The organism is Microbacterium schleiferi, assembly GCF_015565955.1.
Taxonomy (GTDB): Bacteria; Actinomycetota; Actinomycetes; order Actinomycetales; family Microbacteriaceae; genus Microbacterium; species Microbacterium schleiferi_A.
In genome coordinates this window covers 398,911-513,368 of sequence record NZ_CP064760.1, presented here as the reverse complement: position 1 = coordinate 513,368, position 114,458 = coordinate 398,911, and the positions used below count along the sequence as shown (strand labels likewise).

Genomic DNA, 114,458 nt, shown 5'->3' with positions numbered 1-114,458 from the left:
AGGTCGCCGAGATGGGGCTCACCGCGGCCATTGTCATGCACTACGGCGGCAACGACTGGGCCAACGCCCAGATCGCGGGCCTGAACGCGGAGTTCGAGCGCCTCGGCATCGAGGTCATCGCCACCACGGATGCCGGGTTCGACCCGGCCAAGCAGGTGTCCGACATCGAGACCGTTCTGGCCCAGAACCCCGACATCATCGTCTCGATCCCGACCGACACGGTCGCGACCGCGAGCGCATACCGCAAGGCCGCGGAGCAGGGCGTCAAGCTCGTCTTCATGGACAACGTCCCCGAGGGCTTCACCCCCGGCGTCGACTACGTCTCGATGGTGTCGGCCGACAACTACGGCAACGGCGTGACCTCCGCCTACCTGCTGGCGCGCGCACTGGGCGGCCAGGGCAAGATCGGCGCGATCTACCACGAGGCGGACTTCTTCGTGACCCAGCAGCGCTACGACGGCTTCGTCGACACGATCACCGAGCAGTTCCCCGACATCGAGATCGTTGAGGAGCAGGGCATCGCCGGTCCCGACTTCGCCGGTGATGCGCAGGCGGCGACCACGGCGATGCTCACCAAGCACGCCGACCTCGACGGCATCTGGGCCGTCTGGGACGTCCCCGCCGAGGGTGTCATGGCTGCCGCTCGCGAAAACGGCCGCACCGACATCAAGATCGCGACCGAGGACCTCGGGACCAACGTAGCGATCGCTCTCGCCGAAAACGAGATGATCGTCGGCCTGGGCGCCCAGTTGCCCTACGACCAGGGCGTCGCTGAGGCGGGTCTGGCAGCCCTGTCGATCCTTGGCATCGAGGTGCCGCCGTACGTCGCACTGAGCTCGCTGCCGGTCGACCACGCGAACGTCCTCGAGGCGTGGGAGCTCGTGTACCACTCGGCTCCGCCGGCTTCGGTCACCGACGCATACGTCGACTGACCCAATCCCTTCCGGGGGTGGATGCTGCCCGCGTCCACCCCCACCCTCCTTCTTCCTCTCACTGACCCCCTGACATCGGAGACGACATGCAAGACATCAAGATCGCCATGATCGGCGGCGGGTTCATGGGCAAGGCCCACTCGCTCGCGTACTCAGCCATGCCCATGTTCTTCTGGCCGGCCCCGGCACGCCCCGTCAAGCACGTCGTCGTCGATGCCACCGAGGACCTGGCGCGCACCGCCGCGGACCGCTACGGCTGGAACTCGTCGTCCAGTTCGTGGGAGGCCGTGATCAACGACCCCGAGGTCGACCTCGTCGACATCGCGACCCCCAACAACCTGCACGCCGAGATCGCGATCGCCGCCGCCGAGGCGGGCAAGCACGTGATCTGCGAGAAGCCCCTCGCGCCCACTTCCGCTGAGGCGCTGCAGATGCTCGAAGCGGTTGAGCGCGCCGGTGTCGTCAGCGCCGTCGCCTTCAACTACCGTCGCACCCCGGCTGTCGCGCTGGCCAAGAAGTACATCGACGAGGGCGCGATCGGTCGCATCCTGAACTTCCGTGGCACGTACCTGCAGGACTGGAGCGCCGACCCCGACTCGCCGCTGAGCTGGCGCTTCCAGAAGAAGATCGCCGGATCGGGTGCGGTCGGCGACATCGGCAGCCACGTCGTGGACATCGCCCGGTACCTCGTCGGCGAGATCTCCGCGGTGAACTCGATCACCTCGACCTACATCACCGAGCGCCCGCTGCAGACCAGCGGTTTCGACGCCCTCGGCGGTGCGTCGAAGTCCGACGGACCCCGCGGTGCGGTGGATGTCGACGACGAGGCCATCTCACTGGTGCGCTTCCACAACGGTGCCGTGGGTTCGATCGAGGCCACGCGCAACGCGTGGGGTCGGAACAACTTCATCACCTTCGAGATCCACGGCACCGAGGGTTCGATCTTCTTCAACTACGAGAACCGTGACGAGCTGCAGGTCGCGTTCAAGAGCGACCCTGCCGACCGCCGCGGCTTCCGCACCGTCTACACGGGACCGAACACGCCCTACGGCGAGGCCCTGTGGCCCATCCCCGCGCTGGGCATCGGGTACGGCGAGACGAAGATCATCGAAGCCCACGACGTCATCAAGGCGATCGTCGACGGCAGCCGGGTGCGTCCCGACTTCGCCGACGGCTACGCCGCAGCATTGGTCGACGACGCGATCCTCGAGTCGGGCCAGTCGGGCGAATGGGTGAAGATTCCTACGCGCGACGGCGGCGATGTCTGATTCGTCCGCACCCGCGGTGCGGATGCGCCGCATCGTCAAGAGCTTCGGGCCCGTCGAGGTGCTCAAGGAGGTCGATCTCGACATCCATGCGGGTGAGGTTCACGCTCTGGCCGGCGAGAACGGTGCGGGCAAGTCGACCCTCATGAAGGTGCTGCAGGGCGTGCATCCGATCACCTCCGGAGAGATCGAGGTCAACGGCGAGCCTGTGAAGATCCGCAACCCCGCGGATGCCGAGAGGGTCGGGATCGGCATGGTGTTCCAGGAGTTCAGTCTCGTGCCGTCGATGACGGTCGCGCAGAACATCTTCTTGAACCGGGAGCTGCGCTCCAAGCTGGGCCTCATCGACGACCGCGCCGCCGAGCGCGAGGCCGCGCGGATCTTCGCCGACCTGGGCGTGAGCATCGACCCGGCGGCCCGTGTCGAGACTCTCGGCACCGCGTACTGGCAGCTGGTCGAGATCGCGAAAGCAGTGGCCAAGAACGCCACCGTGCTCGTGATGGACGAGCCGACCGCAAGCCTGGCCAGCCACGAGGTGGAGCGCTTGTTCGCGCTCATCGAACGGTTGACGGCTCGTGGGATCGCGATCGTCTACATCTCGCACCGCATGGACGAGATCCGCCGCGTCGCCCAGCGCATCACGGTGCTGCGCGATGGGCGGGTGGTCCTCAGCGACCGCGTGGCCGACGTCGAGGTGGCGCAGATCATCGAGGCGATCATCGGCCGGCGTCTGGCGAGCGACCTCGTCTACCGTGAGCGCGAGCGCGGCGTCGACGATCGCGTGATCCTCGCCGCCGAGCACGTCGCCAGCGACACGGGCCTCGTGGATGTCGACGTGACGGTGCGTGCGGGCGAGATCGTAGGTCTCGCGGGCCTCATGGGCAGCGGTCGCACCGAGTTCGCCCGGGTCATCGCGGGCATCGATCGACCGTCCTCGGGCACCATCCGGATCGACGGGCGGACGGTCAGCTTCCGCAGCGCGCTTGCGGCGCAGCGGGCCGGCATCGCCCTGATCCCCGAGGATCGCCGCGAACAGGGCCTCGTGCTCGAACATTCGGTCTCGGCGAACCTCACGCTGCCGGTCCTCGACCGCCTCATGGCGGGAATCCTGGTGAGCACGGCACGGATGCGCGCCATGACGCAGGACCTCGTCGAGCGCTTCTCGGTCAAGACAGCCGACCCGTACGCTCCCGTGAACCTGCTCTCGGGCGGCAATCAACAGAAGGTCGTCGTCGCGAAGTGGATCAACACCGATCCGAAGCTGCTCGTCATGGACGAGCCGACGGCGGGCGTCGACATCGGCACCAAGACCGAGATCCTCGACATCGTGCGGGACTACGCCTCGCAGGGCAACGCCGTGCTGTTCATCTCTTCCGAGCTTCCCGAGCTGCTGGCCGTCGCCGACCGTGTCGTCGTCCTGCGCGACGGGCGCACGGATCGCGAACTCACTCGCTCGCAGATCAACAGCGAAGAACAACTCCAACTCATCATCCAAGGAGAGGCCGCATGAGCACCTCTGTGACCGCCGAGAACACTTCGATGTGGCGGCGTCTGACCGCCCGCATGGACTGGCGCAGCAACATCATCTACATCGCGTTCGTCGTGGTGTTCATCCTCTTCGCCGTCATGCTCGGCAACGACGGTTTCTTGTCAGGCAACAACCTGCTCAACATCGCGCGGCAGACGGCGACGATCTCGATCATGGCGATCGCGATGACGTTCGTCATCGCTGCCGCCGAGATCGACCTGAGCGTCGGCTCGATCGCGGGCTTGAGTTCGGTGGTGACGGCGATCACTGTGAGCAACTTCGGGCTGGTGCCCGGCATCCTGGCGGGGCTCGCCTCGGGCGCGATCATCGGCGCCGTCAACGGCGGCCTGGTCGCGCTGCTGAACATCCCCTCATTCCTGGTGACCCTGGGCATGCTCGGGTTGGCGGCGGGTATCGCGCAGTGGATCACGGGCTCGGCCCCGCAACCGATCACCGACGACGTGTACGTCATGATCTTCGGCGGCGGTGACTTCGGTCCGGTGCCGGGTCTGCTGGTGTGGACGGCCGTGATCGTCGCGGTGGGCTGGGTCATCATGAACCGCTCGCGCTACGGTCGGAAGGTGCTCGCGACGGGCGGTAACCCGACCGCGGCGCGCTTCACCGGCATCAACACCGCGCGCATCAAGTTCACGGTGCTGCTCGTGTCGGGCATCGTCGCCGCGTTCGCGGGGATGCTGTATGCGGGGCGCCTCGAGTCGGGCCGTTTCCAGTGGGGCCAGGGCGATGAGCTCACGGTGATCGCCGCGGTGATCCTCGGCGGGACGAGCCTGTTCGGCGGTCGCGGGGCGATCATCGGCACCCTGTTCGGTTCCCTGTTCATGGGCCTGGTCAATAACGGCCTGATCCTTGCGGGGCTCGATGTGGCCCAGCAGCAGGTGGTTCGTGGCGCGATCATCATCGCGGCCGTCGCCCTCTCGAGAAAGAAGTAGCGCGATGGAGCCGATTCGCAGCGGGATCATCGGAACCGGGTTCATGGGTCGCGCGCACGCGCGAGCCGTGCGGTCGGCCGGCGGCACGGTCGTCGCGTTCGCGGGACGCGATCAGGACCGGACACGGGCTACCGCCCAGGCCGAGGGCGTGCGGCGGGTCCTGACCCCCAAGAACTCATTGACGACCCCGACGTCGATCTCGTGCACGTGTGCACCCCGAACGCCTTCCACGTGCAGTATGCCGAGGCGGCGATCGCGGCGGGCAAGCATGTGATCTGCGAGAAGCCGCTGGCGTTGTCGCCGGTTGATGCGCAGCGCCTGCAGGATGCCGCGAACGCAGCCGGCGTCGTGCACGCCGTGCCCTTCGTCTACCGTTTCTACCCGACCGTGCGAGAAGCCCGTTCGCGGATCGCAGCGGGTGACGAGCGGATCTGGCTGGCGCACGGTCACTACCTGCAGGACTGGATGTCGGACCGCTCGAGCACGAACTGGCGTCTGACCGATGGTGCGTCGCGCGCGTTCGCCGACATTGGTGTGCACTGGTGCGACCTGTTCGAGTTCGTCAGCGGACACCGCATCGTGCGGCTGATCGCAACCCGCTCGCGGCTGCACGATTCGCGGATCTCGGCCGAGGGCGAGGTCCCGGTACACACCGAGGATGGCGTGACGATGCTGTTCGAGACCGATCGCGGCGCATCCGGGTCGCTGGTGGTCTCGCAGGCCACGCCGGGTCGCAAGAACCGACTGTGGCTGTCGATCGACGGGGAGACGCAGTCGTACGCGTTCGATCAAGAGAACCCGAACGATCTGTGGATCGGCGCGCGTGAGCAGGTCACGATCGTTCCGAAGGGTGACGAGACGTCGGCGGATGCCCGCGGACTGGATCCGTATCTGCTGGTTCCCTCGGGCCATCCGCAGGGGTACCTTGACTGCTTCGGGCTGTTTCTCGCCGATGTGCACCGCACGATCCGTGGTGAGAACGTTGAGGGGCTGCCGTCGTTTGCCGACGGGGTGCGCGCGGCGCGTCTCACCGAAGCCGTGATCGAATCGTCGGAGTCGGGCGATTGGGCTCATGCCACCGACTCCGCTCATCGGGAGGCGAACGCAGCATGACATCGACGCACGAGGCGCGGCATCCGGTCACCCTGTTCACGGGCCAGTGGGCTGATCTTCCCTTCGACGAGGTCGCAAGGCTTGCGGCGGAGTGGGGCTATGACGGGCTCGAGATCGCCGCGTCGGGTGACCACCTCGATCTGCGTCGCGCCGACGAGGACCCTGCGTATCTGCGCTCGCGCCTCGAGGTGCTCGACCGGTACGGGCTGAAAGTGTTCGCGATCTCGAACCACCTCGCCGGCCAGGCGGTGTGCGACTCCCCCATCGACTTCCGTCACCAGGCGATCGTGCGCGACTACGTGTGGGGCGACGGTGACCCTGAGGGGGTGCGTCAGCGCGCCGCCGACGACATGAAGCGGGCCGCCCGGGTGGCGCGGGGCCTCGGCGCCGACACGGTGGTGGGTTTCACCGGCTCGTCGATCTGGCAGTATGTCGCGATGTTCCCGCCGGTGGATGCCACGGTGATCGACGCTGGTTACGAGGACTTCGCCCGCCGCTGGAACCCGATCCTGGACGTCTTCGACGCCGAGGGTGTGCGATTTGCGCACGAGGTGCATCCGAGCGAGATCGCCTACGACTACTGGACGAGCGTGCGAACCCTCGAGGCGATCGATCACCGCCCCGCGTTCGGGTTCAACTGGGATCCCAGCCACATGATGTGGCAGCGGGTCGACCCGGTCGGGTTCATCTGGGATTTCAAGGACCGGATCTACCACGTGGACTGCAAGGACACGCGAGTGCGCGCGACGAACGGTCGCGGCGGCACATTGGGCTCGCACCTCCCCTGGGGCGACCCACGCCGACCGTGGGACTTCGTCTCGACGGGGCGGGGCGATGTGCCCTGGGAGGATGCCTTCCGGGCGCTCGCGGCCATCGGCTATGCCGGTCCGATCTCGATCGAGTGGGAGGATGCCGGCATGGACCGGCTCCACGGCGCCGCCGAGGCCGTGACGTACGTGCGCTCGCTGCTGTGGCAGCTTCCCGAGCAGTCGTTCGACGCCGCGTTCAGCAACCAGTAGGCACCGGTTCCGCGTCCACGCCGCCGAGATCGTCGCAGCGCTCCGCACCGGAGTGCTCCCTGCATTCGCGGCCGCCCGCGCGAACATCACGCGCTGCGGCACGGATGCGGTCGCGATCGCGGATGCCGCCCTCCGCGGTATCCGTCAGCTTCCTATGATCCCCCCTCATTGAGCGAGCGAAGCGAGTCGAAACGCCCCTCAGCCCCTGCCGGACACCAACCGGATACCAGCGCGAAATACCGGGTATGTGAGGATAGTGCGAGGATCCCCAACCGAGAGGCACCATGGAGCTCCGCGACTACCTGCACATCCTGCGCAAGAACTGGCTCATCATTCTTGCGCTGACGCTTGTCGGTATCGGGGCCGCTGCCGCGTATTCCCTGACGCGCACACCTCTCTATGAGGCCGAGAGTTCTGTCTTCGTCTCTACTCAGGCCGGGTCGGGAACCATCCAGGACCTGAACCAGGGGTCGAACTTCTCCCTAGACCGGGTGCCGTCATACGTGCTCGTTGCAACGTCTCCGGTGGTGCTCAACCCCGTCATCGACGACCTCGGTCTCGACACGACGGCGAGCCAGCTCGCGATGCAGATCTCGGTGTCGTCACCGCTGAATTCCGCGATCATCAACGTGTCGGTGCAGGATGCCGACCCCCAACTGGCAGCCGACATCGCGAATGCCACGGCGGCGAGCCTGTCGGATGCCGTGGAAGAGATCGAGACGACGGCAAGCGTCAGCGCGAGCCCCGTGCGCCTGTCGGTGATTCGCCCGGCACTCCCGACGACTGCCCCGATCAGCCCGAACGTTCCGCTGAATCTGGCGCTGGGCGGCCTTATCGGCCTGGCACTCGGCGTTGCTGTCGCCATCCTGCGCACCGTGCTCGACACGAAGGTGCGCAACCCTCGCGATGTCGCAGCCCTCACCGACCGCCCGATGATCGGCGTCATCCCGTTCGATCCGAAGGCCGCCGAGCGCCCGATCATCCTCGAGGCCGACCCGACGAACCAGCGTGCTGAGGCGTTCCGCGCCCTGCGCACGAACCTGCAGTTCGTCGAGATGGACGGTGGCACGAGCTTCGTCATCACCTCGAGCATTCCCAGCGAGGGCAAGTCGACGACAGCGGTCAACCTCGCGATCGCTCTCGCGGATGCCGGCAAGCGTGTCGCACTCATCGACACTGACCTGCGCAAGCCGAAGGTTGCCGACTATCTCGGCATCGAGGGCGCGGTCGGGCTCACGGATGTCTTGATCGGCCGCGCGAAGGTCACCGACGTGATGCTGCCCTGGGGCCGTCGTCCCCTGTACGTGCTTCCCGCGGGCAAGGTGCCGCCCAACCCGTCCGAGCTGCTGGGCTCGTCCCAGATGAAGGCACTACTGGACGACTTCGTCAACACCTTCGATGTCGTGATCTGCGACGCTCCGCCGCTTCTTCCGGTGACGGATGCCGCAGTTCTGTCACGCCTCACCGCGGGCGCGATCGTCGTGACAGCCGCGGGGCGTACGACGACCCACCAGCTCGACGGAGCCCTGGACACCCTTGAGACTGTCGGCGCTAAGGTCGCTGGCCTGGTGATGACGATGGCGCCAACCAAGGGGCCTGACTCGTACATGTACGGCTATGGATATGGCTACGGATACGGGTACGGCTACGGCCACTCAGACAAGAGATAACGGGGCAATGCGGTCAACCAACTCACTGAACTTGCGGAAGGTGACATGACGGGTCTCGTGGTGCACGAGTGGGTTGAGAAATCCGGGGGTTCAGAGAAGGTCCTCGACGAGATTATGAGGACGTACCCGGACGCCGACATGGCGGTTCTGTGGAACGATGCTCCCGGCCGATACTCTGCGAACGTCAGAGAAAGCTGGCTCGCTTCCACGCCGCTGCGTCGACACAAAGCCCTCGCGCTCGGTGCAATGCCAATGACTTGGCGGCGTCTACGTGCTGAGAGAGCCTACAGCTGGATGATCGTCAGCAGCCACCTATTCGCACACCACGCAAGGCTCCCAGCCCAGCCTTCAGTCCCAAAGCTGGTGTACGCGCACACCCCCGCACGCTACATCTGGGTTCCCGAGCTAGATGCGCGGGGCCGCGGTCCACTGACCCGCGTAGCATCCTCTTTGCTTCGCCCGATCGACAAGCGGCGAGCCCAGGAAGCGGCGTCAATCGTCGCCAACAGTAATTTCACACGCGAACGGATCGAGCGGACTTGGGGCCGCGAATCGCAGGTGATCTATCCTCCGGTCGATGTCGAGCGAATCGCGTCCATCCACAACTGGTCGGACCTTGTTACGTCGGCAGAAGCCGACCGGCTCGATGCTCTCCCTGAGCGCTTCGTCTTGGGCGCATCTCGGTTTGTTGAGTACAAGCGGCTAGACCTCGCGATAGCCGTCGGCGAGGCAGCTGGGATCCCGGTAGTGCTGGCGGGCGGCGGGCCGCATAGAGGGGAACTGGACGCTCGCGCACGAATCAGTTCGACTCAGGTCCTGTTCATCGATTCACCCTCTGACGCCATGCTCTACGCGCTCTACGAGCGAGCCCTCGCCTTCGTGTTCGGCGCGATCGAGGATTTTGGGATCATGCCGGTGGAGGCTATGGCGATCGGTACTCCTGTCATTTGCGGCGAGGTCGGTGGCGTTGTGGAGTCTGTTATCCCCGGCGTTTCCGGCGCATCCATCCACGATTGGGGGGATGCGCGCGAACTCAGCAGCGCAGTAGACACAGTGAGCGGGCTAGAGCCGGACGCTGTTCGCCAGCGGGCGTCGCTGTTCTCTCGGTCAGCGTTCCAGACGGCACTGAAGAGTTGGGTCGACAGCAACACATGAATCGCTCGCAGTCATCAAAGCCATCGGTGTTGATTCTGGGCACCGCCGAATGGTCTCAGCTCATCGCGACGAACCAGCACTACATGACCCGGGAGCTCGCTCTCGATTATCAAGTCACCTTTGTCGAGTCTCTGGGCCTCCGGCGTCCGGAAATTAACCGTCGCGACCTAGCGAGGATCTTGGCTCGACTGCGGCGGGTCTTTACCCGGAGTAAGCCCAATGGCGAGTCACACGACGATAGGCGCCCCGTGCCGGTGAACGCGACCGTAGTCTCACCGATAGTGATTCCATACCACACTGGTTTGGCTCGTTTCGTGAATCATGCTCTCATCAGGTTTCAGCTGCGCAAGCTTCTCAGAAGCGAGGGGCACAAAGTGCTGTGGGTGTATACGCCAGTCACTTATGGCCTCGAGTCAGAGTTCTCTGGGGCCTTTTATCACTGCGTCGATCTCTTGGGTGACGTGCCTGGCATATCCAAGTCATTGATCGAAGGGGAGGAGCGCCGTCTTGCAGCAGCGGGGGTGCAAGCTGCAGCAAGTAGCGACGCTGTTCTCAGCCACCTGTCCAGCATGGGATTCAGTAACGTTCGCAGATGGCCGAACGTCGCTGACGTGGCCGCAATCCAGCAGTCGCGGCCACAGTCAGTGGCCCGCAGTCCTCGTTCGGTGGTGTTCGCTGGAAATCTCACGGCCACGAAGGTGGACTTCGAACTGATCGCAGCCATACAGCGGGCAGGGTGGCAGGTCCATCTGGCGGGGCCAATCTCTGAGGGCGGCGGAAATGCAGCAGCGATGGTTGCCGAGTTACAGGCCCTCGGAGTCGTGTACCACGGGATGCTCGCACTACCGGAGTTGGGAGCGCTCTACTGGCGGTGCGAGATCGGGATCATCCCTTACGTGGTGAACAGCTACACGCTTGGCGTGAACCCACTCAAGACCTACGAGTACCTTGCAGCTGGACTACCGGTGGTGAGCACGCCGATACCCGCCGTTACAGCACAAACGGATGATGTGGTCGTTGCGTCTACGACAGCCGAGTTCCTCGAGGCGCTCCGGTCCCTACGATTGAGCGAATCGGACGAAAAACGCAGGGTCCAGGTTGCCACCCTCAACAGTTGGACCCAACGCGGGCAGCAGGGCCGCGAGGTAGTGGAGCTTCTCGGGCGGGGATAGGCCTCGCAGCTGACGCCGAAGACGTCAGCTGCGAAAGTACCGCCGCACCGAAGTCGCCTGAACTACATCACGTCGCAAGGGACGGATCGCAAACACGAGCGCGGACCAGACGAGCGCATACACGCCTATTCCGACGGCGACCTCAAGCCAAACGTTGCCGATCGCGAGTGCCCTGACGCCGAAGTAGGCTGCGAGCGCCGCTGCACCGTTCAAGCACATGCTTCTTAGCGCGGCAAAGAAAAGTGCCGAACTTGGCGCGGCTGCTGCGCGACCCATCCAGATTAGAGCGACAATCCACATCACTATTGAGCCAAGCGTGAAGCCTGCGGCCACACCCAGGGTTCCCCAAAGCGCACCCACGAGAATGCCTGCGATCCTTACCGGAGCTAGGGCAAGATTGATTCGAAGGTAGACGTCGGTTAGACCCTTCGACAACGCATACCAGTGAACCGCATAGGCGGCGACGTCCGCCGCGGCGCCGACTGCGAGTATCTGAACGATCGGGGCGCTCCCGAGCCAATCATTGCCGAGCACAATCGCGATCAGTGGGTAGGCGAGAGCTCCTCCTACTCCAAGCAGAGGAAGAGTGACCAGCAGCAGTACTTTCTGCCCTGTCACCAGGTAGTCCCGATGCCGGGTGTCGTCGTCTTGGAGCTTTGCTAGAACCGGTACCGCGACCCGCGTGAGGGGCAGATTGACTCTGTTGATCGAGTGGGTCACAAGCTCATATGCGCGGTTATAGAAGCCCAACTGTGTCGCACCAAACTGGGCGCCGACAACTACCGAGTCGACGTTGCGGGTGAGGTAGTTGAGAACCGCGACGCCGAAGAGATTTGATCCGTACCTAATGAAGCCGCCCATTCCGGGGGTTCTTCGGGGTCGTCCGGGAATCCACCGTCCGAATGCGGCGGACATCACCAGCCCGAACGTCGCTTGAGCAAGCTGTTGCGCCACAAGCGCCCAGTATCCGAAGCCGAACGCCGCCAAGACAGCGGCCGTGGCTAGAGCGAGAGCAGCAGGGACGACGTCGGAAAGGGTAACCATGCCGAACCTCAAGTCTCGCGACAGGTTCGCGCGATATTGGGCCGTCATACCGTTCAGCAGGAACCCCACCGCAAGCACCTGCGCAACTGAGGTAAGACGTGGTTCGCCGTAGAACTGCGCAATAAGAGGCGCGATCAGAGCCACGGTCAGACCTACAAGCGCGCCCAGACCCGTGTTTATCCAGAAGAGGTTATCCCTCTGGCTCCGCGTCAACTCTCGCGCTTGAACGGCTGCGCTCCCCAGGCCGAAGTCCCGGAGGATTTCACCAAGTCCGATGATCGCGACAACCATCGCGACGATCCCGAAGTCGAAAGGGGTGAGTAGTCGGGAAAGCAGGACGACCCCGACGAGCTGGATCCCAATCCTGGCAACCTGGCCAAGGAGGGTGTAGGACGCACCAGCGGCAGCAGATGAGGCGAGGCCCCGGACTCCCGAGCCCATGACTACCGACCGTCGGGGCGGACCCGAGACCCCGGCGAGCAGCAACCGCCCGTTGGGATCGAGCCGTCTGGCTGTGACTGCGATACTCGACGCCTTCAGCAAGAACCATCAAGTATCTGTCGGCGATCGCGTCCCAGCCATAGTCCGCAACCGAATCCGCACACCGCTTCGCGGCATCCTCGAAACCTTCGGACAGCGCATGACTGCAGGCAACGATGCCAGCTGCGATCTGGGCCGGATCGCGCTTGACGATCTCGCCGTTGATGCCACTTCGAATTAGTTCCGTAGCTAGTCCCGTTGGTGTCATTACGACCATTCGTCCCGAAGCAAGTGCCTCAAGGAGGACTAGCGGACCGGTCTCATATGAACTCGGCAGGACAACGACATCGGAAGCGCCGTAATAAGGTCGCGGGTCCGGCTGGGAACCGACGAAGTGGGTCCGCTCACCAACGCCCAGACGCTCCGCGAGCTGGCGCGCACTAGCGATCATTTCTGGTGCGCCGCCTACAATTATCAGTTCGTACGACGGGTCGAGCAACTGCATCGCCTCAAGCAACAGGAACAGTCCTTTGCGCTCATACTCATGCCCCACGAAGAGGAGCGCCGTGACTCCATCGTCGATCCCAAGTTCCGCCCTGGTTTCTGCCCTCAATTGTTCGGCAATGGAGTAACGCGCAAGATCGACCCCGTTGGGTATGACGCGTATCGGTGTGCGGACCTTCGGGTACAAGCGACGGAGCGTAGCCTCGTCCTGTTGAGTAAGGCAAACGATCATGTTCTGCCACCCCCACCGATACCGAACCTCGTCACGAACCAATGTGAACCAGTGCATCGGATTCAGGGGCACGTAAAACCGGTTCGTCTGGCGCCGAACAACCACGACCTCTTTCAGAAGCCCATGGTTGACGTAGACGTCGCCACCGATTGGGTCTCCGTGGACGATCACCCCCAGATCTGGACGCTTAGCACGGAGGCGAACAACACGCACCGTACCGATGACCGAGAACCAGACAACCTCAGCCATCAGCGCGAGCTTCTTGATTGGGCTTCCACTCACCTGAGTGCGCATGCTGAGCCCGGTTGAAGCAAGAGTCAGACGCGAAGTGGCAACCCCCCGGCGGCGCAGTGAATCATCAATCGCGTGCACCACCTGCGCCACGCCGGCGCCGGGTCCAATGTGTCGAGCAACCTGCACCACACCGCGCGAATGCGCGTTTGCCCTCATGGTCAAGACGTCCGAGAGCCGAGCGACAACCGCCGGCAGATCATACGTCGACAAGACACGCTCGCGTGCCCGTAGCCCGACGGACCGGTCAGCACCGAGCGACTGGAGTATGGCCTCAGCAATAGCCTCCGCCGAAACGCGTTCCGCGAGGAAGCCTGTAGAACCGCTCGTGATCTTCTCTGGAATCCCACCGACCGGAGTTCCAACACAGATCGCGGCTCGAGACATAGCCTCAAGCGTCGTCAGACTGCTCCCTTCAAACCGCGACGGCTGCACGAATCGGCCCGAGGCTCCTATGCTCGCCTGGATCGTAGCGTCATCGGCGCCCTCCACGATCTCTAGATCCACTCTGGGTGCGACTGCGACGCGCCTGAGGATGTCCTCCTTCTGGTGTCCAGCACCGAAGTGAACCCAACTGAGCTGCTTGCCCGTGCGCTCGTTGATGATGCGCAGGGCTTCGACGAGAAGGTCGTAGCCCTTGTTGGGAGCTAGGCGGCCCACGCTGATCAAATCGGCCTTACGTGCGTGTGGTCCACCTTCGACCGCGAGCGCATCCAACCGTGAAACATCAACGGCATTGGGGACCAACTCAACCGCCCCTCTTGCCACACCGAGATTGCGCTGCACCTCTTCGATAAGTGCCGCGTCAGTGGCGATAACGCGGTCTGCGAAGCGTGCACCGCGCGCCAGGTAGCGTGAGAGAGCTGTCGCCAAGGTCCGCAACGGGCGAGACCGATTGAACTCCTCCATCCCGTGCGGGTTAGCGACCAACCAGAGCGGAAGCGTACCCGCGATTCCGCGGAACGTTCCTGAGGCACCCCCATGTGCATACACGGTTGCACCATGAGGAATCCGCTCGCGGATGGCGCGTCGTACACGGCGCGTCCACAGCCAGTAGAGAAAACCGAAGCCTGGCCTCCGGAATCGCCCAGGCGCAACCGGCCATGCAATCGATAACGTCGATATCTCTGGCGGGGCGACTTCACTCGCGGCAAAAGGCGCGACGACAGTGACGCGCCATCCAAGGGAGGAAAGGGCTCGTGCCTGATCTGCGACCGCGCGCTCCATACCCCCTACTCCGGATCCGAAGGAGGCAGAGCGTGTAACTATCCAGAGCACCCGCTCAGATTCGTCGGACCCGTCGGCGCGACCGAGTCCTTCCGCCGAAGTGGGCCTCGAGCGGACAGTCACGCGAATCGCCTCCGGAGCTGAGCGAGCATGCCCGCTGCGCGGTATGACAGTTCATACTCCCGAGTGAGAGATTTCATACTCTTCCCGAAGACGGCGAAGTCTCTGGACTCGAGAGCTCCCAAAAACGCCGAGTGGCTCTCACGCGCCATTTTGACGCGCATGCGTTGCACGTGTCTTCTGGCGAGTGAGGCTTTCTGCCGACCGTCGTATCTCATCCGCGGGACAAACTCGCCCCGCGACCGCAGATACTCAAACCGAGTCGGCAGTAGTTCCCGCCCATGTCGAACGAGGCCAGCCTGGGACCTACGCACGTCCGCAACATCAATGTCATCAAGCTTCAGTTCCCGCGACGCTCGACCACGTTCAAGCAACTCCTTCAGCTCATTCGTGCGGGCAATGACGACGTTCGTTCCGCGCGAATCATCGAGATACTGAGGCAACCAAGCGTCCCCGAATACGACGTCAGCAGTCTCGTTTAGGACATCGTCTGCGTAGTCGGAAAAGTTCACCTTGAAGAACCCCAGGCCCCAGTCCGTCCCGTAGAGCTCAGAGGTCGGAACCGTAATGTCAACCGGCTTGCCATCGGCAGCGCTGCCGACGAGGCGCGTGCCGTATGCACTGGCACGCCGTTCCGGGAGCTTCACCCTGAAGTCGATCCACTCCAAAGCGCCAGGATCGATTCCGACTTGCCAGCCGAGGCTATCGGCGTAGTGGCGGCTCTTCTGGTGGCCGCAGATTAGGCCGACGAAGTAAGGGAGCCTTTCGGAGAGCGCAGGCATAGCTTCGCATGCGAGCCTCGCTTCATAGAGCACCGAGGGTATGCCGACAAGCGCGTAGCGCCCACCGCCCGCCAATACCTCTGGAAGCGTGGCTCCCAGGTGGCCGGGGTAGTACTTCGTCTTGGCGTCGCTGCGGATTTCGTCCAAAGTTCGCGAGACGCCGTACTCAAAGAGCGGGTGTCCCGCGCCACGGCTTTGCTTCAAATGTATGACGCCGTCGATGCGGCCGCTGCTGAGCAGCTCCCCCAGAAGCCAAGTCGTCAGCCCTCCGGAGCTACTGCTCGCTCGGAGAGCTTCGTCACTGACGGCTCCCGCATATGCGCCGACCACGTGGCCCGCTACTGGGTCGACGCGCGCACCTTCTTCGGAACCGTAGAGTCGTGCGGCGAGGGCGTCCTCACGCATGCCAAGCCGCGAGAATGCTGACACGGACAGAAGGCGGCGAACATCTGAATCACTAAGGCTTAGGCCGCTAACGTCCGATACCGGGATTCCTCGCCGGTCGAACTCGGTCTTAACCCCATCAACCATGACGTCGAAGACGCCGGAGCCGACGACGAGGTCGCTTGAGACGAGGCTAGCCATCAACCTTCCGGCTTCGTTCACTGGCTTTCCCCCTCGTGAACGCTCGGTGCACCATCCGCCGCCGACACGCGATGTATCTCAGAGTCGAGGTAACTCATGAACTGGTCACGTTTGCGCTCGAGGACGGCGGTCCCCTCGCGATAGTCATGGCTCAACAACGCGGTATCCAGCGGTCCTTGGTCTTCACGGACGAGGCGGTTGCCCAGACCAAAAGTGCTAGCGAGTGTCGATATACGGGACGACATACTCCCGCCCGGCCCGCGGCGCGGCACGATTGCGAGGGGTGTATCCAGCATGAAAGCAAACACGCTGCAGTGGAACGAGTCGGTCACCACTAGCTCGGCGCCGTTCACGAGCGAGACGAACTCGCGAGGCCCAGTCCGCGCCGTGACGGGGTCACGGGGATTCGCAAGGTCCACCAATTGGAGCGACTGCGAACGAGCGAACAACTGAAGCTCCTCGCGGCGACGATCATGACTTCCACCAAGTAGAAGCGTCAAGAGATACGGTCCGCGAACGGCGGTGTTCTCCCGCTGCAGAGCGACCCAGCGCTCCGTGGGGAGCGCCATAGTCGGGTCGATGAGTACCTCGGGCCTGCGCCCGATCATCTCCTCGACCAGTTGCGCACCCTCAGACTCTCTGACCGATAGAGATCCGAAGTCTGCGAGCCATCGAGAATACCTTTCCCGCCACTCGGAGGGGATGGTCGACAGCCCAAAGCTAGGCGCGAGTGCAACTTTCCGCCCTCTGTCCACTCCTGCAAGGCACTGCTCACCGGAAGGAATCCCACCCAGCCGCCTGTCGTTCGGGTTCCAGACCTGGTCACTTCCAACCGAGTAGAAGTCGAAGTCACCGAGTCGCGAGGAGAAGTGACGCAAGGACATAGAACGCGTCGGGGTCATTGTTCTTGTGAACTCCGCGAATCGGCTGGACCGGCCAGCGACGACCCCACTGTCACGCAAGTCTTTGAAGCCGCGGTAGTAGGCGCCTCGAGCAGCCGACCGCAACGGGAAATCGGTGAACTCTATCGTGGTCGCCTTGACGCCGCGGTCAGCGTACAGCTGGTGGACGGCATAGTTCTGAAGCCGATTCCCATAGTTCTTCAGGTCGACGATTGTGATCACACCGACGGTTCGGGGCTTCATATCGCTCCAGGTCAGGGGCAGTGAGTTGTGGAAGCCCGAGCGGGGGCGCGCTCCAGCAATCCCAGCTGGGCGGCCGTCGGTTGCCCGTCTTCGCCTCAGCGCGCTTCCCTAGGGAATGCTAGCAATGCGCAACGGAAGAGAATGACGTAACCGCAATACGATCGTGTGAACTCTTCGCACCCGAGCGATGAAGGACCAAAGGTTGCCGAGAGTCAGACGTTCGGTCCGGATCACTGACGTAGCCATCATCCATCGGCCGGATCTCGAAATACTTGCGAGTCGCTCCCTGTGCGTCAGGATGGGGTGAGACACCAGCACTGCTGACCTTCGCACTGCACGGGGCGAGAACGGACCAATACTGAGATGACGATGACGGTTGCTGACGTCGGCACCGATGATGGGGCTATGGCTCCTCGTGCTGACCGGCCCAAGAGGCGGACGTTCACCGCCGAGTTCAAAGCGGCGATCCTGGCCGAGTACGACGCCGCGGACCGCTCTGGGCGTGGGGAGATCCTGCGCCGGGAGGGCCTGTACACCTCCCACATCATCGAGTGGCGCAAGGCCGCGGCCGCCGGCTCGCTGTCCGGGCTGGGCAGCAAGCCGCGGGACCGGCGCGAGCGGGAGCTGCAGGCGCTACGGGCCCGGGCGGAGAAGGCCGAGGCCGAGCTGGCCAAGACCAGGGCGGCGCTGGACCTGATGGGAAAAGCACACGCGCTCTTGGAGACGCTCTCCGAGAGCGCGGACAAGCCGCCGCGGTCGCCGCGGTGATCAACCCGGCCGTCGACGGGCTGGCCGAGCACGTCGGCACCGCGGCTGCGTGCGCGCTGCTGGGTCGCTCCCGCGCCAGTCACTACCGGGCCAAGAACCCGCCACCGCCACGTCCACGGACACCGCGGCCGGCACCGGCGAACAAGCTGTCCGCCGCCGAGCGGGCCCACGTGCTGGCCGTGTTGACCAGCCAGCGGTTCGCGGACAAGTCGGTCGCCCAGGTCTGGGCCACGCTGCTGGACGAGGGCACCTACCTGTGCTCGATGTCCACGATGCACCGGATCCTGCGCGAGCACGACATGGCCGGGGAACGGCGCCGGCAGGCGAGCCACCCGCCCCGGACCCGGCCCGAGCTCGTCGCGACGGCGCCGGGGCAGGTGTGGAGTTGGGACATCACAAAGCTCAAGGGGCCGGAGCGGGGCGTGTACTACGACCTGTACGTCGTGCTCGACATCTTCTCCAGGTTCGTCGTGGGCTGGACCATCGCGGCCCGCGAGGACGCCGAGATCGCCAAGAACCTGCTCGAGCACGCCATGGGCATCCATGGCGTGCCGGAGGCGATCCACGCCGACCGCGGGACCTCGATGACCTCCAAACCGGTCGCTCAGCTGCTCGTCGACCTCGGGGTGGCCAGGTCGCACTCCCGCCCGCACGTGTCGAACGACAACCCTTACAGCGAGGCGGCGTTCAAGACGCTGAAGTACGCCCCGGTCTTCCCCGAGCGCTTCGGGTCCCTGGCCGACGCCGGCGCGTTCGCCGAGCAGTTCTTCGCCTACTACAACCACGAGCACCGCCACTGCGGGATCGGGCTGCACACCCCCGCCAGCGTCCACTTCGGCACCGCCGGGCAGGTCCGCGCCCAGCGCCAGGCCACCCTGGACGCGGCCTACGCCGCCCGTCCCGAGCGCTTCGGCCACCGCCGACCCCAGGCGCCCAAGCTGCCCGAGGCCGCCTGGATCAACCAGCCCTCACAGGAGGCCCTCATACAGACCGCCTGACGGAATCTGTCTCACCCGCCTTGACACTTTCCGGCTGCCCCACAGGAACTCGTGCCATTCGCTCTGAACGCTCCCCTCATCACATAGAAGACACCGCTATGCGCGGGTTCGCATGTCGATCCGCGAAGCAACAGCATGATCGCCATCGCCCCTTCGTCTTCGATTCCGCCGAAGCGAGGCGTGCGGCTCCTTTGACCGGGCGTACTCGGCGAGAGCGAGAAGGCAGAGGATCGTTACAACGGCTAGCTGCGCACCTCGGTTACTAGACCAGGGAGAGAACAAGAGGTCCCACGTGGTCTTCACCCCGACCAGAGTGACAAGTGGGGCCCACTTGCCACTCACGAGGACTGCCGCAACCGCAAACATCACCGCGAGCGAAGCCGGAAACAGAGCCGCAATCGGGCCACCTTCGACCCACGTGCCCAGCACCATTGAATGAAGCGAAACGAACCCGTCGCGCCGGATCCAGTAGCCGATGAAGTTTGATTCGTCACCCATGCCGAGGCGTTGAGCATACTCAACACCCAGAGACACCGCAGACGCGTCCAGATACTGCGCATTGCCCCACCCGAGGATCGGTCGAAGGACAATGGCGGCCCACGATAGCGGGGGCTCTGACCGGCCGCCCAGAATTGCAGGGCCGCCGTTCTCTTCGGTTTGCGCAGCGGTTCGCGCAGCGACGTCTGCACCGAACCATCCTGAAACGACCGCCTGCTGAAGAGCCCATACGAGGAAGACCAGCGCAGCCCCCGTTAACACAATGGTTGCAACTCCGTGGCGACGTCCCGCAAGGCCACGGATAGCTATCACAAACACGGCGACGAAGCACGCCAATCCGAGGGCTCGGAACCCGACCGAAAACGATAGGGAGCCGAGAATGGTCATGACGCCCGCCACAACCATCGGCGCCGCACCGGCCAATATGGTCAGGTATACGACGAGCACAGTGACGGGCGTCCCGACGCCAAACTTCCAGAATCCTTCAACACCAAGATTGAAGACGCGGGCATCGGGCAGTAGGAAAAGTACGTACCCCAAATAGCCGAGATAGAACCAGAAGACGAGTTGCGCGGCCTCTCCCGTCGATCGAGCGATCACGCCGTAGGCGATCAAGGTCACAGCGAAGACCATCGCATGGCCGATGATCGCTGTCGGGAGCGGAACCGCGTTGACTGACGCACTTACCCAGGTGACGAGCACGCTAAGCAGAGAGATGACGACGAAGAACGCGAGAAATCTTGGCCTCGGAGACGTGCGTCTGGATAGCGCCGCGGGGATAGCGACGATGACAGATAACGGAACTCCGACCCCAAACTGCGGCAACATAGGTATCGACGCCGTGAATCCCATAACACGGCGGAACCACGTGAACTCCTTGCGATTCCCTGCATCTCTAGGGGTCGCTTGGCCAGGCGTCGGCTTCTGCCGAGCCTCCCCGGACTGTCCAGCGAAGCGCGGGAGCCGGCCGTGGGTCACGAATTCTCGCTTTCTCGTCGCATTTGGTTCATCCAGCGCAGCATCCAACCAGCCGGTTCGGAATACGCCGGAAACGAAGCCGCCCTGGCTGCGGCACGGGTTCTAGCTCGAGTAAGTGTGTCACCTTCAGTGCTCACCTGTCTAAGAGTTGTGTCTCCAAGGCGTCAAGCGGAATCGAGGCTCAGCCTCCGAGCGTCTCCCGAGGGCCGCGGCCAGCCGGAACCTGACGGACCTCGTGCAACCTCGCGGTGGATCGTTCCGCCGAGATCGGACGACCCAATAAGGAAACATTGTCGTGGTAACTTCAGCACCGCGAACGAGGCAGGAGCGGACGGGCATGGCAGAACATTCTCAGGTCCTTTCCCACGACCAGGTAACGGGCCAAGCACCTGGGAGCATCCCTCCACGCCAGACCATCACGACCAGCACAGGTTCAGTCCTGACGGTCAAGAACGGATCGCCCCAGCGTTGGCAGCCCCGATTCACTCGAAGGTTATGGGTGAGCGATCTGGTGACCCTCATCTGGGTAGTCTACGGAACCCAGATCTTCTGGTTCGGAACCGGCAACGCCGCACTGTCCCTCGCGCTTGACGGGCGCTTCAGTGCCATCTCGTACTGGTTCGCCTCAGCGATCATTGTGTTGGTGTGGTGGTGGGTGCTGTCGCTCTCAGACTCTCGCAGCTACCGGGTAATCGGCACCGGGTCGACGGAGTACATCCGAGTAATCGACTCCAGCATCCGCCTGTTCGGTGTCATCGCGATCGTGGCATTCCTGTTCCAGATCGATATCGCCCGAGGATATCTCCTCATCAGCTTGCCCCTCGGCATTTGCATGCTCGTGCTTGTCCGCTGGCTGTGGCGACACTGGCTCTTCGCAAAGCGATATAACGGCCAGTACATGTCCCGCGTCCTCCTCGTCGGCTCCGAACCCTCTGTCGCACAGATTGCTTCGGAGCTGCAGCGAAACCCGCGGGCCGGCTACCGCGTTGTGGGGGCTTGCGTTCCTTCTGGCCGCGTCGCTGACACGATTCCGGGCACCGGCGTGCCAGTCATGGGCAATGTCGACGGGGTGGAACGAGCAGTTGCAGCGACCCGTGCCGACACCGTCGCCGTGACGAGCGCCGACGAACTGCCGCCCGACAAGGTCAAGCAGATTTCGTGGAGCCTGGAGGCCGGGAAGCAGCATCTCGTGCTCGCTCCGAGCCTCGTTGACATCGCAGGCCCGAGAATCCACATCCGCCCCGTGTCAGGCCTTCCCCTGATCCACGTCGAAACGCCACGCTTCAGCCTCGGTCAGCGACTTCTCAAGCGCTCTTTCGATCTCGTCGCCGCCACCGGCATCGCGATTCTCATTTCGCCGATACTGCTGATCGTCGCGATAGCGGTCAGTTGGACAAGCGTGGGCCCTATCCTCTACAAGTCCGAGCGAATCGGGATGAAGGGCGAACCCTTCCGGATGCTCAAGTTCCGTTCGATGCGCGTCGGCGCCGACAAAGAGTTGAAGGCACTCCTGGAGGCTCAAGGAACGAGCGAGAAGCCGCTCTTCAAGGTGAAGGACGACCCTCGCATCACACCCGTGGGCCGGTTCATTCGCAAGTACTCGCTCGATGAACTGCCTCAGATCTTTAATGTGATCGGTGGCTCCATGAGTCTCGTCGGCCCACGACCGCAGATCGCCGCAGAGGTCGCGCTGTACTCGGAGGCCGCGAAGCGGAGACTACTCACGCGGCCAGGCATCACCGGCCTGTGGCAGGTGAGCGGCCGATCGGCGCTCGACTGGGATGCGGCAGTGAGGCTCGACCTCTACTACGTAGAGAACTGGACCCTCGCGGGCGACATTGCGATCCTGTTCAAGACCGCCCGCGCAGTCATCGCACCTGGCGAAACCGCCCACTGACCTTCCCTTACCGAAAACCACGACGCGGAGAACTAATGCGCCTTTCTGTCATCGGATGCGGATACCTCGGAGCCGTCCACGCGGCGGCCATGGCATCCATCGGTCACGAGGTCGTCGGCATCGACGTCGACCAGCGCAAGATCGACGCGCTGTCGAAGGGCGAGGCGCCGTTCTTCGAGCCAGGACTCCCTGAGATCCTTGCCGAGGGCGTGGCATCCGGTCGCCTGCGCTTCACGACCGACATGGCCGAAGCCAAGGGCGCAAAAGTTCACTTCATCGGTGTCGGAACCCCACAGCAGCGCGACGGCTATGGCGCAGACCTCACCTACGTGAACGCCGCTGTCGACGCACTCGTGCCCTATCTCTCCGCGGGCGACATCGTCGCGGGCAAGTCGACGGTTCCCGTCGGCACCGCAGCCGAGCTGACGCCACGCGTCGAGGCTGCGGGCGCCACGCTCGTGTGGAACCCCGAGTTCCTCCGCGAGGGATGGGCCGTGCAAGACACGATCGACCCCGACCGGCTCGTCGTCGGCGTACCTTCGACGGATGAGGGAGCCGCCGCGGTCGACATCCTGAAAGAGGTCTACGCGCCGCCGGTTGCCAAGGGCACGCCGTTCATCGTCACCGACCTCGCCACCGCCGAGCTCGTGAAGGTCTCGGCCAACGCGTTCCTCGCGACCAAGATCTCGTTCATCAATGCGATGGCCGAGATCGCCGAGGTCGTCGGCGCCGACGTCACCCAGCTCGCCGACGCGATCGGTCATGACGACCGGATCGGGCGCAAGTTCCTCGGCGCCGGTATCGGTTTCGGTGGCGGATGCCTGCCCAAAGACATCCGTGCCTTCTCGGCCCGCGCCGAAGAGCTCGGCCGCGGCGAATCGATCGCGTTCCTGCGCCAGATCGACGAGATCAACATGCGGCGCCGTGACCGGGCCGTGCAGCTCGTGGTCGACGGCCTCGGCGGATCCGTGTTCAAGAAGAACGTCACGGTGCTCGGTGCGGCGTTCAAGCCGCACAGCGACGACATCCGCGACTCCCCCGCCCTCGATGTCGCCGTGCGCCTACATGGACTGGGCGCGTGGGTGACGGTCACCGACCCCGAAGCGATCGCGAACGCTCAAGCGAAGCATCCGCAGCTGAACTACGTGGCCGACCGCGACGAAGCCCTGCGGTCGTCCGACGCGGTGGTTGTCGTGACCGAGTGGGACGAGTACCGCCGGCAGATGCCCCCAGAGCATGTCTCGACCCTCACCGAGGGGCGGGTCATCATCGACGGACGCAACTGCCTGGATGCCGCCGCCTGGCGCGCCGCCGGCTGGACCTATTACGGCATGGGCCGCCCGTAGGGCCGACTCTTCCGCAACGTCTCGGTGAGGTGCCGGGGCCGGATAGTGCTCCCACCGGCGCGTGCATTCATGAGGACAACACCTCACTACGCGCTGAAGTGGAGCTGTACGCAGAGCACCTACTCCGCCGGTTTCTTCAGGAAGCTCGGTTCCTCCACAGCCACCGTTCATCCGCTGGTGTGCCGATGATCGCAATCCTGCGTTGACCGGATGGGTTGCCCTGGCAACCTGCGTGCACCGAGCGCATCATGGAAAGGTGACCATCGTGACGGAACCACAGGGCTGGGTGCTCATCGGACTCTTCACGACGATCATGCTCGGCGGTATGACGGTCATGACCACCTTGCTCATGCGGTCGATGACAGCATCCATCGACGGACTGCGCGGCGAGATGAACGGACTGCGTGGCGAGATGAACGGCCGCTTCGACGGCCTGCGCGGCGAGATGAACGGCCGTTTCGACGCAATGGCAACTCGCATCGACCACCTCGACCGCGATGTCGCCGCACTGAGCCGGCGAGTATGGGGAGAACCCTCGGGAGAGTAAGCCCCTCGACCGTCGCCCGATTCACGTTTCGGTGTCTCGACCGCCGAGCTCCACTGTGCTACAGCGCGCTACACTGCTCGATATGGACACCGTGAGCCACCGAGAGCTTCGCAACCGCAGCGGCGAGATTCTGCGCCGGGTCGAAGCCGGCGAGACGGTGCAGATCAGCAACCGGGGCAAGGTCGTTGCACTCGTCTCGCCCCTCACCCCGCGAGGCCCCGACGCCCTCGTCTCTGAGGGCGGTGCGCGGCGGACCATAGCGCCCCTGTCGACGCTCTCAGGCATCCGTCGCGCGGCATCTGCGCGCGACACAGCCGAGATCATCCGCGACGCCCGAGGCAGCTGGTGACCGTTACCTACCTCGATACCTCAGCGGCGATGAAGCTGCTGATCGACGAGGCAGAATCCGACGCGCTCGTGCGCGAACTCACCACCACGGCACGAGACGTGGTGGCTTCATGGCTCCTCCACACCGAGCTGCACTGTGCTGCCGGCCGAAACCCGAGCCTGATCGAGATCGACGCCATCGCCACTGTGCTCGACGCGGTGACACTGATCGACGTCACACGCGGCGACCTTCTCTCGGCGGGCACGCACGCACCATTGCGATCGAACGACGCGATTCACCTCGCGACTGCTCTTCGTGTCGGCGCCGACGAGGTGCTCACCTACGATGACGAGCTCGCGGCGGCAGCCAAGCGATCGGGGCTGCGCATACTGGCGCCAGCGTAGAGCTCGTCTCTCCTCCCCAGCACCTCGCGCCAGGGCGTCTGCCACATGCGATTGCGACTCCACCGTGCAAGGGCGAAGCGGTGGCATCCTGAATCGCGATACCGCACACTGGGAGGGTGACCGTCGTGACCGAACCGCAGAGCTGGGTGCTCATCGGCATCTTCGCGACCATCATGCTCGGCGGCCTCACACTGTCGACGAACCTCATCATGCGCGCGGTAACCGCGAGCATCTCCGGCGTTGAAGGACGAATCGACGGCCTTGACACCAAGATCGAGAGCCTGCGCGGAGAGATGAACGCGCGCTTCGACGCGATGGGTACCCGCATCGATCACCTCGACCGAGATGTCGCCGCGCTGAGCCGACGGGTGTGGGGAGAGCCCTCCGGGGAGTAGGCATCCGTCGCGATTCACCAGGGGTAACCCAGCAGCTGTAGCCGATCTCTACGCAATGCGTATGGCAACAATGCCCAGTCGCGTCGACCGCCGTCTTCATGACGACGCGCAACAGGCCGCCGCCCAGCACAGCCGCAGCACGGCCCAGCAAATCGACCACTGGGCGCGCATCGGCCAGCAGCTCGAAGCAGCCCGCCAGACCACCGACGATGCCGTCGAGCAGGTGCTCGCGGGCCGTCGCACCTACGACGCTCTGACCGAAGAGGCACAAGCCGTCGTGAGGGCGACCTGGGACGAACGAATCGAGCACACCGTCGCAGGCCTCGATTTCACGAGCGAACTCGAGAAGGCTGGCATCCCCTGGGCGGAAAGCGACGAGCCCGTGCGTCTCGTATCGCGTGAGGCGGGGCGGACACGATGTGCCAGAGGAGTCGATCCGGGCACGATACGAACGACTGTGGCGTCTGATCGCCCGGCCTCGTGAGATCGCCGACGAGGCCATCTTCTACGACAACTCCTGGGCTGCGACGCCATCTCGGGTCGCCGCACGATACCGCCGCGGATCGCTCACCGGCTCGACCGACTGGCCGGCACGGACGCCAACCGAACTCTTGGACTGACGAGGCCGGGAGTGGGTCTCAGTATCGTATGTTTGTTCTATGGAGTTTTCACACTACCCCTTGGACACTCCCACAGAACCCCATGCCTTCGAGCTCTCCACATCTGCGGCCCTCGGCGGCTCAATGTCGGAGGTCGATGTCATAATTAGTACATGTATTCGAACGGAGTCATCGAGTTCAGCGAGGCGCAGACCGCCGAGCTGACCGCGATCGTCGCTGCCGTTCAGCAGGCGGATGCCGCACTCGCCGCCGCCGAAGCCTCCCGTGTCCGCGCTCTCGCCCGCGCGGGCGAGTTGGCACGCGAGGTCTCGGCGGGCAAGCCTTCCCGGGTTCGTGAGCACGACATGGCGCTGCGCAGCATCGCCGCCACCATCGGGGTTCCGGCACGTGTGTCCGACAGGTCGATGCAACGCCAGATCGGCGACGCCACCGTGCTCGCCGAACGCTACCCCGGCACCCTCGAAGCCCGCGGCCGGGGTGAGATCACCCGCCAGCACGTCTACGCGATCCAGGATGCCGCCGCCGACCTCCCCGACGACGCCGTGCCCGCGTTCGAAGCCGAAGCACTCGAGCGGTGCCGACGCGACACCGTCGGCCGTGTCAAGGCAGAACTCGAGATCCTGGCCCAGCGGATGCATCCCCGCAGCTTCGCCGAACGCCACGCCTCCGCACGCGAAGACCGACGCATCACCACCGGCCGCCTGCCCGACGGGATGTCGGGGCTCTACCTGGTCGGGCCCACCCCGATGATCGCCGGTATCGACGACCGCCTGAACCAGGTGACCACCGGCATCATCGATGCCCGCACTGCCGCTATAGCTGCCGTCAATGCAGCAGGCGGCGCCCCGGTGGGCGACGACGACGCACGCATCCCCGCCCAGATTCTCGCGACCGACACGCGCACCCGAGCTCAGATCCGAGCTGATGTCGCCGTCGACCTCCTCCTGGCCGGATCCCCCGTCGCCGACCCCACCGCCATGGGCGACGGGCCCGGCACACTCGGCGCCATCCGCGCGAAGATCCAGGTCGTCGTTCCGGCCCTCAGCCTCCTCAAGCCCCAGGGCGACGAGAACGGCCCCGCAGAGCCTGCCGATCTCGTCGGCTACTCCCCCATCGACGCCGAAACCGCCCGCGCCATCGCCGAAGCCTGCGACACCTGGTGGGAACGCCTCGTCACCCACCCCGCCACCGGAGCCGTCCTCCACACCGACGGCTACCAGCGCACCGCAGCGATCGACAGGTACCTGCGAGCCCGCGACAGACACTGCCGATTCCCCGGATGCCGCCTCCCCGCCATCCGCTGCGAAGTCGACCATACGATCGATTACGCCCTCGGCGGCAAGACAGATGTCTGCAACCTCGCACACCTCTGCCAACGACATCATTCGATGAAGCAATTCGCCGGCTGGAAAGTGAAACAACTCGACGGCGGCATCCTCGAATGGACCTCACCTGTCGGAACCACCTACACCGACTACCCACCCACACCAGGGGTTCATTTCGCGCCCGATCCATACGACCCGGACGCTCCACCGCCCCCGGATGCCGGCCCGCCGGATGCATCCGACGCACCATTCTGACTCGGTGCACGGCCCCCGCCACCCCGCGCGCTGCCTACCCGACGCACGACTCCGCCACCCGCCGCGCATCACGCACGCGTGATTGCGCACTCCACGTCCGCCAGCCACGCGGGGCGCGACCGCACATGCGCCAACGCAATGCACGGCTCCTCCCCAGCGCGCTCGAGTCCGCCGAACACCCCCGAGGCCGCTCCCGGCCACGCCGCAGCGCGGGAACCTTGGCATCCTGATGTGACCTGTCGCACACTGGAGAGGTGACCGCCGTGACCGAACCGCAAAGCTGGGTACTCATCGGCCTTTTCGCCACGCTCATGCTCGGCGGCATGACCGTCATGACAACTCTCCTCACCCGCACGATGACGGCTTCCATCAATGGGCTACGCGGCGAGATGAATGGCCGCTTCGACGGACTCCGCGGCAAAATGGACGGGCTCCGCGGCGAGATGGACGGACTCCGCGGCGAAATGGATGCATCGATCAGCGGACTCCGCGCAGAAATGAACGCGTCGATCGGCGGACTCCGCGCGGAAATGAACGCCCGGTTCGACGCGATGGGCACTCGCATCGATCACCTCGACAAAGACATCTCCGCACTCAGCCGCCGCGTCTGGGGCGAGCCCTCCGGCGAATAGCGTTCCAGCAACCTCCCGAACCGCGCCGCACCACGCCACGCCGACCCCTGGAGACTCGTGTCCAAACGCAAGAAGGCGCCATCCGGAAACCCCGCGAATCGCGGCCTGTCCTTCGTCGACCGCCGCATTGCCCGCGACTTCGAGCGGTGGCTCGCAGCATCCGACACCCCACTGAGCGACCCGCATAACGCAGCCGGGGCAGTCGGCCACCTGTTCGACATCACCAAGAGATCCGGGCTCGACATCCTGGAGCCGAGTGACACCGCCGACATCGCCGACATGCTGCTCGACATCGGGCCCAACGCCACCGGCATGGTCGACCTCTTCCACGACTACGTGCACTTCCGACTCGAGACCTCCCGCGACCCCCGCTGGCACCAGGCCCATGACGAACTCGAAGACGTCCTCGACGACGACACCGGCATCAGCGCCATGCTCGAGGCGATCATCACGGATGCCGAAACCCGCGACCCCGCCGTCATCGCCGACGCCCTCGCCCACACGAAAGTCATCGACGGCGTGACAAAGCTCCTCGACTGGATCAGCACCTCCCGCCCCATCACCGACACCGGCGCCCTCCGCTTGTCCGACATCGAACCCGCCGCAGCAGCCCTCGGACTCCGCGCCGCAGGAGCACGCACCCTCCCCGCGACCGGTGACCTGCACGGACAGACCGCGATCGCAGACGGCATCACCTACGTGCAGTCGATGTGGCACCTCGAGCCGCTCGCCGCTTGGTGGCGAGCCCTCCTCGACACCGACGTGCTCGAGCTCACTGCATCCCGGGTACGGCCCGGGCGCGCATCTCAGCGCTGGCGAACCGAGCCGACACCACCCCTGGATGTCGCATCCGAGGTGGTCGCTCTCGTCGTATCCGATACCGTCCTCGGCGACCTCCCCCGGCCCCTCCGCCTGGGATGCTTCACTCTTCCGGGTGCGCGTCACACATGCGCTCGCGGCCCTCATCCCCGACGCCGTCGACAAGCCCGCACCCCGCACCGAGATCGACGAACTATTCGTCCCCCGTGTCGAACGCGACTGGCAGATGCTCGCCGATCTCGACCTGGCCGAACCGATCCACAACCACCCCGCCACCCGATTCGTCGTTCCAGAGGCCTTGCGCGGCGTCTTTGCTACCGGCCTGCTCGCGGCCCTCGCTGAGGGAGCCGAGTCGTTCGAGCAGACCGACGACATCGATACGGATGCCGACGACAGCAACCCCTTCGCCGACCCCGCCCTGCGCGCGCGGATGGCAGAACTCGGCGTGGTCCACAAGCCCGGCATGGCCGCCGAGCTTCTCTCCGAGATGGCGCCCCTCCTCGCCGAAGAGGGCATCGATCTCGAGAACGGTGTCGTCCCCGATCTCGACAAGCTCAACGCCGCCCTGGCCCGCGCGACCGAACGGCGGAACCTCGAACGCTTCACACCCGTCGGCGACGACCGACAGCGCGCCCTCACCGTCCTGCGTCTGACATCCGACGCACTCCACGGCGGCAACATCGACCTTGCCCGAGCGCTCATCGAGTCGGTACCGCCCGAACCCGAACCCGCCAGCACCATGCCCGCCGTCTCCCACGTCATCGGCGCCGGGCTCGGCACCCTCGACACCTGGGCAACACGCGCTGGCACGCGCTTCGGCGCAGCACGGATGCCTCACCTGAGCGCCCCCGCCGACGCGGCAGCCGAAGACATCCTTCGCCGCGCTTCCCACGGACGAGCCTTCGATTCGCTCTCACAACTCATCGCGCGCTACCGAGGCAAGCTCGTCCTCGAGGCCACCGTCGTGGCTGTCGCGGCAGGCATCCGATCACTGGCCGACACCGAGGGGACAGACGTTCAGACCGCCGTCGCTCGCTACCTCACCGGCGAGTGAAAGAGCCACGGGTGGTACCATATGTGGCATGGTGAAGACCACGCTGTACCTCCCCGACGATCTGAAGCGTGCCATCGAGCTCGAAGCCGCGCGTCAGGGCAGCTCAGAAGCTGACGTCATTCGCGAGACTCTTCGCCACGGCCTTTCGCAGACTCCCCGCGCGCCCCGCGGTGCCATCTTCACGGGCAGCGAACCGATCGCCGAACGCGCCGATGAACTCCTCGCAGGGTTCGGCGAGTGATCGTCGACACGAGCGCACTCCTCGCTTACTTCGACGCGAACGAGCCGCGCCACACCGATGTGGCTCGCATCATTGAGAACACGGACGCCCCGCTCATCGTCTCGCCGTACGTGATCGCCGAACTCGACTACCTTGTCCTCACCCGACACGGGTCGGATGCCGAACTCGTCGTGCTCGACGAACTCACCTCTGGCGCGTGGGAACTGGCCGACATGACCAGCGCACGCATCCGTGTCGCCACAGAGATCGTGCGACGTTACGCAGACCAGCCGATCGGCCTCACGGATGCCTCCAACATCGTGCTCGCAGACGCCTACCGCACCCGGCAGATCGCGACCCTCGATCGGCGGCACTTCGAGGTCTTGCGCTTCGACGACCACACCGCCATCGAGATCCTCCCGTAGCGACCTCTCGGCCACCTAGCGACGGGTAGCCACCACCGCATCCCACACGGCATCCGCGACCTCACGCTTCGACCCCGACGTCTGCGCGGCGACCCCACCGGCGCGACCGATCACGACAATCTCGTTGTCGGCAGTCTCGAAGCCGCGCGTCCACCCCACCTCGTTGACGACGAGCAGATCGACATCCTTGCGCTCCCGCTTGCGCCGCGCCCGCTCCAGCAGCTCGTCGCCCGACGAGGTCTCCGCCGCGAACGCCACGACCGTCTGCCCCGGTCGCCGCGCCGCCGCGAGCCCCGCAACGATGTCGGGATTCTCGACGAGTTCCAGGGTCAACCGATCGCCCTGCGCCTCCTTGGTGAGCTTCGACTCCGCAACCTCGGCCGGCCGGTAGTCAGCCACCGCGGCCGCCATCACCACGACGTCAGCACCGGATGCGGCATCCGTCACGGCATCCTGCATCTCCAGCGCCGTCCCCACCGACACCACCGTCACCCGGCCCCGCACCCCGCCGAGCACCTCGCCGATCACCTCGCCATCAATGTGAGCCGCAACGAGTGTCACCTCGGCACCCCGATCAGCCGCAGCGACCGCGAGCGCAACGCCCTGCCGCCCGCTCGACCGGTTCCCGAGAAACCGCACCGGATCCAGCGGCTCCCGCGTCCCACCCGCCGACACGACAACCCGCAGCCCCGCAAGATCCTGAGCGCGCCCGGGTCCCGCCGCAGCGACCACCGCGAGCGCAACATCCGCGATCTCATCGGGCTCGCTCATCCGTCCCGGGCCCGAATCACCACCGGTCAGCGGACCATTGGCCGGCCCGACGACGTGCACCCCACGTGATCGCAACACCCGCATGTTCTCCTGCGTCGCCGGATGCCGCCACATCTCCGTGTGCATCGCCGGCGCCACCACGACCGGCGCGGTCGTCGCCAGCAGCGTCGTGCCGAGCAGATCATCAGCAAGGCCCGCGGCCATCTTCGCGAGCGTGTTCGCGGTAGCCGGCGCGACGATCACCAGGTCTGCCCGTTGCCCGAGAGACACGTGCCGCACCGTCGCGACATCCTCATGCACCGACGTCGTCACGGGATTGCGACTGATGGCCTCCCACGTCGGCTGCCCGACGAACCGCAGCGCGTCAGAGGTCGGCACAACGTGCACCTCATGGCCCTCGCCGATCAGGCGCCTGACCAGATGTACCGTCTTGTATGCGGCGATTCCGCCCGTGACTCCGACGACAACGAACACGCGCCCAGTCTCCCACGACTGGCGCAGGGAACCCCCATGTGCACTGTCATCATCGACGTCCCGACCGACCCGGGCACGCCCGTTCGTCTGCTCGCGATCCGCGACGAAGACCCGAACCGCCCCTGGAACCCCCTCGGGCATTGGTGGCCCGAGCATCCGTCGATCCTCGGCGTACAAGACATCCGCGCGGGCGGCGCCTGGCTCGCGACGGATGCCGACACCCGCCGCCTCGCCGTCCTGCTCAACCGCGCCGGTGGCGACCACCTGCCCGACACGGCAGTCCTCTCGCGCGGCACTCTCCCGCTCGACTCCGTTCTCGGCCACTCGCCCGATGAACGCCCCGCCATGCGCGGCTTCAACCTGCTCGAGGTCGATGCGACCTCGGCCCGCGTCATCTCGTGGGACGGGGCCATCCGGCGAGAGACGGAGATCGAACCCGGCATCCACATGATCGCCCACGACGACGTCGACGATCCCGCCACCGCCCGCATCTCGCACTGGCTCGAACACTTCCGTCTCGCCGCCCCGGATGCCCGGCCCGCCGACGGCACGCCCTGGTACCAGCCCTGGCTTGACGTTCTCGCCCGCAGCGCGGAGCTCGGCCCCGTCGATGACCGCGCCATCATCCGCGACAACCGGCCCCTCGGCTACCCCACCCTTTCGCTGCTCGTGTGTGCGGCATCCGTCGGAACGGATGCTGTCGACATCCGCTACGCCGACCTCCCCGCCCCCGGCACGTGGGGCGACCTCGACCTGCACTGATACGAGCACTGACACGGGGGATAGCCCCCTGACGCAGCATCCGTCGCCGACCTAGAGTGGGGCACGGAACTCGCGAACGGGAGGACACTCATGTCGACGCCCCAACAGCCGCCCGCCGGCTGGTACCCCGACCCGATGGCCCCCGGCATCCTCCGCTTCTGGGACGGCACCGCCTGGACCGCACACACCTCCGCACCCACCCCAGCAGCACAACCCGCGGCGGCAACTCCGGCAGCACCCCCGACCCGACCTGAACCGCGCAAGAGCCCCGGCGTCGACACGAACACCGTCTGGATCTGGCTCATCGTGCTGCTCCCGCTGGCCTCGTCATTGCTGGCACTTCTCGTGCCGTGGCGTTCGATGCTCTTCTTCATGCACGGCTGGCAGTTCAACACCTACACGCAGCCCGACCATATGCCCGATCTGCGCCTGTTCATGCAGCCGTTCGACATCTTCTTCTCGCCCTGGTGGTGGGCGATCACGCTCTTCGGCTTCGCGATCTACGGCTTCAGCGTCTGGTTCGCGTACCTGGACCAGCGCGAACTGCACAGCCGCGGCATCGACCGCCCCTTCCCGTGGCCGTGGATGTTCCTGTCGATCGTCTACCCCATCGGCCGCATCGTCGTCGCCATCCGCCGCACCGGCACCGGCTGGGCACCGCTCTGGGGCCTCATCGCCGCCCAGGTGGTCGGCATCATCGTCGGCGTCGTGGTCTCGGCCCAGATCACCCTCGCGACCCTCCAGTTCCTCAGCACGATCGCCCGCTACGGCGGCTACTCGGGCTGAGTCACACGCCTCGACCCTGAGTACCAGCGAACCGGTGGGCAAGATTCCCCATCGATGTCGGCGCGCCGCCTCCCTATGCTGAGGCCGAGGAAGGGATGCGCCGCAACATGAGGTCCGTTCTGACGTCCATGATGGCACCTATCGCCCTGACGGTCGTGCTCGCGGCGACGATTACCGGCATGTCTCCCGCCATAGCCCGAGCGACAGCGGGCGACGAGATCCCGCCGACGATCATCATCCTCGACGCATCCGGCTCGATGATCCGCGAAACATCCCCCGGTGTGACACGCATGGACGTGGCCAAGCAGGCGACGGTTGCGACCATCGACGCTCTCCCCGACAACGCGGAAGTGGGGCTTCTCGTCTTCGGCACAGGTACGGGTAATACGGATGCCGAGCGCGCTGCAGGCTGTCAGGACGTGAAGACTCTCTCCCCCTCCAACCGGCCGACGCCCAATCCCTCAACGCATCCGTCAACAGCGTCACCCAGTCCGGCTTCACACCGATCGGGCCGGCGCTGCGGATCGCCATGTCCATGCTCCCCGCCGATCAGGCTGGCAACATCGTGCTGATCTCCGACGGTGTCGACACCTGCGCGCCGCCGACCTCGTGCGAGGTCGCCGCCGAGCTGCACCACGACAACCCGCTCGTGAACATCAACGTCGTCGCGTTCGGGGTCGACGACGATGAGGAAGCCCAGCAGCAGATGACATGCATCGGCGGGGTCGGCGGTGGCACGGCGGTGTCGGCGTCCAATCCTGATGAGCTACTGTCGCGCCTCAAGGCCGCCACCCTCAACGACCGCACCGTCTTGAGCGCCCGGGGGTACGAGGGCATCGAGCTGGGCATGACACTCGCCGAGGTGCGGAGCCTCATCGGCGACTCCGAGATCATCGACACATATAGACGCGACGGCGTGATCATCGTCGTGATCGACTGCGGCTGGGGAACCGTCGAACTGCGCGACGACCGCGTCTACTCGATCGTCCCGGCCGACACAGCTACCCAGAACGCCGAGCGATTCGGGGCCGGAAGTACGCTCGCCTCCCTCGAAGCCACCTATGGCGCTCCCGTCACCGCAGACATGAGCGAGGTGAACACCGTCGTCTACCAGGCCCAGCTCGGTAGCCGTGTCGGCTACCGCGTGACCTACGACCCCAACACCGACACCGTGCTCACGATCATCGTGTGCCGATGCGTATCGTCGGCGTCCGCGACGGACGCGGGTCAGTGGGAGATCGACTTCGACGGGATCGGTCCTCTCGAGCTCGGGATGACCGAAGCCGAGGCGCTTGAGGCGGCCCCTGAACTCGTTGAAACCGACGATGGGAGATGGGAGATCGAATCGATCGGCCTGGTCGCGGTCACGTCCGAGGGCACGATCGAATCGATCTCGGTCTCACGACCGCCGTCTAGCTATGCGCCGGGACCGTCGGGGGCGTTCCTGCCGCATGCTCGCGGAATACGACTCGGCAACCCGAGTGCTGGTCTCGCCGGCGCCTTCCCCGGGGGACCTACCGCTCATACCTCGTCGCGGGCTGGACGGACTATCTCGTTACCGACCGCTCCGGCCATCTGCTGACGTTCACCGCAGATGGCTCATCCGGCTTCGGAGACTCCTCGATCGAGAACACAATGCCGGGTCTTGAGCTCACCGCCATCACCGTTGAAGACGCCACCCGCACGCTCTCGGCGGCCACTCGCAGCGGCATCTTCGGCTAGGTCAACGGATCCCGATCCGCTCGACAAGCTCCGCCGCCGCCTCGTCCCGCGTCGCCGCCATGACGTCTGCGAGCGTCGACACGTCGCGGAACGTCTCCTCCCACGCCACGCGCACCTGAGAAACCGTGTTCCCCGTGAGGCTGAGAAGTTGCAGACTGTCGTCCCCGTACTCTCCGGGCTCGACCCGGTGCACGGCGATCAGGTCGACGATCTCAGCGGGGACGGCAAGCGGTTCGACCGTGATGCGACTGAATTCGGTCCCGGTCGAGTCCGCCACAGCGAAATCCGCGCATACCCCGATCGTGTCCCGGTGAGAAGCGAAGAACGCTTCGGCCTCGGCGGGAGTCGGAAACCCTCGTACCGAGACGACCCCCGCATCCCAGGAGGCCGTGCGCATACCTGTCACGGCCCAATCGTCACCCCAATACCAGACCCAGCAGTCCTCCGGGACCGGGTGGGCGCCCTCGGTCTCGCCGATTCCGCTCAGCTCGGCACCGCGCATGATCGTTCCGATGCCGGGAAACAGCGACCGCAGCTCAGCATCGTCGGGAAGAAGCCAGGCGAGCTCGTCGCCGACGTACACCGGCGGGCCGTCGAGCATCGGCGCGGTGGATGCCGTCGCGGAACCCGCCGACATCGATCCCGACGGATCGGTGCCGGCGCCCGCATTGACAGCCGCCAGCGCCCACACGCCGCCACCCACTGCGAGCAGGCCGACGATAGCGGCGGCGCCGATCACCATCCCCTGGCGGTGCCGGCGGGAACCATGGGCTTCCTGCGGCGGAGCTTCGGTCCGCACGTCAGCGCTCTTCGACTCCACGGCCGAAGTCTGGTCGGCCGGCGATCCGTGCACCTCAGGCGACGGGGTCGCCGAGGAAGCCTCCGTCGCCGACCGTGCCCACGACGCAAGAGCCTCGTAGCAGTTTGGGTGAGCCGCGATCTTCTCGGCGAACTCCGGATGCTCCGCCGCGATGCTCGCCAGCGTCGAGGCATCCGTCTCGGGTTCGTGCAGGAGCCGCCAGGCCTCTAGGCGATCCACCGCACTTACCCCCGCACCCCATACGGCGAAGCCGTCGCGACGGTCCGGCGCCGCTCGCTCGCGTTGCTCCACACTGTCGCGAGCACGGCGGTGAGCAGCGGGATGACGAAGTTGAGCACGAGCGCATAGACGAACAGCGCCGTTTGGATGCCGAGCCCGGTATATGCGAGCTGGAACATCAGGACGATACCGATCAGTCCTGCGACGATCTCCAGCGGAACAAGCACCAGCAGCCCCGCGTAGCCCCAGCCGAAGAGAGGTCGACAGAGCGCCCACGCGAGGAACAACGCGATGATGGGGATTCCTCCGAGCACGCCGAGCTGCGCCGAGAAGCCCACGCCAAGCACCCCCGCGGCGCCGGCGAGTAGTGCAAGCAGCGCACCCGCGAGAGGCCTCCCGCCAGCCGGGGCGCTCACGAGGATCGGGATCAGCATCACCAGAGGCCCCACCGCGTGCAGGAGGGCGTAAGCGGGAAACGCGCCTGGGGGCGCCGTCGGTGGATTGAGCGCGATCATCGAGGCGGCGATCGGCCCCGCAGCGACGAAGAGGAACGCGAAGAACCACAGCCCCGTGTTGCGCGAGGGTCGCGCGAGCACGGGGTGTGCGGGTGCCGGGTATCCGGGCTGCGCGGCATACCCGGGCTGCGCAGCGTACCCGGGCTGTGCAGCGACGTGCCCGGGCTGCTCAGCGACGTGCCCGGGCGGGGCGATCGGCGGCGTCGCCTGAGGCGCAGGAAGTGCTGTCGCACCCCGGGACGCGGGCCACGCGACCAGTTCCGGATACGCATTCGGGTGGACCGCGATCTGCGGGGCGAACTCCGGGTACGCCTCCGCGATTCGCGCGAGGCGGGCCGCATCCGTGTCGGGGGAGTGCAGCGCGTACCAGGCCGCGTCACGCTCGCTGCCGTCGACGATCCCCCCGCTCATGCGACACCGCCCGCATCCGAGACCGGTCGCGATTCGTCGGAACTCGCCGACCGTGCCCAGTCCCGCAGATCCGGATAGCACTGCGGGTGCGCCGCGATCTGCGGGGCGAACTCCGGATGCTGAGCGGCGATCTCTGCCAGGCGATCAGGGCCGATCGCCGGATCGAACAGCGCCGCCCACGACTGCTCACGCGAATCGGACGCTCCCCCCGTCTCCTGCTGCAGGGCTGCAGCAGCATTCGACGCCGCGACCCCCTCGGTCTCTCCGGTCGACGAGGAGGCTTCCGCCTCTCCGACCGTCGCGCGGAACTTCTCGACATCCTTTGCGTGTTTGACGATCGCCCCGGCCGCGATGAGCGGGATGACCGGCGCGATCACGACGAGACCGGGGTATTGGAAGGACTGGAGGCTCCCCAGCACGAACGAGAGCAGCACGAGTCCAGCACCGACGGCCACGGCGATGATCCGGGTCTTCTTCTCGATCGCCTCGACGGGGATCGCCGCGATCGCCGCGGTGAGCAGTCCCGTGATCAGGATCAGCGTGTCATAGACGCTCCACATGTCATTCCCCCAGTCGTACTCGCATCGTGAACTCCCCCATCGAGATGCTCCACCCCGCGCCGGCGGGCACGGCGACACCCGGCGGGCACGACGTGGCCTCGCCGATCTCATTGGTCACCTTCGTGCCGTTTGTGGAATGCAGATCGGTGACCCACAGCATCCCGCCCTCGACCGCGACAACGGCGTGCGTCTTCGACACCGACTTGTACGGGTCGTCGACGGCCAGCGGAGCAGCCGTCGGATGAGACTCCGGCGCCGAGGGGAGGCGTCCCAGCACGACTCCGGCGCCGCGGATGCCGATCTCGCGCCCGTCGTCGAGGACCACCGCCCACTGCTTCGCCTCCCTCTGGGACTGGCTCATCCGCGTGGACTCGAGGTCCTCGTCCTCGGCGAACATCTGCGCCGCGAGTGGATTCGGCGCTGCGGAAGCCAGCGCCTCCACCGGCGGTGCGGGGACCGGCGCAACAGGAGCTGCCGGTGGATTCGCCCCCGGGATACCGGTGACGAGCGACGCGCCCTGGGTCGGCGCCGACGGGCCCTCGGGCACCCGACTCGCGACCCCCGCAACGTCCGGAGCGGGTGTCGACGCCGGTGGTGGCGGGGGAGGGATCGAGGGAGCCTCGGCCGCCGCAGCACCGGGCGGGGGCGGGACCGGGGGACGCCGGCGACTGCGGGGTCCGGTGCCGACGCCGACGGGGGCGGCGGGACCGCGGGCAACAGCGGGACTGGAGGAACCGGAGGAACCGCGGGCGGGGGCGGGACCGGGGGGACGGCAGACGCTGCCGCTGACGGGACAAGCGGAGGCGGCGGGACCGGGGGAACCGAGAACTCCGACGGGGGCGGCGGGACCGCTGGAACCGGGGGCGGGGGAACCGGAGAAGCCGCGACAGCCGGGGTCGGGGACGGAGGAGCAGGAGAAGCGGCCGCGACCGCCTGCACCCCTTCGCGCACGGTGATGCGCGCCGTGGGGTCCGCCGCCGCGATCTGAGCCGCGAGGTTCCGGACGAACTGCATGAAGGTGTGGTGGGCGACCATCGTCTTCGCACTCACCGGGATGAACCCGCCGACGGTGGTCTGCGACGTGAGGTACCAGTCGATCGAGGTCGAGGCGAAGACCCGACCGTTGCGCTCCGTAAACGTCAGCGCGAACAGGAGCAGCTTGTTGAACGAGATGAGGAAGTCGTTGATGCGGAACTCGATCGAGCGATCGGTCGACTTCACCGAGACGATGCGGTGTTTGCCCTTCAGCAGGTCCCCCGTGCTCTCCAGAGCCGCCCGCTGCGCCATGTTGGCGACGGTCTCGATGGGAAGCGCCGTCTCGGCATCCAACCCGTTCCACGCATACTTGTGAGGTTTGGCCATCACTCCACGACCTTTCCCGATAGCGTGACGGCCTTCGGCCCGCTTTGTCTGGTGTAGATCCCGACGGAATCGACCGCTGTCGCGCTATCGATCGGTGCGATAGATAGCCAATCCAGAATTGCGGGATCCCCACCCGGGTGATTCGGTGTCTTGTAGTTCTTGACGATTACCGTCATGTTGAACACGCCGCGGCTTCCCGCAGCCAGCCCCTCATTCCACAACACGTTCACCCTCTCTGTGGTGTTCGTCCACCTTCCCCAATCCGTGCACTCCGGCCCGGTTGAGTAGAACTGCTCGGACACAACGAACGCCGTCATGAACGACTCGGGGGGTGTGGCGTTACGCGGCTCGTCGGCCGCAGGGACATGCTCGACGCGAAAACTTGCCTTCATCGGCGTATCGAAGCCGGCAGTGGTCGGACGCAGTGTGATCACAAGCGGCACAGCGATGTCTGTGCTCGGGTCGAAGTCAGTACACCCTGCGCCGATGTTGTTGGGCGTGGATGTGGCGTCTAGTCCTGTGCCGATAGTGGTCTTTCCGTTCGCGCCGCTCGCCGTCGGATGTCCAACCTGGATGTCGAGGTCGTAGCTGTATCCCGCGGAGGTGGCAAACGACCACTGCGCCTTCGGCGCAGGAGGTGCTACCTCCGGTTCTTCGGTGGGTTCGGGATCGGGCGCGTCAATCTCGAACGTCACCGGAGACGTCACTCCGAGGTTCGCGTACACCGTCTGAGAAGCGTCCGACAGCAGTGAATACCCCTCCGGCATGGATTCTTTGTCGAGTGTGACGACGAATGACCCGGCCGCCCCCACCACTACGGTCCCGTTCCCGGCGCTCGTCACGGTGACTTGATCCGAGTAGTCATCACCGGTCACCCGGACCAGAATGCCGGCCGCAGTTACGCCCGAATCAGTGACCACACGGATGGTGATCTTGGTGTTTCGCAACGAAATCTCGTGCTGCTTCGCCGCTTCGTCGGCGACCGCCTGGGCCTCTTCCGCCGCGCGAGCATTGCTCGCGGTCACGCTCACGCCCATCCATACCGCTGCGGCCACCAGGACAACACCGGCCAGAGCGCCGAAAGCGAACCACTGGCGTCGTGACGGCGCCTTGCGCTGCCCGATCTCCCGAGGTCCCGAGCTCCCCTCGGGCCGGGCAACGGACTCGTCGACCTCCTGCCACTGGTCCGCTCGAGGCTCATCGCCCGACCGCCCTTCCAAGATGGGCGGCACCTCAACTGCGCGTTCAGCTGAGACGAGATGACCTTCAGCGGCCCGCCGCTCAGCGACGGCGAGCTTCGCATCTTCGGTGCCGTACTGCGCCAACCAATCGAGAAGCTCATCGTAGGCATTCGGATGCCGCGCGACCTCGGCCTGCAGATCGGGCCGCCGCGCCGCGATCCGCGCGAGCTCGGCTGGCTCTATCTCCGGCGTCAGTTCCATGAGTTTCTCCTCACCGTCTCCCGGCCACCACATCCGCGATTCCCCGCTGGCTCGCGCTACCCTCGCGCAAGTAGCTCTCGTGCGCAGCGATGAAGAACTGAGGCATGGGATCCGCCGCGATGCGTCTCGCACCGTGGATGCTGCTCGGGTCAGCACCGAACTGACCCGAGTCGGCGATGATGTCCCCCGGCGCCTCGACGACGTAGAAGTTCGGTCCGACATTCAGCTGGTCAAGGCTCGATGCGCCGACGCCCGGGCTGCCGAAGACGACGACGGCGTCGAAGACATCAGTCTGCTGGGCCGCGAGTCCTGTCACGTAGGAACCATAAGAGTGGCCCAGCGCGGTGATACGTGCATCGGGATTGTTCCCGCGGATGCCTTCGGCGAAGTCCGCCAGACGTCCCGCGCCCGCCTCGCCGTACTGGGTCTGCTGAGCGTTCGCGATGCCGAAGACATCCCCGAAAGAGGGCTGATTCTGTGGTGCGTCGTAGTCCATCCAGAGCACCATCGCCGTCTCGCCCCCGACATGACCACGCAGAGCAGCGAGTCGGGCCAACGGGTCCGATAGCCCGCCCTCCTTGTCAGCGCGAGACGTCCAACCCTGTGTGTGCACGGCAACGTTGTCAGCGGTGTCCATGTCGCCGAGAGAGATCGCCACGTGGACACTGTCACCACTGCCCGGATCGAAGACGAGCAACTGTGCATCGGGATGCTCGCGGAGGGCCGCCTGCACCTGCTCGATCGCGACGAGCATCCGCCTGTACCGGTCGACCGCAGCCTCGGGTCCCGCCGGACACGGCATCGTTAGGTACCGCTCCAGGGCGATCCTATTCGCCTCGTCGCGCACTCGGGCCGGGAGCGAAGGCGCGTAGCCGTAGACGTCCGTCAACTGAGACAACGGAAGCCGCCGCCGCTCCTCGTCGGTCATGGCATCCCACTTGGCTGCCAGCGAGCTGCCTGGGCGATCGACCCGTGGCCGCGCCGTCGCCCCGCTGCCCGCGGCACTGACCGCGCTGGTCCGCTCCTGTTCGAGCGCATTGCTGTGCAGAGCGGCCGCCGCGGTGCGCAGCCGCTCTGCGGCATTGAGGATCCGGCGACTGTGGTCGGACTCCCACTCGTAACGGAAGGCGATCGCCGCGGGTCCGAACCATGCTTTAACCTGAATCGCATCGCCGACGGACATCCGTCCCGCTTCCAGCCTCGCGGCGGCATCTTCGAATCGACGGCCCAGTTCTCTGAGCTGCGCGACGTCCGCGCCGTACACATTCATCCCGACACCGCTTCTTCATGCCGGTCCTGGCTTCGCGCCATCGCTCACGCTTCCCCCTTACGACCCGGCCGGGCCACGACCCGGCCCTCCCGCGGCGAACTTCCAGAAGTCGTCCCACGTACCACCGACCGTGTCGACGAAGCCGACGAGAAGGCCACCCATGCCGTCGTAGCGCTTCATCAGAATGTCGCGATCGAATTGGCTCAGACCGTCGAAAGTCGCGCCATCGCCGAACACCTGACGGGCTGCGAAGTCGAGCGCACCACCGGGGGAGTCGTAGAACGTCTGTACGGAGTTGTAACCCGACTCCCCAAGGAACTTCCCGATGTCCCACGCGAGACCTGCGCCCGGTACTTTGACTCCCACGGCCCCCATGATGAGGTCGAGACTCGACTCGAAGGTGGCTGCCGGATCGTCCGAACCGATGGCCTCGCCCAGCTCCTTCGCGGTGATCCCCATGCCCGCGAGACTGAGCAGGGTTCCCGCATCCATCCCCTTGACTTTCGATGCCCATTCACCGAACGACTTGTAGTCGATTGCTCCTGCCCGCAAGGCGTCGATCAGTTCGGAACCGTCGTCGACAGTTCCGACGATCGTTCCCGCGATCTTGATCTCATCGAGCAGCTTCTCGAATCGCTCGGCATCCTCAGGCGTACCCTCCCATCCAGGATCGTCGGAATGGCTTGGTGCTGACATCGACAGCGAGCCGCCGACCGCGCTGGTGCGCTCCTGATCGTCGGCGTTGCTTCGCAGCGTCGCCGCGGCATCCCGAAGCCGCTCGGCGGCCGCATGCACCCGGCGACTGTGGGCGGAGTCCCATTCGTGCCGGAATCGCACCGCGACCGGTCCCACCCACGCGCTGATCTGGATCGCACTGCCGACCGTCATCCGGTCGTTGTCCAGACGCGATGCACAGCTGTCGAACTGGCGCGCGAGCTCACGCAGCTGCGCGACGTCGGCCCCATACATTCCTGCCATCACTCACCCCCGTGAGCCGGACCCGGCGGGAGAGCGAGCCCCGGCCCGCCCTCCCGCACGCGTCACGCGTTCGACGTCTGCTCCTGCGCGTTTGCGTTCTGCGTCGCCTTGCTCGCCGCGTCCCGCAACGCCTGCGCCACCTGCCGCAGCGACGACGTGTACTGCCCGCTCCACTCGTTGCGGAACTGGTTCGCGTCCGGACCCTCCCACTGCGTGCCGTTCAACGCGTTCGTAAGCGTCGACAGGATGCTGTCGATGTCGCCCGCCTTCTGGTTGAGCTGCGTGCTGAGCTGCCGAACCTGCTGGACGTCAAGACCCCAAACGGCCATTGTTCTACCCCATTTCCTGTTGATCACGAACCCTCGGATCGGAGTCCGTCTTTCGCCCCCCGCTGGTGCGATGAGGCAAAGCTATGGCTGGCATGATCGGCACGTCGATGGGCAACAATCCCCACGACGCACGTCCGGCGATCACGACGTCACCTGCGCGATCTGCACCTTCGCGGCACGCCCATTGACGATGAGGAACCCCGTCCAGGCGGAAAATCCGCCCGCCGAAGGCGGCCGAGCGGGGTGCCCATGAGCGTGTCACCGTCCATCTCCCCCGGGACCAGGAGCAGACCCCGGCGACCGGCCTTCATCGGGCCAGCGAGCGTGTACGCCTGCTGCCAGGTCGAGGTCTCGCCCTCACCGACGACGAAGTGCTCCTCCCGAGCGAGGACGCGGATCATCCGCTCGAGTTCATACTCGGCGGGTGTCCCGCTGAACTCGGGCAGCGACTCGATCACGACGGCCAACCGAGGCGCCGCTCCCGCCTCCGCCGCTTCCACGAGACGCTGCGCGAGCGCTGCGACATCGTCCGCGCCGACGGCGGCTTCATCCCAGTTGCGACGCGTCAGCGCGGTACGCCGAGGAGCCAGCAGAACGCGCCGGACCGACGAGCTGGAACGCTCGAGCGCAGCGGCGATCGTCGACAGCGCAGTGCTCCGCCCGCTGGTGGGCGGCCCGGCGACCAGCAGCGTGCCGGATGCCGACACCGACGCGGGTCCCAGCGAGAGGTCGTCCAGCCCGATCACCGGCGCCTCCGTGCTGCCGGCTGGAAGATCCGACAGCGAGACTTGCTCGGGAAGCCGCCGTATGGCGGCGGGTCGCGACGAGCCCGCCCGCCCGAGGGATGCCGCAAGCCGCTGGACCTCCCGAGCCTGCACCGCGACATTGCTGCTCTCGCCCAGGATCGCGATCTGCACCTCGTCGTCGTCGAGAATCCCCCGACCAGGAGGGGAGGACGAATCGAGCACGTCCTTCGCTACCCCCAGCATCAGGTACTCCTCCTCGTTCGCCATGCGCAGCACGATTCGGCGCTGAACGGTCGAGGCGATCGAATTCGGCACCGCGTTCGGGCGGTCACCGGCGACGACGACATGAACCCCGACGGCACGACCGTCCGCGGCGATCTGCGCGAACGCCGTGAACCACGGCGAAAGGTTCACGGGACCGAACTCGTACTGCTCCTTGAACACCCCGATCCCATCGACAAGGAGAAGGATCCGGGGCTCCTGCGGCGCGTCGGCGAGCCGGCGGTATTGGCCGATCGTCCCGGCATTCACCCCGGCGTACCTCACGGAGCGGTCATCGACGATGTCGCGCAGCATCCGTATCGTGCGCACGACCCGCTCCTCATCGTCCCCGGCAACGATCGCCCCGACGTGTGGAAGATCCGCGAGCATGCTCAGCCCGCGCGAGCCGAAGTCAAGCCCGTAAACATGAGTGGGCCCGCCGTTCCTCGTCGTCGCGGCCGCCGCCACCGCGATGGTGCGCAGAGCCGTGCTCTTGCCCGAGCCGCCCGTGCCGTAGATCGCCAGGTTCCCGTCACGGTCGGGCTCGTAGAACACCGTCGGCTGCGACTGGGTCGCCGGCTGATCGAGCACCCCGAGCGGAAGTCGCTCGTCAGTGCGGGGGTTCGGGAGCCGGCTGAAACTGTAGACCGACGCGAGCTCGTCGAGCCACGGCTTACGCGGCGTCGGCACACCGGCATCCGATGCCGCCGTGCTCACCGTTGCGACGATCCGGGCGATGTCGGTGGGGCCGGTGTCGCGGTCGTCCCGGGAGTCGAGCTGCGGCGCCTCCCACACGGTGTGACCGGCGAAGTCGAGTTCCGCGACGTCGATGCGGGGCCTCGGGGGCTCCCCCGTCGTGCGGCCGCCCACGTAGCCGGTCTGGAAGGTCGTCAGCCTGCCGGGGCCGCGCTTGGCGGCACCGCGCCCCGGGATCGACGAATCGAAATACGCGGCCATCTTGTCGCCGAGGATGTCCACCGAGTCATCGGTGTCGGCCATCCGCAGCGCGATCCGCAGGTTCGTGTTGGCCCGCAGGTTGTCTTTGATCACGCCTGCCGGCCGCTGCGTCGCCAGCACGAGGTGCAGACCGAGTGACCGTCCGCGCTGGGCCACGTCGACGACGCCGTCGACGAACTCGGGAACCTCCTGCACGAGAGCCGCGAACTCGTCGACCACGATCACCAGGCTCGGCGGGCACTCCGGGTCCCCCGTCTTCTCAAGGGTGATCAGGTCCTTGGCCTTCTTCGCGTTGAGCACGTGCTCGCGGTAGCGCAGCTCGGCCCGCAACGACGTGAGCGCTCGTCGGACGAGGTGCGGCGACAGGTCGGTGACGAGCCCGACCGAGTGGGGGAGCTCCACGCAATCCGCGAACGCCGAGCCGCCCTTGTAGTCGACGAAGAGGAAGGTCAGGCGATCGGGACTGTGGGAGGCCGCCATGCCGAGCACCCAGGACTGCAGGAACTCGGACTTGCCGGCGCCCGTCGTGCCACCCACGAGCGCATGGGGTCCGTCGGACCGCAGATCAAGGGCGAAGGGCGCAGAGCCGGCGTGACCGACGACGGCACGGAGGTTGCCCTCCTTCTTGCGCCTCACCGGCGGGCTCCCGTCTCGCGGCGTGAGCGAGCCGTTCTGCCGCCACCGTTCGACCACCGAATCAGGCGAGTCGAGAATCTCCATGCCCGCGACCGTCGGATACGACACCGATCGGGGAAGGTCGGAGTCGTCGGCTTCGGGAACGCCGATATCGACGACGGGAGCGAGGAGGCGCGCGAGCTGGTCCGCTGCGGCCCGGTCGAGGTGCTCGAGCTCCACCGGCGAGGTCCTCTCACCGATCCGCACCTGTCCGACGACACCGGATGCCGAGGCGCTGTCCACAAGGACGAAACTGCGACATGCCGCCGGCAACTGCTCGACGCGGGGGCGCACCAGATGACATGGACTCCCGCATCCGGACCGCGCTCGACAATCCGCGTCAGTCGTGCGCGATCAGCCGGAGCGCCGTTCTCGATGACAACCACGACCGCCGGCACGATCGGCTCCGGCCGCTCGTGCTGCTTGTCCGAGTCAAGGGGGCCGCGACGTGCCGTGGCACCGTCCACCCGCGAGTCGATGAGACCCTCGATCCGCGACAGCAGGGCGGATGCCTCGCCCCGCACGCTCGCGACATGCGATCCGGCCAGCGGACTGTGCGACGAGCTCGTGTGCGGCAACCACTTCAACCAGTCCCAATCGGGTGCCGACGAGGGGGACACGATCGCGGCGATCGCGACCTCGGCAGGCGAGTGCCGTGCAGCCAGCTGGAAGACAGCAGCCCGCGCAACATCGCGTGCCACGCCGTCGGCGCCGGCGAATCCGACGGAGCCTGCGACGACAAGATCCGCCGCGAGAGGCACCTGGTCGATCGTCGCGAACTCCTGCTGCAGCCCAAGCAGCTGCTCCCAGCACTCCGGCACAGTCTCTTGCGCTTGAGGGAGCACCACACGATTGCGGGCACGCGCCCGCCCACGGCCGACGTTGATCGTCAGAAAGCGCGGAGATTCGGTGCGCTCGGTCCATAGCAGAGGCCCGAGCCGACGCGCATCGTCCTGGAGCTCGCCGGTCGTCGGCAATTCGGCCAGCCGCACACGACGCTCTTCGTCCCGAGCCTGCTCGAGACGCTCCTGCGTGCGCAGCATCCCCTCGTCGAAGACCTTCCGCTGAGCTTTGAGCTCTCGACGCGACGTGACCGACTGGTCGACGTAGGCGCCGACGAGCAGCACGGGCGTCATCGCCATCATGATGACCCCGAGAAGCTCCTGAGTCACCGCCCAGAGCACGGCGCCCATGATCAACGGCGCGGCGAGGGCGACAAAGGGGAAACGCTGACGTTGCGGGAGCTTCGGTGGAGTCGGGGCGAGGAACTCCTCGCCCGCGTACGCAGGCACGACGCGGGGCGAACGCACGTGATCCAGCTGCGGCGCGGTCGCGTCGCGAGGCGGCTGCTGCGTCCTGACGACGCACACCGACGAATCGCCCAGCACGATCACATCGCTCGAGCTCACCGTGGCGCGCGACACCTCTCCGCCACCCACGACGACACCGTTGGCGGAGTTGAGGTCGATGATCTCGATCGATTCCCCGACGTTCACCCGGGCGTGGATCTTCGAGACCATGGGGTCGCTGAGGCGAACGTCGGCTCCCCGATCTCGACCGATGCTGGTCGCCCCCATGGGAAGCGCGAACTCACGCCCCGCATCCGGCCCGCTGAGAACGCGCAACGTCGCCACCGCAGTGCCGCGTCCTTCTCCCGACCCCGCGAAGCTGCCGGAGTCGTCCACGACCTGCACCGTCGCACCGGAGAGCACGCCTGCCTCGGCGAAGCTCGCGCCCGCGCTCAGAGTCCGCAGCGACGACGAGCCCACGAAGGGGTCCGACACCGCCAACGTCATCGTGCCGTTCGCCTCCGTCGACGACCCCTGCGGATCCGCGACCACAAGCATCCGGGCAACGTCCGAGACCGTGGCCGTACCGTCCGCCGTCACCGTCAGATCGACGGGACCCGCCGGGCGGCGCAGAGTGAGTTTGAGCTTCATTCGTCGCTCTCCATGTCGATGAGCGCGAGGTCCGCTCGGGTAACGAGCCGGGCAGCCAACGCGTATTCCACAAGTCGTATACGCCGGTTCGTCGCATACGACCGAACCCCTCCGCGCAGGCCCTGCACTCCGATGCGATCGAGCTTGTCGCACACGTTGTCGAGCTTGCGATTGAACCGAGTGATGTTCCAGCCGAGACGCGCAGCGGCCTTCGCGCTCGTCGGTATCTCGCCCATTCCGCTCCCTTCCCGCAAGAGCAGGGGCTCGGCGAGAGCGACGATCAGCTGACGCTGAGACACGGTGAACGTCACGTCGCCGATCGTCGTCGTTCCCTCGCCGGCGGTGCGCTGGGTCTCGATGAACATGGGCTCGGCGACATGCAGCGCCACCTCATAGGTCGTGGGTCCCGCTGTGAAGACGACGGTCGTCCGTCCGAAGACGAGCGGCAGACGTCCCCCCGGAGCAAGCCATGACTGCAGGCGCCCCGCCCTGTCTGTGACGGTGACCGACAATCGGGCACCGACATTCTCCAGAAGCCAGATGCCGTCGAAGTCCCTGATCTGAAGCAACCGTCGATGGAGAAACGGGTTGTCGTCGATGCACAGATCGGCGTCCCGGCCGATCGTGAAGGGCTCCCCGGGCACGGCCGTGAACCACTCGCCGCAGTACTCGATCGAGACGACTCCGCGGTCGAGGTCGGGCCCGTCGACCTGTTCGCGAGCGCTCACGGCGCGCACTCCTCGGCGCTGTCCGACGAAGACGTTCCGTCTTCGCGCCGCAGCACGATCTCGATGCACGCACGACCGGAGGCGTCGGATGCCACGGACACCGTGAGTTCCGTGGTCTCCTCGAATGCGAACTCCTCCCCTGCGACGACGGGCCGGTAGAGATAGATGTCGCCCGGCTGCGGGTCGGGGTTCGTCCAGGTGAAGACGACGTCGTCGCCTGCGGCTTCACCGACCAGGTCCGTGACGAGCGGCACCGCCTCCTCGTCCACCGCATCGACCGGCGCGGGGGTGACGATGGCCCGCTCCGCGGGTTCGCCGACCCCGCCGGGGGCGAGCAGGAGCGCCGTTCCGACACCGACGACCACGACGACGGCACCGACGCCGGCGAGTACCCAGCCGCGTCCACGACGTCGAGGAGACGAAGAGGCGGCGAGCGGCTCGGTCGACCCCGATGTACCACGAACGAGCGTCTCGTCCAACGGCGGCGCGACCGGCGCAGCGAGAGGCGGTGCGGCCGCGAGCGCCGGGGACGACGCGGGCCGCACTGCCGCGTCGCGGCTCACGGTCGCATCCATCGACCCGTCTTCGGCGGGCCCCGCCGGTGTTCTCTGCGGCATCCCCGCCGAGAACGACGCCGGCGCGGCATCCGACGGCGGGGCGGGCGTGCCCGTCGACAGCGGGTCGACGCTCAGACTCGTCGGGGGATCGATGACCGCGGCCGACTGGGCGTCGATACTCGTGACACCCCGGAACCGCGTGCGCTCCTCGCCCTCGTCTGCGTCCTCCTCGACGAGCTCCTCTTCGAGGACGTCGATCTGGGTCGCCTGCATCCCGTGCTCGATCTGCACGCGTTGCAGCGCACGTGCGAATTCGATGGCCGATGCATATCGCTGATCCGGCGACTTGGCCATCGCCCGCCCGAGCACCGCCTGCAGCTGCGGGGACACGTCCGCGCGGCCGGTCGACGGTAGCGGCATCGACTGGATGCGGGCCATCACATCGAGTTCGGTGTTCGAAGCCCCCGGAATCTCGAACGGGCTGCGATTGGTCAGGAGCGTGTACAGCGTCGCCGCGAGCGAGTACACATCCGATGACGGGTATCCCACCGGCGGGGTGCGTAGCGACTCCGGCGGCGACCACGGAATGCTCATCCCCGTCATCGCATCGTTCGTCGTGGCCGATATTCCGAAGTCGGTGAGTGCGGGGCGCCCGTAGTCGGTGACGAGGATATTCGCCGGTTTGATGTCGCGGTGCAGTATCCCCGCCCGATGGGCAGTCTCGATCGCGCCGGCGATCTGCACACCGACCCGCAGAGTCTCGGCTTCGGAGAACCGCTCCCGACGATGACGTGCCTGCAGATTCGGACGAGAGCAGAACTCCATGACGAGATAGGGACGCCCATCGTCCGAGACCCCGGCCTGGTAGACCGAGACGATCGACGGATGGGTCGCCAGCTGCGCCATCAGATTCGCCTCTTCGGTGAACCCCTCAGCGGTCGTTGTGCCCAGGCGTTCCTTCAGCAGCACCTTCACCGCTACCTGGCGCCGCGGATGCAGCTGCTGATACAGGAAGACGTCGGCGAATCCGCCGGAGCCGAGAAGCCTCACATAGTCGAACCCCGGCAGAGCCGGAGGCTGAGACGGGGGACGGGACGCCATCAGATGCCCTCGAACCCGAGAACCACACCGTCGCCGAGATCCAGGCGGTCACCCGTGACGAGCAGGGTCGGCTCGCCGGGGTGCAGCCTCACCGGCTCGGCCCCGATCCGCAGCAGGCGCGTGCCGTTCATCGTGTCGAGGTCGACCGCGATCACATCCGCACCCTCGACACGCAGCTCGACATGATTGCTCGAGATCTCCCTTTCGACGCTGGGAACGGTGACGAGATGTGGAACCGCTCCGGTGGCGCGGACCGCACGAGGCCTGCGCCCCACCACCGCGCTGCGATCGAGCAGCACGCGCTCCCCCGTCGACACGACCAGCACGGCAGCTTCGGTGCGCGGCGACGGTGTCGTCGACTGCCGGACCGGAGCCGACCCGCTGAGCTGTGCCCGCAGTGCCTCGAGCTGCTCGGCGGAGATCGTCTCGCCATCGTGGTCGCCGAGAACGGGCGCGGTCGGCGCCTTCGGGACACCGTCCACGAGATCTCCGCCGCCGAGCGGCGCGGGAGGCGCAGCGGCTGCGGCGAGAGCGGAGTCCGACGACGTCGAATCGGGGGCTTCCGAGTCCGGTCTCACCGCGGCGTCCTCAACAGACGACAACCTTGTCTCGCCGAAGATCAGATCGTCGTATCCGGTCGTGTCCTCGATCGGATGTGATTCCGGCTCCTCACGGACCAGGGGCGGTGCGCTCGGATCGTCGGCAGATGCAGCGTCCTCGGAGACGACCGGAGGCAGCGTCAGCTCGCTCGCGGCGCCCACCTGGGTATCCATCGAGCTCACGCGCGGCTCTCCCTCGCGGACTGGCTCGGGCTCAAGCACCGCCTCGGGCTCAGTCACCGGCCCGGGCTCAGGCACCGCGGGAACCGGAGGAGCCGCCGGCACCCCGCTCCGTTCGTCCGCCGGCCGCAGCGCCGTCGCCGCATCGATCACCCACTGCAGCTGCGACGCGGCGGCGACCCCGTCTCTCAGCGGCAGAGCCGTCGCCGAAGCGGTGTGAACCCCGATCGCGACGGTCGTCGCGCCGGCGATGGTGCGATCGGTCCAGGTCGGAACACCGAGCGCCGCCACGTCCTGACTCGCGCCATCGGCTGTGCCGACCCGCGCGGGGATCGCGCCGCGCACGATCACCCGGGCGTTTCCGTCCGACACCGTCGCCACGGCGAAGTCGGGAAGAGCAGCCATGTTCGGCCCGGCAGTCTCGAGGAGGACGCTCAAGACGACCGCGAACGCGTCGCCGTCGCGCATCTCCCGCCAGATTCGCGCGACATCGGCGGCGTCCGTCGCGGGCGGCAGCAGCGCGATGCCCCCCGAGTGGCGACGACGTGCCAGTCGCCGGGGCCGTAGGTCAGCATGCGGATGCCTCCATCCCTGGGCGCGGAGCGGTGTCGTCCGAAACGCGCGGCGCAGTGCCGGCGATCGGGAGCGTCTGTTCGTCGTCGGGCGCGAGCGCACCGTGAGCGTCGACGACCACGACCGTCACGTTGTCGCGTCCGCCGTGGACCAGCGCCTCGTGCAGAAGGCGGGTCGCGGCCGCCTGCGGGGATGCCTCAGCGAGGAGCGCAGTCCGGATCTCGCCGAACCCGAGCTCCTTGGGTAGGCCGTCGGAGCAGATCATCAACCGGTCTCCGACCCGAGCGGGCAGCAGCCAGTAGTCCGGCACACCGGCAGAGCCCGCCCCGACGGCGCGCGTCACGACATTCCTCTCCGGATGCGTCTCTGCGGCATCCTGAGAGATCTGCCCGCTCTCGACGAGCGCCTGAACCGCGGAGTGGTCGACGCTGATCTGCTCAAGCTCGCCTTCGTACAGCCGATAGGTGCGCGAGTCGCCGATGTTGAGCACGAGCCAGTACGTCGCACCCCCTGATCGCACAGCGCGGCGCCCGTCAGGGTCGTGCCCGCGGCCGATCTGTCGGTCTCGATCGACGCGACCCGCGCCGCCGCCGCCGCGAACGCCGCCTCCATCTCATCCACCGACACCGATGACTGACCGGCGAGCGCACGAAACCCCTCGATCGCCGCCCGGCTCGCCTCCGCCCGGCGTCGTGGCCTCCCATGCCGTCTGCGACGAGGAACAGGGGCGGGGCGGCCAGGAACGAGTCCTCGTTGGCCGCTCGCCGCAGACCACGGTCAGTTCCCACACCCCATGACAACTCGACGGTCACGTCGCACCCGCGTTCCCGCGCCTGCCGCGGCCCTGCGGTCGTGCCCGACCCTGCAGAGCCGCGCCGATGCGCCGCAGCACGGATGCCGGGAACATCAACGCCAGCATCCGCCGATGCCAGGGAACCGCACCGCGAAGCGACCTGCTCGCCTCATCGACAATCTGCCAGAACCGCTCTGCCTCTTCGGCGCCGGGCTCGCCGGCGCCGAAGACAGCGGCATCGGCACGCTCCGCGAGTGCGGCAGTCGCGACGTCCGGATATGTCGCGTCGATGGCTCCGGCCTGCTCGCGGCGAGTCGCACCGGCGGTGAGCGGCGCGCCGACATCCGTGGCCGTGTCGATGAGCTCCGCCCAGCCTCCGCCGACGCGATCCACCGTCGACGGTGTGCGCAGCCTGCGCTTGCGGCGCGTCATCCGTGCCACCGCAAGGGCCGCCGACGGTCCGAGCAGCGCGAGCAGGATCAGCAGCGACGCCCCCGTGATCTGCAGAGTCGCCCATAGCCACGCGAGGTCGACCTGCTCGTCCTGGGCCGCCGCCTCTTCAAGCGGAGTGGTCGGGGGAGCTCAGCCGGCTCCTGCGGCGACTGCGGCGGCTGGGCGACCTGCGCCTGGGGCTTCTGGCTCTGCTGGGGGTCTCTTCCAGCGGCACGCGATCCTCCGCGGGAGTCGGCGAGAACGCCACCCAGCCGAACTCCTGGAACGGCACCTCCACCCACGCGGCGACGTCGTCCCCGGTCACCCCGACCTTCGCGCCCGCAGCCTCGGGCTGGAACCCCATCACGACCCGCACCGGAATGCCGAGTTGCGCGACCATGAGCGCCATCGCGACGGCATACTGCTCATCGTCACCGATCATCTGCGTGCCGGCCAGAAGGTCGGCCTCACGGTCGAGGGTGTGACCGGAACGGGAGATCGCCTGACTCTCGAGTCCATCGCTGTAGAACCCCTCGCTCTGGAAGAAGGCCTCGATCGCGCGCACCTGCTCGACAGGCGTCGTCGCGCCCGCCGTGACTTCCTCGATCAGCGCGACGACCTCGTCGGGCACGGCGACCGGCACCGGCGTGGTGATCTGAGCGATCGTCGCGCCGAGCAGTTCCTCCTCGCTCGGGACCGCAAGCGCCGCGACATCCAGCCGATACACGTCGCCCGATGCCAACCCGGCCGTGACGATCGCGGTTCCGGTCGCCGAGTTGTAGTGCAGCGCTCCCCCGAGACGCGCGGAGTCGACACCCGAGAACTCGAAGCCCGCCGCATAGCCGACGGTCGGCAGCCACACGCCGGGGAGGTCCTGCACGGTGACCGTCACGGTCGCGCGCTCGCCCGCCGGTACCGGCTCGATCTCGCGGCCGACCCTCGCGAAGACACCGGAGCCGGCACCGCCGGAGCCCGACACCTTGTAGACGACGCCGTCGTAGAGGTCGAGCGTCGCGAGTCGTATCGGGGCCCCCGCGGGCAGTCCCTCGACGGTGAAGAGCGTTGAGTCCTCGCCGTCCCTCACATACTTGCGGTACGAGGCCAGGGGCGTGGCGTAGTCGCGCAGATCCAGCGGCGGCACCACATGATCGCGCAGCACGTCGCGGTCTCCCAACGACACCGCCGTCGCGGTGGCACCCCCGGCGACCAGCGCGACGACCACGATCGCCGCGACCGGGACGATGCTCCTCAGACCGACCGGCGCGACGACCGCCGTCTGGTCGGTTCCGGCCCGGGCCCTCTCCGCCCGACCGAGCGCGACCCGCCACAGCGCCCACACGAGAGCGACCCCGGCCCACACTGCGCCGACGGCCCCCGGCGCGCGTCCGGAGTAGGTGCTGAACGCGATCGAGAGGAGAAGGAGCAGCACGGGCGCGATGAGCGCCCATGGCCAGCGCCGCCGAAGCCGCAGGGCGAGGCTGCCGGCGACTGTCGACCCGAGCAACGCCGACAGATACGGCACGATCGCGAGCTGGTCGAATCCGCTGAACGGGGTCTGCAGCGTCAGGACCTGCTTCCACGACTGCACGATCCCGACCGCGAGAGAGGCGAGCACTTCGAGCGTCGGGACGACACCGAGGAGTGAGACGTCGCGGAAGACGAGGAGCCCCCCGAACACGAAATAGGCGCCGAGCGCCACCGCCCCCACGGTCAGCGCGTGCCAGCGCCACCGCGAGCCGACGATCGCGATCGCGATGCCGAGGAGGACTCCGCCGGCCGCCGCGATCCAGAACCCGCCGCCGCTGTACGCGCCCGACAGCGGCACGAGCGCCACGAGAACCAGCGCCGCCATCGTCGTCGCGTTCACGGCGACCCGCGCCGCGGTCATGCCGTCACCGCCCGCATCCCCCGACGCAGAGCGGGCAGGTCGGGAACCGATACCATCGCGAGGTCTCCGAGCGCGCGGCGCGACAGAGACTCGTCGGGCGCCGCACGCAGGCAGAGCGGACGGACGGTCGGAGGAACGCGAAGCGACGCCGCGCGGATGTCCGCCGGTGGCGCAGCAGAGCCGGTCACGAACAGCACAACGGAGGCGCTCGCTGCCGCTGAGACGACACTGCGCCCGACCTCGCCGATACGCCGATCGGCCGGGTCGGTCTCGACACCCGCGAGCTCGTCCAGCAGCTGCCCCGCGGTCCGCACCGCGAGCGCACCGCGCGGCGTGAGGAAGGTGACGGTCTTGCCGTCGCGGATCGCTGACAACCCGACAGAGCCGGCGACCGACACCGCCAGCTCGAACTCGTCATCCGACGCGTACTCGGCGTCGTTGGTCGACAGCGCGACCACCAGGTGAGACCTGCGGGTCTGCTCGAACTGCCGGATCATCGTCACTCCGGTGCGGGCCGTCGATCTCCAGTGCACATGCCGCAGGTCGTCGCCCGGCACATACTCGCGTAAGGCGTGGAACGAGACGTCGTCATCGGCCAGGTCTCGGGTCGGAAGACCCTCGAGGTCGCGCAAGATCCCGGTCGTGTCGCCGTCGAGCGGGACGACGCGGGGATGCACGTAGAGCTCGGTCGGCTCCGACCAGGTCACGCGACGCTGCAGAAGTCCCAGGGGGTCGCTGCGCACGGAGGTCACCGGACCGAGAGTGAGCACCGCGCGACGCTGGGTCGGGATGGTGAAGAGCTCGTCGTGCTCGGCATCGGGGGCAAGACCGGGAACGGCGAACTCGGGCCGCGCCTGCCCCACGGGCAGCTGAACGCGCGTAGAGGGAGATCGTCGATGCGCGACGTTGCGTACGACGAGCCGTCCTGCCGCGGGCTCGCCGACCACGACCCGCGATGACGCCAGCTCCACCGTCACTCGATACGTCGCAGATCTCAGCACGAAGGGTACGGCGATCACGAGCACGGCGGCACAGACCACCGCGATCGCCAGCATCTCCGCCCAGCCGAGGACTGCCGCGAACACCGTCGATGCGACTGCGAGGGCGGCGACGCTCCAGCCCAGCGCGGTCCCGATCCGCAGCGGCACCGCGAGGCGCCGCAGCGTGGGAACGACACGCTGCGACCAGAGGTCGACCGCCCGCCGGATCATGCCGCGTTCGTCCGCGACTGCGGAGCGGCGATGTCGGCGAGCACACGTCCGATGACGGATTCCGCCGTGACCCCGGCGAACTCCGCCTCCGGGTCCATGACAAGCCGGTGCTCCCACACGGGCTGGGCGAGCGCCTTGATGTCGTCGGGGATGACATACGTGCGCCCGTCCTCGGCAGCCCACACCTTCGCCGCGCGGATCATCGCGAGCATGCCTCGCACCGAGACGCCGAGACGGGTGTTCGGATCGGCGCGGGTCTCTTCCGCAAGCTGCGCGGTGAAGCGCAACACCGCAGGGTCCACATGCACTCCGGCGAGCAGATCGGCGATGTCGGCGATCGCCGAGGTCGTGATGACCGCCTGGACGCTCGATGACCGGTCCCGCGTCGCCGCGCCCCCGAGGATCTGCTCCGCAGCCGCCAGATCGGGGTAGCCGATGCTGGTCTTGATGAGGAAGCGATCGAGCTGCGCCTCCGGCAGCTTGTAGGTACCCGCCTGCTCGATCGGGTTCTGCGTCGCGATCACCATGAACGGGCGTCCCGTCTCGTGCGGCTGCCCGTCCACCGTGACACGCCCCTCCTCCATCACCTCGAGCAGGGCCGACTGCGTCTTGGGGCTGGCGCGGTTGATCTCGTCCGCGAGCACCACGGAGGCGAAGATCGGCCCGCGGTGGAACGTGAACTTGTGCGCCTGCTGGTCGTAGATCGTCACGCCGGTGACGTCGGAGGGCAGCAGGTCGGGCGTGAACTGGATGCGGCTGTTCGTGCCCTGCACCGTGGCGGCGAGCGCCTTCGCAAGCTGGGTCTTTCCCGTTCCCGGGGCATCCTCCAGGAGCACGTGCCCCTCCGCGAGCATCGCCGTGAGCACCAGCCGGATGACGCCGGGCTTGCCCAGCACCACCTGGCCCACGTTGTCGCTGAGTCGTTGGAACGTCTCCGCGAACCACGTCGCCTGTTCCTGTGTCAGTGTCATGTCTATTCCCCGCTCCATTCCGAGCTAGTTGAGCAAGATCGTGTTGGACCAGATCTCGTTGCCTACCCGCAGGTTCCCGTAGCCTCCGCCGGTCATCTGACAGGTCGAGGGCCAATCCCAGGTGCCGGATCCGGATCCATCAGTCGTCACGGTGAAGGAGCCGATGGAGTGCCCGCCCTGCCCGTCAGATCCCGGCATCACCCAGCACGCGACCGTCAGCGACCGGTTGGCCTCAAAGCCACTAACGACCAGCCGGACGCCGATACCGCCGTTCGGCTGGCTTATGGTCATGTTCTTGGGTGGCGGGTCGTTCGCCTGGCCCGTCTGGGATGCCGTCGTCGCCCCCGCCTCGTTCGTGTAGCTGAGGTTCAGCGTGTAGCTCTGGCTGGGCGACAAGCCGGTCGCTGTCCACGACAGGTTCCCCTCGCCCGCGACAGGAGCGCTCGACGCCGTGATCGGGCGTCCGTTGGCGCTGATCGTCCACGTGAACTTCACCGCGTTGTCCTGCCTCTCGGCGGTGAAGTTGTTGATGATCGGCTTGCCGAACGGCACGGCATCCGTCGACGACGTCTCGGCGCTGCGCGCCACTCCCTCGACAGACGACTGCGCCCAGACCGACACGGAGTACGTGGAGCCGTTCGACAGCCCGCCGATGACCGTGCCGCCGGGGCTGGCCGCGCCCTGCGCACCCGTCTGGTTCACCCGGTAGCCGTACGTGATGTCCGAGGCCCGGTTGCCGTTGCCCGCACCGGGGGTGAACGTCACTGTGACGCTCCCGTCCCCGGGTGTCAGGACGACGTTCGTCGGCGCACCCGGCGCGACCGCGGCCCGTCTCGGCGCCGAGTCGGCGCTCGACACTGAGCTCCCGGCCTTGTTCCGCGCCGACACCGAGAACGTGTAGTCGCTCTCGTTCGTGTCGACCACGACGTTCTGACTCGTCGCTCCCGTGACCACCGTCGTGATGACCGCCCCGCCCCGCTTCACCGTGAGGGTGTAGTCCGCCACAGGATCGCCGTTGTCCGAGGCCGGAGGAGCCCACGACACCGCGATCTGCGCCTGCGCGCCCACCGGCGTGGCAGCGGAGGTCGTCGGCTGGCCGGGCGCATCCGGCACGCCAGCGGGAATGACGGTCGCCGAGTACCCGCTCCAGTCCGACGGATCCGGGGCGCGATTCACCGCCTGCACCCGCACCTGGTAGGCGACGCCGTTCTCGAGCCCGGTCCACGTCAGCGCGTTCCCGGTGACGCCCGTCTTCTGCAGAGATCCGAAGGCGGGAGCGGGCGAGATCTCGAGGTTGTAACTCAGCACCGGCGATCCGTTGGAGCCGGGCGTCGCCCAGCTCACCGAGATCTCGCCGTCACCGAACACCGCCGTCGGTGCCCCCGGCGTGTCGGGCCGTGCGTCGGGTCGCGCGGGAGCGGACGACGGCGAAGGATCGGACTCACCCACCGCGTTCACGGCGATCACCGAGAACGTGTACTCCACGTCGTTGGTCAGACCGTCGAGGGTGCAGGTTGTCGACGCGCACGAGGTCGAGAAGCCCTGCGGTGACGTGACCCGGTACTCCGTGATCGCGGAGCCGTTGTTGGCCGGCGCCGTCCACGACAGCACGACCGTGCGGTCCTGGATCGAGGTGACCGAAGGCGTGCCCGGCGCGTCCGGGCGCCCCTGAACGGTCAGGAGGATTCGACCGTCCACCTCGCGGTCGGCGCTCTGGGTCGCATCCGCGATCCGGTACGTGACGATCATGGTGCCGAAGAAGTCCGACGCGGGCGTGACCTCGACGCGTTCTCCCTGCACCACGGCTGACCCTCGGCCGCTGTCCACGCGCGCAGACACGACAGTCAACGGTCCACGATCCTCGAACGGGTTGTAGTCGTTCGCCAGCACGGCCACCGACTGCGTCTCACCCTGGTTCGCTTGCGAGATCACATCGTCGTTCGCCACGGGGAACGGCCGCTGACTGGTAACGGTCGTGATCGTGACGGTTCCCTCACCGGGCTCGGAGGTGCCATCGCTCGCCGCGATGCCGACCTGCGCCTCGGTGCCCGGCGCGGTATCGGCGTCCGCAGCCACCGTGAGAGTCTCCCCCGACACCGAGACCTGGAATCCCGCCGGGATATCGCCCGCGATCGAGAAGCTCAGCCGGCCCTGGTCGCCCTCATCGGGGTCGAAGGAGAGCTTGGCGAGGTTGAGGGTCGCCGGCTCTTCGCCGGGCGCGACCGTCACCGCAGCGTTGCGCAGGGTCGGCGACTGGTTCTCGATCGGCAGCACCGTGATCGGTATGGCGACGAACGCCGACAGGCCCTCCGGATCATCGGGACCGGACCCGTCGGTGACGAGAACTCCGAGAGTGTCGGGGCCGTACCAGTCGACAGCGGACGTGTACTGGAGCGTCGTCTCGTCGACGATCGGCGACGAACCGTCGGAGTGCCCGGTGCGGATCGAGTCGGCGGTCGCGACGCGCGCAGTGCGACCGGAGCGCACGCGCACGTAGTCGGACAGCTCGATCATCACCGATTCGCCGCTGTCGACGACGATCGGTTCGGCGGAGAGCAGCGTCGGCACCAGGCTCGACGAACCGGGGACGAACACGAAGGCCTGCCCGACGTTCCCGTCCTCATCGGTCACCGCGTACCGGACGATCCGGGAGCCCTCGGTCACCGGGATCGTCACCGTCCCGTCGGCGGCGACCGTCACATCGTCCGCGGCGACGGTCACGGTGAGGGCCGACGCCGTCCCGTCGGGATCCTCATCGTTGTCGAGAACAGCGACCGCGACGGTCAGATCGTCGGCGACATCGAGGATCGACACATGGTCATCGCGAGCGATCGGCGCCTGCAGACGAGCATCCGGATCGACCGTCACGAGCAGCACGCCCTGAGCGCTCGCGCCGAACGTGTCAGCGATCGTGTAGGTGATCGTGTAGTCGCCGGGCTGGGTGGGCGCGTCCACGAGGATCCGACCCGACGACACGGATGCGTCGATGCCGTCGGGAACGACGAGGTCGTCACTGAGCGTGATCTCGTCCCCATCGGGGTCGGAGTCGTTCGCGGTGACAGCGACGGCGACCATGCGACCGGGCCGGATGCTCACGGCATCCTTCGCCGCATACGGGGCCTGGTTCTCGTAGCCTGCCGGGGCGACACCCACCGTAACGGTGCTCTCGGCGGTGGCGCCGAGCCGGTCGCGGACGGCATACGTGAAGGTGTCGCGGCCGAACGCATCAGGGAACGCCTCGTAGGTCAGCCAGCTGTCGCCGACGGTGACACGTCCCTTCGAGGGCGTCGATGCCACACCGACCAGCTCGACCGAGTCCCCATCGGTGTCGATGCCGTCGAGGGGGATCGCGATGCGCTCGGTCGTCCCGGCCACCGCCCGCGCCGTGACCGCCTGCGGTCGCGGCGGGGAGTTGGTCCCCTCGTCCGCGGGCAGGACCTGAATCGTCACGTACCCGGCGGTCGAGTTCTGTTGCGAATCCCTGATCTGGTAGGTCGCATGCACCGTCCCCGGCGTATCGCCGGCCTGGTACCGGATCGTGTCGCCCGCGACGAAGATCGTGGACGGATCGTCGACATCGGTGTCGACGAGCTCCGGATCGAGGTCGATGGCGTCGCTGTCGGGGTGGTAGTCGTTCGCCAGCACGGGGATCGTGACGATGTCGCCGGCGCGCACGACCGCGCGATCCTCGACGGCGACGGGCGGCCGGAGCTTCTCGGGCAGGGCGACCGGAAGGACGACGACCTCGCCCGTCGAGCTCTGAGAGCCGTTGGACACCGTGTACGACAGCGTGATGCTGCTCGCCAGTCCTGCCAGATCGGTCACCCGCAGGATGCTGTGGTTGAGCACCTCGACAGAGATGCCCGCGCCGCGCGGCGCCTTCGCCGCCTGGACCACGAGGATGCCGCCGGCCGGGTCCGTATCGTTGCCCAGAACGTCGACGAGAACGTCGCGGCCCGTCGGCAGAAGCGCGAGGTCGCGAACGGCAACGGGCGCTTGCGCCGCCGAATCTCCGTCGACCACGTCGATCCGCACCAGCCCCACCGCTGAGCGCGGTCCATCCGTGACGAGATACTGCACGTAATAGGAGCCCGCGGCATCGGATGCGAATTCGAACGAGTGGTCGCTGTAGTCCGGTACGAGCCTCACCCCCGGAAGAGGATCGACCTTCGACAGGCGCAGTTCCTCACCGCTCGGGCTCAGGTCATTGCTCAGCGGCCAGACGGTGATCGGCACACCGGCCACCGTCGACACCCGGTCCGAGTTCGCGACCGGATCGAGTGAGTCGACCGGACGCACGTTGACGCGCAGGATCCCCTGCTCCTCGTCGCGCCCGTCCGACACCGTGAGCACGACCTCCTTGACCCCGACCTCGCCGCTTGTCGCGGAGAACTCGATGACACCGTTGCTGCGATAGGACACGGTGTCAGTGCCGTCGACGGTCGCGTGCTTGAGATAGATGTCGTCACCGTCGGGATCTATCCATCCGTCGAGAGCTCCGTAGGACATCGAGGCGCCGACCTCGACCTGCACGGTGTTCACGCGCGTCTGCCTCGGGGCGGCGTTCACGCTCGCGTCGTGGATCGCCAGCGACACGGTCGCCGTATCGGTGCCACCGCGGCCGTCATCGATCTCGTAAGCGAACGACGTCGAGCCGGATGCGTTCGCGGGCACGGCGACCTGCAACGACGCACCACCGAGAACAGGGGAGATCTCGTAGCCGGTGGGGGGCGTTCCCGCGATCGCGGCGCTCAGGAGGTCGCCATCCGGGTCGGTGTCGTTGTCGGTGACGGGAAGAAGAACGGTACGCCCAGCTCGGGCTCCGTACTCGTCATCCACCGCGGTCGGCGGGTTGTTCTCAGCGGAGCGCTCGGGAAGCTCGTAGAGGGGCTCCTCCTGGTTCTCCTCCTCCTCGGCGTCGTCATCGGCAGGCGGCGTGACATCCGTCCAGTTGTCGACCTTCTCGATCTCGCTCTCAACCACCCAGACCGTGCCCGCCGTGATGTCGTTGACGACCACGACCCGCCGATTCGCGCGCAGAGTCAGCACCGCCGTGGCAGCGACATCGATCTCCTTCATTACGGGTTCGTCATCACCGGTGCACCAACGGGCGTACGCACCCGACCCGCTCCACACGCTGTAGACGCAGCCGTTGAGCCAGACCGGGGCCGCAGGCGTGCCCTTCTCAACGGTAGCCAAGACCTCCGGCTCTCCACCTCCCGCCCCGACGCGGACGAGTGCGGTCGGTGTCGCGACGAAGACCGCGTCCTGTCCGACGCCAGACTGCTGCAGCCTGCCCTCGGCACCATCCGGGATGTCGACCATCGACCCGTTCGCGAGATACAGCGCACCCGTTTCGCGGTCGAAAGCCACCCCCTCGCTCCCGATAGCAGCCACGTCGAGCTCGGCGTCCCGTGAGACGCTCCCGAGGTCTGTGACCCTGGTCTCCGGAAGCGCGTCCGACGCCGTCGACGTCACCGATGTGAGCGTGCCCTGGCTCGCCGAAGCCGCGAACACCGTAGCGCCGTCGCTCGAGACGGCGACGTCGCCGTCGGCGGCGACGTCGGCGATCGCGGACTCTTCGGAGAACGTGGCGCCGGCGAGGGCGTCGGTGTCGAGGATGTAGAGAGCACCACCGGCGGCGACGCCGAGCGTTCGCCCCCGAGTGCCACATCCGAACCCGCAGGGATGGACACCGGGTTCGCGAGCTCCACGGTCGCCGGGTCGACCATCGCGAGGGTCGTGTTGGTCTCGTCATGTACGAGGACGGTGCCGCCGTCCTGCAGCACATCGAACGTTCCGGCACGGGCACGAGCAGCGCCGTCGAGGAGCCGGGAGGGATAGTTGAGGTGTCCGACGAGCAAGTCGTTGCTCTTGGTGACCCACACGCCACCGTCGTCGAGCTGGACATCGGCGGTGGGGACGCCGGGGTAGACGACGGCAAGAGTGGAGATCGCGACAGCGGCGGCAGTCAGCGTCGCTCCCGACGCGAAGGCACCACGATGCCTCGCTATCGCACCCAGCAAGTTCACCACTTCGAGCCCCCAGAGCTGGACGGCCCCCTGCCGTCGCGGTTCGTTCATCGTGTTCGTTTGTCAAGTAGACCCCAATGACGTCCCCACGCCGTATGGGGAATATTCCCCATGGATGCCGTTGCCGAGTGAACCAGAACGGTCCTTATACGCAGCGGCGGAATCGTCCGATCCGAACGATTCGGAAAACTCGGAGAGAGCATGTCGGCCCGGGAATCCGGTGCTTCGCCGAAATCCCGCTGTGGTATAGCTAGTCCCCTAGCCCGAATGAAGACGCCACGCACCTTGGGGGGTACGATGTCGCCGGAGTCCAGCGAGCAAGCCGCAGACTCGATAGCGAAGCTCGCAGCAGATCTACGCCGGCTCAAGCTTGACGCCGGAGGACCGACTCTCTCCAAGCTCCAGAACGAGACCGGTGTATCGCGCTCGGTCATCTCCGAAGCGCTCGCCGGCAAACAGCTCCCGTCCGAACGAACGGTCGCGTCGCTCGTTCAGGCACTCGGTCAAGATCCGACCCCGTGGCTCGCCCGGCGCGAGGACCTGGCTCGCATCGAGCGGCCCACGCCGAACACCGATGAACCTGGTCGCGCGATGGGTATGTCCGTGCGCACCGGTGCCCTCATCGGAATCGCGTCCTTCCTCGGGGGAGCCCTCGCGACGGCCGCGGCCGCGTTCGCCGTGCTTCCTCTGCTCACTCCCTCACCATCGGCTGCCGAAGCCAGCCAGCAGATCGTCGTCGAGACCGGCGAGGACCCCGCACTGACCGCCTGTGTCGACGATGCGCGCGTCGCCACCGGGGACACGCGCGCGGACAACTCCCTCCTTGAGATCGTCTGGTCGGACAAGTGCCAAGCAGGGTGGGGGCGCATAACCCGCTACGACGGCCTCTACCAGGGGAACACCGTGACGATCGCGATCTACCCGCAGACCGCGCCGGACGGACCGGATCGACAGGAGGCGACTGAGCACGACGTTCAGGGCGCCTACACGACGCTCGTGGTCAGACCGTCCCGAGACACGCTGCTGTGCGCGGAAGGCAGCTTCACCGTCGACGGGAAGCGTATCGATCTCGGCGATCCGCTCTGCATCTGAGCCAGCCGCCTCGAGCCTGAGCACCAGCGAACGCGCGGTGTCGCGCCGGTGAACAACGGGCGTGTGCAAGGCTGGAGGGGTGCGCTCCACGGGTGAGCCACGACCGTGGCATGAGAGTTACCGCACACGACTGGTGATCAGCGACGCCGTCGTTCTGGTGTGGGTCGTTTACGGTACCCAGATCGTCTGGTTCGGCACCGGGAACGCACAGCTCTCCCTGCTGCGCGACCTGCGCTTCACCGCCGTCTCGTACTGGTTCGCCTCCGCGATCCTCGTCGCGCTGTGGCTGCTCGCACTGAGCCTGGCCGACACCCGCACGCCCGGCGTCGTCGGCGCAGGCACGACCGAGTACGTCCGCGTCATCGACTCGTCCCTGGTCCTGTTCGGCGTCATCGCGATCGTCGCGTTCCTGTTCCGCGTCGACATCGCCCGCGGCTACCTGCTCATCAGCCTTCCCGCCGGCATCCTGTTGCTCCTTCTGGTCAGATGGCTGTGGCGACAGTGGCTCGTCGCCAAACGCCGCGTCGGCAAGTGCGCCTCCGGTGTCATCCTCATCGGCTCGCCCGCATCGGTCGCCCAGGTGGGCACCGAGCTGCAGCGTCGCCGCGACACCGGCTACCTCGTCGTCGGAGCCTGCCTCCCACCCGAGCTCTCACCCGAGCCTCCATCTGGCGATGATCCGCTGCCGGATGCCGATATCCCCGTCCTCGGCACGTTCGACGACCTCGCCCGCGTCCTCGCCGAGACCGGCGCCGACACTGTGCTGGTCACCAGCAGCGACGCCCTCCCGCCGGAGAAGGTCAAGCAGATCTCGTGGAGCCTCGAAGCCGGCCGCCAGCACCTGCTGCTGGCACCGGGCATCGCCGACGTCGCCGGACCCCGCATCCACACCCGCCCGGTCTCGGGCCTGCCCCTCGTCCATGTCGAGACGCCGCGCTTCTCGCCCGGCCAACGCTTCGGCAAGCGCATGGCAGACCTCATCCTGTCGCTCGTCGCCGTTGTCGTGATCAGCCCACTCCTGGGCATCCTGGCCCTCGCCGTGAAGCTCTCGTCGCCCGGCCCGGTCTGCGTCCGCGAGACCCGTGTCGGCTACCACGGCCGCCCGTTCCGGATGCTCGCCTTCCGCACCACCCGCTACGACGGTGCCGACACGTCGCCCACAGCGCTCGGCCGGTGGATGCACCGCCATACCCTCGATGACCTACCGCAACTGTTCACCGTCATCGGCGGGACCATGTCCCTCGTCGGCCCGCGCCCCCCGCTGCCGAGCGAGGTCGAGACCTACACCGACGCCTCACTGCGTCGGTTCCTGGCCAAGCCCGGCATCACGGGCCTCTCCCAGATCAGCGGACGCGAGAACCTCGCGTGGGAGGATGCGGTACGCCTCGATCTCTCCTACGTCGAGAACTGGACCCTCGCCGGTGACATCGCGATCGTCGTCAAGTCCGCCAAGGCCGCTCTGCTCGGCCGCGCCGCCCGGTGAGCCGACGCTGAGTCCTCAGGATTCATCCCGACGCGAGCGCGACGTGCGGGCATCCAGACTCACGCCGATCGCGAGACCGATACCGATACCGATACCGATACCGATCGGCAGCCACAGCCCGACGCTCTGCGTGATGACCCCCACGACAACGCCGAGACCCGCTCCGAGCGCGACACCGAGAGCCGTTGCCGCGCCAGACCGCTTCGATGATCCTGCCGTCATTGCAGCAGCAGCAGATAGGTGACCCAATACGCCGCGACGCCCAGAGCGACGTTCCCGACACCCGCCAGAACGATACGCCCCGCGGACCACTTCTTCTTCTCGACCGGCTGCTCGCTCACGCTTCCTCCTCGACGCCCGTATCCCACGCACACGCGTGCGCCTGGCCGACGTTACCCACCCGGCGTGGCACATTAGTGCCATTGGCCACAAAGCGCCTCGAGGAGAGCTCATGACCGACAAGCGCGCACTGGTCGTCCTCGCCGCGGCCCTCCACGACCCGGATGCCGACCCGACCACCCTCGCGACCCGGCTGGGCCTCGACGAGGCCGACCTGCGAGAGCATCTATCGACACTCGAGCGTCGCGGACTTCTCAAGGTGACAGGAGACTCGATCGCTCACCGCAGGCCGGACTTCACGATCGCCACGGCCATCCAGCAGGTCATCGACGACGGCGTCCGCGAACTCACGGATGCCGCCGCCGCCGCGCACACCCTGGCCGCCAGCATCCCCGAACTCCTCCAAGCGTGGAACGCCGGCGAGACGGCGGACCGGACCGGCACCTCGACACCGCCCACCACCGTCCAGGGGACCTGGGCATTGGCCGACATGTGGCGCACCCAGTCCTCACGCCGCGCGCCTCGGTCGGCGCAGTTGTGCATCCCCTCGACGCAGATCCTGCGCGACGCCGGCCTGGACTACGCCGAGACGCTGTGGGCAGCCCGACCGATCGGCGGCGAGAGCCGCATCCGCGTCATCCTCTCCGACGAAGACGCCCTCGATCCCATCAACCGCTGGCACCTCGACAACGAACTGGCGGCCGGCACCTGGATCCGCACCCACCCGGCCCCGCCGAGCTTCTTCTGGATCATCGACGACGACACCGTCACCCTCCCGTCCGTCTGGGGCGATCCTCATCCGACCCGCGTGCTCGCAACGAGCGCCGAAGAAGTCGTCTCGCTTGCTTCCTGGGTCTTCGAGAAGCTGTGGGCCGAGGCGACCGCGGTCGACCAGAGCGAAGAGCCGCGGGCACCGATGCTCGCCCTCATGAGCCGGGGCATGACCGTCGAGGCAGCCGCCCACACACTGGGCTTGAGCCCTCGAACCGGCAGACGCCGGGTGGATCAGGCGATGCGCCACTTCGGTGTCACCGGCCAGTTCGCCCTCGGAGTCGTCTGGGGCGCGCAACAGGCCGGCCGCGGACGCCTGCCCTGATCGGGCTAGCCGAACGCGCAGCCGCACAGCAAGCCCTGCAGCCTCCGGCAGTCTTTCGCTAGGGTCGGTCGGGACCGCCGACCCGGGAGGCCTTCCGTGACCGAAACCCCACGCGACAGTTTCGCCGGCGCGATGCGCGAAGCGCAGCGCCCGACCGGCCCACTCGTCGGCTCGATCGTCGCGATCGTGCTCTTCGCCTCCGTCATGGCGACCAGCATCCTGCTCGCGATCATCCCCGGAATCACAACCCTCGGCCTCACGATCGTGAGCGCCCTCGCGTTCCTGCCGGTCTGGATACTGCTGTGGGTCTGGCTGCGCTTCAAGGAACGGCGCCCCTTCCCGAGCATCGGATTCCGCACCCCCTCTCGTGCCCCGCTGCAGATCGCCCGCGGCGCCGCCATCGCGCTCGGCGCCATGGCGCTCGCCGTCGCGGTCGCCGTCCTGACCGGAAACATGGAGTTCCTCCAGACCGAAGACGGCGCATACGCCTACTGGCCCGCAATCGGGTGGGTGATCTTCGCGCTCGTTGCCTTCTCGATCCAAAGCGGGGCCGAAGAACTCATCTCCCGCGGCTATCTCATCCAGTCCTGGATGCCGCGCGCCGGCATCCTCGGCGCCATGATCGCCCAGAGCGTCTTCTTCACCCTCGCCCACTCCCTCAACACCGGCCTGAACATCATGTCGGTGTTCTCCCTCGTGCTCGTCTCCCTGCTCCTCGGGTTCTGGGCGCTCAGCGAGGGGGCGCTATGGGGAGTCATCGCCTTCCACGCCACCTGGAACTGGGCGCAGAACAGCCTCTTCGGCATCCCGGTCTCGGGCATCCCGGCAGAAAACTCCCTCTACGCGGTTGTCGAGACGACGGATGCCAACCCCCTCGTCTCGGGCGGACTGTTCGGCCTCGAGGCGAGCGTCACCACGGTCGTGATGCTCGCGATCATGACCGCAGTCACCGCCGTGTTCTGGGCGCGCGGTCGTAACAATCGCGAGGGATAGCCCCGCAGAAGTACGGCGTCCGACGTAGGCCAACCGTCCGGAATCGTCCGGAAACGACGCAAAAGCCGCGTATCTCTCGTGCCCTAGATGAGAGTTCACACAGTTTGTCTTGCCGCACCGCGCGGATCACAGACAATAGTGGTCAACCCGAGAGCGCGCAACATGGCTCACCTGACTCAGCACCAGGTTGGAACATGGACAGTAATTCACTCATCACCCTCATGATCGGTTTCGGCGTCGTCGCCGTACTGGGGCTCGTCGTGGGCTGGGCGATGTGGGAGAGCAACAAGGCCGAGGCCACCGCCGACCGCCACGAACCCGCTCAGCGGGTGCCGCGCTACCCCGACCTGAGCAGCCCCGCGGTCACCACCGCGACAGTCCGCACAGTCGCGGGGTCGCGGGCCGCGATCGGGACGCCGATGTCGCACCCCTACCCCGCCGCACCCGTCCCGTACCAGCAGCAGCCGCAGGCACCTCAGATCGCCGTGCCCGAGCCCGCGCTCCCCCGGCCGCCGGAGTGACCGAGTACGTCTTCGCGCCGGTCCCCCCGCCCAACCCGTCAACGTCGCCGCCGCCGTCGACCCCGCCCCGACCGCTTTCGCCTCCCCGCCGCCGTCGACTCCGCAACCGCCTCCGCGATCCGAGGCGGTCAACGACCTGCCAACCCCGGCCGGGAGCTACACGACCCCGAGCGAGAGCTTTCCCGCGCCGACCGAGGGCTTCGCAGCGCCCCGAGAGACCTACCTTCCCCCTGGCGAGACGTATCCGGCTACGCCCTCATCAGAAGCGACCGCGGCACCGGCGGCACCGGCACCGACCGCGGCTCCCGCTTCTCCTGCAGCGCACGCCCCAACGACCCCGACCCCACCCGCGCCAGCACCCCGGATGCCGCCCAGCTCAGCCACCGAAGCGCCGGCGTCCGGCTTCACTCCGCCCTACACGATCACGCCGCGCGCGCCGCACACGACTGTTTTTCGGCTTGGCCGGGTGCTCTGGGTCGACGACGACCCCGACAGTCACGTTCCGGACGTCGTCGCACTGCACCGCATGGGCCTTACGGTCACGGTCGCCCGGCACGGCGAGGCGGCACTGGCCTATCTCGCCGCGGAGAAGTACCTTCTTGTCGTGACCGACTGCGGCCGCGCTGACGACACCCTGACAGCAGCCGATTTCATCCGCACGGTGCGTCGCAACTACCCCGGCGTCCCCACGATCGCCTACGCGCCGGGCTCGGTCGTCACCGGCCCCGGCGCGCCGGACCTGCCCCACGACCAGGTGGTCACCACCCCGGCGAACTCCCGAGCGTCGTCGGACGGCTCCTCGGCCGCTGATTCGCAGCAGATCATCCGTCGCCGAGCCGCGCATTATGACACTGCGGTGAGGCGCTGACAATCCCCCGGCACGATGTCACGAACCGTGCCACTCTCGGTGTAGCAAGACCGCGCGCCGAGTGTTTCGGGTCACTCGTGCATAGCGAAGGTACGCCTCGCGTACTGCCCCCGGCTCGGCAGCCCCAGATCGAGCCGGGGGCCTTGTCGTTTCCGGGATGCCTCCTCAGCGAACGGCGGCTGTCACGGTCGTCAGATGATCCAGCACCTGCGTACTGACCGACCCCAGCAAGAACCGAGCGAACCCGGTACGCCCGTGCGTTCCGACAACGGCCAGCCGGGCCGAAGCCGCCACGTCCGTGATGACGGCGGCCGGGTCGCCCTCATCGACGTGCACGATGATCTCGAGGTGCGGGTAGTCCTTGCGCACATCATCGGCCATCGACTGCGCGAACGCCTCAGTCGTGCCCTGCAGATCCGTGAGGTACATGTCGGGGTAGGGGGCGATGTCGCCGGTGTAGACGACCGGCATCCACGTCGATACCACCGTCAACGGCTCGGCGACCCGCGACGCCTCCGCGGCAGCGAACGCGAGCGCCGCGTGAGAGACCTCTGAACCGTCGACGCCGACGACAACCCCGGAGCGCCCCGTCGTGTCGATGTCGGGCACAACGACGACGGGGCAATTCGCGCCCGCGACGATCCGCGTCCCGTGCGGCCCGCGGTGCTTGTCGGTGCCACCGGTGTGGTCGCTGCCGATCACGAGAAGCCCGGCATCCGTCGACGCCTCGACAAGCTCCTTCGTCGGGTTCCCGTGCGTGACATGAACCGCGACCTCGATCCCGCGGGCCGACAGCGCCGCCGCTTCGCCGCGAAGAAAGGCCTCCTCGGAGTCCACGGCCCGCTGCACGACTTCCTGCTCACCGACGGCACCCACGGCGCCGCCGATGACCGAGACCAGTTCCAGGCGAGCGCCTGTGCTGGCCGCCCGATCGACGGCCCAGTCGATCGCGCGACGCGAACCAGGCTTGCTGGTCGCACCGACGACGATCGTCGCGGGAGCTTCGGGGCGGAGGGCTCGGCGTTGGCAGGGATGTCGGTCATGCCCTCACCCTATTGCGGGCGCCCATCGCTCGCGAGGTCCGATTGACCCCATTCCGACGCCGGCGACCGGGCATACTGACGTCATGGAGATCGACACCGGCTTTGTAACGCTCGTCCTCGGCTTCGTCGGGGTGATCGTCCTCACGGCCCTCATCGGCGTCATCCTGTGGGTCCGCCGCTCGTCCATCGTCCGCGTCCCCGCAGGGCGACTCTCGAGCATCGAGATCACGCTCGCGCCCGAGGACCGCGAGGCTGTCGCGACGCAGCTGCGCGAAGCCCTCGCCGCCCGCGGCCAGGGCAGCGGCATCGTCCTCAAGCTCCCCGAGCGACTCCACCCGGGACGCGTGCTGTGGGTGGACGACGATCCCGACACCACCATGTCCGAGACGATCGCCCTGCAGAAGCTCGGCACCGCCGTCGTCAAGACCACCCACGCGGATGCCGCGCTCGCCTACCTGTCCGCCGGCACCTACACGGCGCTCGTGTTCGGTATCGTCCCCGACAGCGACCTCGCCGCCATCGAGTCGTTCGTCTCTCGCGCGCGCACCAGCCAGCCGGGAATCCTCACGCTCGGCTACGCCGCCCCCGGCGTCGCACCGGATGCCGCCGACGTCACCCTCGTTCGTGACCCCAGCGAACTGGTCGCCGCCGTCATCGCGCCGCTCACCGTCGCCTGATCAGCCCAGGAGAGCCCGCAAACCGTCACGGCGATGACCGATCGCCGCATCCATGGCCGCGAACTCGCTCTCGGCGAGCCCCACCCGCCTGGCGACCTCCGGCCACGACTCCACCGCCGCGAGCACCTGCGTCAGCGAGCGCTGCCATGACGATCTCTTGATCCCGAGTTCTCCGGCGAACGCAACGAGAGCCGCAGGTGCGTCATCCGGGTCGACGACCCCGACGATCGCGGTCGAACGCGGCCGCTCCTGCACCGGGTCGGGTTCGATGTCGAACACCGGGCACAGCCGCCATGCTGCATCACGCCGGAGGAAGCCCAGGTTGCGAAGGTGGTCGTCGGTGCAGTGCACGGCAACGGCGAACGCGACGCGACGCCACAGGTCCCGCAGCTGCGCCCGCACGACGTCGCGGGGCGCCTTCATCTCCAGGATCACCCGCGCGACATCCAGGTAGTCCCGCCCGTCACCGGTCGCGGTGCGCGCCGACCAGTACGGGATGCGCAGCTCGCCGGCACCACCGGTCGGCAGATCCTGCGCCGCAGCATCAGCCTTGCCGACGCGATCAAACCGATCGACCACGAGCACCGCGTGCTTCCCAATCTCGACCGTGCGCACCCGGGAGGTGGCAAGACCGGCGGCGTGAGCCAGGTGCAGGGACACCGCCTCCCACCGGATCGCGTCGTGTTCGTCATCGGGCGCAGGGAATTTCGCGAGCAGGGCCCGCCCCTTCCGCCGTACGAGCGCTTTCGGTCGAGCACCGCCGAGAACCGCCGTCCCGGCATCCAGCAGCTCGGCGATCGCATCCTCGCTCGAGGTCTTGCCCGCGCGCGTCCGATCGGCGGCTGCCCGCAGGTCCCGCAGGTCGAGCGTGACCGGAACGCGCGCCGCACGCTCGGCCAGATACGTCGTTCCCGCGCCGGCATCCGTCTGCTGACGGAAGCGGAACGCCCCCGTCCGCGCCTCGTCCGAGATACCCAGCAACGCATCGACGTCCGAGAGCATCGTGACGCCGCCGGCTCGCAGCTGACGACGGATCAGCTTCTGACCCCACGAGTCAGCGCTGGCATCCACGAACGCACCGGGCATCGACCCGAGGTCTCGGGAGCCCGCCTTCACCGGCAGCTCGGGCGAGACCGCATACGCGTCGGGCCGCGCGCGATAAGCGGGGTCATACGCGAACGTCACGCCGACGGCCTTCTCGGCCACGGTCACGACATCCATCCAGCCGATGGGTCCGGGCGCGGCATCCGGGGTCGCCGCCGCGTCCACCCAGACACGCTGGGTCGTCGCGCTCGGCGTCACCATGGGAGCCAGTCCCCTCGTCGTCCAGCTCCCCACCCTATTGGTGTTCCAGCCGGCACTCTCATCGTTCACTCGAACGCGGACGAATAGGCTTCCGTGAGGACAGGAAGGCACGCGACCCATGCATGATGACGCGGCGACACCCGAGGACACCGCACCCGAGGGTTCTGGCGATGACGAGATCACCGCCGCGCCTGGGCGCGACGAGTCCAGCACCGCCGCGCCAGGGCGCGACGAGACAGACACCGCCGAGCCAGGGCGCGACGAAGACAACACCGCCGCGCCTGGGCGCGACGAGTCCAGCACCGAGCTCGCTGCCACCCGGCGGGCCGTGGATGCCGAAAAGTCCCGACGGGCCCGGGCCCGCTCGCGCCACCGCCGCGAGCGCACGGCGGGGATCGTCGCCGCGTCAGTCCTCGGCGCCTTCCTCCTCCTCGGCGTCGCCGGCGTCGCCTGGATCGGCATCCGTGGCGCGCTCGCCTACGGACATGTCGCCGACGCACAGCGCGCGGCCGAGAATCTCGCGGGTTCCCTGACCGACCCGGCCGCGGCGGCCGAAGCCGTGCCGGGCATGACCGCAGATACCTCCGCTGCTCGCGCCCTCACCTCCGACCCGGTCTGGAACGCCGCCGAGCACCTGCCCTGGGTCGGGCCGCAACTGTCCGCAACCGCCACCGTCATCGCGGCCGTCGACGACGTCGCCGCGACTGCGCTCGAGCCGCTCGCGCAGGCAGCCTCCGGGTTCTCGCTCGATACCCTCCGACCGCAGGGCGGGGCTTTCGATGTCGCCGCCATCGCGAGCCTCACGGATGTCGCGACCACCGCAACCGACAGTCTTGCGGCAGCCTCGGCATCCGTCGACGCGATCGACACGACCCAGCTGCTCCCGGCGCTCGCCGCCCCCGTCACCGAGGTCAGCGACCTGCTGACGAACGGACTCACCGCGGCCGACGCCCTGCGCCGCACCGCCCAGCTGCTCCCCCTCGCCCTCGGCGGCGAGGGTCCGCGGAACTACCTCGTCATGTTCCAGAACAACGCGGAGTGGCGATCCCTCGGCGGCATCGTCGGCGCGATGGCGATGATCCACACCGATGGCGGCCGCATGGATCTTGTCGATCAGGGTTCGTCGTCAGATTTCACCCGCTACCCCGACCCTGTCCTGCCGCTGTCGGATGAGGTCCTCGGCATCTTCGTCGACAAGCCCGGCGTCTACATCCAGAACGTGACGCAGATCCCCGACTACACGGTCGACGGGCCGCTCGCCCGAGAGATGTGGCTGCGTGAGACCGGGGTCGCCGTCGACGGCGTCCTCGCCCTCGACCCGGTGACCCTGTCGTACCTTCTCGAGGCGACCGGCCCGATCACCCTCCCCACCGGCGAGCAACTCACGAGCGAGAACGCCATCCCGCTGCTTTTGAACGACGTCTACCTCCGCTACCCGGAGCCGCGCGACCAGGATGCGTTCTTCGCGGCGACCGCCGCTGTCGTCTTCCAGACCATCGCCGATGGTGCTGCCGACCCGGCCACCCTGATCCAGGCTCTGGCCCGAGCGGGAAGTGAGCGCCGACTGTTCATGTGGAGCGCCGACCCGGCCGAGCAAGCGATTCTCGACGGGACGACCATTCAGGGCGGCCTGTCGGTTACCGACGACACTCGCACCCAGTTCGGCGTCTACCTGAACGACGGCACGGGGTCCAAGATGGATTACTACACCGAAGCGACGGCGTCAGTCGGGTGGTGTGCTGCGAGCACCGCCTTCACCGAGAACCTCCGACCGGGCGAGTATCTTCGCGAAGATCCCCTTGCCACGGTGTCTGTCACCCTCCAGAGCACCGCCCCGGCCGATGCCGCCACCAGCCTTCCCGAGTACATCACGGGAGGAGGAAGCCATGGTGTGCCACCCGGGGTCACGAGAACCATCGCCTACCTCTATCTCCCGACCGGGTCCGAGGTGGTCTCGAGCGTCGCCGGTGACGACAAAGCGGCAACAGTGTTCGGAACCGGCACCCACGACGGTCGTGACGTGCTGATCTGGGAGACCTTCCTCGACCCCGGAGAATCGGCGACCGCGACGATCCAGGTACGCACACCCCAGACTCCAGTCCTCGAAACGCTCATGACGCCGACGATCGGTGGCAGCGGCCTCGTGGCCGCCCGCGCCTGCCCGATTCCGACGGCCGCCAACGAGGGATAACCCTCCCGTAACACGCGCGTCACTCGCGCTCTGCCCGATCTGGCTAGGATCGGGCATCATGAGCAGCCCCTATGAACCGCGAGGCCCCCGCACGGCCCGCAACTGGCTGCTCTACCTCGGAGTCGCGCTGCTGGCCTCAGGAGTCGGTGTACTCGTCTACGCGGCGTTCATGCACTACGCGGCAGCGATCCGCTGAGGCCACGGCCCCACGAGCCCGCGTCCGACGCCGGAATCTCACGCCACGCCGCTCGCGGCATCCGCGGGCGCCGCCCCCGAACCAGGCGTCGGCTGTGCCGTCACGAGGATCGGCAGGTGGTCGCTGAGTCCCTGCGGAAGGGTGCGCACCGTATCGATCGTGAAACCGACGGACGTCGCGAAGTCGTAGTGCCCGCGGAAGAATCGGTACCGCGTGTAGGTCCGTGAGTCACTCAGGTTCAGCTCGTACCCCTGGTCGCGGACGTGCTGCCCGAGTCGCTCCTTGAAGACGGGGTAGTTGTAGTCACCGACCATGAGCTTCGGCAGGCCCTCGCCCAACAGGTCGAGCTCGGTCAGAGCCGTACGGATCTGATGCCGACGCAACGAGTTCAGGGCCGTCAACGGCGCCGCATGGAAGGACGCGATGACGATGTCGCTGCCGGCATCGATATCGTGCAGACGAACCCCCAGCATCCGTTCTTCGGCGGGCTTGAGGACTCGATCGTGCAGCGACTTCTTCAGCGCGATCGCTCGCACATCGACGGCGCGATACGTGTTCGCGCGGTAATAGACGGCAAGGCCCAGGCGATTGCGCTGGGTCGAATCGGCGAGCACGAGCCCACCGATGTCATCGGGGATGTCGGTCGTGTCGGCTTCCTGCAGACACAGCAGATCCGCACCGTGGCGCTCGACGAGCTCTCGCAGCTCGGTGGCCGCGCGGTGCTTGCGCAGGTTGTACGAGATGACCTTCATGCCACTCCCCACGATAGAGGGACAGGGCTGCAGGCCGCGCCCGCTGCGCTGGACATATCCCCAGCGTTTGTCATCTCTTCCCCGCGGGGGATTGTTCCGCTGGGTTCCTGAGGATGCTCCGGGGTGCTCCGCGCTAGAGTTTCGTCGTGCCCTCCCCACGCGCCACCGCGGTGCAAGACCAGCCTGAGCCCGCTGAAGCGCGCCCCGATTCGCAGCCGAAGATCCTGCCGGGCTGGGCGATCGCGACGATCGTTTCGGTCGGCGTGCTTCTTCTGGCATCCATCACCGCGACCGTCTGGATGTTCCTGAACCACTGGGTCCGCGACCTGACCGCTACCGCCCCCGCCGTGGGCACGACGATCATCGCCCCGAGGAATCGAAGGCGGCCCTCGCGCTGCCGACCCTCACCGAGGGCACCGACGAGTTCGCGGCGACCGACTACCTGGCAGCCCAGCCCACCGCGTACTGGCTGACCCCCGAGATCGACCCGGTCAGCGAGGTGGGCGCCCGGATGACGAACCTCCTCGACGAAGCACGCACCCAGGGCAAGCCGCTCGCGATCGTCGTCTACGGCCTCCCCGAGCGCGACTGCAGCGCGGGCCTCTCCTCGGGCGGACTCGACGATGCCTCCTACGACGAGTGGACCCGGATCATCGGCGACGCGCTGCACACTGCCCCCGACATCCAGAAGACCGTCGTCCTCGAGCCCGACAGCCTCGCGCTCGCCCCCGAGTGCGGCAACATCGCCGACCGCACGGCGCAGCTGCGGGATGCGATCGCTCAGATTGCCTCAACCAACACCTGGATCTACGTCGACGGCGGCCACTCGACCTGGCTCCCCGCGTCGCGGATGGCCGAGCTCATCAACGGTCTCGGCATGAACGAGGTCATCCGCGGCTTCGCCACGAACGTGTCCAACTACAACGACACCGCTCTCGAGTTCGACTACGCCCACCAACTCTCCGGGCTCACCGGCGGCCTGAAAGCGATCATCGACACCTCCCGCAACGGCGCCGGATCCAACGGCGAGTGGTGCAACCCCCGGGCCGGCTTATCGGCGCACCCGGCGGCACCTACGGCGACGACGTTGTCGACACGAACCTCTGGATCAAGCCGCCCGGTGAGAGCGACGGTACGTGCAACGGCGGACCGATCGCGGGGGCCTGGTGGCCGGCGGCGGCTGTCGAACTCACCCGCAATGTCACCCTCCCCTGAACCCGGTTTCACCCTCCCCACGACCGCAATCACGCGTCGCGTCACCCAGCGACGAGAGTGCCACGCCGACGGATGACCGCGCCGGCCCCCGGCACGGCTGTGTACGATCAGGAGAGATGGCCGTGAACGCCTGGGATTGTGCGGCCCGAACCACACTGGACCTGGCGCGACGCGAGCTGCGAGACGCTGCCGTGAACATCACCCGGCCCGACGCGAGAGAGATCACTGAGCATGAGCACTGACGCGGGGGTGAGCAAGACCGCCGTCATCGTCGAGGATGATCCGCAGATTCGGCACATCCTCGCCGAAACACTCGAGGCGGCCGGATTCTCGACGGTTTCGGTCGGCAACGGCATCGACGGCGTCCGCGCGGTCCTCTCCTACCAGCCGCTGATCACGACTCTCGACGTGAACATGCCCGGCATCGACGGGTTCGAGGCAGCCCGCCGCATCCGTGCCCAGAGCGATACCTACATCATCATGCTCACGGGCCTCGAAGATGAAGCGGATGTCGTCCTGGGCCTCGGCGCCGGAGCCGACGAGTACATCGTCAAGCCCTTCCGTCCGCGGGAACTTCGCGCCCGGATCGAAGCCCTCCTGCGCCGCCCGCGTCAGTCGCCGACTGCCGCACAACAGCCCGTGCAGGCGCCGTCCGGACCATCGTTCCCAGGTGCGCGGCCCGCGATCGTCGCGCAGCCCGCGGTAGCGCCCGGCACCATCCCGGCATCGCCGCAGCAGCCGTTCGCCACCGTCGATCCGAGCGGGGCGGTCACTCCTGGCGACCCCGCCCAGGCCCCGGGCCAACACCCCTCGCAGGCTCCTGCCGGCTACCCCGCAGGGCAGCAGCCGCCCTCGGCTCCGCCGCAGCCTGGATATCCGGCCCAGCACCCCGGCTACCCGCAGCCGGGAAGCGGACAGCCGTACTACCCGCCGACTCCCCAGGGCCCTGTCGACCCGCCGGGTGCCGGAGGTAACCAGCAGCCGCCCGGATCGCAGCTCGTCGCGCGCACACCGCCGGGCGCGCCCATGCCCGGTCCCGGTGGGCACCAACTCAGTCCCAGCACACTGCGCCATCGTGACCTCATCCTCGACCCCGATTCGCGGATCGTGCTGGTCGGGAACCGCGAGGTCGAGCTCACCCGCACGGAGTTCGAGCTGCTGGCGACCCTCATGGAGTCCAAGCGACGCGTGCGCAGCAAGGCCGACCTGACGCTCGTGCTGCGCGGCGAGTCCTACGTCACGTCCTACTTCGTCGGGGATGCCGACAAGCGCGCCATCGAGGCACACATGACGAATCTGCGCCGCAAGCTCGGCGACGACCCGAACAACCCGCGCTACGTCGAGACCGTGCGTGGCGTCGGGTACCGGATGACCTCCGAGAACGTCGCACCGCCGCCCGGCCAGTGACGCCGTCGCTCCTGGCGGGCGCTGGTCAGACCTTGTAGCCGTACTGCCGGCGGAACAGCTTGAACGCCATGAGCAGCGTCTGGATGACGGTGACGACACCGACGATCGGCCAGCCGACCCACAGGATCGAGGACTGCACGACCGGGTCCAGCAGGTTCCAGATCAACGTCATGGCGATCGCCGTCAGCACCAGCAGGATCATGGGCACCCAGTGCCCGAGGGAGAATCCGCCGCCCCGCTCGGCTTTGGCCTGCGCCGCCCAGTTGTCCACCTTCTTGCGCGACAGGAACGACGACCACGACCGCAGGAAGTGACCGATCCTGATCCACATGAAGATCTCGGCTGGGAACACCAGCGCCGAGAAGAGGATGTCTCGCTGATTCACGTGCTTCATCGTCAACGCGACACGCAGGTTCAGCAGCGTCGCGACCAGCGGCGGGATGAGCCACCACGGTGAGAAGACGAAGGCGTTGATCGAGAGCGAGGCGGCAAGCAGCGTCAGGAACGCGACACGCACGAACAGGTTCGTCAGCATGCCGAAGTTCTCAAACCACCGCAGCCGCAGGTTGGGGTGGAAAGGCTGCCCCTTCGTGTCACCGCGCTGACCGGGCCACATGAGCTCGATAGCGCCGTAGGTCCACTTCACCTGCTGGGCGTCATAGCCCTTGAGGGTGGTCATGCCACCCACGCTTGCCCTCGCGTAGGGGCTGATCTTGGTGAGGAAGCCGGCGCTCTTGATCTGCAGCGAGAGCAGCGAGTCTTCCACTTCGCTGTCTTTGACCCACGGCGTGCTCTGGTGGTTGGCACGCATGACATCGCGCAGTGCGGCAGTCGAGAAGATCGAGAACTGACCGCCGAGCACCGCCATGTTGCGGCCGCGCAGCAGGTTCTGCAGGTTGAAGGCCGCGAACTGGGTGCGCTGACCGGCGATGAGGAACTTGCCGATCAGACCCTTGATGGGGCGATCGTCGATCGTGTAGATCGCCGAGATGCCACCGATACGGGAGTCGCCGACGGCTTCTGTTTCCAGGTACTCGACGGCCCGCTCATCCGCGATGGTGTCGCCATCGACACCGAGCAGATAGTCATACCCCTCAACCAGCGCGTAGCCGTAGTTCAGTGCGCCGACCTTCTTGTCGGGGTTCTTACCGATGTCGTGGATGAACACCTCGGTGAACTGCTCGCCGAGGTCGGTGACGACCTGGTGCGGGCCGGCGTACTGCGAAGCGATCGCGACTGTCGCGTCAGTGGTGTTGTTCACGACGACATGGATGACGTCGGGCACCCGCGTCTGGTGGAGCAACCCCTCCAGCACGCCCGCGATGGACTCTTCCTCGTTGTAGCAGGGGATGACGCAGCCGATCGTGGATCGGTGCACCGAGATGCGCTCCAGTACCGACTCGAACTCGTCGGTGAACTCGGCGTGAGAGGTCTCGACCTGCGCGCTCGGAAACCGGGGGTCGCCGTACGAGGGCTGCGCGTACTGCTGCTGGCCGTATGCCGGATCCGCGTACTGCGGATCCGCGTACGCCGGGCCGGGGTACTGCCCGATCGCGGGCTGACCCTGCTGCGGGTACTGAGGAACGTACGGGGCTTCCCAGTGAGACATCAGCACGCTCCTTCCATCGATCCGCGCGCCATCCGAGGTGCTAGTACCACACTGCTACACTCGGCTCAAGCATCCGGTCTGTTGTCGAAGAGCATCACCTCAGGTTTTCCTCAAGAAAGCCTCCGGTGAACACCCGAGGCCCCGAGAAACAGAAGTGCAGAATGAGTGTACTGGAGTTGTCTGCCGTCCTGGCGATCGCGTTCGTGATCGCCGCACCGGCGCTCGTTCAGGCTCATGCGCACCCGGTTCCCAACGGAGGACGGGCCACTCGCCGGTACTTCCTTCGATTCGCGGCAGCTGCGGCCCTGAGCGGAGTCGTCGCCGGCCTCGCTTCCGCCCTCGTGCCGGCCCATCCGGTGCCGATCGTGATCGCGACGGCGAACGCTGCGCTTGTCGGAGGCCCCGCGTACTTCTGGGCCGGAATGCGGCAACTGCGCAACCACTCGATCACGCCCGGCTGGGTCGCCTCGGGCGCCGTCGGGGTGACCTTCATCGCGAGCGCGACGGTCACCGCCGTGATCGGCGGTCCCACCGACGGGTTCGTGCTGCGGCTGATCCTCGTCGCGGTCGGCTGCGGCGGCATCGCGATCGAAGCCTTCTCGCTCCCCGCGCGCGCCCTCGCGCCCTTCCGGCTGATCGGTTCGGTCTTCGCGTTCTACGCCGGCTACTCGGCGATCCGCACGGTCATGTTCTTCGCCGTCGGCGAAGACTCCCCCGCGTTTCAGGCGTTGTTCTCGGCGCTGACGGCATCCGCGATCAGCATCCTGCTCGTGGTGACCCTCTGCGTCGCCGTGTGGTGGAGCGAACGCGCGCTGGAGACCCGGGCCCGGCAGATCGAGTACCGCATCGACGCACTGCGCTCCGATATCGCCGCCCACGGCGCGGTGACCGTGTACGAGGTGGACATCCCGGACCTCGCGCTCATCCGCGCCGCCTTCGGCGGGCCCGCCGCGACAGCTGTCGACCGCGCAGCCTCGATGTCTCTCTATGAGCTGTTGCCCGATGCGACGCACCGGGGGCGCACCGGGCACCACGTCGTCGCGCTTGCCGGCGACCACCGGATCGACAACCTCGAGACTGTCGTGAAGTCGGCAACCGCCCGCGCCGTGCCGAATCTGGACTACCGCGAAGCTATCGAGATCCGTGTGACACGCTTCACGGTGCATTCCGACGAGGAACTCACCAGGGTGTGGCCGGATGGCGCGCCCACGGGAGCAATATCGACCACGCCGAGCCCGGCAGGCGGCGCGCTGGCCTGACGGATCCGCGGCGTGGCGATCGCTCAGCCCTGGGGCGCGCTCGTCGGCTCGTTGGACACGATGTTCAACGTGCCCTGGTCGTTGTAGATCGCGATCGGCAGGTACTGATAGATCGTCTGCTGCGCGAACGACGCATCGTCATTCGCGGTGCCTTCGACGTAGATCCCGAACGAGAACTGCAGCGTGATGCCGTACGTGTCGGCCGGGAGCATGAAGATCGTCGTCTCGGGGACGAGCAGCCCACCCTGGTAGCTATTGAGCAGCAGCCCCCGGTCAGACCGGAGCGTGTCCGGCGGAACCAGCGTCCGCGGGTCGGCGGCGAACTGGAACGGCTGCTGCACCATCCCCGACGTCTGCGCCGTCTGGGAGGTGATCGAGATCGACGAGATGTAGACGCGACGCTTCTGCGTCAACACTGCCTTGTCATCGACGCGGCGGTCGTAGGCGTTGATCGCGAAGCCGAACACCTTCTCGTTGTTGGGAGTCCACTCGCGCGTGCGCTTCGGGTCAGCCGCCCACACATCGAGGACGACCTCGAGGTCGGATGCGACATCCGTCGTCAGCGACACGGACCCGTCGTACGAGAACAGCGAGTCGAAGTCCATCGTCGCCGTCGTTGAGACCGGCTGAGGAACCGGCGTCGCCGTGGACGCGGCACCCGGAGGTCCGCCCTGGATGGAATTGAACGCTTCGGCGATCTGCTGGCATCCGGTCAAGGACGAGGCGCCCAAAGCCAGTGCGGCAGCACCGAGCACGACGCGGCGCACGACGCGCGACCGTTGCGGGGCGGTGGCCATGGTTTCTCCTTGAGCGGTCCGTCGAGCAGGGTGCCTCGAGGGCTGAAATTCCGCGGTCTTCATGGGCTTATGGCGGGTTCCACAAGCCGGATGCGCTGGAAGTATACGATACGAACAATGGCTCGAACTCAACGCTGTCCAAGGGGAGCACAAGGTGAGCGCAAGAGACGCGCAATTCCGCGACGTCGACGGCGCGACGATGCGAGTGAGGTCCATTTGGCTCACACAGCTCTCCCTCGGCGTCTCCATCATCATCATTTCGGTGGTGGCGCTGGGCTACGAACCCGAGCTGTTCGAGTCGTGGCTCATGCTGACCGGCGTGGCAATCGTGGTCGCCGCAGCAGCTGCCACTCTCGTGATCCCCTGGGCGCGCACACCCCGGTGGGTGCCGCTGATCATCCCGTTCGCCGATATCGTCGGGATCGGCTTCATGTCGGCGTCCTCGATCCTGCCGCTCGGCTTCTTCTGGGTCTTCCCGATCATGTGGATCGGCCTGCACTTCACACGATGGGCCCTCGCGGCGGCTGTCGCGACCATCGCCGCATCCCTCCTCACCGAGGCGGCGACCTCCACCGAGCCCCCGGAGCCGTCGAACTGTTCACGGTTCTGCTCGGCGTGACGTTCCTGGGTGTCACGGCGAACATCACGATGCGTCAGACCCGCGCGTTCAAGCGACTGCTCCTCGGGCAGACGCGGCGGCTGGAAACCACCCTCGACCGGGTCTCGAGCGCCGAGCGCAGCACGATCGAGCTGATCAACGGCGTGGATGTCGGCATCCTCCGCTTCGCCCGTGACGGTTCACTCCTCGCCGCCAACACCACGTACGCCCGGCTCTACGGCACCAATCCGGACGACCCGAACTCTCCTCCCATCTCTGTCGAGTACGCGGCCCTGCAGGGCACGGCGCTCCCGGTATCCGAACGCACCTTCACGCGTGCGCAGCGCGGCGAGATCTTCGAGGATGCCCGCGTCTGGCTCTTCGACGCGGAAGGCACCTGGCGGGCCCTGTCGGTGACGACCATGCCGCACACCTCCTCAGCCGACGACTCGGCCTCGACGATGCTCGTCGCCCACGACATCACCGCGGTCACCGAGGCCGAGCGGGAGCGGGAACGCATTGCCGCGGTGGCCTCCCACGAGCTGCGGCATCCGCTCACTGTCATCATCGGTCATGCCGACCTCGCGCTCGAAGAAGAGGACGAGCTGACCCCGAAGATCCGCGAGCATCTCGAGACGATCCTCTCGGCCAGCGAACGGATGCTCGGCATCGCCTCGACGATGCTGCAACGCTCGCGCAGCGGGTTCACTCCGACCCAAGACCGCCGCTCGTTCGACCTCGTTCCCCTGCTCGCCGCCGTAAGCGAAGCGTTCGCGGCGACAGCACGCGAACAGAGCGTAGCGCTGGACACCGACCTCCCTGACCACTTGCGGATGGATGGCGACGTGTTCCGCCTTCGCCAGGTGCTCGACAACATCGTCAGCAACGCCGTGAAGTACACCCCCGCTGGCGGGTCGGTTCGCGTCTCGGCGGCTCTGGATGACGACACCGCCATCATCGTGGTCGCCGACACGGGTATCGGCATCTCATCTGAGGATCTCGAGCACGTGTTCGATCCCCTCTTCCGCAGCACCCGTGCGCAAGAGCATGCGCCCGGCACGGGACTCGGACTCGGCATCGCTCGGGAGATCGTGACAGCGCACGGCGGCACCCTCACAATGTCCAGCGAGCTCGGTCACGGCACGACGGTGACCCTTCGCCTTCCCCGTTCGGTTTCCCCGGAGTCGTGATGCTCTTTCCTGTTCCTGTCGATCTCCACTGGCCGAATCTCGGCGGCGCGAGTATCGGCGTCGCCCACGCCACCGTCGCGACTCTCGGCACCATCCTGTTCGTCGGGCTGGCGTTTCTCGCTCGACCCCGCCGCTCCACACTGCTGTGGTCGCTGACGTTCATGGGTGTCATGGTGGCCTGCTTCGGCTACCTCGCGGCGACCGCCGCCGAGTCCGAGGAACTGCGACGAGGCGCCCTCGGACTGCTGATGGGCGCTCCCGCTCTGCTCTGGTCGGGACTGCGCGCTCACCGCACGGTACGGACCTACGCGTGGATCAGCGCGGTGGTCGCTGCGATCGCCGTCGTTGCCTTGATCGCACCGGGCGATACCGGCTGGTACGGCTTCGCCTACCGCGTGGTGTTCGCCGGATCTGCTGTCTTCGGGGTGCTGTTCCTGCTGGAGTGGCGAAAGATCCCCGAGAGATCCGAACGCCTCTTGTGGCCCATCGTCGTCGCCTCGGGGATCTACGTCGTCACCGGCGCCACCGTGCTGTTCGGTGCGGTGTTCTCCCCGCTGGCCACCTCCGACGCGTTCGCCTCGACGCGCATCTTCAACGCGATCGGGATGCTCGTCTACATGGTCTGCGCGCTCGTGTCGCTCGTGCCCCTGGTCACTCCGGGCTCGCTCTCGATCAATACGGCGACCGGGAACGATGACTGGAGCCGGTTTACAGCCACCGCTCACGATCGTCTCGAGCGCGCACGCGCCGCGAACGACGCCACATGGTCGCTCCTGCGTATCGAACTCGACGACGCCGACGACCTGCACGCCGCCGGCGGCACCGCCATCTTCGGTCGCCTCATCCGCGACATCCGGACCCGTGTGGGCACGGTGTTCCCGACGGATGCCGACATCGCCGTCGCACCCGACAGCGCCGTGATCGTGCTGATCTCACGCCCGGAGGCGGTGATTCGAGAGCTCGTGCGCGACGTGTTGCGCACGATCGCCGTTCGCGACCCCGCGGCGCCCATCACCGTGACGACGTCGGCAAGTGTCGGATGGGCAAGCGCCCGAGCATCCGACTACGACCTGGATGCTCTCCTGGCCATCACGGCCGAGGCCTCGGCACGGGCCCGAGCCCAGGGCGGCGACCGCTGGGAGCGCGTCCCCTCCTAGCCCCGATTTCCACTCCGGCGAACCCACATCACATCCGGCGTACCCACACATCTAGGGCAGCCAAACGCGTGGGTACGCGCGCGAAAGTGTGGGTTCGCCGGCCGGTGGGGAGTCCCCTCCGGGCCTACTGCTGGGCGATCGCTATCGTGAGCGTGTCTGAGGCCGTCTGCTTCGCGTACTCGCTCGATGTCGGCGTCGTCTGCACGAGGAAGTCGTAGGTGAACTGCACCGTAACCGAGATCGCGTTCGACGGCACCGGGCCGACCGTGAAGCTCTGGGAGTAGCTGTAGGGCGAGAGCACGAGGTATCCGGGGTTGACGCTCGCGGCATCCACCTGGGGGTCCAGAGGAGGGAGATCTCCGGTCTCGCTCTGCGGCACGGCAACCATCGTCGCCCGCTGGAGGTACACCTTCTGCCCGTTGTCGGGTTCCACTGTCGTGATCAGCGACAGACTGATCGGCTTGAGCGCGTCGGCTGTCCACTTGTCCATCGACAGCGTCGACCAGTAATCGACAGTCGCCTTCACGGCACCGGCCTGCATCTCCCGCTGCGTCGCACCGCTGGACAAATCGTTCTTCACCGGCGGCGCGACGGTCTGGCGGGTGAAGGTGGGCGTCGGACTCGATGTCTCGTAGCCCCAGTTGTTCCACGGCGCCGGGCCACACCCGGTGAGCGCGATCGGCAGCGCGACAAGCCCCGCGATGACACCGGCCCTCGCGGCAGCCAGCCTCCGACGACCGACGCGGATGCCGACGCTCGCGTCCTTGCGACCAACGGCCTTCATCTCATCCCCCCTCGGGATCACGAACCTCACCCCGCGCGGGGGTGGGATCAGTCTACGCATCCGTGACGTGCAGGCTCCGTCAGTCGGCGTCGAGGTCCCGTCGCGCGCGGGTTTGCGACGCCCGCTGGGCGAGCAGATCGTCGGCGGGGTATCCCACCTCGGTGAGCGTGAGGCCGCGAGCTGCCAGAACCTTGACCTCGGGGACGCGGGCCAGCTCGTCCCGGATCCGCACGAGATCCCCAACGCTCAGCCGCCCCTCACCGACCGCGACGCATCCGCCGACCAGCGCGCGCACCATGCTGTGGCAGAACGCATCGGCCCGGACGGTTGCCACCAGCACACCGGACGCGTCCCGCACCCACCCGAAATCGAGGAGCGTGCGGATCGTGGTCGCTTCCTCCCGCGGCTTGCAGTACGCGGCGAAGTCGTGGAGCCCGCGCAGAGCGCCGGCTGCCGCATCCATCGCCGCGGCATCGAGTTCCCCGCGCACGACAGTCGTGCGATGGCGCTCGAGCGGGTCGTACGGCACGAGGTCGTCGGCGACGCGGTACTCGTAGCGGCGCCACACGGCCGAGAACCGCGCATCGAAGCCCTCCGGCGCGATCGAGGTCCGGGTCACCGCGACATCGGCATAGGCACCGAGGACCCCGCGGATGCGGCGGGCCAACGCACTCACACCATCCTCGGACTCACCGCGTCGACGGGTGGATGCGAGCCGCCTGACCTGCCCCTCGTCGAGATCCAGATGCGCTACCTGCCCGGTGGCATGCACGCCGGCGTCCGTTCGTCCGGCGACAACCAGCCGCGGATCGCCGCCGAGCACGCGGGAGAGAGCACCCTCAATGGTTCCCTGGACGGTCCGCTGATGCGGCTGCCGCGCCCACCCGCGAAAGTGCGAGCCGTCGTAGGAGATGTCGAGCCGGATGCGCACGAGGTCAAGCCTAATCAGCACCCGGTTGCGCCCCAGGGAACTCCCGCCGCGCGGACGTAGACTTGGGTTCCCGAACCGCATCGCCGCGGCTCATGCTCCCCCGAAGAGCAGCCGCACCCCGCCCCCATCGAGCCGCCGATGTCCAGCCCCCTCCCCGCCGACCGCCCTGCCGTCAGCCCCACCGCTGACGCTGGCTCCGGTACCCGGCCCAGCACCCGCCCCAGCGCGCGGCTGCCGGGCCTCGATGGGCTGCGCGCCCTCGCGGTCATCCTCGTGGTCGTCTACCACCTGTTCCCGCAGTGGTGGTTCGCTGGCGGGTTCATCGGGGTCGACGTCTTCTTCGTGATCAGCGGCTTCCTCATCACGACGCTTCTGCTGCGCGAACGCGACGCCTCGGGCCGCATCAGCCTCGTCGGTTTCTGGCGACGGCGCGCCCGGCGTCTCCTGCCCGCGCTCATCCTGCTGCTGCTCGTGTGCTCGAGCGCCGCGTGGCTCATCGGCGGCGACGTCCTCGTCCGTCTGGGCGCCCAGATCGTCGGCGCCCTTACGTTCAGTTACAACTGGATCGCGATCCTGATCGGCGAGGGTTACTTCGGCGGCACGACCCCCGAGCTGTTCCGGAACCTCTGGTCACTCGGGATCGAAGAGCAGTTCTACGTGCTGTGGCCGCTGATCCTCCCGGTGATCCTGGTGCTGCCGCGGGCGTGGGCGCGTGTCGCTGCCGTCGGCGCCCTCGCGGCAGCATCGACCGTGTGGATGGGCGAGCTCGTCGCCACGACGGATGCCGTCAGCCGCGCGTACTACGGCACCGATTCCCACGCCTTCGGCATCCTCCTCGGCGTTGCGCTCGCGTTCGGACTGCACCGCACGCTCTCGGCGCCGACGCTCTGGATGCAGCGCACCACGGTCCGGCGCGGGGCGGCGATCGTCGGGGGCGCCGCCGTGCTGGGACTGATCGCGATCTCGCTGGTCCCGCCCACGGACTCGGTCCGCACCTTTCCGCTGACGATCGCCGCGGCCAGCATCCTGTCGGCGATCGCCATCGTCGCAGCGGTGTGGCCGCACGCCCGGCTCGGCCCGGCGCTGGACGCGCGCCCGCTGCGCTGGATCGGCGAGCGCTCGTACGGCCTGTACCTGTGGCACTGGCCGCTGCTGGTGCTGCTGGTTGCGGCCGTGCAGGGCAGCGCACCGGAGGCGGGAGTTCCGGTCTGGGTCGGGCTTGTCACGCTCGCGCTCACGGTCGTCATCGCCGAGGCCTCGTACCGGTTCCTCGAGACGCCGGTCCGGCGCGCGGGCTTCCGTGGAACGTGGCGGGCGGCGCGAGCGAAGGTCCGCGTCGAGTCGGGGGCGCTCTGGGGCTCCGTCGTCGGGGACTTGCCACTGCCGCTCTCGTGGTCGGAACACTCGCGGGCGCGCTCACAGGAGCGAGCGTGTCATCCGGCGAGGCCGTCGTCGCCGAGGGACAAGCAGCCGTCGACGCTGCCTCCGCGAGCCCGACCCCGTCGGCAGATGCCCGGCCGGAACCGGATGGTCCCGCACAACCGGGGGCGCTCGCCGACGGCGCCGTCCGCCCACCGGCCCCCTCGCCGACGCCGATCTCGGGCGGCGAGGTCACCGCCGTCGGCGACTCGGTCATGCTCGCGGCGGCCCCCTCCCTGTATGAGACCCTTCCCGGCATCCGCGTTGATGCGGCGGTATCGCGGTCCTCGTGGGCTGGTCCGGGCATCGTCGATCAGCTCGCCAGCTCGGGACAGCTCGGCCGCTACGTCGTCATCGCGCTCGGCACGAACGGTCCCATCAGTTGGGATGCCTATGAGCGCATCGCCACGACCGCCGGCCCCGACAGGACCCTCGTCCTCGTGAACGCCTACGCGCCGCGCGACTGGATCCCGGGGGTCAACAGCGACATCACCGCGTTTGCCGCCGCGCATCCGGGAACCATGATCGCCGACTGGGCGGGCGCCATCGACCCGCATGTGGACTACCTCGCCGGCGATCGCATCCATCCCGGCACCTCCGGCGGCAGGATCTATGCCGACGCCGTGCTCGGCGCGATCCGTCACGCGGAGAACCAGCGGGCGATTGACGTCTACCTCGCCGAAACCCGCGCCTACCGCGAGGCAGCCCGCGAGGACGCAAGAATCGCCCAGTAGCCGCCGGGCATCCGCCCCCGCTCCCCGCCCCGGCGTGCAGCCGAACCCACACGAAGGCCACCGAGCCCTCACCGTTCGCGCGGAGAATCCTGTGGGCGCGCGTTCGCAGGTGTGGGTTCGGCGGGATCGGTGAGGTCCCCGATGCTCGAAGCTCAGAACCGGGCGACCATCGCGACCTCGCGTTCGGTGGCCTCGAACCCGAGCCTGCCGTACAGGCTGTTCGCCCCCGTCGGACTCTCGGTGTCGACATCGAGGTTCACCTTCTCGAGCCCGGCATCCCGTGCCGCCGTCAGCATCGCCGTGATCACCGCGGGAGCAAGTCTGCGCCCCCGATAGTCGCGGACGACACCGATGAGACCGATGTACGCGGAGGTGTAGCCCTGCACCTCCCAGTCGTCTTCGTTCACGGTGACCAGGGCCAGCGCGACGACGCGGTCCCCGTCGACGATGATGCGGGAGAGATCGTCGCGGAACTGGGCGCCACCGACAAACCGCTCCCACCGCTCGCGCGGCGTCTCCAGGCTCCCCCAGTGGTCACGGAAGGCGTCGTTGCGCGCCGCGCGCGTCGGCTCCCACCACTGCGGACCGAACGCCTCGATCCGCAGCTCGGTCGGAACCTCGGGGATCGGATCGCTGAGGTCGCGGAGCATCGTCGTGAACCACCGCTCCTCGGGCATTCCGCGGCGAGCGCCGAGGGCCCGCGCGTCGGCGTCGTGCTCGTACGCGTGGAGGAAGATCGCGCCCGGCACCGCGGCATCCGCCTGCGCCAGCTCGGTCTGGGCCGTCTCGTACTCCCAGCGCAGCACGTCCGTGCCGATGCCGCGGCGGCGCCACCGCGGATGGACCATACCGGTGCAGTAGACGTAGACGTGCGCGTCTTGGGAGGGATGCACGAGGATGCCCGCCACGGCGACAAGCTCACCCTCGGCGGTGAAGCCGAGTCGCGTGTGGCGCCGCGGGTCGATGTGCGAGAGCTCGAAGATCTCCTCGACATCCTCCCGCGGCGTGAGCCACGTGGGGTGGTCGACCCGGTCGCATGCGTCGACGAGAACGACCATCTCCTCGATGTCGTCCGGGGTCGCGGGGCGCCAGGTGGCGACATCCGGATGCTGGATCTCGGCGACCGTCTCGGGTGCGTCAACGCGCTCTGCGAGCGGTCGCGTGTCAACGGGCGCGGCGTTCTCGGGGATCGGCGCGGGGGTGGTGCTTTCGTTCACCGTCCTACCCTACGGCGCCTGCGCGCGCGCCTGCGAAGCACCCAAACAACGCAGAAACACCGCATCCTCGGTGAGACTCGCCCCAACGTGGGGTGTCTCACCGAGGATGCGGTGTCTGACGAACCTGCGCCGCGGAGACGGCGCAGGTCACGGGGTCTTACTTGGCGTCGTCCTCAGCCGGAGCGTCGACGACAGCGTCCTCGGCGGCGGCCTCAGCGGCAGCACCCTCCTCGGGCGACTCGGCGCCGGCATCCGTGGCCGTGTCGATGGACTCTTCCTCGACCTCGGGGTCGGGGCCTCGGCCTCGGCAGGTGTTTCCTCCGCAGCCGGAGCCGCGGCGGCGGACTTCTTCGCCGACTTCGGCTTCGGGTTCACCGGCTCGAGCACGAGCTCAATAACGGCCATGGGAGCGTTGTCGCCCTTGCGGTTGCCGACCTTCGTGATGCGGGTGTAGCCACCCTCACGGTCCGCGACCAGCGGCGCGATCTCGGTGAACAGGATGTGCACGACTTCCTTGTCACCGATGACCGACAGCACCCGGCGACGGGCGTGCAGGTCGCCGCGCTTGGCGAAGGTGATCAGTCGCTCGGCGAGCGGACGTAGGCGCTTGGCCTTGGTCTCGGTCGTCTTGATCGACTTGTGCGTGAACAGCGCGGCAGCGAGGTTCGCGAGCAGCAGGCGTTCGTGGGCGGGGCCGCCTCCGAGGCGGGGACCCTTGGTGGGCTTGGGCATGTCAGTTACTCCAGGAAAAGTCGGTCAGGATGCCGCGGCATCCGTCACAGGTACCGGTCAGACGGTCTCGTCGTCGTAGCCGCCGTAGAAGTGCGCGCCGTCGAACCCGGGAACCGAGTCCTTCAGGCTCAGCCCGAGCGAGATGAGCTTGTCGCGAACCTCATCGACCGACTTCTGGCCGAAGTTGCGGATGTTCATGAGCTGCGTCTCCGACAGGGCAACCAGCTCCGAGACAGTGTTGATGCCCTCGCGCTTGAGGCAGTTGTAGGACCGGACCGACAGGTCGAGGTCTTCGATCGGCATCGACAGCTCGTTCGACATGACCGTCTCGACCGGCGCGGGGCCGATCTCGATACCCTCGGCCTCGACGTTCAGCTCGCGGGCGAGGCCGAACAGCTCGGTCAGCGTACGACCGGCCGAAGCGACGGCGTCGCGCGGGGCGATCGAGGGCTTGGACTCGACGTCCAGGATGAGCTTGTCGAAGTCGGTGCGCTCACCGGCACGCGTCGCGTCGACGCGGTAGCTGACCTTGAGCACCGGCGAGTAGATCGAGTCGATCGGGATCTGACCGCTCTCGGCGTACTCGTTGCGGTTCTGCGTGGCCGACACGTAGCCGCGACCGCGCTCGATCGTGAGTTCGAGCTCGAACTTCGCGGTCTCGTTGAGGGTCGCGATGACGAGCTCGGGGTTGTGCACCTCGACACCGGCGGGAGCGGAGATGTCGGCGGCGGTGACCTCACCGGCGCCGGTCTTGCGCAGGTACGCGGTGATGGGCTCGTCGCGCTCGCTGGAGACGACCAGCTGCTTGATGTTGAGGATGATCTCGGTGACATCCTCCTTCACACCCGGAATGGTGCTGAACTCGTGCAGCACGCCGTCGATGCGGATGCTGGTGACGGCGGCGCCGGGGATCGACGACAGGAGGCTGCGACGCAGCGCGTTACCGATCGTGTAACCGAAGCCGGGCTCAAGCGGCTCGATGACGAAACGGCTGCGGAACTCCCCGATCTTCTCCTCGGTCAGAGTGGGACGCTGTGCGATGAGCACGATGTGTTCCTTTCGATCACGTGCCCGCTATATGACACGTGCAATGGGTGAGGTGTTGAGTTTTTCTCGGGAGATGCCGAGGCGCGGCAACGCGCACCCCGGCACCCGAATGCTTCACCCGGGAGGCAATGAGCCGGCCCGGAACGGGACTGTCGTCAGACGCGGCGGCGCTTGGGCGGGCGGCAGCCGTTGTGCGCCTGGGGCGTGACGTCCTGGATCGAGCCGACCTCGAGGCCTGCGGCCGTCAGCGAACGGATCGCGGTCTCACGACCCGAACCCGGACCCTTGACGAAGACGTCGACCTTCTTGACGCCGTGCTCCTGCGCCTGGCGGGCAGCAGACTCGGCTGCCATGCCGGCGGCGTACGGGGTCGACTTGCGCGAACCCTTGAAGCCGACGCCACCCGAGGACGCCCAGCTGATCACCGCACCCGAGGGGTCGGTGATCGAAACGATCGTGTTGTTGAACGTCGACTTGATGTGGGCCTGGCCCACGGCGATGTTCTTCTTCTCTTTGCGGCGCGGCTTGCGCGCTGCGGACTTGGGGTAGCCATGTGCGTTTTCTCCTAAACCTTCCGCGCCTTACTTCTTTCCGGCCTTCTTCTTGCCGGCGACGGTGCGCTTCGGGCCCTTGCGGGTACGCGCGTTCGTCTTGGTGCGCTGTCCGCGCACCGGCAGGCCGCGGCGGTGGCGCAGGCCTTCGTAGGAGCCGATCTCGACCTTGCGGCGAATGTCGGCGGCAACCTCACGGCGGAGGTCACCCTCGACCTTGTAGGTGCCTTCGATGTGGTCGCGGAGGGCGACGAGCTGGTCGTCGCTGAGGTCCTTCACGCGGATGTCCTCGTTGATCTCGGTCGCCGCGAGGATCTCGTGCGAACGAGTACGGCCGATGCCGTAGATGTAGGTGAGCGCGATCACCACGCGCTTGTCGCGCGGGATGTCGACACCGGCAAGACGTGCCATGTCGGTTCTCTCTTTCCCCTGGGTTGCCCCGTGGAGTATGTCGAAGGTGTGGAGCAGGATCGGTGCCCGGGCCTTCGTCCCGAGGTGTCCCCCGCTTCCGGCATCCGGATGCGGGCTCTGACCCTGCCTATGTATTCAGTTGTGAAGCCTGTGACGTCTTAGCCCTGGCGCTGCTTGTGGCGCGGGTTGGACTTGCAGATGACCATCACGTTGCCGTGGCGGCGGATGACCTTGCAGTGGTCGCAGATGGGCTTGACGCTGGGGTTGACCTTCATGATGTTCCTGTTCGCTGTCTTCGCCGGGCGGATGCCGCAGCATCCGGGGCGTTACTTCTCGACCGGCCTAGCGGTAGCGGTAGACGATGCGGCCGCGGGTGAGGTCGTAGGGCGAAAGCTCCACGACGACGCGGTCCTCGGGGATGATGCGGATGTAGTTCTGCCGCATCTTTCCCGAGATCGTTGCGAGCACCTTGTGTCCGTTGGTCAACTCAACGCGGAACATCGCGTTGGGCAGCGCCTCGGAAACTGTGCCTTCGATCTCGATGACACCGTCTTTCTTGGCCATAGCCTCGCTCACGCTTGTGCAGACCGGTCGGTCTGCGGTGGATGGGGATGGATGCTGCGCTGACCCTGACGGGAAGCCCACCCGGACACGCCAAGGCAGGCGCAAAGCACCAAAGATCAATAGTACGTGATAGTGAACACCCCGGCAACCTCGGGCGTGTCGCCCCGGTGTGTGGGCAGGTGAGACGCGGAATCTCCGGCGCGACACCGCATCCGCCACGAGACGCCCCGTAAGGCGGAGTGTCTCACGCTCCGTGAGGTGTCTCGCGCTGGCACCGCGGGTGCACCCGCCCCTCCTCCCCAGGTCGTCCAGGCCCGGAGACGATGGGGACGGATGCCGCACCCGTCTTTGCGTCTGGGGGCGAGGATGCACCATGAACCATGATCGTCGTTCCGGCACCCGGCTCCTTGCTCCGGCCGAGTCCCGCCGTGCTGATCCAGACAGCGGATGCCGCACTGGCCGGCGTTCGCCTGAACGACCATGTTCGTGTCAGACCCGGTGTCCACACGCCAAGGCCGGAGTGGGAACGGCTCCAGCCCTGGGAGCACTACCTCGCGAGAGTGCATGTCTATGCACTGGTGAACCCCCGCGCGGTCTTCGCTCTCGAGTCTGCCGCCGCACTGCTCGGGCTTCCCCTCTTCGGCCATCCGCGGCACATCCACACGCTTGACGTCGGTGGCACGTCCCGGGCCTACGGAGATGTCCGGGTCCACGCGACAACCGACGGGGTGCGCACGGTGACCGATGCGGGCATCAGCACGACCGCGGTGGGCGAGACGTCCATCGCGCTCATGCGGGCCCTCCCCCTGGCGTTCGGACTCGCCGTTGGGGATGCTGCACTCGCCCGCGGCGTGGGCATCGAGCAGCTCTGGGCCATCGCGGGAGGAAGTGCTTCGCGGCGCGGCAGCAGATCGCTCAGGTGGCTGCTTCCCCGCGTCACCGCCGACTCCGAGTCGGTCGGGGAATCTGTCAGTCGAGCCGTGATCGAGTGGTGCGGCTTCGCGACCCCGGAGATCCAGACGCAGCTGAACGTCGAGCACCATACCTACCGCCTGGACTTCTTCTGGCGTTCAGCCCGGATCGCAGGCGAGTCTGACGGCTACGGGAAGTACGCCGGCGACGCCTCGACCGCGACAGCTGCCCTCATCCGCGAGAAGCAGCGTGAAGACAGGCTTCGCCGTCATCTTGCTGGGTTCGCCCGGTGGACCCTGGCGGATGCTCTTCAGGTCAGGCCGCTCCGGGACACACTCCTGGCTGCTGGCGTGCCCCTCGTGGCCCCGCCGCGCACCGCTCTGCTGACAACAATGAGCCGCAACCCCCGCTCCCTGTAGCCAGGCATCCATCTCTCCGCGACGCAACTCCCACCAGCGGAGACACCCAACCCGGGCCCAGACACGCAGCCCGGCGCGCGACACTCAACCCGGCGCGAAACGCACAACGCGACGCGAGACACTCAACGCGGCACCAAACGTGCGACACGGCTCCAGACCCGCCACACGACGCGAGACACCGCACCTGGCGCAGTGTCTCGCGGCGTCTTGAGAGTCTCGTGCCGTCGACCCGGCGCCTGCAGCGCCCCACGCGCCGGCATCCGAGCGAGACGGATGCCTGCGCGTTGGGCAGCGGGCGGGCCGGGGGTCAGGGCTGGGTGCGGGTTCCTCGGCGACGGATGACGACCAGCGCGAGTCCGCCGAGCAGCAGCGCCCCGGCTGCCCACGGCAGGAGGTTCAGCGACTCAGCAGTTCCGCCGGTTGCGGCCAGCGCCTCGACCTGGACGTACACCCACCCGATGACCGCCCCGGTCGAATCCGTGACGACCAGGCGGTGCGTCCCGACCGGCATGTCCGCAGGGATCGTGAAGGATGCCGTCCCGGCAGCGCTCACCACAGCCGACCCCAGGTAGGTCGGTGTCGAGAACAACCAGCCCTCCACCGTCTGCCCGGCGTACTGGGTACCGACAGTGATCGTGACAGTCTGACCCTGCTCGACCGTCGTCCCGCCCTGCGGCGTGATCGCGCCCTCCGTCTGCGGGGTCAGGTCGCCCTCCGCCGGCGGGTTCGAGCCGCCACCCGCACCGGGATCAGTTGGCTCGAGCGTGCCGGTCACGGTGAGCGGCGAGCGCACAACCGTGCCGCTGGGCTCGATGTTGACGACGAGCTCGGTGTTGACGGGAGCATCCGCAGGGACGATCACGTCGATCTGCGCGATACCGTCGACCACGGCGATCGGGTCGAAGACCTCGTCACTGCCGGTCAGCGAGACCAACGCTGTCGTGTTCTGCGGTGCCCCGAGCGATGTCAGGTTCACGCCCGACACCGTGACCGAGAGAGTCTGGCCCTGCGCGATCGACGCGGGAACACCCGTGATCTGGGCGCTGCGGGAGGCGAAGTCAGGCGTCACCGGCTTGTTCTTGTCGAGATACGCGATCCACGCGTCACGGTCGATCAGGCCCGAGTCCCGGGTGTCAGTTCCTTCGGCCAACACCGTGAAGTTATCGCCGCCCTGGAGCAGGAAGTTGAACGACCCCACCCGATACTCGGCATCCATCACGATCGGCTGCCCGTCGATCCAGATCCCCGTGATCCGATCCCCCTTCGCCCGGGACGCGTCGTACGTGTAGAACACGTTCTCCGACACCCCCAACTGCAGGTACGGACGTGAGGCGCCCTCCGGCTGCCACTGCTGCTCCAGCACCGCCTTGAACTGCGCGCCCGTCACCGTCGTGGTCCACAGGTTGTTCACGAACGGCAACACCGCGTTGGCCTCCGCGTACGTGATCAGCCCGTCCTCGCCGTAGTAGAGCTCGTTTCGCAACCCACCCGGGTTGACCAGACCGATCTCTGCCCCGCCACGCAGCGGGTCCGACAGAGACGCGACGAGCGAATCGGCGACGAGGTTGCCCAGAGTGGACTGCGCCGCACGGTTGTCCCGACCATCCGGAGCACCGTCCTTGAGCTTGGGCACGTACACACCATCCACGTACGACCCGCCAGCGAACGCGGTCGTGATGTCAGCACTCACCGACCCGATCTCCTGAGAACCGACCTCAGCCGCATCTGCCAACGCGGCATCCACAATCGTCTTCACCTCGGCGACGCGGGGGAAGGCGGCGGCAAGCACCCCGTCATCCGTGCTGGTGCGGGCGACGTTGCGCACGTCGTATGCCGTGACGTCGCCGGTCAGCGGGTCCACCCACAGGCGAACCTGCCCGATGTTCTCGCCGTACGAGCCGGTCTGCAGCACCGGACGGGTGCCGTCCTCGCCGGGGATGGGGCCATCCCACGCGTACTCCTTGTGCGTGTGCCCGGTGAAGATCGCGTCCACGGCCGCGGACGTCTCGGTCACGATCCTCGCGAACGCACCACCCGCGGCGATCTCCTCCTCGATCGATGCGCCCTCCTTCACGCCGTCGACCGACCCCTCGTGATACTCGGCGATGATGACGTCGGCCTCGCCGTTGCCCTCGTCGCCGTCGGTGAGCTGGCCCGCGACGCGGTTCACGACATCCACCGGGTCACCGAAGTCGATCGTCTCGATACCACCGGGAGACACCAGCGACGGGGTCTCCTCGGTCACCGCGCCGATCACCGCGACCGTGAGCCCGTCGACCTCGAAGGTTGCGTACTCCGGAAGCACCGGCGTCTGCGTGCCCTTCTCGTACACATTCGCGCCCAGAATCGGGAACGCGGATGCCGGGACCACCCGCTCGAGGAGGTCGGTCAGGCCCTTGTCGAACTCATGGTTGCCGACAGCTGATGCTGCCAGGTCCAACGCGCCCAGCACATCGATCGTCGGCTTGTCGCCGACGTACGCCGAGGCGAACAGCGAGGCACCGATGTTGTCACCGGCCGAGAGGAAGAGCGTGTTCTGCTCGCCGAATGCCGCGCGCAGCTGCTCGATCGTGCCCGCGAACGTCACCGTGTTGCCGTCGATCCGGCCGTGGAAGTCGTTGATGTTCAGCAGGTTGATGAGGGTGTCGTCGCCGCCGTGATAGGCGCCGCAGTAGATCAGCCCCTCGCGCAACGAGATGCCGCCGGTTTCGTTGTCGTCAGCGTAGAACGTGGGGGCGACACCGTTCGAGCAGGTGCCGATCGCGAAGCCCTCGTTCGCGATGCCGTCATCCATCCCGGCGGGGTTCGCGTACGAAGCGACGTTCTGGAAGGTTCCCGCGAACGGCCCGCTCTGCGCGATCGCCATCGCGTGGATCTCGCCGTCACAGGCTTCGTCGCAGACCGCGTAGAGCAGACCGGATGCCGCGTCATAGGCGACCTCGGCGACCAGAGCGAGCTTGGGGTCGATCGTGGCGACGAGGCTTGCAGCCCCGCCCTCCTGCAGCGCGACCGCATAAATGCGCGCCGTGCCCTCGACACCGACGAAGAACAGGCCGTCACCGTGCCCGGCATAGCGCGCCGGGTCGTAGGCCGCGCGCGTGTTCTCGTCCAGGAAGCCGCGCGCCGTCAGGTCAGCATCAGGGATCCAGGCGATTCCCTCAAGTCCGCCGTTGGCCGACAGCGTCGGGAGGATGTCGACAAGGTTCCACTCGGCACTCGCCGTGAGTTCGGTGCCGGAAGCCGACACGTCGAACAGCAGCACGGACGGACGGCTGACAGAGCTCGCGGCGTTGTCGCGCTCGGTCGAAACGTAGACGCCGTTCGCGGAGCTTCCCCCGACCAGGCCCACGCCCTCGGCATCCACCGCGCCGCCACCGCCGGGGTAGCGCAGCGTCTTGCCCGCGCTCCAGTCGTCGTCGGATGCCGGGAGCCACTGCCCGGCCTCGGCATTCCACAGCAGCTGGTAGAGGGCTCCCGAGCCGTTGTTGACAGCCCAGAGCGTGCCGCGCCCGACACCTGTCGCCTCATAGGCGAGGCCGCTCATGTCCTTTCCGAAGGCGTTCGGCGCCGAGACGGCCGTAACACCCGCGTTTCCGGGCCAGGGGCTGACCGGGACGATTCCGACGCAGTCGTTCGCCTCGCCCTTGGTCACACTCTGCGAGACCTCGAACGCGCCCACGCGGTCGGGGCACCGCGCCCACGACGTGTCAGCGTGCTCGGTCCAGGTCGTGCTTCCCAGCAGTGTCGTCCCGTCGGGGCGAACAGGCGGGCCTGGTCGGCCCCGCCCAGGCCGAAACCGCCGTCCACATCCACGTCGACGGTCAGGTACTCACCGGACGCCATCGTGGTCCCCGCGGCGATCGCTACCCCGTTCGGGTCCTTGTCATCGCGCAGGATGTAGCCCGAGACGTCGACGGGAGCATCGCCGACGTTGACCAGCTCGACCCAGTCGACCGGATCTGCGTTCTTCGAGTCGACCTCGTTGATGCGGATCGGAGAGCAGTCGTTCGCGCCACCGGGCGTTGAGCCGAAGGTGTCGACGAACTCGCCCGTGCCGTCGGGGCAGCGCCCATGGGTGATGTCAGCGTGTTCCGCGTACGCGTAGCTGTCGACGAGCGTCACACCGCCCGGAAGGAACAGCCGCGCCTCATCGGCGTTGCCGAGTCCGAAGCCGCCGGCGACATCGGTGTAGACGACGTGGAAGCCGCCCGCCGCGATCGTCGTCCCCGGCTCGATCGCAAGGGTACGTCCATCCTGGTTGTCCTTGACGATCCACGCCGTCAGGTCAACGGCAGCGTCACCCGTGTTGTAGAGCTCGATCCAATCGCCCGGCTCGCCGCCACTGGACTCGACCTCGTTGATCACAACACCGTCCCAGCCGGCAGGCGGCGGGCACTGGTTCGCGGCGCCCGGGGTGGCCGCATCGGTCTCACCGAAGGCGCCGACAGCGTCGGGGCAGCGTCCCCAGGTCTCGTCGGCGTGGGTCGTCCAGCTCGTCTCGTCGATGAGCGTCATCCCGTCCGCGGTGAACAGGCGCGCCGAGTCGGATCCGCCGAGACCCGTGACATCCACGGCACGGTATCCGCCGGCCGGCACGATCGAGCCGGACGGCAGGGTCACGGTGTTCCCCTCCCCGGAGTCCTTCGCCACGAGCCCGGTCGCGTCGAGGTCGACCGTGGTCGGGTTGTAGAGCTCGATCCAGTCCGACCCCTCGCCGCTGGACTCGACCTCGTTGAGCACGAGGTCTGCGGGTGATGCGGTCGGGCAGTCGTTCGGCTCGCCGGGAGTGGGCGCCGCGGTGTACCCGAAGGCTCCGGATTCATCGGGGCAGCGCCCCCACGACGGCGTGGTGTGCTCGTCTGGCCATGTCGTCTCGTCGATGAGCGTCACGCCGTCCGCGAGGTACAGGTGGAACTGATCGCCCTTGCCGAGACCGAAGGAGAAGTCGACCCCATTGGTCAACAGCAGGTAGCTGCCGGCGGGCACCACGGTGCCAGGCTTCAGTGCTTCCATGTCAAGGTCGCTGTCGCGCACCTTCCACCCGGAGATGTCGACAGCAGCATCGCCCGCGTTGTAGAGCTCGACCCAGTCGGGGTTGGGGTCGCTGGAGACCTCAGTGATGACGATGTCGGCGGCGCCCACCGGAGGTGTGCAGTCGTTGGCCGCGCCCTTGGTGACGGATGCCGTCAGCTCGAACTCCCCCGTCCCGTCGGGGCACCGGCCATAGCTCGTCGCCGCGTGACCGCCGCTCCACGCGTACTCATCGATGAGTGTCGTGCCGTCGGCGGCGAACAGACGGGCCGAGTCATCTCCGCTGAGCCCGAACGCAGCATCCCCGAGCGTTGCCTTGTCGTCGACGACGAAAGCCTCGAACCCGCCCGCCGGAATGACCGTGCCGGCCGGGATCACAAAGGTGTGCGTGTCATCACTATCGCGCAGGATCAAGCCGCTCGCGTCGACATCGAGGATCGCGGTGTTCATGATCTCGATCCAGTCGGCCGGGTCAGCATCCGTCGAGTCGATCTCGTTGATCACGAGGGCATCCGCCGGGTCGACGCCACACACGTTCGCAGCACCGGGCGTCTGCTCCGCTGTCAGACCGAACTCGCCGGTCCCGTCCGGGCAGCGCCCCCAGCTTGTCGCCGGCTGGCTTGTGAAGGTGTACTCGTCGACGACCGTTCCGTCCGGGAGGGAGAGGTGCACCTCGTCGCCACTCTTGCCGAGGCCGAAGTCGAAGTGGTCCTTGTTCGAGAGCACGAGGTAGCCGCCCGCCGGAACGATGAGGCCCTCGCGCAGGGTCGAGCTGGAGTCGGGATTATCGTCCCTGACGGTCCAGCCGCTGATATCGACATCCGTGTCACCCGTGTTGGCCAGTTCGATCCAGTCTTCAGCGACCGCGTCGTCCGGCTGGACCTCATTGATCACCACCGACGGGATCTCGATCGGATCCGCGTTCGCAGCCCCGGGAACGGCGACAGCGAGCGAGAGACCGAGGATCACGGACAGGGCGGCGGCGAGACGTCGGCGCATGGGGGATGCTCCTGCAGATAGGTGCGGCGGATTCGCGCCGGATCAGCTCCCGGGGCGAGATGATGCCCGAAGCTGTGGCGCCCCGCCAGCTTCACGACCGAAGGCAACGTCCGGGTGAACGAATCACGAACCGGACGTGGTCGCTTGGCATCGCCCCGGGGAATCGGCGCGTCCCGCGAGCGCCAGCCCGAGTACGCCGACGGCGCGACGACGCCCCCGGGACCGAAGTCACCGGGGGCGTCGTCGCGGGCGAGGATGCCTTAGTTGAGGCGATTCACGATGTCGGCGTTCACGTCGCCGGTCAGGGAGATGTACTCGCCGTTGATCACGAGCGTCGGCGTGCCCTGGCCGCCCGACGGGCTGGCCGGGATCTCGCGCGTCTGGGCATCGACGTAGTCGACATACGTGCGCTTGGTGATGCAGTCGTCGATTCCCGTGACCCCGGAGTCGGCGGCCAGGGAGATGAGTTCGTCATCCGTCCACCCTGCGCCGGTGACATCGGCAGTCAGCAGTGTCTGGGTGAACGCGAAGGCAGCATCAGCGTCCTGCGTCGCGACACAGTAGAGCGCGCTGGCCGACCGCTCGGAGAAGTCAGTGCCGGATGCCGCATTCAGACCCGACAGCGCGACCGGATGCATGTTGAGGGTGATGTCTCCCGACGAGACGAGTTCCTCGAGCGTCGGGCCGTACACGTCTTCGAAGTCCTGGCAGTGCGGGCAGTAGAAGTCGAACCAGACATCGACCTCGTTCGCACCGTCCCCGACCATGATCGCTCCGGTTGAGGAGTCAATACCCGGGCCCTCGGGGCAGCTCCCGGAGCCGCAGCGGAGTTGTTCATCCACACCACGAGTGCCCCGGTCAGCACCAGCGCCGCGACCACGGCCACGCTGATCCAGATCACGAAGTAGTTGTTCTTCTTGGTAGTAGTTGCCATGTCCTCTTTCTCCGGATGCTAGGTCTTGTGCCGAGCGCGCGAGCCTTAGTTCAGGCGCGAAACGATGTCGGCCTGCGGGTTATAGGGGGGCTTGAGCGGGACGTACTCACCGTTGACGACAAGCGCGGGTGTGCCCGCCCTACCTGTCGCGGGGTCGGCCGGCAGATTCTTCGTCATCTGCGTCGCGAAATCCATGTAGGTGCCGTTGGTGATGCAGGAGGAGGAGTTCGTTGCACCCGCGCTCTCGGCGATCGCGACGATCTCATCGTCGCGCAATCCGGGCGAGTCTTCCGCCGGCTGGTGGGCGTACATGGCACTCACGAAGTCCAGGACCACGTCCGGATCCGACTCGGCCACGCAATACGCCGCACTGGCAGACCGCGTCGAGAACTCCGTACCCTTCGAGATCCGGTCCAGAATCGAGACGGGATGCACATTGAGCGTGATCGATCCGTCGTCGATGAGCCGCTTGATGGTCTCGCCTTCGGCCTGCTCGAACTGGTTGCAGTAGGGGCACATGAAATCGACGTAGGTATCGACCGTGTTCGGTCCGGCACCAACCGCGATCGCACCCGTCTCGGTGTTGACGTTCGCGGCAGCAGGCACGGGTCCTGACGCGGAGTTGCTGTTGTTCATCCACACGACAAGGGCGCCGACGAGGACGAGCGCCGCTACGACCGCGACGCTGACCCAGATCGCGAACGAGTTGCTCCTGTTCGCGGTAGTTGCCATGTCCTCTTCCTCCGGATGCTGTGTTCTACCAGCTCGCGCCGGCTCGGGCCTCTCAGGCCCCCGCGATCGGTTGCGGGGTGACACCGAACGGAGCGAGCTCCGCGGCGCCACCATCGGGTGCCGTGAGCACCCAGATACCACCATCGTGCACGGCAACGCTATGTTCCCAATGTGAGCCGTCTGTGCCATCGACGGTGGAGACGGTCCAGTCGTCGTCCTCGACGAAGGTCGCCTGGTCACCGGCAACGACCATGGGTTCGATAGCGAGAACGAGCCCTGGCCGGACTTCTGCCCCCGGGTCGCTCGTGCGGTAGTTGAACACCGGCGGCGCCTCGTGCATCTTCCGCCCGATACCGTGACCGATGTAGTCGCGCAGGATGCCGTATCCGCCCTCCGGCGCGTGATCTTCGACGTAGCCTTCGATCGCTGCGCCGACGTCCCCGACGTGCGACGCCGTCGCCAGCGCTGCCACCCCTGCCCACAGCGAACCGCGGGTCACGTCCGAGAGACGCTGCCGAGCGGCGACCAGGTCGGGGCGCTGGGAATCGGGCAAGACGACCGAGAACGCAGAGTCGCCGTTCCACCCGTGGTACTCGGCTCCGGCATCCACCGAGAGGATGTCGCCGGGCTGCAGCACGTAGTCACCGGGGATGCCGTGAACGACCTGCTGGTTCACCGAGGCGCACACCGTGTGCCGATACCCGCGCACGAGCTGAAAGTTCGAGCGGGCGCCCCGCCCGGTGATCACCGTGGATGCCACGGCATCCAGCTCCAGGGTCGTCACTCCCGCTACGGCACGCTCACGCACAGCGTCCAACGCGGCGGCGGTGATCAACCCAGGCTCGACCATGGCCCGCAGCTGAGCGGGGGTCTTGTAGATCGATCGACGCAGCACGACGCCCGGTCAGCCGGTGATGCCGCGCGCCGCAAGGGCGGCAGTGATGCGGTCTGCGATCTCATCGAGCGAGCCGACACCGTCGATCGCGTCGACGATCCCGCGCTCGCGGTACACATCGAGAATCGGAGCCGTCTCGCGCTCGTAGATGGCGAGACGGTTCGCGATGACCTCTTCGGTGTCATCGGTGCGTCCCTGCTCGAGGGCACGCTGCGTCAGACGCGCGATCGACTCCTCGCGCGGGACGGAGAGTTCGATGACGGCATCCAGTGCCTCGCTGCGGCTCTCGAGGAAAGCGTCGAGGTCGCCGACCTGACCGAGGTTGCGGGGGTAGCCATCGAGCAGGAATCCGTTGCTCGCGTCATCCTGCGTGAGGCGGTCTCGCACGATCTCGCTCGTGAGCGAATCCGGTACGAGGTCGCCGGCTTCGATGATGGCCTTGACCTGCTGGCCGAGCGGGGTCCCAGCACTCACGTTCGCGCGAAAGACATCGCCGGTCGAGATGACGGGAATCGAGAGCGCCTCCCCCACACGAACACCCTGCGTTCCCTTGCCCGAGCCTTGCGGACCCACGATCAGGAGGCGAGCGGAGGGAAGATCGGCGGAGCGCGTCATCGGAGGAGCCCTTCGTAGTGTCGCTGCTGCAGCTGAGCGTCGATCTGCTTCACGGTCTCAAGACCCACACCGACGATGATCAGGATGGATGCGCCGCCGAACGGGAAGTTCTGGTTCGCGCCGACCAGCGCCAAAGCGAACAGCGGAAGCAGCGCGATCAAACCGAGGTACATCGAGCCCGGGAGCGTGATGCGGGTGAGGACGTAGTCGAGGTACTCAGCGGTCGGACGTCCAGCACGGATGCCGGGAATGAACCCGCCGTACTTCTTCATGTTGTCGGCGACCTCAACGGGGTTGAAGGTGATCGCCACGTAGAAGTAGGTGAAGCCGACGATGAGCAGGAAGTACACGACCATGTAGATCGGGCTGTCGCCGTTGGTGAGGTTGTTGCTGATCCACACGACCCACGGCGCCGGCGCTTCGCCCGCCTGCGGCTGGTTGAACTGGGCGATGAGGGCCGGGATGTACAGCAGCGACGAGGCGAAGATGACGGGCACGACGCCGGCCATGTTGACCTTGATGGGGATGTAGGTGTTGGTCCCGCCGTAGGTACGACGACCGACCATCCGCTTCGCGTACTGCACCGGGATGCGGCGCTGCGACTGTTCGACGAACACCACGAGGCCTACGACGACGATTCCGACGGCGATGACGAGCAAGAAGGTCTCAAAGCCGCGCGACTGCCAGATCGCCCACAGCGAGGCCGGGAAAGCGGCGGCGATCGAGGTGAAGATGAGGATCGACATCCCGTTGCCGATGCCGCGCTCGGTGACGAGCTCGGCGAACCACATGATCAGACCCGTACCGGCGGTCATCGTGATGATCATGAGCAACTGCGCCCACCAGGCATCGTTGGTGAGCAGCTGCTGGCACTCGGGCACACCGGAGGTGCCGAACAGCTGGCCGCTGCGCGCAACCGTGACAAGCGTCGTGGACTGCAGGAGCGCGAGCGCGATGGTGAGGTAGCGCGTGTACTGGGTGAGCCGCGCCTGACCCGCCTGGCCCTCCTTGTACAGGGCTTCGAAGTGCGGGATGACCACGCGGAGCAGCTGCACGATGATCGTCGCGGTGATGTATGGCATGACGCCGAGCGCGAAGATCGACAGCTGCAGCAGCGCGCCACCGGAGAAGAGGTTGACGAGAGCGAGCACGCCCTCGGTGCCGCTGGAGTCACGAAGACACTGCTGCACGTTCGGGAAATCCACGAACGGTGTGGGTACGTGTGCGCCCAGGCGATACAGGGCGATGATGGCCAGGGTGAACCCGATTTTGCGACGAAGGTCGGGAGTGCGGAACACCCGCGCGATGGCGCTGAACAAGAGGATTCCTCCAAGGGGGATGCCGACACGCTCAGGCGCGCCAACGTCCAGGCTAACCGAAAGAGGGGCCGGAGATATCTCCGGCCCCTCTTTCTGGGTACTACTCTGCCGAGGCTGCGGCCTGGACGGACCCGCCAGCAGCGACGATCTTCTGCTCGGCCGAACCCGAGACCTTGTCGACTGTCACGGTGAGCTTCACCGAGATGTCGCCGTCTCCGAGGACCTTGACCTTCTCGTTCTTGCGAACGGCGCCCTTGGCTACGAGGTCACCCACGGTGACCTCACCGCCCTTCGGGTAGAGCTCAGCCAGGGTCGAGAGGTTCACGACCTGGTACTCCACCCGGAACGGGTTCTTGAAGCCACGGAGCTTCGGGGTGCGCATGTGCAGCGGCATCTGCCCACCCTCGAAACCGACCTTGACCTGGTAGCGGGCCTTCGTGCCCTTGGTACCACGGCCCGCGGTCTTACCCTTCGAACCCTCACCGCGACCGACACGGGTCTTCGCCGTGTTGGAACCGGGAACCGGACGAAGGTGGTGAACCTTGAGCACACCAGGACGGGTCGCAGGTGCGACATCCTTCTTCGCTGCCGTCGACTTCGCGGGAGCCTTCTTCGCGGGCGCCGCCTTCTCGGCCGGAGCGTCGGATGCCGCAGCAGCCTTCGCCGGAGCCTTGCGCGCGGGCGCCTTCTTCTCGGCGGGCGCGTCAGCAGCGGCCTTGGCCGGAGCCTTACGCGCGGGCGCCTTCTTGGGGGCCTCGGCCGCGTCGGCCTCGACCTTTTCGTTGTCTGCCATTAGTCGATCTCCTCAACCTTCACGAGGTGAGCGACGGTCTTGACGTAACCGCGCGTCTGCGCGTCGTCGGGACGGACGACAGAGTCGCCGATCCGCTTGAGACCGAGCGAGCGCAGCGTGTCACGCTGATTCTGCTTCTCGCTCACCTTGGACTTGACCTGCGTGACCTTCAGTCGAGCAGCCATCAGGCACCTACCTTCTGTGCAGCCGTTGCCTCGGCGTCGGCGCGCACGAGACGGGCGGGTGCGACCTGGTCGAAGTCGAGACCACGACGGGCAGCGACCGAGCGCGGCTCCTCGAGCTGCTGGAGGGCCTCGACGGTCGCGTGCACGATGTTGATCGTGTTCGACGAGCCGAGCGACTTCGACAGAACGTCGTGGATGCCGGCGCACTCGAGCACGGCACGAACGGGACCACCGGCGATAACACCGGTACCGGCTGCGGCGGGGCGCAGAAGCACCACACCGGCGGCTGCCTCACCCTGCACGGGGTGCGGGATGGTGGAACCCGAACGCGGCACGCGGAAGAAGTTACGCTTGGCCTCTTCGACACCCTTGGAGATCGCCAGGGGAACTTCGCGGGCCTTGCCGTAGCCGACGCCGACCACACCATTACCGTCGCCGACGACGACGAGGGCGGTGAAGCTGAAGCGACGTCCACCCTTCACGACCTTCGACACGCGGTTGATGGTGACCACGCGCTCGAGGAACTGGTTGTCGCCACGGTCGCGCGAGTTGCGCTCACGGTTGGGGTTGCGCTCACGGCTACCGCGACGCGGCTCGCGCTCGCGCTCGGTGGTCGTGGCGGTGCTCTCGGCCGCAGTGGCCTCGGTCGCAGTGGCCTCGGCAGCAGTGGCCTCGGCCGTCTGCTCGGTGCCCTCGGCAGCGGTCACGTCGTTCTCCACGGGGTTGTTGTTCTCGCTCACAGGTTCAGACCTCCTTCGCGGGCGCCGTCGGCGATTGCCGCGACACGTCCCGCGTAGCGGTTGCCGCCACGGTCGAACACGACGTCGGCGACGCCGGCTGCCTTCGCGCGCTCGGCGACGAGCTCGCCGACCTTGCGGGCCTTGGCGGTCTTGTCACCGTCGAACGCCCGCAGGTCGGTTTCGAGGGTGGATGCCGAAGCCAGCGTGTGGCCCTTGCTGTCGTCCACGACCTGCACGAATACGTGACGGGCAGAGCGGGTGACGACCAGACGGGGACGCTCGGTGGTGCCGACGACCTTCTTGCGAAGACGGGTGTGGCGACGCGCGCGGGCGTCGGACTTCGTCTTGACGCTCATGGTTACTTACCAGCCTTTCCGGCCTTGCGACGCACGACCTCGCCGGCGTAGCGGATGCCCTTGCCCTTGTACGGCTCCGGCTTGCGGATCTTTCGAATGTTCGCAGCAACCTCACCGACGGCCTGCTTGTCGATGCCGCTCACGGTGACCTTGTTGTTGCCCTCGACCGTGAAGCTGATGCCGCTGGGCGGCTCAACGACGACGGGGTGCGAGAAGCCGAGGGCGAACTCGATCGAGCCACCCTTCTGTGCAACGCGGTAACCGGTGCCGACGACCTCGAGGCCCTTGGTGTAGCCCTGGGTCACGCCGATGATGTTGTTGTTGATCAGGGTGCGGGTCAGGCCGTGCAGCGAACGCGACTCGCGCTCGTCGTCGGGACGGGTGACGAGCACCTGACCCTCTTCGACCTTGACCTCGATGGGGCGCGCGACGGTGAGCGACAGCTCACCCTTCGGGCCCTTGACGGCGACATCCTGGCCGTCGACGGTGATGGTCACACCGGCGGGGATGTCGATGGGAAGACGTCCAATACGCGACATGTCAGATCACCACACGTAGGCGAGGACTTCCCCACCCACGCCCTTCTGCTCGGCCTGACGGTCGGTGAGAAGACCGGAGGAGGTGGACAGGATCGCAACGCCGAGGCCGCCGAGAACCGTGGGGATCTCGCTGGACTTCGCGTACACGCGCAGACCAGGCTTCGACACGCGCTTGATGCCCGCGATCGAACGCTCCCGGTTCGGGCCGTACTTGAGGGTCATGGTCAGGGTCTGGCCCACACGGGCATCCTCGACCGACCAGTCCGAGATGTAGCCCTCCTGCTTGAGGATCTCGGCGATGTGCGTCTTGAGCTTGGAGCTCGGCAGCGACACGGAGTCGTGGTGCGCCGAGTTCGCATTGCGCAGCCGGGTCAGCATGTCTGCGACCGGGTCTGTCATGGTCATGGGGTTCTTCTTTCTTTCACCAGGTTTCGACGCCCGTTACGCGGACGCCGACCTGTGGTGGCGAAGTCCCGGAGGTCCCGGGGCTTCAAGGGTGGATCAGGCCTGCTGCTCGGCTGCCCGGAAGGGGAAACCGAGGTGACGCAGGAGGGCGCGACCTTCGGCATCCGTCTTCGCCGACGTCACGATTGTGATGTCGAACCCGCGGACGCGGTCGATCTTGTCCTGGTTGATCTCGTGGAACACCGACTGCTCCTGCAAGCCGAAGGTGTAGTTGCCGTTGCCGTCGAACTGCTTGTCCGAGAGGCCGCGGAAGTCGCGGATGCGGGGCAGCGCGAGGTTGACGAGGCGGTCCACGAACTCCCACGCGCGGTCGCCACGGAGGGTGACGTGCGCGCCGATGGCCTGACCCTCACGCAGCTTGAACTGCGCGATGGACTTACGAGCCTTCGTGACGACCGGCTTCTGACCGGTGATCTTGGTGAGGTCGTCAACCGCGCCATCGATCACCTTGCTGTCGCGAGCTGCCTCGCCGACACCGGTGTTCACGACGACCTTGACCAGTCCGGGGATCTGCATGACGTTCGGGTAGCCGAACTCTTCCTGCAGGGCCTTCTTGATCTCGCCGTTGTACTTCTGCTTGAGGCGCGGCTGGGTTTTGCCAGCGGGCGCAGCAGTTGCAGTGCTCATGTTCAGAGGTCCTTGCCTGACTTCTTCGCGTACCGCACACGAACCGTGCGCTTCACGCCGTCCTTGACCTGCTCCTCGACCCGGTGACCGACCCGCGTGGGCTTCTTGGTCTCGGGGTCCACGAGCTGGACGTTGGAGATGTGGATCGGCGCCTCGATGGTCTCGAGACCGCCCGTCTTGGTGCCGCGCTGGGTCTGGCCCACGCGGACGTGCTTGGTGACGTAGTTCACGCCCTCGACAATGACGCGGTCCTGTTCGGTGAGTACCTCGAGGACCGTGCCCTGCTTGCCGCGGTCGCCACCACGTTCGGGCGTCGGGCCCGAGATGACCTGAACCAGGTCACCCTTCTTGATGTTCGCCATGATCAGATGACCTCCGGGGCCAGCGAGACGATCTTCATGAACTTCTTGTCACGAAGCTCACGGCCGACCGGCCCGAAGATACGGGTGCCGCGGGGCTCCCCGTCGTTCTTCAGGATGACGGCGGCGTTCTCGTCGAACTTGATGTAGGAACCGTCGGGACGACGGGTCTGCTTGACGGTGCGCACGATGACCGCCTTGACGACATCGCCCTTCTTGACGTTGCCGCCGGGGATCGCGTCCTTGACGGTCGCGACGATGGTGTCGCCGAGACCCGCGTAGCGGCGGTTGGAGCCGCCCAGCACGCGAATGGTCAGCAGCTCCTTGGCACCCGTGTTGTCCGCCACCTTGAGGCGGGATTCGTTCTGAATCATGAGATCACTTCGCCTTCTCGAGGATCTCGACCAGACGCCAGCGCTTGGTGGCGCTCAGCGGACGGGTCTCGTTGATGACGACGAGGTCCCCGATACCGGCGGTGTTCGCCTCATCGTGCGCCTTCACCTTGGACGTGCGGCGAATGACCTTGCCGTAGAGGGGGTGCTTCACGCGGTCCTCGACCTCGACGACGATCGTCTTGTCCATCTTGTCCGAGACGACGTAGCCGCGACGGGTCTTGCGGTAGCCACGGGCGTTCGGGTCGCGCACGTCGTGCTCGGCCCGCTCGTGACCGGCCTCGGTCGCCACAGCGGCGACGGTCTCTTCGGGCGCAGCAGCCTTGGCCGGAGCCTTCTTGGCCGGAGCCTTCTTGGCAGCGGGTGCCTTCTCAGTGGTCTTGTCTGTGGTGGCCATCACTCAGCCTCCTCCTTGGCGGCGTCGTCTTCCGACTTCGCAGCCTTCGTCTTGCGGGCCTTGGTCGCCTTCTCCACGGGAGCGGGCGTGGCACGGATGCCCAGCTCGCGCTCGCGGATGACGGTGTACAGCCGCGCGATGTCGCGCTTGACCGCACGGATGCGGCCGTGGCTGTCGAGCTGGCCGGTGGCCGACTGGAAGCGCAGGTTGAACAGCTCTTCCTTGGCCTTGCGCAGCTCCTCGACCAGGCGCTGGTCTTCGAACGTGTCGAGCTCGCTCGGGGCGAGCGTCTTGGTGCCGATCGCCATTACGCGTCGCCCTCCTCGCGCTTGATGATGCGTGCCTTCAGCGGCAGCTTGTGGATGGCACGGGTCAGGGCCTCACGAGCGAGCTGCTCGTTGACGCCGGCGACCTCGAAGAGGACGCGACCCGGCTTGACGTTTGCGACCCACCACTCCGGTGAACCCTTACCGGAACCCATGCGGGTTTCGGCGGGCTTCTTGGTCAGCGGACGGTCGGGGTAGATGTTGATCCACACCTTTCCACCACGCTTGATGTGACGGGTCATCGCGATACGAGCGGACTCGATCTGACGGTTGGTCACGTAAGCGGGCGTCAGGGCCTGGATGCCGAACTCACCGAACGACACCTTGGTGCCACCGGTGGCCTGGCCATCGCGACCCGGGTGGTGCTGCTTGCGGTACTTGACCTTGCGGGGGATGAGCATTATGCCGACGCTCCTTCTGCGACCGGGGCCTCGGCGGCGCGGTTGTCACGGCGGGGGCCACGACGGTCGCCACGCTCGCGCGCGGGCTTCTGGTTCGCCTGCTCGCGGGCCAGTTCCTTGTTGGTAAGGTCGCCCTTGTAGATCCAGACCTTCACGCCGATGCGACCGAAGGTGGTCTTGGCCTCATAGAAGCCGTAGTCGATGTTCGCGCGCAGCGTGTGCAGGGGCACACGGCCTTCGCGGTAGAACTCCGACCGGCTCATCTCGGCGCCGCCGAGGCGGCCCGACACCTGGATGCGGACACCCTTGGCGCCGGCACGCTGAGCACCCTGCAGACCCTTACGCATCGCGCGACGGAACGCCACACGAGCAGACAGCTGCTCGGCGATGCCCTGCGCGACCAGCTGAGCGTCTGCCTCGGGGTTCTTGACCTCGAGGATGTTCAGCTGGATCTGCTTGCCGGTGAGCTTCTCGAGGTCGGCGCGGATGCGCTCAGCCTCGGCGCCGCGGCGGCCGATCACGATGCCGGGACGCGCGGTGTGGATGTCGACGCGAACGCGGTCACGCGTGCGCTCGATCTCGATGTTGCTCACACCGGCGCGGTCGAGCTGCGTCTTGAGCAGTCGACGGATCTTGATGTCTTCTGCGACGTAGTCGGCGTAGCGCTGACCCGGCTTCGTCGAGTCCGAGAACCACCGCGACACGTGGTCGGTGGTGATGCCCAGGCGGAAGCCGTACGGGTTGACTTTCTGTCCCATTACTTGCTCGCCTTCTTGGTCTGGGAAGCGGGCGCGGTCTCAGCGACCTCGGGCGTCGCGAGGACGACCGTGATGTGGCTGCTGCGCTTCTTGATCTGGAACGCACGACCCTGCGCGCGCGGCTGGAACCGCTTGAGCGTCGTGCCCTCGTCGACGAACGCGTTCTTGACGAACAGCGCGCCCTCATCGAAGTACGTGCCCTCGTTGTCAGCCTTCACGCGAGCGTTGGCGATCGCCGAGGCGACCAGCTTGTAGATCGGCTCGCTCGCGCCCTGCGGCGCGAACTTCAGGATCGCGAGGGCCTCCTCGGCCTGCTTGCCCTTGATGAGGGCAACGACACGACGAGCCTTCTGAGGGGTCACGCGGATGTGTCGCACACGTGCGATGGACTCCACCATTTCTCTCTCCTCTCAGCGCCCCCGCGTCAGCGGCGGCGGCCCTTCTTGTCGTCCTTCTCGTGGCCGCGGAAGGTGCGGGTGGGCGCGAACTCGCCCAGCTTGTGGCCGACCATGGTCTCGGTCACGAACACGGGGATGTGCTTGCGACCGTCGTGGACAGCGATCGTGTGGCCGAGCATCGCGGGGATGATCATGGACCGACGCGACCAGGTCTTGATGACGTTCTTGGATCCGGCTTCGTTCTGTGAGACGACCTTGCGAAGCAGGTGCTCGTCGACGAAGGGGCCCTTCTTGAGACTGCGTGGCATCTTCTGTTCCTACCTACTTGCGCTTCTTGCCGGCCGTGCGGCGGCGAACGATGAGCTTGTCGCTTTCCTTGTTGGCGTGGCGCGTACGGCCCTCCGCCTGACCCCACGGCGAGACGGGGTGACGACCACCGGAGGTCTTACCCTCACCACCACCGTGCGGGTGGTCGACCGGGTTCATCGCGACACCGCGGACGGTCGGGCGCACGCCCTTCCAGCGCTTGCGGCCGGCCTTGCCCCAGTTGATGTTCGACTGCTCGGCGTTGCCGACCTCGCCGATCGTGGCGCGGCAGCGGGCGTCGACGTTGCGGATCTCACCCGAGGGCAGACGCAGCTGCGCGTAGGGGCCGTCCTTGGCGACGAGGCGCACAGCGGCACCGGCCGAGCGAGCCATCTTCGCGCCGCCACCGGGGCGCAGCTCGATGGCGTGCACGACGGTACCGGTCGGGATGTTGCGCAGGGGCAGGTTGTTGCCCGGCTTGATGTCGGCCGAAGCGCCCGACTCCACGATGTCGCCCTGCTGCAGCTTGTTCGGAGCGAGGATGTAGCGCTTCTCGCCGTCGACGTAGTGCAGCAGCGCGATGCGCGCGGTGCGGTTGGGGTCGTACTCGATGTGTGCGACCTTGGCGTCGATGCCGTCCTTGTCGTTACGACGGAAGTCGATGACGCGGTACTGGCGCTTGTGTCCACCACCGATGTGGCGGGTCGTGATCCGGCCCTGGTTGTTGCGACCACCGGTCTTGGCGATGGGACGAAGGAGCGACTTCTCGGGCGTCGATCGGGTGATCTCAGCGAAGTCCGCCACCGACGAGCCGCGGCGACCAGGGGTCGTGGGCTTGTACTTGCGAATTGCCATGTCTCTAGTCCTCTATTCCGACTGTCAGCCGACGGCCGTGAAGATGTCGATGGAGCCCGACTTCAGCGTGACGATGGCGCGCTTGGTGTCCTTGCGCTTGCCCATGCCGAAACGGGTGCGACGGGCCTTGCCGACGCGGTTGATCGTGTTGACCGAGGCCACCTTGACGCCGAAGATCTTCTCGATCGCGAGCTTGATCTCGGTCTTGGTCGCGCGGGGGTCCACGAGGAACGTGTACTTGCCCTCGTCGATGAGCGAGTAGCTCTTCTCCGAAACGACCGGCTTCAGGATGATGTCGCGCGGGTCCTTGTTCACAGCGGTCATGCCGAGACCTCCTGGGTGGCGCCGGACTTCGACGCGACGAAGGCGTCGTAGGCGGCCTTGGTGAAGACGATGTCGTCCGAGACGAGCACGTCGTAGGCGTTGAGCTGGTCGACGTACAGCACGTGGACATACGCGAGGTTGCGCACGCTCAGGATGCTGGTCTCGTCGTCGCGCGTGATGACCACGAGCACGTTCTTGGCCGGGGCGAGGTTCGCGAGGACCGCGACAGCGGCCTTCGTGGACGGCGTGCCCTCGATGCCGAACGAGTCGACGATGTGAAGACGGTCGCCACGAGCGCGGTCGCTCAGCGCACCGAGGAGTGCGGCAGCGATCATCTTCTTGGGGGTGCGCTGGCCGTAGTCACGCGGCTTCGGGCCGTGGACGATGCCACCGCCGGTCATGTGCGGCGCGCGGATCGAACCCTGACGGGCGTTACCCGTGCCCTTCTGCTTGAAGGGCTTGCGGCCAGCACCGGAGACCTCACCGCGACGCTTGGTCGAGTGGGTGCCCTGGCGAGCCGCCGCGCGCTGCGCGACGACGACCTGGTGGATGAGAGGGATGTTCGTCTTGACGTCGAACAGCGCGGCGGGCAGCTCCACGGAGCCAGCCTTCTTGCCGTCAGCCTTGTGGACGTCGAGCGCGAGAGTCGAGTCAGCCATGATCAGGCACCCTTCACTGCGTTGCGGACGTAGACGATGCGGCCACGAGCACCGGGGACGGCGCCCTTGACGAGCAGCAGACCCTTCTCGGCGTCGACGGCGTGCACCGTGAGGTTGAGAACGGTGACGCGCTCGCCACCCATGCGGCCGGCCATGCGCATGCCCTTGAAGACACGGCTGGGCGTCGAGGACGCGCCGATCGAACCGGGCTTGCGGTGGTTGCGGTGAGCACCGTGCGAAGCGGAAACGCCCTTGAAGTTGTGGCGCTTCATGACACCCGCGGTGCCCTTGCCCTTGCTCGTGCCGACAACGTCGACGAGCTGGCCCGCTTCGAACACGCCGTCGACGGTGAGCTCCTGACCGAGTGAGTAGTCAGCAGCATCCGCCGTGCGCACCTCGGTGAGGTGGCGGCGCGGGGTGACGCCCGCGGCCTCGAAGTGGGCCGAGAGGGGCTTGTTCACCTTGCGGGGGTCGATCTGGCCGTAGGCGATCTGAACGGCGTTGTAGCCGTCCTTCTCGGGGGTACGAACCTGGGTGACCACGTTGGGCGCAACCTCGATCACGGTGACGGGAACGAGCTTGCCGTTCTCATCCCAGACCTGGGTCATGCCGAGCTTGGTGCCCAGGAGTCCCTTGGAAACTTTTTCGTTGATGTGTGCCATGGTCGAGGTCCTCAGAGCTTGATCTCGATGTTGACGTCGGCCGGCAGGTCAAGGCGCATCAGCGAGTCGACGGCCTTGGGCGTCGGGTCGATGA

General features: G+C 67.0%; 115 protein-coding genes and 3 pseudogenes (2 of these 118 only partly in view). 49 read left to right on the top strand and 69 right to left on the bottom strand.

The window, feature by feature from the left end; translation table 11 throughout:
* The 10 genes from IT882_RS02495 to IT882_RS02455 form a co-directional block, all read left to right on the top strand.
* Positions 1-932, top strand: the 3' portion of a protein-coding gene (locus tag IT882_RS02495) for a substrate-binding domain-containing protein (protein ID WP_195694021.1). 232 nt of this gene lie to the left of the window's left edge; the window shows 932 of its 1,164 coding nt (coding positions 233-1,164); its start codon lies off the left edge, out of view; its stop codon occupies positions 930-932.
* An 86-nt stretch (positions 933-1,018) separates the two neighbouring features.
* Positions 1,019-2,200 (top strand): Gfo/Idh/MocA family protein, encoded by a 1,182-nt coding sequence (locus IT882_RS02490; protein WP_195693028.1) that lies wholly within the window; start codon positions 1,019-1,021, stop codon positions 2,198-2,200.
* Positions 2,193-3,707 carry a sugar ABC transporter ATP-binding protein gene (locus IT882_RS02485; RefSeq protein ID WP_229382256.1) on the top strand — a complete coding sequence of 505 codons (1,515 nt, stop codon included), beginning with the start codon at positions 2,193-2,195 and terminating at the stop codon, positions 3,705-3,707. Before IT882_RS02490 ends, IT882_RS02485 begins: the two co-directional genes overlap by 8 nt.
* Complete coding sequence (locus IT882_RS02480) at positions 3,704-4,675, top strand: ABC transporter permease (protein WP_195693027.1); 972 nt, start codon at positions 3,704-3,706, stop codon at positions 4,673-4,675. The genes IT882_RS02485 and IT882_RS02480 overlap by 4 nt, the downstream gene beginning before the upstream one ends.
* The gene (locus IT882_RS17240) at positions 4,605-4,949 is read left to right on the top strand and encodes an NAD(P)-binding domain-containing protein (protein WP_418887764.1); all 345 of its coding nucleotides are present in this window, start codon (positions 4,605-4,607) and stop codon (positions 4,947-4,949) included. The genes IT882_RS02480 and IT882_RS17240 overlap by 71 nt, the downstream gene beginning before the upstream one ends.
* A complete protein-coding gene (locus tag IT882_RS02475; RefSeq protein WP_229382255.1) occupies positions 4,883-5,788 on the top strand; it encodes a Gfo/Idh/MocA family protein in 906 nt (301 codons plus the stop codon). Before IT882_RS17240 ends, IT882_RS02475 begins: the two co-directional genes overlap by 67 nt.
* The gene (locus IT882_RS02470; protein WP_195693026.1) at positions 5,785-6,807 is read left to right on the top strand and encodes a sugar phosphate isomerase/epimerase family protein; all 1,023 of its coding nucleotides are present in this window, start codon (positions 5,785-5,787) and stop codon (positions 6,805-6,807) included. The genes IT882_RS02475 and IT882_RS02470 overlap by 4 nt, the downstream gene beginning before the upstream one ends.
* Positions 6,808-7,091: 284 nt before the next feature.
* On the top strand, positions 7,092-8,477 hold the full coding sequence (locus tag IT882_RS02465; protein WP_195693025.1) for a polysaccharide biosynthesis tyrosine autokinase: 1,386 nt from the start codon (positions 7,092-7,094) through the stop codon (positions 8,475-8,477).
* Positions 8,478-8,522: 45 nt separating this feature from the next.
* Positions 8,523-9,632: a glycosyltransferase gene (locus IT882_RS02460; RefSeq protein ID WP_195693024.1), complete on the top strand. Its 1,110-nt coding sequence runs from the start codon at positions 8,523-8,525 to the stop codon at positions 9,630-9,632.
* Positions 9,629-10,804: a glycosyltransferase gene (locus IT882_RS02455; protein WP_195693023.1), complete on the top strand. Its 1,176-nt coding sequence runs from the start codon at positions 9,629-9,631 to the stop codon at positions 10,802-10,804. Before IT882_RS02460 ends, IT882_RS02455 begins: the two co-directional genes overlap by 4 nt.
* 24 nt (positions 10,805-10,828) lie before the next feature.
* Here IT882_RS02455 and IT882_RS02450 read toward each other — a convergent pair whose 3' ends face one another.
* The 4 genes from IT882_RS02450 to IT882_RS02435 all read right to left on the bottom strand — a co-directional run bounded on the left by IT882_RS02450 (position 10,829) and on the right by IT882_RS02435 (position 17,214).
* Positions 10,829-12,205, bottom strand: a complete 1,377-nt coding sequence (locus IT882_RS02450) for a lipopolysaccharide biosynthesis protein (RefSeq protein ID WP_229382438.1) — start codon at positions 12,203-12,205, stop codon at positions 10,829-10,831.
* The gene (locus IT882_RS02445; RefSeq protein ID WP_195693022.1) at positions 12,111-14,582 is read right to left on the bottom strand and encodes a glycosyltransferase family 4 protein; all 2,472 of its coding nucleotides are present in this window, start codon (positions 14,580-14,582) and stop codon (positions 12,111-12,113) included. The genes IT882_RS02450 and IT882_RS02445 overlap by 95 nt, the downstream gene beginning before the upstream one ends.
* Before the next feature lie 119 nt (positions 14,583-14,701).
* Positions 14,702-16,090, bottom strand: coding sequence for a Coenzyme F420 hydrogenase/dehydrogenase, beta subunit C-terminal domain (locus IT882_RS02440; protein WP_195693021.1), 1,389 nt, complete (start codon positions 16,088-16,090; stop codon positions 14,702-14,704).
* On the bottom strand, positions 16,087-17,214 hold the full coding sequence (locus tag IT882_RS02435; protein ID WP_195693020.1) for a polysaccharide pyruvyl transferase family protein: 1,128 nt from the start codon (positions 17,212-17,214) through the stop codon (positions 16,087-16,089). Before IT882_RS02435 ends, IT882_RS02440 begins: the two co-directional genes overlap by 4 nt.
* 369 nt (positions 17,215-17,583) lie before the next feature.
* Here IT882_RS02435 and IT882_RS02425 point away from each other — a divergent pair.
* Positions 17,584-18,980, top strand: a protein-coding gene (locus tag IT882_RS02425; protein ID WP_370428832.1) for an IS3 family transposase whose coding sequence is annotated in 2 segments (ribosomal slippage) — positions 17,584-17,920 and positions 17,920-18,980 — 1,398 coding nt in all. Because the reading frame shifts where the segments join, the coding sequence is not laid out codon by codon here.
* A 96-nt stretch (positions 18,981-19,076) separates the two neighbouring features.
* Here the strand turns inward: IT882_RS02425 and IT882_RS02420 are convergent.
* Positions 19,077-20,456 carry a hypothetical protein gene (locus IT882_RS02420; RefSeq protein ID WP_195693019.1) on the bottom strand — a complete coding sequence of 460 codons (1,380 nt, stop codon included), beginning with the start codon at positions 20,454-20,456 and terminating at the stop codon, positions 19,077-19,079.
* A gap of 499 nt (positions 20,457-20,955) precedes the next feature.
* Between IT882_RS02420 and IT882_RS02415 the strand changes: the two genes are divergently transcribed.
* The 13 genes from IT882_RS02415 to IT882_RS02355 all read left to right on the top strand — a co-directional run bounded on the left by IT882_RS02415 (position 20,956) and on the right by IT882_RS02355 (position 30,723).
* On the top strand, positions 20,956-22,353 hold the full coding sequence (locus IT882_RS02415; RefSeq protein ID WP_229382254.1) for a sugar transferase: 1,398 nt from the start codon (positions 20,956-20,958) through the stop codon (positions 22,351-22,353).
* Positions 22,354-22,388: 35 nt separating this feature from the next.
* The gene (locus IT882_RS02410; protein WP_195693017.1) at positions 22,389-23,699 is read left to right on the top strand and encodes a UDP-glucose dehydrogenase family protein; all 1,311 of its coding nucleotides are present in this window, start codon (positions 22,389-22,391) and stop codon (positions 23,697-23,699) included.
* A 265-nt stretch (positions 23,700-23,964) separates the two neighbouring features.
* On the top strand, positions 23,965-24,246 hold the full coding sequence (locus IT882_RS02405) for a heat shock factor-binding 1 family protein (RefSeq protein ID WP_229382253.1): 282 nt from the start codon (positions 23,965-23,967) through the stop codon (positions 24,244-24,246).
* An 82-nt stretch (positions 24,247-24,328) separates the two neighbouring features.
* Positions 24,329-24,595: a type II toxin-antitoxin system Phd/YefM family antitoxin gene (locus IT882_RS02400; protein ID WP_195693015.1), complete on the top strand. Its 267-nt coding sequence runs from the start codon at positions 24,329-24,331 to the stop codon at positions 24,593-24,595.
* The gene (locus IT882_RS02395; RefSeq protein WP_195693014.1) at positions 24,592-24,978 is read left to right on the top strand and encodes a type II toxin-antitoxin system VapC family toxin; all 387 of its coding nucleotides are present in this window, start codon (positions 24,592-24,594) and stop codon (positions 24,976-24,978) included. Before IT882_RS02400 ends, IT882_RS02395 begins: the two co-directional genes overlap by 4 nt.
* Positions 24,979-25,103: 125 nt before the next feature.
* Positions 25,104-25,373: a hypothetical protein gene (locus tag IT882_RS02390; protein ID WP_195693013.1), complete on the top strand. Its 270-nt coding sequence runs from the start codon at positions 25,104-25,106 to the stop codon at positions 25,371-25,373.
* A gap of 61 nt (positions 25,374-25,434) precedes the next feature.
* Complete coding sequence (locus IT882_RS02385; protein WP_195693012.1) at positions 25,435-25,857, top strand: TA system antitoxin ParD family protein; 423 nt, start codon at positions 25,435-25,437, stop codon at positions 25,855-25,857.
* 288 nt (positions 25,858-26,145) lie between these two features.
* Entirely contained in the window at positions 26,146-27,573 is a 1,428-nt protein-coding gene (locus IT882_RS02380) for an HNH endonuclease signature motif containing protein (protein WP_195693011.1), read from the top strand.
* 263 nt (positions 27,574-27,836) lie between these two features.
* Positions 27,837-28,205 (top strand): hypothetical protein, encoded by a 369-nt coding sequence (locus IT882_RS02375; RefSeq protein ID WP_195693010.1) that lies wholly within the window; start codon positions 27,837-27,839, stop codon positions 28,203-28,205.
* Between the two features lie 57 nt (positions 28,206-28,262).
* On the top strand, positions 28,263-29,366 hold the full coding sequence (locus tag IT882_RS02370) for a hypothetical protein (protein WP_195693009.1): 1,104 nt from the start codon (positions 28,263-28,265) through the stop codon (positions 29,364-29,366).
* Complete coding sequence (locus IT882_RS02365) at positions 29,323-30,078, top strand: hypothetical protein (protein ID WP_195693008.1); 756 nt, start codon at positions 29,323-29,325, stop codon at positions 30,076-30,078. Before IT882_RS02370 ends, IT882_RS02365 begins: the two co-directional genes overlap by 44 nt.
* A gap of 28 nt (positions 30,079-30,106) precedes the next feature.
* On the top strand, positions 30,107-30,319 hold the full coding sequence (locus IT882_RS02360; RefSeq protein WP_195693007.1) for a CopG family transcriptional regulator: 213 nt from the start codon (positions 30,107-30,109) through the stop codon (positions 30,317-30,319).
* Entirely contained in the window at positions 30,316-30,723 is a 408-nt protein-coding gene (locus IT882_RS02355; protein ID WP_195693006.1) for a PIN domain-containing protein, read from the top strand. Before IT882_RS02360 ends, IT882_RS02355 begins: the two co-directional genes overlap by 4 nt.
* Positions 30,724-30,738: 15 nt before the next feature.
* Here IT882_RS02355 and coaBC read toward each other — a convergent pair whose 3' ends face one another.
* Positions 30,739-31,968 carry a bifunctional phosphopantothenoylcysteine decarboxylase/phosphopantothenate--cysteine ligase CoaBC gene (gene coaBC / locus IT882_RS02350; protein ID WP_195693005.1) on the bottom strand — a complete coding sequence of 410 codons (1,230 nt, stop codon included), beginning with the start codon at positions 31,966-31,968 and terminating at the stop codon, positions 30,739-30,741.
* Between the two features lie 36 nt (positions 31,969-32,004).
* Between coaBC and IT882_RS02345 the strand changes: the two genes are divergently transcribed.
* The 4 genes from IT882_RS02345 to IT882_RS02330 all read left to right on the top strand — a co-directional run bounded on the left by IT882_RS02345 (position 32,005) and on the right by IT882_RS02330 (position 35,098).
* Complete coding sequence (locus tag IT882_RS02345; RefSeq protein ID WP_195693004.1) at positions 32,005-32,730, top strand: NRDE family protein; 726 nt, start codon at positions 32,005-32,007, stop codon at positions 32,728-32,730.
* Positions 32,731-32,820: 90 nt separating this feature from the next.
* Positions 32,821-33,516 (top strand): DUF2510 domain-containing protein, encoded by a 696-nt coding sequence (locus tag IT882_RS02340; protein WP_195693003.1) that lies wholly within the window; start codon positions 32,821-32,823, stop codon positions 33,514-33,516.
* A 107-nt stretch (positions 33,517-33,623) separates the two neighbouring features.
* Positions 33,624-34,088 carry a VWA domain-containing protein gene (locus IT882_RS02335; RefSeq protein WP_195693002.1) on the top strand — a complete coding sequence of 155 codons (465 nt, stop codon included), beginning with the start codon at positions 33,624-33,626 and terminating at the stop codon, positions 34,086-34,088.
* Positions 34,046-35,098 (top strand): hypothetical protein, encoded by a 1,053-nt coding sequence (locus tag IT882_RS02330; protein ID WP_195693001.1) that lies wholly within the window; start codon positions 34,046-34,048, stop codon positions 35,096-35,098. Before IT882_RS02335 ends, IT882_RS02330 begins: the two co-directional genes overlap by 43 nt.
* A 141-nt stretch (positions 35,099-35,239) precedes the next feature.
* Here the strand turns inward: IT882_RS02330 and IT882_RS02325 are convergent, their stop codons facing one another.
* The 4 genes from IT882_RS02325 to IT882_RS02310 are packed head-to-tail and all read right to left on the bottom strand — an operon-like array spanning position 35,240 to position 38,310.
* Positions 35,240-36,277: a sensor domain-containing protein gene (locus IT882_RS02325; RefSeq protein ID WP_195693000.1), complete on the bottom strand. Its 1,038-nt coding sequence runs from the start codon at positions 36,275-36,277 to the stop codon at positions 35,240-35,242.
* Between the two features lie 5 nt (positions 36,278-36,282).
* On the bottom strand, positions 36,283-37,203 hold the full coding sequence (locus IT882_RS02320; protein WP_195692999.1) for a hypothetical protein: 921 nt from the start codon (positions 37,201-37,203) through the stop codon (positions 36,283-36,285).
* The gene (locus tag IT882_RS02315; protein ID WP_195692998.1) at positions 37,200-37,763 is read right to left on the bottom strand and encodes a hypothetical protein; all 564 of its coding nucleotides are present in this window, start codon (positions 37,761-37,763) and stop codon (positions 37,200-37,202) included. The genes IT882_RS02320 and IT882_RS02315 overlap by 4 nt, the downstream gene beginning before the upstream one ends.
* 1 nt (position 37,764) lies before the next feature.
* Complete coding sequence (locus IT882_RS02310) at positions 37,765-38,310, bottom strand: FHA domain-containing protein (protein WP_195692997.1); 546 nt, start codon at positions 38,308-38,310, stop codon at positions 37,765-37,767.
* Positions 38,311-38,775: 465 nt separating this feature from the next.
* On the opposite strand from IT882_RS02310, the gene IT882_RS02305 reads away from it, so the two are divergent.
* Positions 38,776-39,114 carry a hypothetical protein gene (locus tag IT882_RS02305; protein ID WP_195692996.1) on the top strand — a complete coding sequence of 113 codons (339 nt, stop codon included), beginning with the start codon at positions 38,776-38,778 and terminating at the stop codon, positions 39,112-39,114.
* A gap of 10 nt (positions 39,115-39,124) precedes the next feature.
* On the opposite strand, the gene IT882_RS02300 is transcribed toward IT882_RS02305, so the two are convergent.
* From IT882_RS02300 to IT882_RS02230, 16 genes are all read right to left on the bottom strand, one after another.
* A complete protein-coding gene (locus IT882_RS02300; RefSeq protein ID WP_229382252.1) occupies positions 39,125-40,450 on the bottom strand; it encodes a hypothetical protein in 1,326 nt (441 codons plus the stop codon).
* A gap of 127 nt (positions 40,451-40,577) precedes the next feature.
* Complete coding sequence (locus IT882_RS02295; protein ID WP_195692994.1) at positions 40,578-41,837, bottom strand: alpha/beta hydrolase; 1,260 nt, start codon at positions 41,835-41,837, stop codon at positions 40,578-40,580.
* Positions 41,838-41,894: 57 nt separating this feature from the next.
* On the bottom strand, positions 41,895-42,815 hold the full coding sequence (locus IT882_RS02290) for a hypothetical protein (protein WP_195692993.1): 921 nt from the start codon (positions 42,813-42,815) through the stop codon (positions 41,895-41,897).
* A 62-nt stretch (positions 42,816-42,877) separates the two neighbouring features.
* On the bottom strand, positions 42,878-43,144 hold the full coding sequence (locus IT882_RS02285; RefSeq protein WP_195692992.1) for a WXG100 family type VII secretion target: 267 nt from the start codon (positions 43,142-43,144) through the stop codon (positions 42,878-42,880).
* A 149-nt stretch (positions 43,145-43,293) separates the two neighbouring features.
* On the bottom strand, positions 43,294-45,828 hold the full coding sequence (locus IT882_RS16220; protein ID WP_229382437.1) for an FtsK/SpoIIIE domain-containing protein: 2,535 nt from the start codon (positions 45,826-45,828) through the stop codon (positions 43,294-43,296).
* Positions 45,741-47,723, bottom strand: coding sequence for an FHA domain-containing protein (locus IT882_RS16215; protein ID WP_229382251.1), 1,983 nt, complete (start codon positions 47,721-47,723; stop codon positions 45,741-45,743). The genes IT882_RS16220 and IT882_RS16215 overlap by 88 nt, the downstream gene beginning before the upstream one ends.
* Positions 47,720-48,451, bottom strand: a complete 732-nt coding sequence (locus IT882_RS02275) for a hypothetical protein (protein ID WP_195692991.1) — start codon at positions 48,449-48,451, stop codon at positions 47,720-47,722. The genes IT882_RS16215 and IT882_RS02275 overlap by 4 nt, the downstream gene beginning before the upstream one ends.
* Positions 48,448-50,109 (bottom strand): serine/threonine-protein kinase, encoded by a 1,662-nt coding sequence (locus IT882_RS02270; RefSeq protein WP_195692990.1) that lies wholly within the window; start codon positions 50,107-50,109, stop codon positions 48,448-48,450. The genes IT882_RS02275 and IT882_RS02270 overlap by 4 nt, the downstream gene beginning before the upstream one ends.
* Complete coding sequence (locus IT882_RS02265; RefSeq protein WP_195692989.1) at positions 50,109-51,356, bottom strand: FHA domain-containing protein; 1,248 nt, start codon at positions 51,354-51,356, stop codon at positions 50,109-50,111. Before IT882_RS02265 ends, IT882_RS02270 begins: the two co-directional genes overlap by 1 nt.
* A 100-nt stretch (positions 51,357-51,456) precedes the next feature.
* Positions 51,457-51,951: a PP2C family protein-serine/threonine phosphatase gene (locus IT882_RS02260; protein ID WP_195692988.1), complete on the bottom strand. Its 495-nt coding sequence runs from the start codon at positions 51,949-51,951 to the stop codon at positions 51,457-51,459.
* 318 nt (positions 51,952-52,269) lie between these two features.
* Positions 52,270-52,686 (bottom strand): hypothetical protein, encoded by a 417-nt coding sequence (locus tag IT882_RS02255; protein WP_195692987.1) that lies wholly within the window; start codon positions 52,684-52,686, stop codon positions 52,270-52,272.
* Positions 52,687-52,813: 127 nt separating this feature from the next.
* Positions 52,814-54,574 (bottom strand): transglutaminaseTgpA domain-containing protein, encoded by a 1,761-nt coding sequence (locus IT882_RS02250; protein WP_195692986.1) that lies wholly within the window; start codon positions 54,572-54,574, stop codon positions 52,814-52,816.
* The gene (locus IT882_RS02245) at positions 54,571-55,785 is read right to left on the bottom strand and encodes a DUF58 domain-containing protein (protein ID WP_195692985.1); all 1,215 of its coding nucleotides are present in this window, start codon (positions 55,783-55,785) and stop codon (positions 54,571-54,573) included. The genes IT882_RS02250 and IT882_RS02245 overlap by 4 nt, the downstream gene beginning before the upstream one ends.
* Positions 55,782-56,756, bottom strand: a complete 975-nt coding sequence (locus IT882_RS02240; RefSeq protein ID WP_195692984.1) for an AAA family ATPase — start codon at positions 56,754-56,756, stop codon at positions 55,782-55,784. Before IT882_RS02240 ends, IT882_RS02245 begins: the two co-directional genes overlap by 4 nt.
* 24 nt (positions 56,757-56,780) lie before the next feature.
* Positions 56,781-62,234 (bottom strand): Ig-like domain-containing protein, encoded by a 5,454-nt coding sequence (locus IT882_RS02235; RefSeq protein WP_195692983.1) that lies wholly within the window; start codon positions 62,232-62,234, stop codon positions 56,781-56,783.
* Positions 62,231-62,839 carry a hypothetical protein gene (locus IT882_RS02230; RefSeq protein ID WP_195692982.1) on the bottom strand — a complete coding sequence of 203 codons (609 nt, stop codon included), beginning with the start codon at positions 62,837-62,839 and terminating at the stop codon, positions 62,231-62,233. The genes IT882_RS02235 and IT882_RS02230 overlap by 4 nt, the downstream gene beginning before the upstream one ends.
* Before the next feature lie 246 nt (positions 62,840-63,085).
* On the opposite strand from IT882_RS02230, the gene IT882_RS02225 reads away from it, so the two are divergent.
* Both IT882_RS02225 and IT882_RS02220 read left to right on the top strand, forming a co-directional pair.
* Positions 63,086-63,880 (top strand): DUF2690 domain-containing protein, encoded by a 795-nt coding sequence (locus tag IT882_RS02225; RefSeq protein WP_195692981.1) that lies wholly within the window; start codon positions 63,086-63,088, stop codon positions 63,878-63,880.
* 79 nt (positions 63,881-63,959) lie between these two features.
* Positions 63,960-65,363 carry a sugar transferase gene (locus IT882_RS02220; RefSeq protein ID WP_229382250.1) on the top strand — a complete coding sequence of 468 codons (1,404 nt, stop codon included), beginning with the start codon at positions 63,960-63,962 and terminating at the stop codon, positions 65,361-65,363.
* 15 nt (positions 65,364-65,378) lie between these two features.
* On the opposite strand, the gene IT882_RS02215 is transcribed toward IT882_RS02220, so the two are convergent.
* Both IT882_RS02215 and IT882_RS16845 read right to left on the bottom strand, forming a co-directional pair.
* Positions 65,379-65,585: a hypothetical protein gene (locus IT882_RS02215; protein WP_195692979.1), complete on the bottom strand. Its 207-nt coding sequence runs from the start codon at positions 65,583-65,585 to the stop codon at positions 65,379-65,381.
* Positions 65,582-65,704, bottom strand: coding sequence for a hypothetical protein (locus tag IT882_RS16845; RefSeq protein WP_267490537.1), 123 nt, complete (start codon positions 65,702-65,704; stop codon positions 65,582-65,584). The genes IT882_RS02215 and IT882_RS16845 overlap by 4 nt, the downstream gene beginning before the upstream one ends.
* 110 nt (positions 65,705-65,814) lie before the next feature.
* Here IT882_RS16845 and IT882_RS02210 point away from each other — a divergent pair, with 110 nt between their 5' ends.
* The 4 genes from IT882_RS02210 (at position 65,815) to IT882_RS02195 (ending at position 69,180) form a co-directional block, all read left to right on the top strand.
* Positions 65,815-66,798 carry a hypothetical protein gene (locus IT882_RS02210; protein WP_195692978.1) on the top strand — a complete coding sequence of 328 codons (984 nt, stop codon included), beginning with the start codon at positions 65,815-65,817 and terminating at the stop codon, positions 66,796-66,798.
* A 96-nt stretch (positions 66,799-66,894) separates the two neighbouring features.
* Positions 66,895-67,791 carry a CPBP family intramembrane glutamic endopeptidase gene (locus IT882_RS02205; RefSeq protein WP_195692977.1) on the top strand — a complete coding sequence of 299 codons (897 nt, stop codon included), beginning with the start codon at positions 66,895-66,897 and terminating at the stop codon, positions 67,789-67,791.
* Positions 67,792-67,985: 194 nt separating this feature from the next.
* The gene (locus tag IT882_RS02200; protein ID WP_195692976.1) at positions 67,986-68,312 is read left to right on the top strand and encodes a hypothetical protein; all 327 of its coding nucleotides are present in this window, start codon (positions 67,986-67,988) and stop codon (positions 68,310-68,312) included.
* A 364-nt stretch (positions 68,313-68,676) separates the two neighbouring features.
* Positions 68,677-69,180, top strand: coding sequence for a hypothetical protein (locus tag IT882_RS02195; protein WP_195692975.1), 504 nt, complete (start codon positions 68,677-68,679; stop codon positions 69,178-69,180).
* Between the two features lie 165 nt (positions 69,181-69,345).
* On the opposite strand, the gene IT882_RS02190 is transcribed toward IT882_RS02195, so the two are convergent.
* A complete protein-coding gene (locus tag IT882_RS02190; protein WP_195694017.1) occupies positions 69,346-70,170 on the bottom strand; it encodes a universal stress protein in 825 nt (274 codons plus the stop codon).
* 136 nt (positions 70,171-70,306) lie between these two features.
* On the opposite strand from IT882_RS02190, the gene IT882_RS02185 reads away from it, so the two are divergent.
* A complete protein-coding gene (locus IT882_RS02185; RefSeq protein ID WP_195692974.1) occupies positions 70,307-70,900 on the top strand; it encodes a hypothetical protein in 594 nt (197 codons plus the stop codon).
* Here IT882_RS02185 and IT882_RS02180 read toward each other — a convergent pair whose 3' ends face one another.
* Entirely contained in the window at positions 70,901-72,205 is a 1,305-nt protein-coding gene (locus IT882_RS02180) for a type II toxin-antitoxin system HipA family toxin (RefSeq protein WP_195692973.1), read from the bottom strand.
* Positions 72,206-72,323: 118 nt separating this feature from the next.
* On the opposite strand from IT882_RS02180, the gene IT882_RS02175 reads away from it, so the two are divergent.
* Positions 72,324-74,396 (top strand): DUF4012 domain-containing protein, encoded by a 2,073-nt coding sequence (locus IT882_RS02175; protein WP_195692972.1) that lies wholly within the window; start codon positions 72,324-72,326, stop codon positions 74,394-74,396.
* Positions 74,397-74,454: 58 nt separating this feature from the next.
* Positions 74,455-74,592, top strand: a complete 138-nt coding sequence (locus IT882_RS02170; RefSeq protein WP_195692971.1) for a hypothetical protein — start codon at positions 74,455-74,457, stop codon at positions 74,590-74,592.
* A 38-nt stretch (positions 74,593-74,630) separates the two neighbouring features.
* Here the strand turns inward: IT882_RS02170 and IT882_RS02165 are convergent, their stop codons facing one another.
* Positions 74,631-75,344, bottom strand: coding sequence for an endonuclease/exonuclease/phosphatase family protein (locus IT882_RS02165; protein ID WP_195692970.1), 714 nt, complete (start codon positions 75,342-75,344; stop codon positions 74,631-74,633).
* A 146-nt stretch (positions 75,345-75,490) separates the two neighbouring features.
* On the opposite strand from IT882_RS02165, the gene IT882_RS02160 reads away from it, so the two are divergent.
* From IT882_RS02160 to IT882_RS02150, 4 genes and pseudogenes are all read left to right on the top strand, one after another.
* Complete coding sequence (locus tag IT882_RS02160) at positions 75,491-75,817, top strand: hypothetical protein (protein WP_195692969.1); 327 nt, start codon at positions 75,491-75,493, stop codon at positions 75,815-75,817.
* Positions 75,739-76,368 (top strand): annotated as a pseudogene (locus IT882_RS16210) (glycoside hydrolase family 6 protein); the annotation flags it as partial. The gene IT882_RS02160 and the pseudogene IT882_RS16210, both read left to right, overlap by 79 nt.
* A gap of 5 nt (positions 76,369-76,373) precedes the next feature.
* On the top strand, positions 76,374-76,559 hold the full coding sequence (locus IT882_RS02155) for a glycoside hydrolase family 6 protein (RefSeq protein WP_195692968.1): 186 nt from the start codon (positions 76,374-76,376) through the stop codon (positions 76,557-76,559).
* 231 nt (positions 76,560-76,790) lie between these two features.
* Complete coding sequence (locus IT882_RS02150; protein WP_195692967.1) at positions 76,791-77,966, top strand: response regulator transcription factor; 1,176 nt, start codon at positions 76,791-76,793, stop codon at positions 77,964-77,966.
* A 25-nt stretch (positions 77,967-77,991) separates the two neighbouring features.
* Here the strand turns inward: IT882_RS02150 and IT882_RS02145 are convergent, their stop codons facing one another.
* The gene (locus IT882_RS02145) at positions 77,992-79,575 is read right to left on the bottom strand and encodes a glycosyltransferase family 2 protein (RefSeq protein ID WP_229382249.1); all 1,584 of its coding nucleotides are present in this window, start codon (positions 79,573-79,575) and stop codon (positions 77,992-77,994) included.
* Between the two features lie 161 nt (positions 79,576-79,736).
* Between IT882_RS02145 and IT882_RS02140 the strand changes: the two genes are divergently transcribed.
* Positions 79,737-80,834, top strand: a complete 1,098-nt coding sequence (locus tag IT882_RS02140) for a hypothetical protein (RefSeq protein WP_195692966.1) — start codon at positions 79,737-79,739, stop codon at positions 80,832-80,834.
* Positions 80,835-80,857: 23 nt separating this feature from the next.
* Here the strand turns inward: IT882_RS02140 and IT882_RS02135 are convergent, their stop codons facing one another.
* Complete coding sequence (locus IT882_RS02135) at positions 80,858-81,631, bottom strand: fructose 1,6-bisphosphatase (protein WP_195692965.1); 774 nt, start codon at positions 81,629-81,631, stop codon at positions 80,858-80,860.
* Positions 81,632-81,785: 154 nt separating this feature from the next.
* Between IT882_RS02135 and IT882_RS02130 the strand changes: the two genes are divergently transcribed.
* From IT882_RS02130 to IT882_RS02120, 3 genes are read left to right on the top strand one after another with little or no spacing between them, the layout of a single operon-like run.
* Positions 81,786-82,250, top strand: a complete 465-nt coding sequence (locus IT882_RS02130) for a hypothetical protein (RefSeq protein ID WP_195692964.1) — start codon at positions 81,786-81,788, stop codon at positions 82,248-82,250.
* Positions 82,247-83,419, top strand: coding sequence for a sensor histidine kinase (locus tag IT882_RS02125; protein ID WP_195692963.1), 1,173 nt, complete (start codon positions 82,247-82,249; stop codon positions 83,417-83,419). The genes IT882_RS02130 and IT882_RS02125 overlap by 4 nt, the downstream gene beginning before the upstream one ends.
* Positions 83,419-84,576: a hypothetical protein gene (locus IT882_RS02120; protein ID WP_195692962.1), complete on the top strand. Its 1,158-nt coding sequence runs from the start codon at positions 83,419-83,421 to the stop codon at positions 84,574-84,576. The genes IT882_RS02125 and IT882_RS02120 overlap by 1 nt, the downstream gene beginning before the upstream one ends.
* A gap of 124 nt (positions 84,577-84,700) precedes the next feature.
* On the opposite strand, the gene IT882_RS02115 is transcribed toward IT882_RS02120, so the two are convergent.
* Positions 84,701-85,360, bottom strand: a complete 660-nt coding sequence (locus IT882_RS02115; RefSeq protein WP_229382248.1) for a hypothetical protein — start codon at positions 85,358-85,360, stop codon at positions 84,701-84,703.
* 79 nt (positions 85,361-85,439) lie between these two features.
* Positions 85,440-86,291, bottom strand: coding sequence for a tRNA pseudouridine synthase A (locus IT882_RS02110; RefSeq protein ID WP_195692961.1), 852 nt, complete (start codon positions 86,289-86,291; stop codon positions 85,440-85,442).
* 138 nt (positions 86,292-86,429) lie between these two features.
* Here IT882_RS02110 and IT882_RS02105 point away from each other — a divergent pair, with 138 nt between their 5' ends.
* The gene (locus IT882_RS02105) at positions 86,430-88,154 is read left to right on the top strand and encodes an acyltransferase family protein (RefSeq protein ID WP_195692960.1); all 1,725 of its coding nucleotides are present in this window, start codon (positions 86,430-86,432) and stop codon (positions 88,152-88,154) included.
* The gene (locus tag IT882_RS02100; protein ID WP_195692959.1) at positions 88,151-88,444 is read left to right on the top strand and encodes a hypothetical protein; all 294 of its coding nucleotides are present in this window, start codon (positions 88,151-88,153) and stop codon (positions 88,442-88,444) included. Before IT882_RS02105 ends, IT882_RS02100 begins: the two co-directional genes overlap by 4 nt.
* 152 nt (positions 88,445-88,596) lie before the next feature.
* Here the strand turns inward: IT882_RS02100 and IT882_RS02095 are convergent, their stop codons facing one another.
* The 7 genes and pseudogenes from IT882_RS02095 to infA all read right to left on the bottom strand — a co-directional run bounded on the left by IT882_RS02095 (position 88,597) and on the right by infA (position 92,966).
* Positions 88,597-89,661, bottom strand: a complete 1,065-nt coding sequence (locus IT882_RS02095) for a GNAT family N-acetyltransferase (RefSeq protein ID WP_195692958.1) — start codon at positions 89,659-89,661, stop codon at positions 88,597-88,599.
* A 157-nt stretch (positions 89,662-89,818) separates the two neighbouring features.
* A pseudogene (gene rplQ / locus IT882_RS02090) lies at positions 89,819-90,393 on the bottom strand (50S ribosomal protein L17).
* 57 nt (positions 90,394-90,450) lie between these two features.
* Positions 90,451-91,440 carry a DNA-directed RNA polymerase subunit alpha gene (locus tag IT882_RS02085; protein ID WP_195692956.1) on the bottom strand — a complete coding sequence of 330 codons (990 nt, stop codon included), beginning with the start codon at positions 91,438-91,440 and terminating at the stop codon, positions 90,451-90,453.
* 155 nt (positions 91,441-91,595) lie between these two features.
* Positions 91,596-91,985, bottom strand: a pseudogene (gene rpsK, locus IT882_RS02080) (30S ribosomal protein S11); the annotation flags it as partial.
* A gap of 36 nt (positions 91,986-92,021) precedes the next feature.
* Positions 92,022-92,402 (bottom strand): 30S ribosomal protein S13, encoded by a 381-nt coding sequence (gene rpsM, locus IT882_RS02075; RefSeq protein WP_195692955.1) that lies wholly within the window; start codon positions 92,400-92,402, stop codon positions 92,022-92,024.
* 158 nt (positions 92,403-92,560) lie between these two features.
* On the bottom strand, positions 92,561-92,677 hold the full coding sequence (rpmJ, locus tag IT882_RS02070) for a 50S ribosomal protein L36 (protein WP_022893853.1): 117 nt from the start codon (positions 92,675-92,677) through the stop codon (positions 92,561-92,563).
* Positions 92,678-92,744: 67 nt separating this feature from the next.
* On the bottom strand, positions 92,745-92,966 hold the full coding sequence (gene infA / locus IT882_RS02065) for a translation initiation factor IF-1 (protein ID WP_013583992.1): 222 nt from the start codon (positions 92,964-92,966) through the stop codon (positions 92,745-92,747).
* A gap of 428 nt (positions 92,967-93,394) precedes the next feature.
* On the opposite strand from infA, the gene IT882_RS02060 reads away from it, so the two are divergent.
* Positions 93,395-94,297, top strand: a complete 903-nt coding sequence (locus IT882_RS02060; RefSeq protein WP_195692954.1) for a hypothetical protein — start codon at positions 93,395-93,397, stop codon at positions 94,295-94,297.
* A gap of 307 nt (positions 94,298-94,604) precedes the next feature.
* Here the strand turns inward: IT882_RS02060 and IT882_RS02055 are convergent, their stop codons facing one another.
* The 27 genes from IT882_RS02055 to rpsJ all read right to left on the bottom strand — a co-directional run.
* Complete coding sequence (locus IT882_RS02055) at positions 94,605-97,976, bottom strand: 5'-nucleotidase C-terminal domain-containing protein (RefSeq protein WP_229382247.1); 3,372 nt, start codon at positions 97,974-97,976, stop codon at positions 94,605-94,607.
* Positions 97,946-100,327 carry a lamin tail domain-containing protein gene (locus IT882_RS02050; protein WP_195692953.1) on the bottom strand — a complete coding sequence of 794 codons (2,382 nt, stop codon included), beginning with the start codon at positions 100,325-100,327 and terminating at the stop codon, positions 97,946-97,948. The genes IT882_RS02055 and IT882_RS02050 overlap by 31 nt, the downstream gene beginning before the upstream one ends.
* 260 nt (positions 100,328-100,587) lie before the next feature.
* Complete coding sequence (locus IT882_RS02045; RefSeq protein WP_195692952.1) at positions 100,588-101,094, bottom strand: DsbA family protein; 507 nt, start codon at positions 101,092-101,094, stop codon at positions 100,588-100,590.
* Positions 101,095-101,306: 212 nt separating this feature from the next.
* Positions 101,307-101,993, bottom strand: coding sequence for a DsbA family protein (locus tag IT882_RS02040; RefSeq protein ID WP_195692951.1), 687 nt, complete (start codon positions 101,991-101,993; stop codon positions 101,307-101,309).
* 52 nt (positions 101,994-102,045) lie between these two features.
* Entirely contained in the window at positions 102,046-102,888 is an 843-nt protein-coding gene (gene map, locus IT882_RS02035; RefSeq protein WP_195692950.1) for a type I methionyl aminopeptidase, read from the bottom strand.
* Between the two features lie 9 nt (positions 102,889-102,897).
* Complete coding sequence (locus IT882_RS02030; protein WP_195692949.1) at positions 102,898-103,503, bottom strand: adenylate kinase; 606 nt, start codon at positions 103,501-103,503, stop codon at positions 102,898-102,900.
* Positions 103,500-104,822, bottom strand: a complete 1,323-nt coding sequence (gene secY, locus IT882_RS02025) for a preprotein translocase subunit SecY (protein WP_195692948.1) — start codon at positions 104,820-104,822, stop codon at positions 103,500-103,502. The genes IT882_RS02030 and secY overlap by 4 nt, the downstream gene beginning before the upstream one ends.
* Positions 104,823-104,922: 100 nt before the next feature.
* Positions 104,923-105,615, bottom strand: coding sequence for a 50S ribosomal protein L15 (rplO, locus tag IT882_RS16205; RefSeq protein ID WP_229382246.1), 693 nt, complete (start codon positions 105,613-105,615; stop codon positions 104,923-104,925).
* Positions 105,615-105,800, bottom strand: a complete 186-nt coding sequence (gene rpmD, locus IT882_RS02015) for a 50S ribosomal protein L30 (RefSeq protein ID WP_023954062.1) — start codon at positions 105,798-105,800, stop codon at positions 105,615-105,617. The genes rplO and rpmD overlap by 1 nt, the downstream gene beginning before the upstream one ends.
* Positions 105,800-106,540: a 30S ribosomal protein S5 gene (rpsE, locus tag IT882_RS02010; RefSeq protein WP_195692947.1), complete on the bottom strand. Its 741-nt coding sequence runs from the start codon at positions 106,538-106,540 to the stop codon at positions 105,800-105,802. The genes rpmD and rpsE overlap by 1 nt, the downstream gene beginning before the upstream one ends.
* Positions 106,537-106,896 carry a 50S ribosomal protein L18 gene (rplR, locus tag IT882_RS02005; RefSeq protein ID WP_195692946.1) on the bottom strand — a complete coding sequence of 120 codons (360 nt, stop codon included), beginning with the start codon at positions 106,894-106,896 and terminating at the stop codon, positions 106,537-106,539. Before rplR ends, rpsE begins: the two co-directional genes overlap by 4 nt.
* 2 nt (positions 106,897-106,898) lie before the next feature.
* Positions 106,899-107,435 carry a 50S ribosomal protein L6 gene (gene rplF / locus IT882_RS02000; RefSeq protein WP_195692945.1) on the bottom strand — a complete coding sequence of 179 codons (537 nt, stop codon included), beginning with the start codon at positions 107,433-107,435 and terminating at the stop codon, positions 106,899-106,901.
* A 6-nt stretch (positions 107,436-107,441) separates the two neighbouring features.
* Positions 107,442-107,840, bottom strand: a complete 399-nt coding sequence (rpsH, locus tag IT882_RS01995) for a 30S ribosomal protein S8 (protein WP_195692944.1) — start codon at positions 107,838-107,840, stop codon at positions 107,442-107,444.
* A gap of 96 nt (positions 107,841-107,936) precedes the next feature.
* Positions 107,937-108,527 carry a 50S ribosomal protein L5 gene (gene rplE / locus IT882_RS01990; RefSeq protein ID WP_195692943.1) on the bottom strand — a complete coding sequence of 197 codons (591 nt, stop codon included), beginning with the start codon at positions 108,525-108,527 and terminating at the stop codon, positions 107,937-107,939.
* Between the two features lie 2 nt (positions 108,528-108,529).
* Positions 108,530-108,889: a 50S ribosomal protein L24 gene (gene rplX / locus IT882_RS01985; RefSeq protein ID WP_195692942.1), complete on the bottom strand. Its 360-nt coding sequence runs from the start codon at positions 108,887-108,889 to the stop codon at positions 108,530-108,532.
* A 2-nt stretch (positions 108,890-108,891) separates the two neighbouring features.
* The gene (gene rplN, locus IT882_RS01980; protein WP_195692941.1) at positions 108,892-109,260 is read right to left on the bottom strand and encodes a 50S ribosomal protein L14; all 369 of its coding nucleotides are present in this window, start codon (positions 109,258-109,260) and stop codon (positions 108,892-108,894) included.
* A 4-nt stretch (positions 109,261-109,264) separates the two neighbouring features.
* On the bottom strand, positions 109,265-109,570 hold the full coding sequence (rpsQ, locus tag IT882_RS16840) for a 30S ribosomal protein S17 (RefSeq protein WP_195694005.1): 306 nt from the start codon (positions 109,568-109,570) through the stop codon (positions 109,265-109,267).
* Positions 109,571-109,674: 104 nt separating this feature from the next.
* Positions 109,675-109,983 carry a 50S ribosomal protein L29 gene (gene rpmC, locus IT882_RS01970; RefSeq protein ID WP_195692940.1) on the bottom strand — a complete coding sequence of 103 codons (309 nt, stop codon included), beginning with the start codon at positions 109,981-109,983 and terminating at the stop codon, positions 109,675-109,677.
* Positions 109,983-110,402 (bottom strand): 50S ribosomal protein L16, encoded by a 420-nt coding sequence (gene rplP, locus IT882_RS01965; RefSeq protein ID WP_195692939.1) that lies wholly within the window; start codon positions 110,400-110,402, stop codon positions 109,983-109,985. The genes rpmC and rplP overlap by 1 nt, the downstream gene beginning before the upstream one ends.
* Positions 110,402-111,160: a 30S ribosomal protein S3 gene (gene rpsC, locus IT882_RS01960; protein ID WP_195692938.1), complete on the bottom strand. Its 759-nt coding sequence runs from the start codon at positions 111,158-111,160 to the stop codon at positions 110,402-110,404. The genes rplP and rpsC overlap by 1 nt, the downstream gene beginning before the upstream one ends.
* On the bottom strand, positions 111,160-111,558 hold the full coding sequence (gene rplV / locus IT882_RS01955; protein WP_195692937.1) for a 50S ribosomal protein L22: 399 nt from the start codon (positions 111,556-111,558) through the stop codon (positions 111,160-111,162). The genes rpsC and rplV overlap by 1 nt, the downstream gene beginning before the upstream one ends.
* A 26-nt stretch (positions 111,559-111,584) precedes the next feature.
* Positions 111,585-111,866, bottom strand: a complete 282-nt coding sequence (gene rpsS, locus IT882_RS01950; RefSeq protein ID WP_045246805.1) for a 30S ribosomal protein S19 — start codon at positions 111,864-111,866, stop codon at positions 111,585-111,587.
* A gap of 13 nt (positions 111,867-111,879) precedes the next feature.
* Positions 111,880-112,719 carry a 50S ribosomal protein L2 gene (rplB, locus tag IT882_RS01945; RefSeq protein ID WP_195692936.1) on the bottom strand — a complete coding sequence of 280 codons (840 nt, stop codon included), beginning with the start codon at positions 112,717-112,719 and terminating at the stop codon, positions 111,880-111,882.
* A 24-nt stretch (positions 112,720-112,743) separates the two neighbouring features.
* Positions 112,744-113,043 carry a 50S ribosomal protein L23 gene (rplW, locus tag IT882_RS01940; RefSeq protein ID WP_195692935.1) on the bottom strand — a complete coding sequence of 100 codons (300 nt, stop codon included), beginning with the start codon at positions 113,041-113,043 and terminating at the stop codon, positions 112,744-112,746.
* Positions 113,040-113,702, bottom strand: coding sequence for a 50S ribosomal protein L4 (gene rplD / locus IT882_RS01935; RefSeq protein WP_195692934.1), 663 nt, complete (start codon positions 113,700-113,702; stop codon positions 113,040-113,042). Before rplD ends, rplW begins: the two co-directional genes overlap by 4 nt.
* Before the next feature lie 2 nt (positions 113,703-113,704).
* Complete coding sequence (gene rplC / locus IT882_RS01930) at positions 113,705-114,364, bottom strand: 50S ribosomal protein L3 (RefSeq protein WP_195692933.1); 660 nt, start codon at positions 114,362-114,364, stop codon at positions 113,705-113,707.
* A gap of 11 nt (positions 114,365-114,375) precedes the next feature.
* On the bottom strand, positions 114,376-114,458 hold the end of the coding sequence (rpsJ, locus tag IT882_RS01925; protein WP_013584016.1) for a 30S ribosomal protein S10. 226 nt of this gene lie beyond the right edge of the window; 83 of the gene's 309 nt are visible here — the last part of the coding sequence; its start codon lies beyond the right edge, outside the window — the gene reads right to left on this strand; it ends in the stop codon at positions 114,376-114,378.

Excerpts from the sequence above, each read along its gene's own strand:
- IT882_RS02490 (WP_195693028.1), top strand. The coding sequence starts at position 1,019 with ATGCAAGACATCAAGATCGCCATGATCGGCGGCGGGTTCATGGGCAAG.
- IT882_RS02485 (WP_229382256.1), top strand. The coding sequence starts at position 2,193 with ATGTCTGATTCGTCCGCACCCGCGGTGCGGATGCGCCGCATCGTCAAG.
- IT882_RS02480 (WP_195693027.1), top strand. The coding sequence starts at position 3,704 with ATGAGCACCTCTGTGACCGCCGAGAACACTTCGATGTGGCGGCGTCTG.
- IT882_RS17240 (WP_418887764.1), top strand. The coding sequence starts at position 4,605 with ATGTGGCCCAGCAGCAGGTGGTTCGTGGCGCGATCATCATCGCGGCCG.
- IT882_RS02470 (WP_195693026.1), top strand. The coding sequence starts at position 5,785 with ATGACATCGACGCACGAGGCGCGGCATCCGGTCACCCTGTTCACGGGC.
- IT882_RS02465 (WP_195693025.1), top strand. The coding sequence starts at position 7,092 with ATGGAGCTCCGCGACTACCTGCACATCCTGCGCAAGAACTGGCTCATC.
- IT882_RS02460 (WP_195693024.1), top strand. The coding sequence starts at position 8,523 with ATGACGGGTCTCGTGGTGCACGAGTGGGTTGAGAAATCCGGGGGTTCA.
- IT882_RS02455 (WP_195693023.1), top strand. The coding sequence starts at position 9,629 with ATGAATCGCTCGCAGTCATCAAAGCCATCGGTGTTGATTCTGGGCACC.
- IT882_RS02445 (WP_195693022.1), bottom strand. The coding sequence starts at position 14,582 with ATGGAGCGCGCGGTCGCAGATCAGGCACGAGCCCTTTCCTCCCTTGGA.
- IT882_RS02435 (WP_195693020.1), bottom strand. The coding sequence starts at position 17,214 with ATGAAGCCCCGAACCGTCGGTGTGATCACAATCGTCGACCTGAAGAAC.
- IT882_RS02410 (WP_195693017.1), top strand. The coding sequence starts at position 22,389 with ATGCGCCTTTCTGTCATCGGATGCGGATACCTCGGAGCCGTCCACGCG.
- IT882_RS02400 (WP_195693015.1), top strand. The coding sequence starts at position 24,329 with ATGGACACCGTGAGCCACCGAGAGCTTCGCAACCGCAGCGGCGAGATT.
- IT882_RS02385 (WP_195693012.1), top strand. The coding sequence starts at position 25,435 with ATGGCAACAATGCCCAGTCGCGTCGACCGCCGTCTTCATGACGACGCG.
- IT882_RS02380 (WP_195693011.1), top strand. The coding sequence starts at position 26,146 with ATGTATTCGAACGGAGTCATCGAGTTCAGCGAGGCGCAGACCGCCGAG.
- IT882_RS02360 (WP_195693007.1), top strand. The coding sequence starts at position 30,107 with ATGGTGAAGACCACGCTGTACCTCCCCGACGATCTGAAGCGTGCCATC.
- IT882_RS02345 (WP_195693004.1), top strand. The coding sequence starts at position 32,005 with ATGTGCACTGTCATCATCGACGTCCCGACCGACCCGGGCACGCCCGTT.
- IT882_RS02340 (WP_195693003.1), top strand. The coding sequence starts at position 32,821 with ATGTCGACGCCCCAACAGCCGCCCGCCGGCTGGTACCCCGACCCGATG.
- IT882_RS02335 (WP_195693002.1), top strand. The coding sequence starts at position 33,624 with ATGAGGTCCGTTCTGACGTCCATGATGGCACCTATCGCCCTGACGGTC.
- IT882_RS02330 (WP_195693001.1), top strand. The coding sequence starts at position 34,046 with ATGTCCATGCTCCCCGCCGATCAGGCTGGCAACATCGTGCTGATCTCC.
- IT882_RS02320 (WP_195692999.1), bottom strand. The coding sequence starts at position 37,203 with ATGAGCGGGGGGATCGTCGACGGCAGCGAGCGTGACGCGGCCTGGTAC.
- IT882_RS02315 (WP_195692998.1), bottom strand. The coding sequence starts at position 37,763 with ATGTGGAGCGTCTATGACACGCTGATCCTGATCACGGGACTGCTCACC.
- IT882_RS02305 (WP_195692996.1), top strand. The coding sequence starts at position 38,776 with ATGAAGGTGTGGTGGGCGACCATCGTCTTCGCACTCACCGGGATGAAC.
- IT882_RS02295 (WP_195692994.1), bottom strand. The coding sequence starts at position 41,837 with ATGAATGTGTACGGCGCGGACGTCGCGCAGCTCAGAGAACTGGGCCGT.
- IT882_RS02290 (WP_195692993.1), bottom strand. The coding sequence starts at position 42,815 with ATGGCAGGAATGTATGGGGCCGACGTCGCGCAGCTGCGTGAGCTCGCG.
- IT882_RS02285 (WP_195692992.1), bottom strand. The coding sequence starts at position 43,144 with ATGGCCGTTTGGGGTCTTGACGTCCAGCAGGTTCGGCAGCTCAGCACG.
- IT882_RS16220 (WP_229382437.1), bottom strand. The coding sequence starts at position 45,828 with ATGGAGATTCTCGACTCGCCTGATTCGGTGGTCGAACGGTGGCGGCAG.
- IT882_RS16215 (WP_229382251.1), bottom strand. The coding sequence starts at position 47,723 with ATGAAGCTCAAACTCACTCTGCGCCGCCCGGCGGGTCCCGTCGATCTG.
- IT882_RS02270 (WP_195692990.1), bottom strand. The coding sequence starts at position 50,109 with ATGGCGTCCCGTCCCCCGTCTCAGCCTCCGGCTCTGCCGGGGTTCGAC.
- IT882_RS02265 (WP_195692989.1), bottom strand. The coding sequence starts at position 51,356 with ATGCGCGACGGCGACGCGTTCGCGGTCGTCTTGAGCGTCCTCCTCGAG.
- IT882_RS02255 (WP_195692987.1), bottom strand. The coding sequence starts at position 52,686 with ATGACGCGCCGCAAGCGCAGGCTGCGCACACCGTCGACGGTGGATCGC.
- IT882_RS02250 (WP_195692986.1), bottom strand. The coding sequence starts at position 54,574 with ATGACCGCGGCGCGGGTCGCCGTGAACGCGACGACGATGGCGGCGCTG.
- IT882_RS02245 (WP_195692985.1), bottom strand. The coding sequence starts at position 55,785 with ATGATCCGGCGGGCGGTCGACCTCTGGTCGCAGCGTGTCGTTCCCACG.
- IT882_RS02240 (WP_195692984.1), bottom strand. The coding sequence starts at position 56,756 with ATGACACTGACACAGGAACAGGCGACGTGGTTCGCGGAGACGTTCCAA.
- IT882_RS02230 (WP_195692982.1), bottom strand. The coding sequence starts at position 62,839 with ATGAACGAACCGCGACGGCAGGGGGCCGTCCAGCTCTGGGGGCTCGAA.
- IT882_RS02225 (WP_195692981.1), top strand. The coding sequence starts at position 63,086 with ATGTCGCCGGAGTCCAGCGAGCAAGCCGCAGACTCGATAGCGAAGCTC.
- IT882_RS02215 (WP_195692979.1), bottom strand. The coding sequence starts at position 65,585 with ATGACGGCAGGATCATCGAAGCGGTCTGGCGCGGCAACGGCTCTCGGT.
- IT882_RS02210 (WP_195692978.1), top strand. The coding sequence starts at position 65,815 with ATGACCGACAAGCGCGCACTGGTCGTCCTCGCCGCGGCCCTCCACGAC.
- IT882_RS02200 (WP_195692976.1), top strand. The coding sequence starts at position 67,986 with ATGGACAGTAATTCACTCATCACCCTCATGATCGGTTTCGGCGTCGTC.
- IT882_RS02195 (WP_195692975.1), top strand. The coding sequence starts at position 68,677 with ATGCCGCCCAGCTCAGCCACCGAAGCGCCGGCGTCCGGCTTCACTCCG.
- IT882_RS02185 (WP_195692974.1), top strand. The coding sequence starts at position 70,307 with ATGGAGATCGACACCGGCTTTGTAACGCTCGTCCTCGGCTTCGTCGGG.
- IT882_RS02180 (WP_195692973.1), bottom strand. The coding sequence starts at position 72,205 with ATGGTGACGCCGAGCGCGACGACCCAGCGTGTCTGGGTGGACGCGGCG.
- IT882_RS02175 (WP_195692972.1), top strand. The coding sequence starts at position 72,324 with ATGCATGATGACGCGGCGACACCCGAGGACACCGCACCCGAGGGTTCT.
- IT882_RS02170 (WP_195692971.1), top strand. The coding sequence starts at position 74,455 with ATGAGCAGCCCCTATGAACCGCGAGGCCCCCGCACGGCCCGCAACTGG.
- IT882_RS02165 (WP_195692970.1), bottom strand. The coding sequence starts at position 75,344 with ATGAAGGTCATCTCGTACAACCTGCGCAAGCACCGCGCGGCCACCGAG.
- IT882_RS02150 (WP_195692967.1), top strand. The coding sequence starts at position 76,791 with ATGAGCACTGACGCGGGGGTGAGCAAGACCGCCGTCATCGTCGAGGAT.
- IT882_RS02145 (WP_229382249.1), bottom strand. The coding sequence starts at position 79,575 with ATGTCTCACTGGGAAGCCCCGTACGTTCCTCAGTACCCGCAGCAGGGT.
- IT882_RS02140 (WP_195692966.1), top strand. The coding sequence starts at position 79,737 with ATGAGTGTACTGGAGTTGTCTGCCGTCCTGGCGATCGCGTTCGTGATC.
- IT882_RS02135 (WP_195692965.1), bottom strand. The coding sequence starts at position 81,631 with ATGGCCACCGCCCCGCAACGGTCGCGCGTCGTGCGCCGCGTCGTGCTC.
- IT882_RS02120 (WP_195692962.1), top strand. The coding sequence starts at position 83,419 with ATGCTCTTTCCTGTTCCTGTCGATCTCCACTGGCCGAATCTCGGCGGC.
- IT882_RS02115 (WP_229382248.1), bottom strand. The coding sequence starts at position 85,360 with ATGAAGGCCGTTGGTCGCAAGGACGCGAGCGTCGGCATCCGCGTCGGT.
- IT882_RS02105 (WP_195692960.1), top strand. The coding sequence starts at position 86,430 with ATGTCCAGCCCCCTCCCCGCCGACCGCCCTGCCGTCAGCCCCACCGCT.
- rpsM (WP_195692955.1), bottom strand. The coding sequence starts at position 92,402 with ATGGCACGTCTTGCCGGTGTCGACATCCCGCGCGACAAGCGCGTGGTG.
- rpmJ (WP_022893853.1), bottom strand. The coding sequence starts at position 92,677 with ATGAAGGTCAACCCCAGCGTCAAGCCCATCTGCGACCACTGCAAGGTC.
- infA (WP_013583992.1), bottom strand. The coding sequence starts at position 92,966 with ATGGCCAAGAAAGACGGTGTCATCGAGATCGAAGGCACAGTTTCCGAG.
- IT882_RS02050 (WP_195692953.1), bottom strand. The coding sequence starts at position 100,327 with ATGCGCCGACGTCTCGCCGCCGCCCTGTCCGTGATCCTCGGTCTCTCG.
- IT882_RS02045 (WP_195692952.1), bottom strand. The coding sequence starts at position 101,094 with ATGGTCGGGGACGGTGCGAACGAGGTCGATGTCTGGTTCGACTTCTAC.
- IT882_RS02040 (WP_195692951.1), bottom strand. The coding sequence starts at position 101,993 with ATGGCAACTACCGCGAACAGGAGCAACTCGTTCGCGATCTGGGTCAGC.
- IT882_RS02030 (WP_195692949.1), bottom strand. The coding sequence starts at position 103,503 with ATGACGCGCTCCGCCGATCTTCCCTCCGCTCGCCTCCTGATCGTGGGT.
- rplO (WP_229382246.1), bottom strand. The coding sequence starts at position 105,615 with ATGGCAGACAACGAAAAGGTCGAGGCCGACGCGGCCGAGGCCCCCAAG.
- rpmD (WP_023954062.1), bottom strand. The coding sequence starts at position 105,800 with ATGGCTGCTCGACTGAAGGTCACGCAGGTCAAGTCCAAGGTGAGCGAG.
- rplR (WP_195692946.1), bottom strand. The coding sequence starts at position 106,896 with ATGAGCGTCAAGACGAAGTCCGACGCCCGCGCGCGTCGCCACACCCGT.
- rplF (WP_195692945.1), bottom strand. The coding sequence starts at position 107,435 with ATGTCGCGTATTGGACGTCTTCCCATCGACATCCCCGCCGGTGTGACC.
- rpsH (WP_195692944.1), bottom strand. The coding sequence starts at position 107,840 with ATGACCATGACAGACCCGGTCGCAGACATGCTGACCCGGCTGCGCAAT.
- rplE (WP_195692943.1), bottom strand. The coding sequence starts at position 108,527 with ATGAGCACTGCAACTGCTGCGCCCGCTGGCAAAACCCAGCCGCGCCTC.
- rplX (WP_195692942.1), bottom strand. The coding sequence starts at position 108,889 with ATGGCGAACATCAAGAAGGGTGACCTGGTTCAGGTCATCTCGGGCCCG.
- rplN (WP_195692941.1), bottom strand. The coding sequence starts at position 109,260 with ATGATTCAGAACGAATCCCGCCTCAAGGTGGCGGACAACACGGGTGCC.
- rpmC (WP_195692940.1), bottom strand. The coding sequence starts at position 109,983 with ATGGCGATCGGCACCAAGACGCTCGCCCCGAGCGAGCTCGACACGTTC.
- rplP (WP_195692939.1), bottom strand. The coding sequence starts at position 110,402 with ATGCTCATCCCCCGCAAGGTCAAGTACCGCAAGCAGCACCACCCGGGT.
- rpsC (WP_195692938.1), bottom strand. The coding sequence starts at position 111,160 with ATGGGACAGAAAGTCAACCCGTACGGCTTCCGCCTGGGCATCACCACC.
- rplV (WP_195692937.1), bottom strand. The coding sequence starts at position 111,558 with ATGGTGGAGTCCATCGCACGTGTGCGACACATCCGCGTGACCCCTCAG.
- rpsS (WP_045246805.1), bottom strand. The coding sequence starts at position 111,866 with ATGCCACGCAGTCTCAAGAAGGGCCCCTTCGTCGACGAGCACCTGCTT.
- rplB (WP_195692936.1), bottom strand. The coding sequence starts at position 112,719 with ATGGCAATTCGCAAGTACAAGCCCACGACCCCTGGTCGCCGCGGCTCG.
- rplW (WP_195692935.1), bottom strand. The coding sequence starts at position 113,043 with ATGACCGCTGTGAACAAGGACCCGCGCGACATCATCCTGAAGCCGGTC.
- rplD (WP_195692934.1), bottom strand. The coding sequence starts at position 113,702 with ATGGCTGACTCGACTCTCGCGCTCGACGTCCACAAGGCTGACGGCAAG.
- rplC (WP_195692933.1), bottom strand. The coding sequence starts at position 114,364 with ATGGCACACATCAACGAAAAAGTTTCCAAGGGACTCCTGGGCACCAAG.